Below are 82326 nucleotides of genomic sequence, written 5' to 3' on the forward strand. Positions count from 1 at the left end.
CTGCGGAATCCAGGTCGTGTTGTCCGCCACGTCCGACCATGAGACCAGCATCGGATCGAACGTGCCGTCCTGGTCCGACCCCAGCGCAACCATGATGTTTTCGGCCGTGACCATCACGGCGTTGACCCGGCGCGGGGAGCCGGAAACCACCTGCGCGGTCACGTCCTCGTCGAGCCGCCATTCCCTGATCTGGCCGTATCGCGGATTGGCGATGCCGTACTGTCCCCATTTCGTCAGGGACCATGTGCGGGGATAGATCTCGGTCGCGTCGGCGGGGTCGGACCAGCCCCACCCCCTCGGCGCGCGGATCGGACCACTCGGCACCCCACCCCGGACGCCCTGACGTGTTCGTTGACCTGCCGGCGGCCTCTTCCCGAAGGGCGGGAGTGCGCAGGCCGACCACAGAGGTACCAGCCGTGGCCGTGGAGGGACGAGGGCGCCGTTGTCGCCCCCCGCGACCCATGTCCCGGAGGCGTTGTTGATGACCGCGTAGAGGGCTTGGGAAGCGGTCGTGGAGGCGACCTGCGTCCATGCCGAGGGCGTGGAACCCGAGGCCGTGGCGAGCTTCCCGTTGTCGCCCGCGGCCATCCAGTACGTCGTGCCGCCGGTGTTGTAGGCGGCAACGTCCCAGATCGTTTCGTCGACCGGCCCCCAATCGACCGTTCCACCCGAGGCATCGGCGCCGTTGAGGACCAGGTTTCCCGCGGCCCCCAGGGTCTGCGCCTGAGCAACGGCGTCGCGATCCTCGGTGTAGCCGACTTCGACGTTCGACGGGACGGCGGTGGATGCCGCGACTTGGGTGACTTCCCGCCACCGCTTGATCGAGGTCACGGTGGAGTTGTTCGGCCCGGTCAGGCTTTCCGTCGTCACCTCGTTCCGGGTTGTCGTGCCCGAGATCGTGAACGAGACGGAGGTGAGATTGCCGCCCGAGTAGATCGTGACGTTGCGCCCCGCCAGGAACGAGGACTTCTGCAACGTCATGTTCGTGGGAACCGCGGTCCCCGCCGTCAGCAGCCGTGCCCGCTCGCCCGCGGCAATCCACGTCGTCGTGGAATTGTCGTACTCCAGCGTCCACAGGTCGGTATCGTCGATCCCGGTCGAGACGACGCCCCATGTCGTCGTCGCCAGGACGCCCGCGGAGACGATGCTTCGCCGCATCTTCCCATCGGCGCCACAGGCAACCCAACAGTAGGAGCCGCCGAACGCCTGTTGGGTGTGCTGGACGTCGTAGATATCGGAGACGCCGAAATCCGGGGCGGCGGTGGTGAACGTCTCCAGGTCGGTCGACGTGACCATGACGCCGCCCTGTCCGGCCAGGACCCAGACCGAAGAACCGTCGTACTCTACCGCGTAGATCGTGGCGCGGGATCGGGTCCCGACGAAGGCGTTGATCGTCCCGACTTCCCAGCCGGAAAGGTTCGTCGATTTCGCGATCTGGGCGTGATCGCCGACCAGCACCCAGGTCCCGTTGCCATAGGCACAGTCCCGGATGACCGAGGTTCCCATCCCGATATCGTCGAGGATGGTCCACGTCGTGCCGTCGATCGAATAGGCGGCTTCCCCGCCCTCGCCCACGGCGAGCCAGTTACCATTACCATAGCACAAAGAGCGAACACGGCCCAGCCGGTGATGTTGTGCAGGGTGTCGGTATCGGTGACGTAAAGCCCGGTGTGGGTGCCGGCCATGAGCCAGCGGTTGCCGGTGTTGTCCGACCACGCGAACAGCCCGCGGCATTTCCCGGAGACCCCGGCGGACTGCATCCGCTGCCAGCCGCCGATCTTCTCGGCAAAGCCTCGGTAGAACCGCACCTTGTCGCCGTCGACCCAGGTTCCCTCTGCGGAATACTCGGTGTCGTCCCGCACCATGCCGGGGCGGAACTTCAAGGAGGCGAGTTTGAACGGCATCAGGCACGCCGGCCACGGATGCCGTACCAGCGGACGACGCCGGCATTGAAGTCCCCGGCGCCGCTCAACGAAAACTGGAAGCCCTCGATCTCGCCGGCCTTGTAGACCCAGGACCCGATCCGCGGGGTTGGCGTGTCCGGGGTCGCGGTCTGGAACGATCCGACCGTCCGCCCGTCCGTCGCGCGGGCGTTGGTGAACCGGACGATACCGGAACACGGCGAGCCGTTGTCGTAGTTCGACAGGAGGACTTGCGCAGCCCCGGAGGATTCCGCCCCGGCCGGGGTGCCGTAGGCCGTCATGTAGCCGTAGGCATAGCTGCTAGTGCTGATGGCCGACCCGCCGTCGTAGACCCTGAGATACAGGTCGCGGTTCGACCCGCTGTTGTGGTTCAAGGCATCGATGTGGAACTCGCCGCCGATGATCTCGGGATCGTCGTAGAACACGCTGTCCGTATACATGGCGAGCGTCGTAGCCGAGGTCGTGGCCTGCTCGCCGAAGAACACCAAGCCGTTGGCGCGGCTCGTATGAAACTTCGTCCCGTCGCAATAGACGTCGAATTCCTCGCCCTGATAGGCGATGATCTGCGTCTGATCGTCGATTTCCTCGGTCGAGTTCGGGTTGATGATCACATAGAAAAGGTCGTTGTAGTCGCCCCCGCACTGCACTCGGCAGCGCCATCCGGCCCCGAGCGTGGCCGCGGCCGTCGTGCCCAGCGTGACGCCAGAGGACGTGACGCGGACGATGTTCTTGTTGTCCGAGGCGACGAGAGTGTCGTTTGACGAGACCGTGCGCAGCGTGGCGCCGGCGACGGCCCAGGACAGGTCGCCCCGCAGGAATGTCGTGCTGTCCGCCGTCCCGGTCCCGAGTTCCGAGGTAACGATCTTCGACGGGCTGAGGATCACCCATCCCGTGCCGTTGCAGAACAGGTGGACGCACTGGTACTGCGCCAGCGACTTGTTGGCCGAACCGTTGATCGTCTCCGACCCGTCGCCATCCACGACCACGGTTCCCGAGCCCGAGTTCACCACCCGGACGTTGAACCCGTTTCCAGCGGTCGCCGCGGCCGGGAGCGTGAGAGTGAACGATCCCGACGTGCAGTCGATCAGGCCGCCATTGTCCGTCAGTTCGATCGTGTCGTTGGTCGTGACCGCCCGGCGGACGATGGTCGAGGACGTGATGGACGGGCCGCCCGCAACGGAGATCGACCATGCCGAGAAGGTGCCGGACCCAACCGCGTCGGTGACCGTGACCTGTAGCGTGGTGGACGTGTAGTCGACCACGATCGCGTCCATGTAGTAGTTCGCGGGGTCCGACGTCCGGGCGATCCGCAGCGGCGTGCCGGCCGTGAATGCCTTCCCGCTGTCCGCCGTGGTGAAGGTGAGGTTGGTGCCCGCCACCGAGATCGCGTTCGACGACGACGACGTGGTGTAGAATCCGCCGGCCGAGATCGCGCCAAGCTCAGCCTGCAACAGGGTGTCGTTGACCAATTCCATGTTCTCGACGTTCGTGCCGTCGCAGAACAGGCCGTAGATGCCGCCGGAGGCCGGGAGGGAAATCCCCGTGCCCGCCGACGTCTTGACCGTCATCGCATACCCGCCCGTGGTCAGGTTCTCGAAGAACCACCACCCCTGACGGGTCGGAACGACGATATTACCCGCCGCAGAGCGAGAGCCGGTGAGGCGGATCATGGCGCGGCGGACGTCGTTGGCGACGAACTGCGTGTCGTCCAACGTGATATCGCCCGAGGCCGCGCAGGAGTACGAATAGACCGACTTGATCGCCTGCTCGACCAGTTCGAGGTTGTTGTCGGTCTTGGTGCCCCAGGTCGCAGCGTTCTCGCCGGTCGCCTGGTCTTCCAGCTTGAGAATGGGCGTTGCGGAACTCGGCATCAGCTACCCCCATCCTGCGGCGCGGCGGAACGGGCGCGGACGCCCATCGGCACCGGGAAATCACCCTGGTTGTCGATCGAGAAACCGGAATAGAGCGCGCGGTAGTCGTCGCGCTCGTTCAGGCCATGGCGCTTGCGAATGTCGTTCACCGCCCGGCCGAAATAGCCCAACCACATCCGCACTTCGTCCGGATAGTCCTTCCACCCGAAGGACTCGACCATCAGCGCGTATTGCAGCGCGTTGGGGGCGTAGTCGGTCAGCCAGTTCGACGTGATCGAGCCCGACAGGTACGGCAATTTCCGGGCGTACCAGATCGTGTAGGAATAGGCGCTGTCCGGGGTCGGGGCGACGCGGAGGTTCGATGGTCCGCTCTCCCCGTAATACTTCGGCGCCGCCTGCGCGGTGTTCGTCGGATACATCTCCTTGAGGACGGTCACGTCGCGCCGCTCCAGGAGGCGGATCGAGCCGGAAACCGTAATCTCGACGGAACGGAAGAAGATCGCGTCCGCGGGCCGTGACAGACTGGCCGACCCCGCCGTGAGCGTTCCCGAGACCGAGGTCTTGAACTGCTCCAGTTCGGCGAAGGCGTCGGAACAGCGATCCTGCGCGCGCTCCAGCAGCGTCGGGAGGACGGCGGCGAACTCGTCGCTCTCGTCATTGGCCCAGCCCGGGGCGTCGGCGATTATGGACGCATAGGTCATTGCCATGGGCTAGTCTCGTCTCGGTCGGGCGAGGATGACGGGCCGGGGATCGCCGCCGGTTTCCCGAGGCCAAATCCCCTGCTGTTGCGGCTCGTCGATGCAGGACGAACAGACGTAGAGCCCGGTCCAGACCAGTCGCGGGCCGCGGTATTCCATCTGCTGGAGCAGCTTGTTCGGCCGCACCTTCCGGGCACAGCGCGCGCACTGGTTCCAGTTCGGCTTGTCGCCCCGGGTTGCGGCGAGCAGGGTCGCCACCCACCGGATCGGCCGGGCGATCATGGATTGCGTCGCGACGAGGCGCTTGGAGATCGTCTTCGTCATCGACGCGGTGAGCGTGATCGAGGCCGAGAGCGCCTGCTGGAATACCCGGATCGTCGCCAACGAGGCGGTCAGGGGAACCGAGGCCGACAGGTGAACGATGGCCGTCTTGACCCGCTGCATCGTGGCGGTGAGGCCGAGCGATGCGGCAAGGCTCTTGGCGATCATCTTCGTGATCGAGGCTGTTGCGGACAGAGACGCGACAAGCCGGACCGGGAACGCCTTGGCGATCGTCGCCGTCAGCGTCAGCGTGTCGGACAGGCTCTTGCTGACCGTCTTGCAGATGGTCGTGGCCAAGGAGAGCGTTGCGGACAGGCCCTTGTGGACCTGCCGGCGCATCGTGGCCGAAAGCGTGACCGTGGCGCTCATGGCGCGAGCAAAGATCGTGCTCGCGGTCAGGGTGGCGGCCGACACCAGTTGCGCGGCGAGGCTTTTCAGCATCGTCTTGCGAATGCTCGGCGACTGGGTAACGCTTGCCGAAAGCGCTTGAGAGAATTCCGTGTTGAGTTCGATTACCGCCAGCGCGGCCGTCGTGACCGAGGACGTAATGGCGCTTTCGGACTTCCGCCGGATGTCGAAATCAATATCGGCCGCGTTCTGGGTGATGCGATACGGCATGATGCCGGGAAGACTGCCGCGCGAGCCGCCGCCCTCGACGTGCAACCCTTCCATCAAAGCGGTGCTGTCCTCGCGCAGATCGACATAGCTGCTGCTTGATGTCGAGCCAGCGTCAATATTCCCGAACGCGAGAAGAAATGTCGGCCTGACCGTCGGCTCCAGCCCCGTCGCGGACAGCAATAGCGCCTGAACGTAGGACGTGTCGGTCCCAGAACTTGGCGTCGACGTCTGCGCGGTCTGCGCCCCGACCAACTGATCCAGCCGCAACCCGACGATGGTGCCGTCGTCGAAATTACCATTCCCGGTTCCGACCGATCGCCACCACCGGATTTTGGCCGTCGACGCGGATGCGGGGACCGTTTCACGCCACATCGCAGCCCAGCCGCAGTATGCGGTCGTCAGCCGAAGGTCGTCTGCGAGCTGGTTGATATGCGCGCCGCTGGGTGTTTCGAGGTCGATCGTATATCCAGCGTTACCCAACTCGGCAGAGGCGATGAACAGGTAGTCGCCCTCTGTCGCGGGAGTGAAATTAAGCGTGATCGCGTCGACGGGGGTCGTCGATGACGTCTGCTGGTTGGCGCGATTGAATGCGGAGACATCAGACGATGTCAGCTCCAGGACAAATATCCGCCCACCCTTGGCATAAGCGGTTCCCGCGCCTCCGTCCCGATACATCCCGATCCCGAAAGTAAAGGAACTGGAACTCGGGGCCGGATAAACTGTAACGCCGCCTTGCCAGACGTAGTCGGTTGCATCGGGAAATGTATTGCGGATTCGCGCGAGATTAGAGTTAAAAGTTTCATTGCGACAAGTAAGCCCGGAAACCGTGGAAGTGTCACTCGCCGCGCAAAGAGCGCCCCAGAAAATTGCGTAATCCCGGCCTGACACAAGGTCAAGCGTAACAGACGCCATCGCTGTGTATGTGGCCGACGTCGCGGAGACTTGAGTCAGTCCCTCATCATACGCCCACGCACGAGCCATTCACGATCACCCGTAGATCACGTCCATGGTGAACGCGATGGCGTCGTTCGCGGCGAGGCCGATCCCGGTGAAATCGCCGTACATGAACAGGTTTCCCGCCGTGATCGTCGAGGCATCGAACAGCCCGGCATTGGTCACCGTCCCGGAGTCCGAGGCGGTATAGGTCCCCGTCACCCGATAGGTGTCGCCGGTAACGGTGGTCGAATAGGACGCGCTCGTCCCGGTAATCCGCGACCCGGTGGTGGCCGAAAGATCGGACGCGGTTTCGGTATACAGCGACGTCGCCCCGGTCGTCGCCGTACCCGCACCCGTTCCCCATCCGATGTAGAGCGGTTCTGTGCCCGTGCCGCGGAGCCGGTTGACGGCAACGGCGCGTCCGGCCGTGGTTACGACTGTCGCCATGGCAGAATTCTCCTGATCGCACGGCGGACCCTGTAGGCCCAGCGGTAGAGCGGATTGCGGTGGTAGAAGGCGACGACGCCGTGATCCTCGACCCTGCCATCGGCCCGGATCACCGTGACCCGGATCGAGGCCGATTTCGCGTTCGCAGGAGCGGCCAGTTTCGTCATCGCGCCTTGCCGTAGTTCGGGGGGAAGATCGGATAGGGATCGCCCAAAGGCGGGTTCACGAACTTGATGTCCACCTTGTCCAGGCACTCCCGACAGACGAGAAACCCGGTCCAGGTCAGCGTCCGCTCGGACGCCTGCATCTGCTTTTCCAGTTCGTGGTGATAGAACTCGCCGCCGCAGCGGTCGCATTCCGCCTTGGGGCCGCGGTACTTCATCGGTCACGCCACCCGATCGTTCTGCTGCGCCATGACGGCCTGATAGAGCGCGTCGATCGGGCTTTGCTGGGGCTGGGAACGCCCCACGATCCGGTCCAGTTGCCAGCGGAATTCTTCGGGCGTGATGAGCCCCATCGCCGCCTGCGAGGCGAGCGAGGCCACGAGCGACTTGACGGGCTCGGCGACCGATCCAGTGTCGTAGTATTCGCGTGCCAGGGACGGCGCCTGTTCGGCGGCTTTCAGGCCCAGACCGCTCAGCCCCAACCATCCAAGGCCGCGCTTGTAGGCAAGATCGGCGGCGCGACCGGCCAAGGTCAGCGCGGAAAGACCCGTGCCCCACATATTCAGGTCCGCCAGTACGCCGAGAAATCGCCCGTGATGCGGGTCGGCACCCGCTCCCGGTCCTCGTTCTGCGCCCGGACCAGAAGCCCCTCGTATTCCTGTTTCAGATACGCCAGCTTCCCGCCGTCGACGGTCGGCCGGACCTTCCCTAGCTCATATGCCATCCCCGCCACGAAGGCAGGCAGGAACCGCTCCGGAATACCGATGTTCTCGGCCGCCGACGTCACGTCCTGGTTCTTCTGGATGTACCAGTAATAGAGGCTTTCCGCCGATGCGGTGTCCGGCGTCGGCCAGACGATCAGCCGGGCGTTGTCGAGTTCCCGCAGCACGACATAGGAGGACGGCCGACCCTCCGTCGCCTTGTTCGACAGGGCCGCATATTCCGACCGGGACAGCCGCCCCATGGTGAGGTCGATATCGTCCCCGGAACTGTCATCGCGATACTGCACCTCGGTCACGTCGAGGCAGTCGTCGGGCAGGGAATAGGTCGAGACCCCGGCCGACAGGACCATGGTCGTGGAGACCATCTGCCAGAGGTTGAGCGAGCGATTGGCCCAATCGGCGAGGATGCGGTTCGCCGCTCTCCGGCCGTACCTGTGCAGCCATGCATCCGCCGCCTCGCCCCCGGTCATGGCGATGGCGTCGTCCATGATCTCGGCGAAATCCATCGTGAAGGTGCGGAGGCCGGATGCGCTCATCTCGTCACCTCGTCACGCATTCCAGGGCGGGGCGAGCTTGTAGGGATCGTCGGACGGCAACAGGTCGGTGTGCCCGAAGGCCCACGCCATCCATGCCTGTGTCCGCTGCCGGTCCCCGGCGCCCATGTAATAGCCAAGGCATTTGACCGACATTGCCGGCTGCCGTGCCCCGGTATCCGGTGCGTTCCCGATCGCCAACGCAGCGTGTCCGGTCAGGATGCCGTCCAGGGCCGCGGCGGAACCCGTGGTCTCGCGCTCGACCCCGTTGCGCCAGATCGTGACCGCCTCGTTCGTGGTGTCGATCCGGACATAGACCAACTGCATCGACGTAAGGGTCGCCACGGAGCAGTCGATCTGCACCCGCTCGGTCGTGCCGGCGGCGGTGTTCGCGAAGACCCGAAGCTGGGCGTTGGAGGCCGCAAACAGACCCCACCCCGGCCCACCGATCGGGTCCCCGGCACAGATCACGGAGTCCGTGGTCGTGGTCGAGGCCACGGAGAACAGGCCGAAAATGTCAACCACTCGCGCCGCGCCGGGCTGGATATCGTAGACCAGCACCGCGTTCGCGCCGGATGGCGTGCCGTGAAAATAGCCGTCGTTGAGGGTCGTCAGGGTCCGGCCGTCGAGATGGATGCCTTCCGCGGCGTCAAACCCCGGGAGATCGTATTCGGCGACGATCCTATCCTCGTCGATATCCACGACGACGAGGCCGCCATCAGATCCGTTCGTGCCCCAGGACACATAGACGAGGTCGAGATCGGCGTCGTACCAGAGTTGATCCCAGGTCGATGCCCCGGCGTCATAGGCGGCGTCGACCGCGCCGGCCATGGTGACGCGCGAGACGCCCGAGGTCGTCCCGACGTAGAGCATGTCGCGGGCGGCGTCGTAGGCCAGGCCGTTCGGCGCGGTGAACGCGATATCGTCGCTGTCCAGGACCGTGCCGTCGGTCTGGATGTGGCGGATCAGGTTTCCGGACAGGTCCGAAAACCACAGCGTATCGTCCGACGTGTCGTAGGCGACGCCCTGGACGCTCTCGATGCCCGGATAGAGCGGCGCCAGCAGGATCTCGTCCAGCTTGGTCGACCAGTCCGCCGACATATGGACCAGTGACGGCGCATAAGTCAGATCGCCGTCGAGGTTTCGGCCATCGTTGCCGCACCACCACGTCCCGTCCGGCGCCCGAACCAATCCGGTGCAGGTAAACCCCTCCCCGGGGTCTCCGCCGCTGGCATCAGGCAGGGAATAGGTGGCGATTAGCGTCCGGGGCAGGCGGGCGCGGCTCAGGCTGTCGTTGGACCCGTCGAACGCGACCGTTCCGCTGGACGCCGTGGGGCGGTTGTCGGAGGTCGACTGCGCAACCGTGGTCCCGGGATCGCTGGCGGACGCCCAGGAAGCGACTGCACCGTCCGCCAAGTCGCGGCCGTCCCAGAGATCGACGAGCGCGGCCTCATCCAGAGGGGACCACGCTGCGGTTCCTATGGTCCGGCCGACGTCTCGGGTGACCGAGCGCGTCAGAGCGCGAGCATCAGCCGTTGACCTTGACCGTCGCGGACCCGTTGGTGCCCGTCTTGACGACGCGGATGTACCGCCATGGGCCGGCGACCAGGCCGAGACCGCCGGCGACCCAGTGAACGTCGCGGCCGTGACGAACGTCGTGTCATCCAGGGAGACCTGCACGGCGAGGCTGTCCGAGGCGTTCATCGACGCGACGACGGCACGGGTGCATTCGCCCAGATCGTCCTTGAAATCGAGTTCGGTGGACGCGCCGGTCGTCGCCGCGCTGCTCTCGAAGATCGTCTTGGTGGAGAAAATGCGCGGCATCGCGTGACCTCCGAAGAAGAAGAAAGGGCCGCCCGAGCGGGCAGCCCTTCCCTATCAACCGCTATATTGATCTCCACCGTAGAGCCCGGCCGTGGTGTCCGGATCGGCGGACCAAATCCGCATATCCAGAACCTTGGTCGCGTCTGCGGCGGACTGGACGCCGTAGTAGCCACGAACATCGCCCGACTTGGCCGACCCGGTGGTATCGGCGGCCGAGAACCCGGACGAGGTCGTGATGAGTGCGCCGTCCCAGTAGATATCCACGTCCGACCGTTTGGCGACCTTCAGCGGGAAGCCGAAACGATCGCCCGACCCGACCGCGATCTCGGTCGACACCATGGCGGTGTCGGTCGCGACCTGCGTCACGGTCTTGAACATCTTCGGAGACGTGGTCACCGAGGCGTTCGGGCCGGCCGTGGTCCAGACCATCGACTTGCCGTAGACGTCCGTCCCGGTGATCGTGATGTTGGCGCCGGAATCGTTGCCGGACGTGGTCACCGTGACGGCGCGCGGGACGTCGAAAGTGGCGACACCACCCGATGCCAGCGAACCGTTGATGGTGAGGTTGCCGGCGGCGCCGGCCGACTGCGTGGCGCAGACCGCGCCCGTGGCGATCGCCGCAGGCGTGACCGTGTAGCGCTGCGCGACGACGACATCGAGGCCGCGGACCCCATACCGGGACCCGCGCCCTTCCCCGCGGCCGACGCGCAGATCAGAGAAGTGCGTGATGTTCGGCATTTCAGCCCCCTTTCGTCATCAGGACGAAGTCGGGCGGAGCCGTTGAAAGCCCCGCCCGCGCTTCCGTCAGCCGCCGGACGAGCCGTAGATGCCGAGGGGATCGGAGAAGCCGAAGCTGTATCGCTCGGAGAAGTTCACCTTCAGCGAGAAGGTGTCCTCGTCCTCCGTCATCCGCTTCTTCACGCCCGAGCGCTTGAAATGGATCAACGAGTGCTCGACGTCCGTCTTGACGAACCACGCGTCGGGGTCGGTCAGCCACTGGTTGACCATGTACCCGTCGGGCAGCAGGTTCGACGAGACGATCCAGTTCACGTCGTTGTTCGCGGTGTCGACGCGAAGCTGGGTCTTCAGCAGGCGTTCCGCGGTGCTCGCGAGGGCCGGCGGGACGATCAGCATCTTCGGGCGAGCCGCGAACAGCTTGCCGCCCGAATCGACCCACGACGACATGCCGACATACATCGCGTCCAGGGCGGATTCGGACAGGTCCACTGCCGCCGTGTTGGAGTTGGTGTAGACGCCGACCGGGTGCGAGGCCGAGCAGAGCGCGACGCCGTCACCACCCGCATACGAGCCGGCGGTGAACGCGTTGTTGAGGATCGAGGCGCCCTTGATCTCCTTGGTGATCGCCATGGACCGGCCGATCGCCCGGGCGTGACGCATCGCGCCGCGCTCGTAGAGATTGTCCTCCAGGGCCTCTTCCGTGATGATGAAGCCCTTCGCCACCATGACGTGCTGGTAGCGGACCGTGTATTCCTCGCCCCACTGCTCGTAGGAGACCGAGGAGCCTTCCGCCTTGTCCGAGGCGAGGCCGGGCGCACCCAGCTTGACGTCCTCTTCGTAGGCGCGGTCGGAAGACATGACCTGAAAAATCTTGTCCCAGGTCTTGGGGATCGCGTTGTAGGTGTCGCCGAAAAGCGCGTTGATCCCAGGGACCAGCTGCTTGGCGATGAGGGCACGATTGATTGCCATCTCTCAGCCCTCCCTTAGATGCCGGTCGTGGTCTTGTAGAAATGCTCGTTGATGAGCACTTCGACCTTGGCGTAGTTGCCGACCTCGTTGTCCGCCCGCGGAACGAAGCGGAGGATGCGGAGGTTGGCGGTCGCCGTGGTGCAGGTGGAGGTGTCGATCTCCTCCTTGCTCAGGCCCGTCAGCGTCGACCCGGTATGGGTCGAGATGAAATCGGCGTTGGTGCCGATATCGGCCTGTGCCGGCGTGTTCGTGTCGCTGTCCTGCTGCATCTCGAAGATGACGTCGGGCGCGTCGATGACGCGGGCCTTCGCCCCCTCCGCGTTGAACGTGGACGTCGACGCGGGCCAGTACTTGGAGAAGACCACGTTGCCGTTGGCATCGCGGTAATCGCAGCCCTGGAACACGCCAAGGATGGTGTTGCCGGCGGCGGCCAGTTCGACATAGCCGGTCGCCGTCATCTTCACGAAGTCGCCGAAATAGATCGTGGTGTTGTAGGCGTCGGCGATCAGGTACTCGGTGAACGCGCCGTTGTACGGCGAGCCGTCGAGATGCTTGATCGGGACCGCCCCACGGGGTGCGTCGGTGTTCGCCATTGTGGCGCTCCATCGCTAGGGGTGGAGCGCGTCGCGAAACGGGGCGAGCGGCGTATTACGACCCGAACTGAGCGGGGCGTCGGACGCGCTGGATATCGGTTGAGTGTTCCGAGGCATCCGTGATCGGCACGCCCGGCTGGCGCGGGATGTCGACCGCCTGGTGGGCGCCGACGTTCTGCCGATGCGCGAGTTCCGCGTAGTGCCTGGTCCGCTGCTCCACGAGGCGGGCGGCGGCCTTCATCAGCACGAGGTTGTCCTTGTGCGTCACGACGTCGTCCGCGCCAACGGCGGCGGCGGAAATCAGGTTCTTGTACGGCGGGAAATCGGGATGCTCGGAGTATTTCACCGGCCGGTAGCCTGTCGCCACCCGGCTGCGGTACTTGGCCTGCTCCTGCGCGACCCAGCGCAAATGCTCGCCCTCGCGGGCCGGCGGAGTGAGGGCCAATAGGTCGTTCGGGTCGCGGAACAGAACCTCGTCGAGTTCCGTCGCTTCGCGATCCGACATGCTGCGGTCGGACAGGGACCGCTCGTCGCGCTGTTTCATGGTGTGTTCTCCTTCACCGCCCGTTGCCCTGCATCGCGAGGATTTCGCGCGCGTAGGACTTCGGGTTGATGCCGTGCCGCTCGCAGTAGGCCATCTGCTCGGATGTCAGAGTGACCTGTCTGGTCTGTCGTGGCGGGCTGGTGGAAGGACGGGTGACGCCGGCAACAGCCGAACCGGCGCTCCGCTGCGCCCCTCCCGGACGAACCGGGTTGACGGGGCGGAAATCGTTGTGAATCGCCCTCAGGGCCGAGTTCAGCTTGTCGTAATACTCGGGCTCGTCGGGAGAATACCCTTGCGCTTCGAGGCGCTGGGCGATGCCGCGGGCGTCGGCGACGCGGGCAGGGTCGGCATTGAGCCACGCCGTCTGCTCGTTCGCCCATTTCTCCGCGGCTTCGTGAAGCCGGACCGGCGCGGGCCGCTGCATCTGCTGCGGCGGCATCTGCTGGGGCATCTGAGGCGGCGGCATCTGGGGCCGCTGCTGCATCATCCCGCGGCGCTGCGCGATCTGGTGCAGTTCCGGCGCCAACTGCATCATGGTCGTGTCGATCCGGGCGATATCGTCGGATCGGCCCTCGTCCATGGCCCGCCTCTTCTCGACCGTGAGTTGCTGCTGCACGGCCTGGAGGTACATGAAGCGGTTTTCGACGGCCTGCTGCTCTAGCTGCGCCCGCGCCATGGCGAGCGACTGCCGCTCCTGCGCCAGTTGGACGTTGTGCTGGTGCAGCGCTTGGGCGGCGGCGATGGCCTGGTCGCGCTCCTGGCGCAACCGCTCGCGCACGCGCGCCGATCGGCTCTTCGGACTGCGCTGTTCCTCGGCTGGGGCGTCGTCGGTCTCGCCCTGCTCGGGCGCGTCGTCGCCTCCCGGAACGCCGTCTGCGCCCTCGACGGGCGGTTTGTCGGGCTGGTCCGAAACGACGACCTCGAAGTCGCCGCCGGCATCATCGTTGGAGTCACTGCCGGAAGGGACAGAATCCGCCCCTGCCGGAAGGTCATCCTTCCGTTCAAAGTCGCTCAACGATGTGTCCTTTGGGTTTGGCCGGGCTTATGCGGGCCGGCCGGGCCGCTTAGGTCGCGATGATCTCGAAATCGGACGCCATCGGGCTGATGGCGCGGGGTGCGGGCCCCTTCTGGAACGGTGGCCGGGAGCGCGAGCATTCCCGCCAGTAGACCAGCCTTTGTGGCGTCCCGGCGGCGCCTGCCTGCTCGGCGAACGACGTCTCGCGAGCGGCCGGAAGGCCAGCAAACGCATTCTCCGCGCCAGAGGATGGCTGTCTTGCGGGCATCGAGGAATCGGCAGATCGTCGCGGCATGGCTAAGGTCGGGCGGCCCATCAGAACGACACCGGCTCGGTCTCACCCCAATTGCCGAGGATGCGATCGTCATGGACGAAGGCGTATTCCTCCTTGTCGGGGCCGATATGGATGCGGCGTTCCTGATAGCGGTTCCACTCCACCCCAATCCCCGACCTTGCAATAGGGGCCGTTGGGGAAACGGGGCGAGCCGTCCTGATGGTTGCCGGTGTAGGCGTCCGGTCCCATGGCAACGACCAATCCACGGGCGGATTTCGCTTCGGCCGCGTCCTTGCTGTCGTCGGGGATGATGATCCCGCCCTTGGTGCGCTCGCGGGCCGGCTGCATTCGGACGAGGACCTGATAGCCGCAGGGGCGGATGGGGGGGAGGTCGGGGAGCGAGGGCTTCGTCGCTCGGATCGGAACGGCGGTAAGCGTCGCCGCCATCGGGGCTTTGGCCACCATCGCGGCCTTGCTAGTCGTCATCAGGGCCTTCCGTTACCGCCTTGAGGGCTTCCTTCGCGTCCGACAGGGCGGTGCCGTAGGCGCGAATCTCGGCGACCAGTTCCCGATAGCGGATGTAGTCATCCACGCCTCGGGTCATCTGCTGCATGACGGTTTCAATGCGGGCAGAAGTCTTGTGCTTCAGAAGATCGAACAGGTAGTCGGCTGGCGTCACGGCCGCTGCTCCTGCCGGGTCTGCTGCATCATCCGCGCGGCGTGGTCGGCGCTGATCTTCTGCCCCTGCATCGCGGATTGCTGGTGCCGTTGCGCGACGCCCTCGCGAAGCTGCGCTTCGAGCGCGACCTGATCCTGTTCAACGCCCGTCGTCAGTTTCTCGTATTCCAGCGCCATCTTGTCGTTGTGCTGGGCCTGATCGACCAGCAAGGCCTTGTCCTTCTCGCGTGCCTGAAGCGCGATCTTCTCGCGCTCCCGCTCGTCCCGGAGCTCGACTTCCTTGGCGTTCGTCTCGGCCTGGATCATCGCCGGGTCGGTCATGCCCGGAGGCATCGGGGTCATCGCCTTCAGCTTCGCGACGACGCCCTGCATGGCCTGCGCGGTCTGCTGGGCGTAGACGTTCTCCGTATGCGGATCCATCGGCTGGCCCGGCATCGGCATTTGCCGCGGCGGCTGCGCCATCGAAACCGTGCGCGCTTCCTTCGCCCAAATCCCCCACAGTTCATGCTCGACCGCGTGGCGGAATACGACCTGGCCCGCCGGGGACTGGGCAAACCCGGGGACCTGGAGCATCAGGAGATGCGCGGTGCAGTGCGCCTCGTGATCCTGATCCGGCCTGACTTTCAACTGGCTTCCGGACGCCGCGGCCATGTTCTCGGAGTTCGGGTCGCCCGTGTAGGGCTGCGGAGGATCAGGCATCAGGATCGCGTCCACGTCGTCGATCCCGGCGCGCTTCAGCGACCGCTTGAACACTTCCTTGACGTTGAACAGGCCGGGCGGAGCGGAGCCCGCCAACTGCATCTCGAACTGTGCCTTGGCGATCCGCTGAGTGGCCGTGAACGACTTCGGGTCGGACACCGGGACGACGTCAACCCGCTGGTCGAAGTCCTGCGCCATGACGGCCTGATTTCCGCCCTTGACGGAGAACGGATAGCCCTCGGGCGGCGCGTGCTCGGCGACCTGTTCGGCCAGCAGTCGGAACTCTTTCCGCTGCGCCTGGTGCATCCGCTTGTGGATGCTGGACTGGATCTGCGCGTGGTTCTCGATCAGCGCCAGGACCGTGCCCACCGGCTGCTGAGTGGACCCGTCCCCGATCTCGGCATCCGCGATCGAGGTCAACCGCTGCCCTGCCTCGATGATCCCCGTCATGAGGTTCATCAGAGTGGCGGAGGGCTCCTTGTACGGGAGCGGGGCGAACATGTTCGACACGGGCTTCGTCGGGTCGATGACGTCGATCTCTTTGAACTCGCCCGGCCCGACGACGACGTTGTTCTGCTCTGGTTTGTTGCCCTTGGCCTTGAACCCGCCGGGGAGGTTCGCGAACTGCCCCGCATCCACCAACTGCCGCAGCAGCGACGTGCTCGCCCGCGCCAGGCCGCCCGCGATGTGCAGTAGGCCGAACCCGTAGCAGCCCAGACCCGGCAGATAGCGGTAGTGGACGAAGTACGCCCGACGCTTGAACAGCCCGTCGCCCTCGCGCCAGGACCGGCGGACCGCTGAGGACGACCTGCGATTCCTCGTCGATCGAGACGATGTAGGGCACGGCCAGCCCGTCCGGGTGCCGGGCGGGGTCCTCTTCGATGTCCAGCTCGGTGTGGACTTCGTAGACCTTGCGACGGGCGGAGGGATCGGACTGCGTCGCCTCCGTGCCCTCGACCTCGGAGGCCTTCTCCTGAATGGGGCCGCCTTCGGCCTCCTGCGTGACCGGGATCAGGTCGACGTCGCGATAGAAGCCGGCGAGCTGAAGCCGCTTGATCTCGTTCGGCGTGTAGAGCAGGACGTCGGTGACCCGCGGGGCGGTGTCGATATCCGCGGAGCCGTAGGACACGATGATCTGGTCGGGGTGCTTGTACCGCGACATGACCATCTGCGTGGACGGGTCCCACCAGACCTTGCGAAACACGCTGCCGAGGATGGGCAGCCACAACAGCATCTGGTCGAAGTCGGGGTAATATCCCTCGTCCTGCTCGGTCAGCAGGTAGTTGAGATAGTCCCGGACCCGCTCGGCCTGGTCGCGAACCTGGTCGTTCTCCTGGCCGATGATGACGGTATCGACCGGCCCGCCCTCGGGGAACATCTCCGCGATGGCGCGGGCCTGGAATTTGATCGCGGCCTCGGTGATGAGCGGATAGGTGACGCCGCAGGCGCCTTTGAACACATCGTTGCGCGGGGTGTTGATGAACCCCAGCAAGTCCATCCCGTCCTTGATCGCCTTCTTCCAGTCCTCGCGGCTGTCGTCGTCGGCCTTGACCGCGTCGAGGACTTCGGAGCCAATCTTACGGAGGGTTTCGTCGGGCAGCAGTTCGGCGAGATTGGCGTCCCACTCGGCCGCTTCGATGCCGGGCTCGTCGACGAATTCCTCGCCGTCGAGATTGATGATGGCGCCGCCGTCCTCGGTCGGGATCAGGCTCGGGCTCGGCCCCTCAATCGGCTCGTCCGGCTCTTCGACGAGGTACTGAGTTGCCATCTAGCCTCTACGCGTAGTAGCTGAAATCCCGCTTCCGCGGCTCTTTCGGTGCCGGCTCGTCGAACGGGTCGGTGTCGAGCGACAGGCGCCCGGACTGCCGGAACCGGATCAGGGCCTGAACCGTGCAGTCCACGAGATCGTCATGCGCCCCGGTGGGGAACGCCGCACACTGGTCGATCACCATGTCGGCGAAACTCTTGCCGGCCGGGGCCCAGACACAGTCGCTCTCGAATATCGACTGCACCGAGTAGGCACGGGCGACCTTGTCGCGATCGGGCGTGTAGGCAACGACCGGAATGCCCTGCCGGCGAAGCTCCTGGATCAGCGATTGCCCGGATGCCTTCTTCTCGATCAGCACCGTGTCGGGCTCGTGCTTCTTGATGAGCGCCTTGCACTGGGCGCGGAGATCGGGGAAGTCCACCCGGCCCTGCCATGCGTCCAAGAGGATGATGTTGTCGTAGACCTTCGGGGACTTCGTATCGTCCTCGGTGTCCTTGGAACGGAAGTAGCCCCAGACCGTCGCGGCGGAGAAGTCCGCGCTGTCCTTCTCGCTGAATGCGGTATCGAGCGAGAGAACCACATGCTCGATCGGCGGGGGCTCGGATCGCGACCACCGTTGCCACCAGTGGCGTTTGAGGATGCCGCCCTCTTCGACGGTCGGCCGCTGCATGTAGAGCGCGGACCAGTCCCGCGAGGGCAAGGTGCGCTCGATCCGCTTCAATGCGTCGAGGTCGAACCGCTCGGGCCACAGGGGCGAGCCGTCCGGCAGGATCGCCGGAAAGTCGACCGTCTCCCATTCCTCGTGGGCGTGTTCTTTCAACAGCCACCCGGCGAGGTCGTCTTCCCTCCACCTCGTATTATGGGACACCAGCCCGTCCGCGACGAAGTTGTGGGCGCCGTCGACCGTTAGATCGTAAACCCTTTCGACGGCGCCCAGATCGACGCTGACAACTTCGTCAGTATCGATCCCGGACGTATTCGATGGCTCGTTCCAAAATGCTGGTATCGCGAGTTCGTCCTGCAATTCTGTTGCAGTCGTTGCAGAGCAAGCCTCGCACCCGTCCTGTGTCGTGATTGTGATCCGGGACAAGGTTTGTAACCCAATGCCGGGGTCGGCCGACGCTTCCGTCTGTTCGGCAGATTGCGCACAGCCCGCCCTGCTCGGCGAGCAGTCTCTCAAAGTCGGCTTGACTGATCCCGTATCGCCACTCCCGCCGCTTTGCCAGCCGTCGGTCAGACAAGAGGGATGGCGGCTTTGCTCCGGCGGCCCATTTTGCTTTGTTGTAGTGAGATGCGCACATGCCGCGGCATTTGGCGCGCTTGTCGCACCCGTCAATCGAACACGAGGCGCCTGCGTAAGCGCCCCTCGGAGCGCGACTATACGCATTCCAGCCCGCAAGTCTTTCGTTCTCACCCATTCAAGACCACCTTGACCAAGAACCAAGAAGGGATGCCGCGCGTTTGCACGCACAGCACTTCTCTTTGTCTTAATCAAATAGGTTTGATCGGGACCATTATCAATGATGGCCGCTACGTTCGCCCCAACAAACCTTGTGCCATTCCACGAAAGCACTCGATCGCCGGGCTGAATCCTGTCCAGCCGCTTGTTGCCACCATTCTCCATTGCAATCGCGGTGTCGCCGGCGAGGCACTGGATCAGCACCACCCGCCCGCCCGGCATCAATCGGGTATAGGCGACGGCCGTGTACCAGTCCCGAAGCTGGCGGCGCATCGTCTCGCTGTCCGCGTCCTCGCGGCCCTTGATCGGGTCGTCGATCAGCAGAAGGTCGGCACCACGCCCGGTGATCGGGCCGCCGGCACCGACCGCGAAGTACGACCCGCCGTGATTGGTCGAGAAACGCCGGATGCTGGCATTGTCGTCGGCCAGCTTGCACGACGGGAACGCCTCGGCGAATTCCTCGCCCGCGATGATGTTGCGCACCGCCCGGCCGATATCGTCGGCGAAGTCCTGCGCGTAGGTCGCGGCGATCACGTATCGCTCGGGGTTGCGCCCCAGGAACCACGACGGGAACAGGTGGCTCGTCGTCCAGGTCTTGCCGTGTCTCGGCGGCATCGTGACGATCAGGCGGGTGATGTCGCCCCGCTCCACCGCCTCCAGTTTCTCGGCCAGAATGCGAAGGTGGGCAGCGTCCTCGTAGCGCGGATAGACCAGCCGCGCGAAATCAGTGAACCGACGCGCCGCCCTTACCGCTCGCAGCTCCCTCAGCAGCGCGCTCGCTCGGGACCAGTCCGAGGGCGACAAGCTCTGCCAAGATGTCGGACTCGTTGCGACGCTCATGCTTGATCGTGCTCTCGACCGTCTCTTTCGGCTTCCCGTACACGCGGTTGATAATGGCCTCGGCCGCCGTGACGCGGGCCTTGTCGGATGCCGTCTTGCTGGTCGCGATCTCGTGCAGGGCGCGGATTGCGTCGGGGGCGAACTGCTTCGCCATGGCCAGCGCGTCGGCCTCTTCGGGCGTCAGATTCGGCCGGCCGCCAGGGGTTGGCCGACCGGCCCTTGACCCAGTTCGGATTGCCGCGGCGCTTGGTTTCAGTGTCCATTCACGGAAATTCAGTCGCGATTGCTGAAATCAGCAGCCACGGCCGCCCTTCTTGGTGGGCTTCTTCTTCATGCTGGGTCTCCTTCGGCTAGCGGATGACGAACGACGGCTCCGGCCGCTTGATCCCCAGCCACTGCTCACAGGCATCGCCCATGAATTCCTTCCGGGCTCCCTTGAAGTGCAGCATGTAGGCTTCGGGGATGGCGGGATCGTCGAGCGAGGCCGGGGGGAGGTTGTAGGTATCCATGTCGAGGAAGCGGACCTTGAAGCCGTGCCGATCCACGATGCTGCCCACGGGGGCGAGCGGGTAGACGATGCGGCGAATGCTCTCCTGGTCGCCTGGCCATTCCTCGGGGCAGTTGTGCAGCGCCAGTTCGTAGAAGTTGGCGGCTTGCGCGGATTTGCCCGGAGGCAGGGCGACGAGGCCGTTGTTGATCCCGCCCGGGGAATAGGGACCGATGGTCACCGATACGTCCCAATCCCCGCCATCGAAAATGGGGCTGGGATCTTTCAGGAACAGGCAGTCGACCCCGGTCATGATGACGCCGCCGTCTCCGGTGCCGACGTGGCGGAGATATGCCATCTGGCCGGCGATGATGGCCTGCATCAGTTTGAGGGATTGTGTTCCGTCGAGGGAGAAGATGCGGGTCTTGTCGACATAGGGAATCTTGTCCTCGTTGCCCTTCTCGGTCAGGAGGACGTGACGGAGGCCGAGACGGGAACAGGACGCTTCGAGGCAGGCGATGGCCTCGTCGTAGGAGTGTGCGCGGTCGCCGTACTCGTCGGGGCGGGGGCTGTAGTAGGAGACGATGGTCGGGAGGGTCAAATCGCGCCCCCGGAGTTCCGGTACTTGCGTTGGGTGGGCCACCGGAACGGTACGTCTTCGCGTTTCCGGGCTACGACGTAAAGGCCGAGATTGTCGGGGCACCTGAACCGCTGATGGTGGGGGACGTCATGGAACTCGGGATGGCCGAGGACAGCGCCCGTGGCGGCTTTGAGGACGATGATATCTCCCCCATTGTCCTCGAAGAAGTCTGGGTAGACCGTCGGGTTGAACGACCAGAAGCCGTGGTTGATCTTCGTCATCGGAGCTGCGTGGCAGAACACGCCCCCGACTTTAAGGGCCGCCCATGCGTTTCGGAAGGCGCTCCCGACATTGAAGCAATGTTCGAGGGTGCCGGTGTCGACGACGAGGTCGTATGCCCCGACCATGCCCCCGGGAAGGGGTTCGTTCAGGTCGACCTTGCGCTCGCAATCCCGTGTTGGGTGGGCGTCGATGCAGTCAAGCGTGAAGCCCATCTGCGCGAACCACGCCACGGAATCCCGGACGTGGGGGAGATGGCCTGTCATACCGTGCCAACGCAGGACGGCATCGCTGTCAGGCCGGATCGGGATACCTTCGACGTCGATCTGGTCGTCGGGGATCAGAAGGTCGGGATACCCGAGCCCGAGGGCCTTGCGGTTTCCTCGTGGCGGCAGGACCGCGCGGAACGCGGCGCGGAGGATGCAGAGGTATGTGGGCTCGATTGCCATCCGGTCACACCGTGACGATCATGGCCGCGACCGCCAGACCAACCAGATAGGCGGCGATCGCGGTGCCCACCCATCCCGCCACCGTCCACAGCCGGGTGTACGGCAGGAGGGCAAAGTAGAAACCGACGTCACGCTTGCGCAAGGGGGTTTCCTCCCAGATATGGTCCGGGACGTCGTGGAGTGTCGCCATGGATGCTCCTGTCTTGGGGGCTAGACGGGGCGGGTGGTTGGCTCTTCGCCTTCCACGATCTCGGGAGAGAAGCGGGTGATGGGGGCGAATGGATCGTTGGCGGGACGGGGGAGCTTAGGACGGGCCGGGAGGCCGACGACGATATCGCCAGGCCGCACATCCTTGGTCACGACGGCGCCCGCGCAGATCGTGGCGCCGTCCCCGATGTGGACCCCGGGGAGGATAACCGCGCCGCAGCCGATCACAACACGCTTGCCGATGACGGGAGGCACGAGGCGATCGTTCGGGGTCTTGTAGTTCCGCAGCCCCTCGATATCGGGGTCGTTCGCCATGACGACGCCGGGGCCGATGAACGAACCCTGCCCGATGATCGTGCCGCCGATCACCACCGCCCCGTCCATGACGCTCACGTCGTCCGAGACGACGCAGTCATGGGAGACAGTGGCGTGGTCGCCGATCACGCAGCGGGAGCCGATCACCGATCCCTCGCGGACTGTGGCGTGAGTACCGATGATGCTGTGCGGGCCGACCCGGGCGCCAGCATAGACCACGGCGTGGCAGTCGACCGTGGTGCGCTCGCCGATGACGGTCTCGTCCTCGACGTTCCTGTCCGGAGTGCGGGCGAGGGTTCCGGCCCCTCGGGTCGGTTTCCCAACGACGGCGTGCGGCATCACGGATGCGCCCCGCTCCAGGATGACGGAACCCATGAGCACGGCGAGGGGATGGACCGAACAGTGGGGGCGCAGAAGCTCGGGGTTGTCGATGATGGCGCGATGGTCAATCGGCATCAGTGAGGGCTTCCTTGATGCGGTCGAATGTCTGGGGCTCCCATTCGCCGCGGTAGTTCTGACGATAAGCCGTCATGCCCGGGAACCATGGGCTGCTGTCGCCCCGGACCAGCCAGCGGGCCTCCGGGGGGTGCGTGACGAGGACGTGCATCGCCGGCCTGGAATGCTCGGGGAGCCCGGCGGCGAGGTGGACGTTGGTGTTCGATACCGTCACGTAGGCGTCGAGATTGGGGAGCAGGTCGAGCACCGTTGCCGGCTGCTCTGCCGCCTCGCACAGATCCACCGCCTCGGGACCGAACAACCGCTTCTCGTCGGCCGTGGCGCCGCGCTGGAGCAGGAACGGAATGGCGTTGGCCTTGCGCAGCATGTCCGCGACCAGCTCCGGCCGCGCCTCTTTCCACTGCCCCAGATCGAACCGGGTTCCCGCGCGCCATGTGACCCCGACGTGCTTTCGTTGCCCGGCTGGTCGGATCGTTTTTGCCGGGGGATCGGGGAACATCACCGGGGGGGCGACATCGAACCCTCCCGTGAGCATCGGCAGATCGCCGATGAACAGATCCACCGCGTCCTCGGGACCGAACCCCTCGATCACGTCAGGGAAGGCGCGGCGCATCACCGGGGCGATCTTGGCCGGGTACTTGGAATAAACCTCGGTCACGCCACGGGCGCGGAGCGCGGGAAGCCAGCGGAAGAAGTAGAGGATGTCGCCGAGCCCCTGTTCGCACCGGAGATAGACCGAGCGGTCGAACCACTCGGGAAGCGGCGCCAGTGGGCGCTTGTTGCGCTTCACGACGAGGCGCCAGACGTATTCGGACCAACCCCGTTCGTACCTGCCCACGGACAGGGAGATGACGGCGATGTTGTGCCGGACCTCGGGGTCGGTCGGAGCGGCGAGCAACGCCCGCTCCAGGAACATCAGCGCCTCTTCGGGGCGCCCCATCTTCCAATGAGCGATGCCGAGATTGTACCAGCCATGCCGGGAACTTGGCCCCTGCGGACAGATACGGACCGCCCGCCATAGCCAGTCCACCGCCTCCTCGTGTCGGCCTTCCGCGAGAAGCGCCTCCCCGAGATTGAACACCGGGGGGACTTCGCCGGGGACGGAACGAATGGCCTGCTGAAAGGCCCCGATAGCTTCCGCGTTGTCCTTCCGCTGTCGGGCATCGACCCCGAAGTTGAGCAGCCTTGCGGCTATCGCTGGATGGAGCGCGGCCCCATCAGCGGCGTCTTCCGGTCGCGGGCTTTCGCTCGCTTCGCGCGGCGTCCTGGACGCTTCCGCGGGACTTCGGGCTTCCATTGCTTGGATGCGGTCTTCTCGGCCATGACGGGGACACGAAAAACCCGGCGCGTCGGGATGACGGCCGGGCGGAAACGCGAAAGGCCGCCCGGTTAGGGGCGGCCTCTGCACAGGAACTGGATTAAAGCATTTCGATAGTACGACGCGGGTGTGGCGGCGTCAATAGGGCTCCGGGATCACGCCGCCCTCGGCATCCCATCCGCCGACCGCCGCACCGCCCGCTCATCCCCGATCATGTCGAGAGCGTCGAGCAAATGCTGGCGGAACTGCTCCCGCTTCGATGGACTCCGCGCGAGCTGCTGGAGCGGGACGCAGAACACCGCGACCTGCCGCAGCACCCATTCCCGGATCGTCCCACGCCCGATCAGCGACAGCATGGCATCGAAACGACGACGCACGGCTTCCGCCCGTTCCTCGGGCGTTCGGGTGTCGGTCTGCCGCGCCCGCGTCTCCTTCGCCGCGATATCGTCGGCGTCGTCTGGATTGATCGAGGGCGCCACCATGCGGCGGGATCGAGCGTCGATTGTCGCGAAGGGCTGGCCGAATATGTGGAAGGCGAGGTTCGCGAAGGCGCGGCCCGCATCCCGGCGCCTCTCCGCCTCGCCGGGGTCTTCGTCTCTCCGGGACAGCAACCCCTTCGCGTGCATCACGTCGATCGGGTGATCCTGCGAAACATCCATGCGTCCGACCTCCATCATCCGTTTCAGCACCATTTCCGGGGTCGGCTCGACCCGCTGCTGTTTCAGTTGGCCGCCGGGATAGCGGTCGCCGGGCTTGCGTTTACGTGCCATTGTGACGCCCTTTCGAGATCACAGCCCGCCGTTGACCGCGACGGTGCCGAGCACGGTGCGGTCCATCGAAATCGCCGTCATCGGCGGACCTCAATGCGCTTCGGATGATCCGCCCGGTGCTTCTGGCCCAACAGTCGTCGCACGGTCCGCTCGACGAGGACCTGGGCCGAATGGCGGATGCAATCCCCGCAGATCGCAGCGGCCGGCACCTCCTCACCCGGAGCATCACCCACCACCAGCACGTCGCAGTCGTCCTGCGAGACGCCGCAGAACGAACAGCGCAGTTTCTCGGTCATCGCGTTCCCCTCCTAACTCCATATCGGGCGTTCATCTCGGCCTCGATGCCGCGCCGCATCCACTCGCTACGGATGTCGTCGATGCGGATGCAGACCCAGCCCCGATCACGCCATGCGGCTGCCGCTCGGGCCGCGATCTCGTCGTCGTCGAGCGGCTGAGCCGGGACGTGACGGGCGAGGCTGGTGCGGATCGCGATCATGCCACCCCCAGCCACTTCCGGACATCCGGATCGTCGACATCCGGAAGCCGGCGACCTGCGGTTTCCGCGGCCACGGCGCGGATGGCTGCCGAGATGTCGGGGCCGCCCTGGCGCGGCTCCGGCGGCCCCTTCAGCGGGTTGTCGCGCGCCCTGGCATAGACCGGGGCCGCCATCGCGGAGACCCGTGCCTTCTCGGCCTCGGTGGCGGGGCGGTGCGGGGGCGCCGGCTTGCGTCGGGCCGCCATGTCGGCGGCTACCCGGGCCTTGATCGCCGCGCGCTTCCGCTCGCCGAGCTCCGCCACGACGCGATCGCGGATTTCGGCGGCCTTCGGGAACCACTTGCACTCCATGCGAACCCGCTTCAGCGCGGCCTGGGCGATGTCGACGGGCGCGTCCTCCAGCGCCTCCATCATCGCGTCCGATGCCGCCCCCTCGTCGATGCCCTTGGGCGCCGGGCGCAGTGCATCGACCGTTCGTTTCAGCTCGATCGCCAGCCACCTCGGATCGGCCGGCGCGCAATGCGCCTCGAGGAGCCGTGCATCCGCCTCGGCCGTCACCGGCGGCTCATCCTCGGCTGGGCTCCATTCGGCGTAGCGCTGCCGCAGCGAGGCCAGCGTCGAACGCATTTCGGCTGGCGGCGGCATCGTATTCGTTCGAGCGAGTTGTCCTGCCATGGGTCCGATCTCCGGTCGTCTGGATCGTCACGTCGGGTAGCGGTTGCAGGCGGCGCTCATGGGCCTCGATGATGGCGCGGTCGAAGTAGGCCGGGCCGTTCGGAGGCCCCTGCCCACGCCTCGAAACCATCACGGCTCGGATCGCCGGGATCACGTCGAGGTCGAGATCGAGGCCGCGTTGCAGCCATTTCGCGACGTGGACGCTGGCCGTCATCCAGCCGGCTTGCTTCGACGGGTCGGCGTCAGCGGCCTCGATGACGCGTTCGGTGGCGTCGTCCAACCGAGGTCGCGCCCGCGCCCCATCACCACCATCATCTTCTCCGTCAGGAGAATGTGGTTGTGGTTGTGGTTGCTCATGCCCGGCATGTCCGTGTGCATATGCATGTGCATGTCCGTTTGCATCTGCATCGGCCTGTGCATTACCCTTCCACCCGGCGGTTCGCCGCCTCGACGCGTTTGCGGTAGATCGCCCTCGCCTTCTCCAGCTCGGCGTCGACGCGCTTGTGACGCCACACGCCATCGCCGACCTGGAAGAATGCCCGGATCGTCGCCCGGGACCGCCGCCACTCCGACGCCTCCATCCTGGCGATTCGACGCAGCGCGTGCTCGTCGTCCGGCAACGGCGCGCCCGTCGTCCAGTAGTGGCCGAGCAGCAGCAGATAGGCGCCGTGCTCTGCCGCCGACAGGTGGCCGGTATCCCGGAGGTAGTCGCCCCAGTAGATCGGCATGTGCGCTGATGGGCCGCCGGACATCACTTCCCCCGCTTCACCAGCACGAGGTCGTATCCCAGCGCACCGGCCCAGGCGCGGAGCATGGCGAGGCCCGGTGTACTGGTGCCGGTCTCCCAGCGGCTGAGCGAGTTTTTCGCGACCCCGATCGCATCGGACAGGCTGTCCTGGGACCAGCGGCGCGTCGTCCTGGCGGCAATCAGCTCGGCGACCAGCGGGTCAACGGCCATCACCGCCACCACGACAGCAGCCGGGCCAACCTGGATGGCGGCATCGGTGACGGCTTTGGGAACAGTCGCCCGAGCTCGAACCCGCCTTCGTGCGCGGCGTCCCGCATGACCCCGGCACGGCGCATCGCGGCCATGGCCACCGCTCCGGCGACGGCCCATTTTCGCTGCAACCGCCGTTCGTTGGCGGTGCCTCGCCCGATCCCCAGGAGGCGCATCGCCCCGGTCGCGGTTTCCGCGCGGCCGTCCACGATCTCCCATGCGATGGTGACCAGCATCTCGGTATCGTCGATCGGCTGCGCCATGGTCACGTCCTCCTCGTCTGGTTCGGCCGATAGCCTCTCGGATGACTGGATCGAAGTCCGGCGCGGTAGACCTGCCGATACACGGCCTGCCGGGTGCGGTGCGGGAACAGCGCCGCGGCCTCGCGCAGCGTCATGGCGTGGCGCTCCAGCGCGGCGCGCAGGACATCCATCTCCGTCGTGCTCCATGCCATCCAGGCCATCACAGCGCCGCCCACGCCGTGGCGTTGGAGCAATAGGACATCCGATCGGAACTCGTTCGCACGGGTATCCACCGTGGCTCCGGCCGGCATGCGCGAGGGTCGTCCTCGAAGCGCGCATCCGCCGGCCAATCCTCCTCGCGCATCGTGACCCGCGGCCAGTAGTAACCGGGATCGATCTGGGTCGGATGCGGGCCGCTCTCGTCGTCAATCTCCGGCTCGTCGATCACCACCTCGCCGCGCCACTCCGCGATCCACTCGACGACGACGCCCTTGGGCACCTTCACCGCGTTGGAAATCCGCTCGATCGAATGACCGAGCGCGGCTTTCTCGACGACGCGGAGACGCCACGGCTCGCGTTCGTCCGGCGACAGGTCCATGATGTTCGCGATCCACGCCCGTCCCGGTCGGCCGGGGCGAGGCTTCGGCGGGACCAGCGCGACCTTCCCGACGCGCGGTCGCTCCATGTTGAGCGCGAGTCCCGCCTTCCAGCGCATCACCAGACGACGCGCCATCCGCTCCGAACATCCGATCTGCTCGGCGATGATTGCGGGCGTGCATCCGACCTCGACGAGGGCGAGGAACTGCCGCTCGACCTCGGGCGACCAGCGGTAGGCGGATTCCATGCTATCATGCCTCCTGGATGGGGTGGGGAAGGGTCATGCGGCATCCCCGAGAAGGGATGGCTGGATGGACTTGGGCTCTACGGGCGCGGCGTCCCGGAACAGATCGCGCTGGCGGTAGGCGTCGTCGATCCGGCGGCAGGCGATGTCGAAGTAGCCGGGGTCGATCTCGATGCCGATGAACTTCCGGCCCAACTTCGCGCAGGCGACACCCGTGGTGCCGGAGCCCATGAAGGGGTCGAGGATGGTGCCTTCCGCTCGCTTCACAAGATCAGACATCAACCCGACATGCTTTTCAGTCGGGTGGCCACTTGCCTCAATGCCCGTCAAGCCCGGCGCAATGACGCAATATGGCAACACCCGACTTGCTCGCTTCTGCCCATCCGCTCGAAACTCAAAGATCGGCTCGTAGTTGTCTGGCCGATTCGTATTGGTGCGATACCAAACGTGGACAGCGACCAGCGGCAGCGGAACAGGAGGCGCTTCGACTTCAGTCCAGAATACTTGCCAGTGAGCGCATGGCAGAGAAGCGCAGAATCTCCGTGCCCGCGCGATGCCATCCACAAAATGACCGGCGTTGTTCGGATACGGCGGGTCCGTCACCACCGCATCCACCTTCCCGAGCGTCGGGAGGATTTCGAGGCAGTCGCCCAGATGCAGGGTGGCGTCCCCGATGCGCTCGACCCGCCTGGTCATGCGGCCCCCTTGATGGCATTGAACATCCGCCGCACCGCGTAGCTGCGGACCAGCGAAACGACGGTGAATGCCGCGCCGATCAGCAGGTTGTCGGAGAGCGGCAGGTGAACCCCGAAGGCGGGGAAGATGGCGATCTGGGCGAGGACGGCGATGCCGTAGCCGATGGCGACATTGGCGACCGCCTCGACTGCGGACATGCGGCGGGTCTGGCTCATTCCGCGTCCCCGAGCAGGGTAGTCTGGACGGGCTTTGGAATGGGAGCGGCGTCGCGGAATAGGTCGCGCTGGCGGTAGGCGTCCTCGATCCGCAGGCAGGCTATGTCGAAGTATCCGGGGTCGATCTCGATGCCGATGAACTTCCGGCCCAACTTCGCGCAAGCAACGCCCGTGGTGCCGGAGCCCATGAAGGGGTCGAGGATGGTGTCTTCTGGTAGGCTTGCAATGTTCACAAGCCGTTCCATCCACTCAATTGGCTTAGCGGTAGGGTGCCCGTAGTCGCTTGGCATTGGCTTGGCGTCGCTGAAGGATGTTGGCCACATTCCGGGGCGCTTCGGGCGGTTGCCGTAGTATAAGATCGGATGAGAACAGCAGAATCCCCAGCGACCTAGCCCCACACCACCAGGGACGAAGAAAACTCCCATGTCACGCCACTCAGGATACTTTGAAAGTATGCGAGTGCCCGGCGTTACAACACCTCGCTCCGCTATCGCCAGCGCCGATTCAACACGCTGGATGATGTACGCAGGATCATCGTCCGGGAACGAGGCATAGCCGCCGCGGTTCTTGCGCCCGTCGTTCTCTGTTTTGCCGACGAACCCGACCCCATACGGCGGGTCCGTCACCACCGCATCCACCTTCCCGAGTGTCGGGAGGATTTCCAAGCAGTCGCCCAGATGCAGCGTCGCATCGCCGATGTGCTCGACCCGGTTTGCCATCACACGCCCCCCGCGAGTATCCCGATGATGGCGGCGACGAGCATCCCGGCGCCGAGCACGACGCACCAGGCGCAGCCCTGCGCGTAGCCGTCGGCCGCGCGGGGCGGCGGGTCGAGCATGATGCGGTCGTTCATGTTCACTTCCCTGCCCGGAGTGCGATGTGCTTGGCCTCCCGCAGTGCCGCGAGCCGTTGCAGCCGCTTCCCGTGCGGGGCGCGGATGTAGGCGGCGCGGCGGGTCTCGACCTCGCGCAGCTCGGGCGCGGTCAGGAGGTCTGGGTGGATACGGCGGCGGGGCTTCATGCGGCGCTCGCGATCTGTAGCGCATCGACCTGGCGGATGCGGTCGAGCAGCCAAGACAGCACAGGGACGGCCATGCTGTTTCCGATGGCCTTGTATCGAGGCCCGTCCGCCGCCGGCTTGCCGCGATAGAGGATGTCGGTCCAGCCGTCGGGAAAGCCCTGTAGGCGTTCCGCCTCAACAGGCATCAGCCTCCTGACGGCGGTCGGTGATGCGCTTTGATGTGGCAAGATCGGCAAATTCTCGGCGGTGTCGGCGTCGTTCCGGTATCCGCTGCCGCGCGCAGAGCCCGCAGCAAGGGGGCGGGCAAGGTCTTCCCGCGCCTCTCGGCCCGGCGCAGGATTCCTTGACAGGCTCGCTCGCTCAAAAAGTACCGCTGCGGCACGTCGCCAGTCTCCAAGACATCCGACAACGAAGACGCGACGCCGGCGCTGGGGAACTCCGAAGTGCTGAGCGTCAAGAACTCGGTAGGCGACCCCATACCCGAGTTCGCCCATGAGCCCGAGGACGGTTCCAAATGTCCGCCCTCCGTCGATCGACAGGACGCCGGGGACGTTCTCCCAAACCATCCATCGGGAGCGAACTCGGCCAAGAGCCGCAAGGCCGACGAGGGTGAGGTCGCCACGCGGATCGTCCAATCCCGCTCGGCGTCCGGCGACGCTGAACGCCTGGCAGGGGGAGCCCCAGACAACAACGTCAACTGGCTCGACCGCATCCCACTCCACCTTCGTCACGTCGCCGAGATTGCGAACTCCGGGAAACCGTGTGGCGTGAACGGCGGACGGGAACAGGTCGATCTCCGAACACCAGCGCCAGTCGATCCACGGCGCCGCGCACTCCGGGGCGCCGATGCCGCTGAACATCGTGCCGCCCTTCATGCGGCGGCCCTCGCCTCGCGGGTCGGAATGCCGAACGCCCGCAAGCAGGTCGCGACATCGTCGAGGGAACGTGCCAGCAGAACCGGAGGACACCCGCACTGGGCGAGACGGCCGGCCGCAGCGTTCTGCGCGTCGCTGGGCTTGCCCTTGCCTGCCTTGAGCTCGATCCAATGGGCCCGCCCCTGCCAGACGATGCAGAGATCGGGGATGCCCGGTCGGACTCCCATCGCCTTGAGGATGCCGCCCTCGGCCGTGGTCCTGGCACCGCCATTCGGGACGTGAAACGCCCATGCCTCGGCCGGTAGCACGGCGTCGAGGTACTGGATCGCGGCGCGGTGCAGCGCCTGCTCCGGGCGGCGCACGGCGCTCAGCCCTCGATGTCCGGCGCCATGCCTAGCGCCCGCTTGTAGACCTCCAGAAGCTCTTCCTGCTCGTGCAGATCGGCCTCGTCCATGCCGCGAATGCGGAGGATTTGGCGCATGATCTTGGTGTCGAACCCGGCCGACTTGGCCTCGGCGAACACCTCCTTCATGTCCTCGGACAGGGCCCTCTTCTCCTCGGACAGACGTTCCAGGCGATCGATGAACGAGCGGAGTTGGTCGGCGGTGACGCCGGCTGTGGCGGGGATGTCGGTCATGCCGACGCTTCCGCGGGGACGGCGGCGCCATTGAGACGCTTGGCCTCGCGGGTCGCCCGCATCTTGGCGGCACGCGCGAGATACCGAGACCGATAGTCTGGATCGTTCGCGAACTTCTCCTTCAGAGCTGCGCTAATGCCGGGGCGCACAGCCGGCTTACGCTCGTCTGATGCCTCGTGGACGATGCCGATTGCCTTGAGGCCCGCATGCACCTCCGCCAGCTCTGCCGACAGGCGCCGTTCTTCGGCAAGCAGTTGGTCGCGCAGCTTCGCGATATGCTTGTTCACGTCGCACCCTCCGTCATAAGGGGATGCCGCTGGGCTCGCCGCGACCGGCTCATTCCGGTGCTGACGCGAGGCTGATACGGGGCGCGACCAGCAACTCCGACCTTTCCGCCATGCGATCCCGTGCCGATGTGCTGCGGCACGACAGCCGACGCTCGGAGGACGGTTGGTGTGTGCCCGGCCGGTTCCCGGCGGCCGTGGGAGGTGCGCCGGCTGAAGGGCGCGTGGAAAAGAGCGCCGGCCTTCCACCGGCTCGGCCCACTTGACAGCAGGGCTCGCCCCTCGAAGCGGTTGGGTGCTGTTGGCCAGCCCCGTTCGCGCGGCCCAGTTGGGCCTGCCCCGGAGTGCTGGCGCCGCCGATGCCGGGTCAGATCAGGGTCAGAGAGACGTTCAGGACGTACGAGTTCGGTTTCATGCCGATCTCCATCGTTCGGGTTGCGGGAGGTGCCCGGGAAGCGCGACGGCCTCCGCCCGGGCTCGGAGTGGAAACTCCCGCGATTCGGGGAGTCGTCGCGCATCTCAGTCAAGCCGCGGCGGGAGCGCCCGGCTTGCGTCATCTGAAGATCGTCGCTGCCAGCCATCCGCTCTTCTGCGTGGCTACGATGCACCGGCCGAATGCCGGGGGCGGGTCCACGCACCCCTCTACGGGGAAGAGAGACGGCATGTTTGAACCCATGCCGGCCGGCGGGAGCATGGGCGGAGGTATCCCGCCCGTATGCGAGGGAGGGGGTCACGGCCGGGTTTCCGCCCAGGCCCACATGATGGCGGCGCTGATAGCCAACGCTTCCGAGGACAAGCCCAGAAAGCGATGCATGATGAACAGCCAGCCCACGGCGGCGCCGGCAGCCAGCACAAACCTGAGCAGCCGCCACCCCATCACCGCACCCCCGCCCGTTGCAGGTTGCTGCCGAGGCGCAGAAGGAAGGCGGCGCCGATGACACCCATCAGGGCGAAGGGAGCGGAGAGGATCAGGAGGGCGGGGATCATCCCCACGCTCCCAGCCAGACGCCTACGCCGTGAATGATGCCGATCGGCGGAGCAATCGCGCCCGCGATCAGGAACCCCCAGGCTTGCGTGGTGAAGCAGGTGTAGAGGTGCTGAATCCATGCCGCCAACGCGCCGCCCACGAGGGCCAGCATGCAACACCCGCCCACGATGGCCTGAGCGCGCCTCCTCGCTCGCATCGTCCACCTCGCCATCACTCCCCTCCCCCGATCCCGTCGTCCGCCATGCCGTTCCTGATCCGGGCGAGCTCGTCGCCGAGGCAGGCCGCCGCGGCCAGCGTGTCGATCCGGTGCTCCAGCACCGCGATCCGCTGGGCATCGGCATACCGCTCGTGGCGCAGCGTCTCGATCTCGGCTCGGAGATCGGCGAGCTCCGTGCCGAGCGAGCGGGTCTGCTCCAGGGCGAGCGTCGCGTCGAGGGGGCCGGGGATGGCCATCAGGCGGCTCGCAGCAGAACGCGCACCGCGTCCCACTCCCGGATCAGCGTCGCGGACAACAGCTTGTCGCGGCGCCAGAAATCCTCCGCAGGCTCCACCCCAGTTCCGTCGAGGAAGCGCCACAACTGCGCCTCGTTCCTCTCGACTAGGCGCTGTCCAACCGCCGTCAGTTGTTCGTCCGTCAACCCGTCGGTCGGGTCTTGGAAGTCGAGCGGGCGGTTCAGGATGCGAGGCCGCGCTTCGTTGCAGTTCAGGCAGCGCAGCCAGTTCCTCGGCCATCGCGTCTTGCAACCCGGGCAATCCCAGGTCGTGGCGCGTCCGGGCTTGTGGGGGGTCATTCCGCGGCCACAGCGATCTGGCGGTCGGCCCGCCATGTCAGGAAGCGATCAAGCTCCTGCGCGTGCGCCATGTTGCTCTCAGCCATCGACTGGTAGAGGGCGATCTTCTGGCGCACCTCGTCGTCGCTCATCGCGACGATCGGGACCATCACCTCTTCCGTGTCGCGCTTGACGAGGTAGTAGTCTTGGATGTGCTCGCGCTCGAAGCCGGGGAGCATGATCTGCGCCGGCCGATACTCGCGCTCGGTATCGGAGCCGCGCCGGTTGATCTCCCGCCGGACGAGGTCGCGGACAGCCGTGTAGGCGCACCAATGGAAAAACTCGGCGTCTTCTTCCCGGCCGGGCGCCAGCCCCTCGTTGTGCTCGGCGCAGATGCCGTGGGCCAGCCACGTCGCGGCGATCATCTCCCCGCGCGACTGCAAGTCGTCGATGCGGGTGTTGATCTCGTGCACGAGCGTTTCGCGATAGGACATCGCTCAGGCTCCTTTCAGGTTGACGATGAACCGGTCCATCCACTGGTCGATCACGGCGACCCGGCGTCGGAGGTCGGCGATCTCGGACCGCATGACCCCGTTGGCGACCAGTTCGGGCTTCGTGGTTTCGCAAGCGTCGGAGAACCGCTTGATGGTGCCGATGAAGGCGGTCGCCTCTTTGAACCCGGCCGGCGCAGGCTCGACCGGCGGGGGCGGCTCCGGCTCTCGTGCGGGTGCGCGAGATTGCTTGCCGATCTCGGCGAGCTTGGTGACCGTCAGTGGCGCTTCGGCCTCGACCGCTTCCTCAAACGTGGCGAGGGGGACGTTGGCGACGCGAACGGCGGTCACCTGCTGGTGACGGGACATGCCGGCGTCGCGAGCAATCTGCTGCTGCGTCAACTTCGTATGGGCGCCCGCACTAAGTTGGTCCGTCCGCGCACCCTGGCCGTTGTACAGCTTGAGCAGTTCCCCGCACCGCCGCACCGCCCGAGCCTGAATGCGATCCGCCAGCTTCCGCAGCGTGTCGTCATCGGCTTGCTTGGCATAGCTCGCCAGCGCCTCGGCCTTGTTCGCCCAATCCTGGCACTCGTCGAGCGTGACGCAGTTGGACAAGGCGTTCTTCGCGGCCTCGTAGCTCACCGGCAGGCGAGCAGGAATGCGCCGGACTTCCTCCGGGATGACCATGACGGAGGTCACGCGGCCCTCGTCGTGTCGGCATCGGCGTAGAAATCGTTGGCCGTGACCTGCCCGCCGGTCGCCTCGTTGATGGCGTCCAGCGTTTTCCAGTCCGGGCGATTGAGGCCGCGGCGCAGCCGGCTCACCGTCGGCACCGACAGGCCCGACTTCGCAGCAAACGCCGCGAGCGTCATCCCGTTGGCCGATAGGTAGTCGCAAAGTTTCATGGGATGGAAGTTACACGGGGCGCAATTGTCCGTCAACATCTTCTTGCACCCCATGGCATAGACGGCGACCGTTGGTGGCCGCACGGTGCCAACGCCATGCGAAAGACGATGGTTCGTGAATGGCGCCTCTATCGGGGACTAACTCAGCAGCAGCTCGCCGACCGGATCGACGTATCGACGGCATCCATGAGCCGGATCGAGAACGGCAAGCAGGACTATACGCAAGCGCACCTGGAGGCGATTGCATATGCCCTGAATTGCGAACCGGCCGACCTGATCGGCAGCAGAAAGCCAGGCGCCCCCGAGTTTGAGCTTTGGACCGTCATCCAAGGCATGAAACCCAGCCAGCAGATGCGCGCGATGAAGGTGTTGCGCGCGCTGGCTGAGGAAGACGAGGCGGCCTAGACCTACGCGCGCCGGGTTGCTCGGGGCGGAAAGCCACGCGAGCCGTCTATTACACTGAGTGCAATTTTCCTGTAGACGGCTTCTTACGCCCGGTGTAATCTCCCCTCATCAACACCGAGGGAGAGACCCCGATGCAGATCGCGACCGACCACAACGCCCCGAAGCTTTCGGCCCGCGCCAAGCGCGCGCTCGACATCCTCGCCGACGGCGGATTCATGGTCGAGCGGCTGGAAACCAACTTCCACGGCGGTTCGACCTGGATGACGCGGTTTTGCCGCACGCGATCCGCGGCAAGCGCCGTTCGCGGGCTCGGGATCGCGACCAAGTACGAACTGCGCGATGCCGGGTTCCGGTTCCGCACCGTGTCGGACAAGTCGGCGGTCGCGACCTACTACCAGTTGGCTACGGACTGACCGGAGGACCGCCCGATGATCTCCGACCTGACCACCATCACGATCACGGACGAGGACGGCCACGTCGAGTGGTCGAAGCTCGGCCAGCTCATCGCCGATAACGCCGACGCGATGGACGAGCGCGACGCGGCCGACCTGCGGGCCGAACTGGCCGCCTACCGCACCTATCACATGGGCGGCGGCTCGGGGCCGCTGTTCACCATCCGCAACGTCGAGCCGATCGCCTGACCGGAGGACAGACCGATGCTCTACGAGCACAACGACCCCGGGTTCCTGATCCGCTACGCGCGGACCCTGATCGAGAAGGCGCGGCGGGAAGCGGACGAGCGGACCCGCGACGACTTCCTCAGCGAGGCATCCCACGTCATCACGGCGGCCGAACGGCTGGTCAAGGCCGAGAAGCCGGTCGTCATCCTGGCGGAGGCGGCGTGATGGGCGCGCCTTGGACGCCAGGCCCGTGGCAGATGGTCTGGTCTACCAGCGGCCACTTCATGATTGGGATCGCCGATCGAGACGGTGTCGGCGTCACTGACCCCCGATTCAACCTTTGGCGCGGCGACGACGCGGAGGCCAAGGCGAATGCCCGCCTCATAGCCTCCGCTCCTGATCTGGCGGAGGCGCTGGAGCCGTTCGCGGCGATCGATTTCTTCCCAGACGCGCCAAGCTCGGCCGAAGTGATCAAGGTTCGGGTCGCGATCGAAGGCACCGCCTACGAGGCGTCCGTCACGATCGGGGATTTTCGCCGTGCCCGCGCCGCCCTCTCCAAGGCGAAGGGAGAGACGGCATGACCACCCTCCCCCGCTGGTCCGATCTCGTCACGGCCCGTCCTGACGAGTGCGACCCGATCGACCATCCCCGGATTCGCTACGACCGTTTCGTCGGCCGCGTCCTGATCGTCTGCGCGCTGGCGATGCTCCTGACCGGATACCTGACCGGGGCGGGATGGGTGGACTACGAGCGGGCAACCCACCGGATCGAGCTGGCTCAGGAGGTGATGCGATGAGCTCTCTGAATCTGCGCCCCGTCGATGATCTGCCGCTGGGATCGCGGCGTGGCAGGCGCTTTGTCGCCTACTGCCGCCACGATTCCGATCCGTATGTGGAGCCCGCGCGACCCAATCGCCTGACGATTTACGGCGCGTGGTGTGAAGACAACGGTCACGTCCAGGACGGCTGGTGCGTCGTCGAGTGGGGCGGGGCGTTCACGGACAGCGAAGACGACGGCGGCGCACACATGCCTGACTGGTGGTTCCTCGCCGGCACCGACTTCGAGATCGCGGCGAACCCTACCCACTTCCTCGACATCGAACTTCCGGCGGTCGAGGTGACGCCATGACCACCCGCTCCGTAGACCGGCCCGTGTCGGTGGAGCCGATGACGGACGCCGAACTGACCGCCGAGCGCGAAGCCATGGCGCTCGCCGCCGGGCGCGGAACGTGGCCCGCCGATATCGTTGCCCGACTGTTCGCCACCATCGACGCCCTCAAGGCCCGCGCCCTCCCCCTTCCCCGCCGCTACACCGGCGGACCGCTGGAGGACGGGCTGTATCTGTGGCGGAGGCCGTGGTGGCACGCGACGAGCTGGGCGGCCTTCGCCGTCGAAGGCGGTCGGCGACATGCGTTCATGGGACCGACTCTGTACAGCACCGAGGCGGTCGACGTCTGGATCATCGGCCCCATCCACATCCCAGAAATTCCGAGCGAGGACGCGTCGCCATGACCGCCCGCCTGCGCCCCGGCGATCGCGTCCGGCACATGCTCGACGACCTCGAAGGCATCGTCGAGCAGGTCAGCGCCTGCGGCCGGATGCCGACCGTCGTGGTGCGCCTCGACGCCGGCGGCACTGCCGAACTGCCGCAGGGCGAGTGGGAGCGGCTGCCGACGCACGGGAGCCTGTCCGCATGACCGCCCCCCGCACGCTCCACCTCTCCGCATGGCAGGAGCCCACCGGCCTGTCCTGGTCCGATCACCGTGACTACGACGCAGCGGTGGAGGAGGCCGGGGAGGCGGCGATCGCCGACGATCTCCACCGCTACCGCGGCACCATCGTCGTCGCGGTGACCGGGGACCGCGTCCGCTTCGTCGCCGAGCTCGACCTGGCCGAGGCCGCGCACGAGTACCGGCGCGAGTACGAGGAGGAGCAGGTCGTCAGCGTCAACCACCGGGAGTCCTGGAGGGCATACGGATGACCACCAACATCGGCCGCTGCCAGTGGGAGGCGTGGATGTGCGTCCGCGACCTCCGGGACACGATCCGTCAGGACCCCGACGCCCGGGCGGAACTGGACGACGCGATGCTCGACCAGACCATCGCCGAAATCATCGGCCTGCTCGGCGACCTGTCGGTCGATCGGAAATTGAAGGCGCGGGAGGCGGCATGACCACCGCATTCGATCGGCACGGCATCCGCCACCTGTCGGCCTCGGCGCTGAACCTGTGGAAGTCGGACCCGGCGCTCTACGCGGGCAAGTATCTGCTCCGCTGGTCGGAGGATGCCGGCCCGAACGCATGGCTCGGGAGCGCCGTCGAGGCCGGCCTGACCGCATGGCTCTACAAGCGGGACATCGCGACCGCGAAAGAAGCCGCCGACCGGGAATGGCTCAACCGGAGCCAGGGTGACGTGTCGGATGATGTGGAAGCCGTCAAGGCCCGCATCCTGCCCATGCTCGGGATGGCGATCGACGCCACCCGCGGGGTCAACGACACGCCCACCTCGTCCCAGGCCCGGGTCGAGTGCTGGCTGGACGACATCCCGGTTCCCGTCATCGGGTTCACCGACCTGGAATGGCCGGACAGCATCGTCGACCTGAAAACGACGAAGGCGATGCCCTCGTCGCCGCGACCGGATCACGTCGCCCAGATGGCGGTCTACTGGCTCGCTCGTGGCCGGGAGAAGTCCTGCTCCCTGCTCTACGTCACCGACAAGAAGCACGCCGTCTATCGCCTCGAACCCGAGGACATGGAACGGGCACTCGACGATCTGCGGTCGACCGCGAGGACGCTGGAGCGGTTCCTGTCCCGTGTCCGTGACGGGCACGACGCCATCGCCCTCCTGCCTGCGGATACGACCGGATACCGCTGGTCCGACAATCTGCGCGAACGGCTGAATGCCGAAAGGATGGCGGCATGACCATCGACTGGAAGGCCCTTGCGGCCCCCTTCCCGCCGGACGCCGTGTCTTGGCGTGTGGGGTCCATCTCAAAGCGGGACAAGACCAAGGCGAAAGCGCTCGCCTACCTTGATGCCCGAGACGTGATGAACCGGCTCGACGACGTCGCCGGCCCTGCGAACTGGCAGTGTCGCTACAGCCATGCCGGCGCGAAGACAGTCTGCGACATCGCCATCCGTGTCGATGGCGAGTGGGTTTGGAAGGCGGACGGGGCCGGCGATACGGACATCGAGGCCGAGAAGGGCAGCCTTAGCGACGCCTTCAAGCGATCCGCCGTCCGATGGGGCATCGGCCGCTATCTCTACGACCTGCCGTCGCCGTGGGTGACGATCAACGAGTTCAAGCAGATCGAAGACGGCGAGATGCCGAAGCTGCGGGCGTTGCTGGCAAGAGACGCCAGACAGCCCGCCGTTTCGCCGCCTCCCGCCCGACCGGAGCCCGCGCCCGCCCATGCCACGGCCCCATCGGCGCCGACCGAAACACCCCGCGGCTGGGCGTACATCACCGTCGATGGCGAGATCGTGCGCGAACCCACGGCGAAGGCATGGTTCGATCGCCTCGAGGCGGACGTCCGCCGTCTCCCGCCAGCCAAGAGCAACAAGGTCTGGGCGCTCAATGAGAAGGTCTCTGGCGAAGTGCTGGATTCCCTCAACAGCGCGGTGCGCCCGAAGGCCGAGGCCCACCTAGATCGCATCATGACGCTGGTGTCCGAGAACACCAGCCCGGTCACCGCATAGGAGGCCGGTATGGCTGGATCAGTGAACAAAGCGATCATCATCGGCAACGTCGGGAAAGACCCCGAAGTCCGATCGACGCAGGGCGGCAAGAAGGTCGTCACGCTGTCTGTCGCGACGTCCGAGACCTGGAAGGACCGCAACAGCGGCGAGCGCCAGGAGCGCACCGAGTGGCACCGTGTCGTGATCTTCAACGAGCGTCTGGCCGAGGTCGCCGAGAAGTATGTTCGCAAAGGCGCGAAGGTCCACGTCGAAGGCGCCTTGCAGACTCGGAAGTGGACCGACCAGTCCGGCGCCGAGAAATACACGACCGAGATCGTGCTTCAAGCCTTCCGGGGCGAACTGACGCTGCTCGACGGCAAGGGTGGCGGGGACGCGGCCGACGCCGGAGACGGGTGGGAGTGAGGCGATGACGACGCTCGTCCGCCGCAAGCCCCGCCTCCGCTCTGGTATCGAGCGGGCACCGCAACGGGAGTTCCCGCAGCATCGCCAGTGGGTGCGCCAGACGCGCGCCTGCGTCGTCGAGGGCTGCGAGGACCGAATGATCGAGGCCGCGCACTTCGACGGGCCGGTCCCGGTCGAGGACATGGGCGGCAAGGGGATTAAGCGCCACGACCGATGGTGCCTGCCCTGCTGCCATCTCCATCACCGGGAGATGCACGCCATCGGCTGGCAGGCATTCGAGGCGAAGTACCGCGTCGACCTCAAGGCAGCGGCCGAAGCCCTTGCCAAGACGAGCCCGCATCGCTGGCGGTGGGAGGCGGAACGATGACCACGATGCACTTCGAGGCGAAGAAGCACGCCTATCGCCAGACGCAGGACGGGATCGTGGTGAGCTTCGTGGTCCATCCGAACGACGTCTGCGCCGACCTCGCCATCGCCCCGCTTGGGACGCAATACATCGTCGCCCTCGCGCCGTACACCGAAGAAGAACATCGTCCGCCTAGCTCAACTGGACCAGAGCACGGGGCTTCTATCCCTGCGGTTGGAGGTTCGAATCCTCCGGCGGACACCACCCCTGCCCCGAAGGAGCGTCGCCCCTTCCACACGCTGCCGAGAAGCCAGCAGGCGGCGATCCTGATCCAAGACGAGCGGTTCCGGCGATGGTGGGATGGCGGCAACGATCCGCTCCCCGACGCGGTAGACGCCGCCATCAAGGTCCACTTGGGCATCATCTCAAAGCGCAATTTGGACCAGCCCGGCCCGACTGCATTCGCGTGGGATGAACTGGTCGCCCGGTACAGGTTCGACACCGATCAGCCCACATGGGAGCGCCCCGCATGACCCCACCCGATCGCCACGAACTGCTCGACGACGCCCTGTCCCATGCCCGTCGTCTCGCACGGGGGCTGGGGATGATGGAGCCCGATGCGCTCGGCATCGCCAGCGCGGGCATGACACACCACTACGTCCGAGACCGGCACGCATCGGCTCTGCATGGGCTGATATTCGACCTGGAGGACGCGTTGAAGAAGGAGAAGGCGACATGCGCCTGACGATCCACGCGAGCGTCCCGCCAGAATGGTGGGAGCAGTGCGCGAGGGTGGCGGCTCGTTTCGATCGAGAGCACCCGGCCCCACACCGCGACTGCATCTATGGCATGCGGGACCCCAGCCCCGGCGACCTCAGCTTCTATGTCACGCGCACCAAGGCCGGGGGGATGGCGATCCGCGCATGGCAGGACAAGCCCACGAAGGAGCCCACGCCATGACCGAGCCGATGACGGATGCGGAGCTGGAAGTGTGGCGCGAAGTCCTCGCCGGACGCGAGTACAGCAGTCGCACTCTAGATGTCTACGCCACGGCGATGAGCCATCTCATCGCCCGCCTCGACGCCGAGCGTTCCCGAGCCGACGCCGCCGAGGCCGCCCGAGACGCGGCGCTCGCCAGGGCGATCCCGGAGCCGGTGCTGATGGAGACGATCGAGCAGGTCGAGGCGCTGCCGCCGGGCCTCTACCTCTACGGCAATCCGCGCGCACGAATTCTGGTCAACATCACGGAGCGCCATCCCGGCGGCGTCTGGACATTCCTCAGCACCGACGACGTCCGCAACGATCGCCTGATGGTAAACGTGTGGATCGCCGGCCCCCTCCCCGACCTACCCATCCCCACGAACGGAGATGCGAATGTCTAAGCGATCCGCGCGCGCCTCGGCCATGACCGGGCAGTGGACGGTCGGGATGCTGCGATCCGCGATCGAGCGAGCCCGGGGTGCGCACGTCATGAGCGTCGTGAACCCAACCATCCCGCACGGGAAGGCGCTCGACATCTATATGGCGGCCCTCGCTGATCTCGACGATGCCGAGCGTCCTGTTCCGATGGTGCCTGACGTCTACACCGGGCGGAACAGGCCCAGCGGCATGGCGCTGACCATGATCAACATCCTGCAGGATTGCGACAACCCGCCCATCCCCACGCCGACGCAGGAGGGCTGAAAATGGCCGATATCCCGGCCCTGAAATGGCGCCCGATCGCGGAAGCGCCGATGGATGGCACGCCGATCATCGGCACGCGCTTGCGAGCTCGCTATTCGGACGAGCGGTTCCTGGCCATCGTCTGGTGGCAGGCCGAGTTCGACGCATGGATCGCCGGCGCGCGAGAGATGTGCATGCACAACGGTTACACCTTCGAGGACGGCAGCGCGCGTCGCCTTCACTCGCCGGATATCCGGGAGCCCGATCACTGGGTTCCGTGGCCGCAGGACCCCGCCCACCCCTCCCGCGCCACGCCCGAGGAGCCGACCGATGACCGCTGAGACCATCACCAGAGAAGATATCAAGCGGCTGCGTGACGTCAGCCACCGCCAACGCGATCGTGCCTATCTGGGCGCAGGGTCCATTATCCGTGGCCGCTACGAAGCGCTCCTCGATATGGCCGAGGCCCACCTCGCCGAGCCCGCTCGCCTCGCCGCCGCCCGAGCCGAGGGGGTGCGGGAGGGGATCGAGATCGCGGCGCGCTACCATGAGGGCAAAGCGGACGTCTACCGGGACAACCGCGCTCAGTTCGGGTTTTTGCATACATCCTACGCTGCCGAAATTCGCTCCCTCTCCCCAGCGCCGGCCCCGTGGACCCCGACGCACCGGCACTACAAGGGCGGGCTGTATCGGGAGATAGAGCGGCTCCCTGATCGGTCGGACGATGGCGCCCGGCCAGAGGGCATCGTCGTATACGAGGGCGAGGATGGGGGGCGGCACTCGATCGACGCGCGGCGGTTCGACGGCATGGTAGCGGCCTACGCTCTCGACGGGGCAGTCAGTCCGACCGGCGAATACGCCCGCCGCTTTGAGCCGATCAATCCAGCGCCGGCCGAGGCGCCCAAGGCCCTCACGCGGTGTCAGGCCGCCAGCCTCCGCAACGATGGCGAATGCTCGCATCCGCTGTGCCCGGTGCCGCACGGCTCGAAGGGGGTCGCCCGGCTCGTCTGCACGCTCCCCGGCGTGGGCGACGACTATGTGGACGAGGACGACTTGCCGCCGGCCGAGGCGCCCACCACCCCGGCTTGTACCGTCGTCGTGTGGGATGGGCATGGCGATGTGCCGACGCCCCCGATCCTCGACGAGCAAATGAACCTATCCGCCGAAGACTGGCGGAGGATCGCGGAGGCGCTGCCAGCGCCGACCGTCGAGGCGAGCGCATCCGTGGCGGAGGGCTTGACCGTCAAGACGTATGACCCCGAGACGGGCCGCACGTCGATCCGAGATCGTCAGCCGCCGGGCCTTCCGAGCGGGTGGGTTCGCGGCGTCCAGTACCTCGCCAAGGATGGCCGAGGGCAGTGGTACTACCTCAACCATGATTGGACGTGGCAGACCTGCCCGCCGTCCGATAGCCCGTTCGAACACATCGCCGCCCTGGAGGCGGAGAACAAAGCGCTGCGGGAGCGCGGCGCTCTGGTCGTGCAGGCGCTCGACGGGCCGGGCGCCAACGCGCAATTGCTCGTGTCGGCCGTGGACGGTCTGCGCGCCCTCCTCCAGGGCCAGGGAGGGGCGGATGGCCGGTGAGCGGCTGACGGTGCTCGACGTCCCTCGATTGGCCGCCAAGATCAATGCGCGTGGAGCGTGCTGGCTATGGCTGGGCGCAGCGTCTCAGGACGGCTATGGCACTGTGGCCTGGAACGGGAAGACCCGAAAAGTTCACCGCATCTCATTCGAGATCACCAACGGGCCGATCGAGGCCGGGCTTTTCGTTTGCCATCGGTGCGACAACCCGCCGTGCGTTAACCCAGACCACCTGTTCGTCGGGACTGCGGCGGACAACATGCGGGACGCCCGCGCGAAGGGCCGGCTGCGAGCGACGATCACATCGGATCAAGCCCATTTCAAAGCTGGCCATGCCCCGCGCGGGGAGCGCGCGAGTGGTGCGCTGCTGACACAAGCCCAGGCCGCGGAGTTGCTTGTCCGCGGCGCCGCCGGAGAACGAACTTCTGATCTCGCGCGAGAGTACGGCGTTGGCCGCACCACCGTTCAACAACTCTTTCGCGGCGAAACTTGGCGTGACCTTGAGCGTCCCGCTGGACTGCCGCGGCCGAGCGGGCGCTACCAACGCCAAGCCGGCCGCCGCGCCCTGGAGGAGGCTGACCATGGTTGACGCACGGGTGCTGCGGGAACTGGCGCAGGAGGTCGCGCGGCTAAGCGGCTCGGATGCATCAATCGATGCATCAATTCGGCGGGCTCTTAGGGGCTGGCATCCCCTGTCGGGGGTCTTGATTACCCCTACGCGGACGCTTTCCGAGGCGGCGGAACTGATGCCGGAAGGCTGGTTCGTGAAGGTCGAGAAGAACAGCCACAACTGGTGGGTCTGCGTCGCCCGGAGCCGGGGCTACAGCGAGCAGTGGTCGTGCGACACCATAGCCGCGACTGAGCCGCTTGCTCGCGCCGCCTGCGCCCTCCGCGCCATCGCATCCGATATCGAGGCGAAGGAGGCCGATCGCCATGCCTGACTGGCGACGGATGGAAATGGCGCCCGGCGACGGCACGCCGATCCGCGTCCGCACGGCCGGCGGGCACGTTCTGATCGCCTCGTGGCGGCCAGTCGATGATCCCGATCAGGAGTGCGGCGCATGGCACGCCGAAACCGAAGGCGACCACCCTCCATGCTGGTCGGATGGCGTCTGCTGGGAGATCAACGAGGACATGGAGCCGAGCGATCCGCCCGCCGAGTGGCAACCCCTCCCCTCACCCCCGGAGACCGAGAATGGCTGAGACCCGCGACTTCCACATCAGCGACATCCTGACCATGACGACCGGAATGCTCGTCTCGACGCGTCATATGAGCGGTCTGCACGAGCTGGCCGAATGGATAGCCGGTGGCCCGGTCTGGACGCACCAGCTTCCCCGCGTCATGCGAGAGGCAGCTCCGGTGCTGCTCGCGGCGCACCCGCATCTCGCTGGCGCCGATTGCGAAGGCGTCACGCCTGAGAACATCGCGGCCCGGACTGCCGGGTGGGTGGCACAGTTCGGCGAAACGCTGCCGGTGCCGCGCATGTCCAGCGACCAGCACGAGCGGATCGACCCCATTTCGGAACTCGCCGAGAAGGTCCACCCGTCCCGCATCCTCGTCGTAGAGACCCCCGATGCCGGGTGAGACGATAGAGAGGGCGGCGATCCGGCGGTACACCACGGTCTGGTCCATGCCGCGCCCGATGCGGCACAATGGCGAGAAGGAGCCCCGCGCATGAACCAACCCACGACGCCGGAAGGGCTATCGACCACTCTCGCCCGCATCGAAGCCTTCAACCACGGTCTAGCAACCGACGGCATCAAGGCCGAGCGGTCCGTGATCGACGCCGCCAAGGGCATCGTCATCGACGCGCCCGACGACTGGCGCCTGCCGCAACTGTGCCTATCGGATGATGGCGAGATCGGTCTCGACTGGTACGGGCCGGGTGGCGAGATCCATATGGCTATCGATCTTGAAGTCGTTGCGTGGATCGCCATCGGGCCGGACCGCGGCTTAGCCGATGGTGGGGTTTTCGATCTGGGCGCGCCGATACCAGAGCCGGTCATCCTGCTGATGCATGCGATCTATTCGACGGAGCCCCGCGCATGAACGCCACCCCGATGACGGCGGAGGAATATGCAGGGCCGTGGACGACGGGCCGCGAAACGGTTGCGGCAGTCATGGCGCATCTTGCCGCCGAATACGGTGCCAACGCCTGCTGGGAATGGCCACGATCCCGGAACCGTACCGGATACGGCGTAGTCTGCTGGCAGGTCGGCCGGCGGAAGCGAGACAAGAGATCAACGTCGGCGCACCGTCTGGCTTGGATGGCCCACACCGGGCAATCTCTGGGTCGGCTCCAGTTCGTCTGCCACCGATGTGACAACCCGCCGTGCATTAACCCGGCGCACCTGTTCGTCGGCTCGCCGCAGGACAACACGACGGACATGATCGCGAAAGGCCGGCAATGGGCGGGGCCGCGGCCCGGCCGGCCGCGCCTACTCTCTCCCGACGCCGAACGCGTTGCGGCGCTGGACAGACGATCCTTGCGGGACGTCGCATGGGACTACGGCGTCACGTCTGGCACGGTTGCGCGGTGGCGCAGAGAGCATCGCCCCACCCCCACCGGGAGGGCGGAGGGATGAGCGGAGCGGCAACTCTCAACACGGCGCAGATGGCGCTACTGACCCGGCTCGCCAACAGGCACTACATAGGCCACTCGCGATACGGACGGGGCGCTTGGCTCTACTCCGCGGACCGCCGATGGCCACTCGGCAGAGTGCGGCTCGCAGACCTCCGCAATCTGGTCCGGCTCGGGCTCGTGGCGCGAAACGACCTCTACAATGATGACCCGAAGCAGTTCCCAAGTTGCGCGTTCATCACCCCCGCCGGCCGCGCCTATCTCTCCTCCCTGCCTGAGAGGACGACGAGATGAACAACCTATCGAGAACCTTCGTGGGCCATGCGGCCGACGTTGCTCTGGGAAACGAGATTCTGCGAGGCGTCGTCGGATCAACGGCGCACGGAACGGCCATCGAGGGGCAGGACGATCGCGATGAGATGGGCGTGTTCGTCGAGCCCGCAGAATACGTCTGCGGCCTGACGTCGTGCGACCACTACATCTACCGAGACAAGCCCGAGGGCGTTCGGAGCGGGCCGGGCGACCTCGACCTGACGATGTATAGCCTTCGCAAGTTCTGTCGTCTTGCCGCGGATGGGAATCCGACTGTCATCGTCCTGCTGTGGCTCCCGTCGCATGTCACGACGACGCCGATCGGGCGGGGCTTGGTGGGCATGCGCACGTCATTCATCAGCGCAGAGTCCGGGCGCCGATTTCTGGGTTACCTGACATCGCAAAAGATGCGGCTAACAGGCGAGCGGTCTCGCACGGTCAATCGCCCGGAACTGGTGGAGAAATACGGATACGACACAAAGTTCGCGATGCACGCGTTACGACTTGGCCTACAGGGCATCGAGATGCTGACGCATGGCCACATCAGCCTGCCGGCGCCAGAGCCCGATCTATCCACGCTGCGGGCGGTCCGGTCGGGCGCCGTGTCCTACGACGAGGCGCTGGCACTCATCAGCGACGCAGAGCAGCGGCTGAAATGGCTGGTAGACGACAGCCGGCGAACTGTGGACCGCACCGCCATCAACCGATTCCTCGTCGAGGCGCACAACGACCACTGGTCCCGCCCCACCCCCGGAGACGCCGCATGAGCGACGAGCACCACATGATCGCCTGCGGCCAGCACGCTGAGGCGCGGCGCGTGGCCGAAGCCCGCATCGCCGCCCTCGAAGCCACGGTTGCGAGGCTGACGGCTGTGATTTCCCCAAGCGACCTTCGGGCTTTCGAGACGGCGTGGGCCGCTGACGCCGCAAGCGGCGGAGACGGCACGCTCGCCGCCCTCACCGTCTTCCTGGAACGGAGGATGAAGGGATGATGACGGACTACAGCGCGAAAGCGCCACGCGAAGTCCTGCGCCGCCTGCTGGCGATGGCAACGCCCGGCCCGTGGACCACGGACGGAGAAAACCGCGACGACTTGCAGAAACCGTATCGCTTCGGCCCGCAGGTCGTCTATGCCGATACCGATTGCGATGTGCATCCGATCGCCGATTGCTCGTGCAACCATACATGCCGAGACGAAGACGAAGCGGCGAACAACGGGAAGCTGATCGCGGCGGCGGTCAACGCACTCGGGCCACTGCTCGATTACATCGACGAACTCGAAGCCAAGGCCCGCCCATGACCACCATCCGAGAGACGATCGCGCGGGCGATCTATGCCAGCTTTGCCGGCGGCACGTCCGACGAGACCTTGGACGACATGGCGTCGGCGATCGCCGAGAGCGGCGCCGACGCCGTCCTCCGCGCCCTCGACGAGGCGGGGCTGGTGGTGGTGAGGAAGGATGCGGCTACGGCGCCTGACGAGCGCGGATTGCGCTGATCTTCGCCCGGCAGTCCTCCCCCGCCGCGCGGAGGAGTTGTTGTTCATGTAATGTTCTAGTATGTTAGCGAAGCCGACGCGCGTTGGAGCGCTGCGCCGGCTTCTGACCAACCGTCATGTGGAGCATGACCGCGATGGCTTCCGATTCCATACCAGAAGAATGGCGTCCGGTGGAAGGCTGGCCTTACGAGGTCAGCAGTCTCGGGCGCGTGCGGCGCGCGATTGATAGCCTTGGGGCCTCCGGCACATATCCGGGCCGCATTGTGTCGCCGAAACCGCATCCTACTGGATACTTTTATGTGGTTTTGAGTAAGAACGCCAAAACCCAAACCAAGAAGGTGCACCGGCTGGTCGCCGAAGCGTTTCACGGACCGGCGCCAGACGCGAAGTCGCATGTCGCTCATTGGGACGGGAACCCTACGAACAATGCCGCATCGAACTTGCGGTGGGCGACACCCGCGGAGAACTATAGGGACACTGTTCGCCACGGTCGCGCGTACAGAGGCACTGCCGCTTGGACAAACAAACTCTCCGATGAGGACGTCAAGGCCATACGGCATCTGGCGGCTGAAGGTCGTATGTTGCAACGCGAAATCGCCGCATCATACGGGATCGACCAAGCTCATGTGTCTCAGATACACTTGCGTAAGCGGTGGAAGTGGCTCGTTTAGTTATCGCGCGGGAAAGCCCGCAGCCGCCTCGCCTCTTCCACCCACTTCCCCGTCGCCCTGATCTGCGCCTCTAGGCCGATAGCCCACTCGTAGACCCGGAGCAGGTACTCTGCGGCATCAGCATTGGTCACCGGGGGCGATGGCACCGCAGGCCGCTCAGGGACGCGCAGGAGGGCTTGGGGAGGGGCCAGCGGCTCCACCCGCGTCACCACGATCGGGCCCGGCGTCGAGCTGGCGCACGCGCTCAACAGCAACCCGAATGCTGTCGGGAGCAGGATCATTCGCATCGGGGGCGCTCCGTATCTCTCGGACGATGGTGACGATGCGGGAGCGGATCACGTCCCGGCCAGTCTCGACCGAGACCACGGCCCGGTCTGCGGCGTCGGTGATGGACTGGCGGATCGCCGCCTCTTGCGCCTGGCGCTTCAGATCGTCCCCGAGTTTCGCGATGGCCTTGTCCTTGGCCTCGATCGTGGCGGCGAGCCGCCCCTTGTCCTCGATGGCGTCGTAGGCGAGGTAGCCCACCCCGCCGAGGGCTGCGGTCAGGCCGAGGATGGCCCACCAGGTGACGGGGATCACCGGACCGCCCACTGCCAGAGACGCCGCAGCGGGCCGACCGGATCGGGGACCGGGATGCGGGCCACCAGCTCGCCGTCGAGACGGCCCCATGCCAGCGCACGGAACCGGGCCTCGGCCTCGTCGGCGTCACGCGCTTGGAGGGTGAAGCACCACCGCCCGCCCTGGAAGGGATATGAGAAGGTGAAGGTCTTGTCGTCGGTCATGGCCGCGCTCCGCTCTACTCGCACCACCCCATCCGCCGCCCGTACTCCCTGGCCGCGCTCTCGGACCCGAACCCGGCGAGGTAGCTGGTTCCGGAGCCGTCGAACTCGTCGAACCACGGCTCGCGGGCCTGCCACTGCCACGGCGGCGTGTCCCGGAGGACGTGGGCGAGGGTGACCTTCTCGCGGGTCAGCATCAGGCCAGCACCATCGCCGCGGCCGTGACCGTGTAGAGGATGGCGCCGTGGCCCAGCGCCCCCAGCCACGTCGCGTGCGGCTCGCGATCGGTCAGGCCCCGGGCGATGAACCCGGCCTCGTAAGTCGCCACCTTCGCGACCCCGGCGAGCAGGACGGCAGCAGCCGCGATCCACGCCTCGTGCCACGCCAGGACGCCAGCAGGGGCGAGCGTGACCAGCGCGCCCGTGCCCGCCATGGCGAGGTACGCCATCGGCACCGACAGGCCCTTCCGGCTCTCGTAGAACCGCAGCCCGAGCCCGCCCATGTGTCCAAGCGACCATGCGCCGGACATGCCGGCCCAGATCAGCCCCGCCTCGACCCAGCCGTAGGCGACGAACCCGAACACCGCCGCCGGCAGGCCGAACATGGCGATCCCGACCTCCTTCGCCTTCGTGAACGAGGGCGCGCCGGGAAGCCGGCCCTGATCGCGGACGTGCGCCCAGAACAGGCCCCAGACGAGGCCGAGCACCGCGGCCAGCACGGCGAGGATGATGGTCATGATGGGGGTCTCCGAACGTGTGCAGAAAATGCACGGGTTGCGTCGATTTCGTTTGACCGGCAGCTCGGCGCGTCCTATCATTAGGACATGAGGGAAGGGCAATCGCCCGCCCGCCAGAGGCAAGGAGCCCGGTCATGGCCATCAAAATCCGCACCCCCGAAGAGATCGCCGCCCGCGTCGCGAAGGCAGAGGCGCGGAAGGCCGCCTCTGCCCAGCGGCACATCGACTACATGCGCGAGCACCCATCGGCCCCGATCGAGTTCGCCCCCGCCACCGGCCGGATCGACCTGTCGCCGCTGCCGACGAGCGCGGCTGCGTTCCGCGCCAAGATCAATCGTCGCTGAGGGCCGAGCCATGACGACCTATCCCGACTGTGATCTCGACCGTTCCGCCTACCACGCTGCCGTCCGTTACGTCGGCATCGAGGGATGGCCGACGTTCGTGTTTCCAGGCGCCCATGGGCGCTTCGTGGACGCCGCGGATCGCGCCCGGCGGCTCGTTGATGCCCTCCGGCTGGCCGGGGAGACCGGCGCCCAGGCATGGGTCACGACGACCGGCGAACGGCCGTCGGGCTTCCCGCGCATGGGGCAGCCGCTCGGTCCGACCATGGCGTCCGTCCGCCCCCCGGAATGACGCGCGACGAGTTCCAGCGCACCGCCATCGCCATTCTGCGGTCCGCCGTGGGATGGCAGTCGGCCATCGCCCGCCGGCTCGGGGTCGAGCCTCGAACGGTGCGGCGGTGGTTGGCCGGCGGCGAGTTCCCGCCCGACATCGAGGCCCGTCTCGGCGCCTTGATCGGCGCCAGCGATATCAGCCCGTGGCCTCGAGACGAGTGGATGATCGGGGATGCGCTCGGCGGCGATGGCCGGCGCCGGGAATATATCGCGCATCTCCAGCCGCCGCGCTTCGTAGCACGGGTCGTCGCCCTCGATGAGAACGGAGAACCCGAGGCCGACGAGTTCCCCGCCGACATCCTATCCGGCACGGTCTATCAGGCCGACCCGGAGACGGTGCTGTGCGAAATCGACTGGATCGACGACGTCCCGCCCGGTCAGCGGGCGCAATGGCTCGACGCGGCAGCTGATGCGATCGAGCGGGAATCTTAGCCTACCCCGCGTCTGGATCGTCCACTCGGCCGGTCACCCGGCCGCGTCGTCGAGATCGCTCTTGCGCTGCGCCGTGATCTGCATCCGGGTCGATTCGTAGCTGGCCCAGGTCTGCCGCCGGTTCCGATCGTCGTAGGCCGCGCCGGCGATGTAGGCCATGACGACCGACCCCAGCAGCATCGCCAGCGATGTCGCGATCGTCTCGTGCAATCGGCTGTCGTGCCGGCCAGCCAGCATCAAGTAGGCGAGCCCGACCATGCAGAACGACAGAGTGAGCCAGACCGCGCGCCGGCGCAGCCTCCACGACGTCTCCAGTCCATTGAGGCGAGGATCGCCGTCAGCCGGCACGCCGGATGCCCTCGTCGATCACGCCGTCCGGATACCAGCCGCCATCCGGTTCCGGACCGCGGCCGTTCTCGTGTCGGATGATCGCCTTGACCAGCGACCGCAGGGTATCGAGGTCGTCGATATCGATCACCGCATCCGGCGCGACGCCCAGCTTCCGCGCCACCGTCACGAAGTACGCTTCGGTGTCGTTCTCGTTCGGGGGCGCCCAGCGGTTGATGATCCCCTCGACCGTCCGGAGGTCGTGCTTGTCGTAATAGGTCCGCAGCACGCGGACGATGGCGCGGATGCCCCACTCGGGTTCGTCGAAGACGATGAAGCGGGGATCGCCGGACTGGTCGGCCGACATTCCGGCCCACTTCGTTCCGGTGCGGTCGATGTTCCCCGGGTTATTCCCGCGCACTCCGCGCGGCAGTTGGGCCATAGCGGATTCCCTTGTCTTTGATGGTGTGGTATAGGAGAGGGGCCTTAGCGGGGTCAGAACTGCGAACGAACACGCAGCACCGCGGCGAGGGTGGTGGGCTACTCCCTCACCCTCGCCGCGATCTCCGCGGCTTGGCGGAGGACTTCACCCGCGGTCATTCCTGCCGGGCCCGTGTCGCGACGAGCGCCAGCACCTCGTCGATCCGCCGGTTGATGCCCTGGATGCCCATGTCGAGCCGGCTCAGGTCCTCGCGCCGGGCGCTTTCCGCGCGAACCGTGTCGATCTTCGATTCCATGCGCATGATTTCTTGGTCGTGGTCGCTGCGGACCTCTCGAATTTGCGCCTGCACCCGCTTGATGATGCCGAACGCCAACGACGCGACGCTGACCAGCACGCCCGCCCCGGTCAGGACGTGGCCGATGGTGATCTCCACCGCCATCACGCGCCGCGCTCCACCAGAACGAGCCGCCACTTCTCACCGACGCCGAGCAGGCAGGACACTCCACTCGGCATCTCGCGAACGGCGGTCCACGTCGCGCCATCCTTCGTGGCGTAGATCACGAGGACACCGCCGTTCCGCATCTCGCCGGTGGCGATCTTCCGCTCCTGGAACTGCCGCTCCAGCTCTGCCGCGACCTCGCGAGTGGGGCCGCACGACTGCTGGGCGAGCGCCGGGGACGCCAGCAGCAGAAGTGCTGCGGCGGAAAGCCATTTCAGCATCTCGGGTCTCCGCGAAGAATGTTTCGGGGAATGTCCGCCCTTTCACGAAGAGCCGAGGGGCGGTAGGGTGGCGGCCTCAACCTATGGAGGCGACCAGTGGCGCGGATCGCGTCTATACTCGTCTTGCTGGGAATTCTGGCCGGATGCGGGCCTCGAATGTCGATCGCGGATCAATGCTCGCAGTACGGATATCGACCGGGAAGTTCGGCGCACGCCAACTGCCAGATGCAACTGTCGATCGCCGATCAGAACTTGCAGCAGCAGCGCAGCAACAACCTGACCCGCATGGGGATGCAGATGATGCAACCACCCCCTTCGCCGGGGATGACGACATATCGTTTTCCCTCCGGGAACACGATGACCTGTAGCCAGGTCGGCAGCATGGTGAGTTGCCATTGAGCGTGGCGGACCATGCGTGGTCATGGGCTGCGTTCGGTCTGGGTGCGATCGTCTATGTGGGGCTGGTCGCAGTTCTTCTTATCGTGATCCGGTTTTCCCCGGGGGCGCCGAAATGGGCGCGCTGGCCTATGGCCGCCACTTTGACAGCAACGTTGGTCGCCACTGCTGTATGGTTCGTTTCGTCTAGAAGCCTGCCAGTTGCGGTCGGCGGAGCCGTCGCCGGGGTCGTTTCCGCAATCGCCTATCGGCTACGATACGGCCAGTGGTGGGACGCGGGCTAGAAGCGCCCGGCCTGTTCGTCCAAGGTGACGCCAGTCGCCGTCCCCAGGACACCCGGAGGGGGAAGGAGTCGACTCGGGGTCGCGTCCACCATGCCGGCCGCGCGAACGCCCTGCACAAGCCGTGTGGCCGGTGCGAATATCCCCGCAACAGCCGCCTTAGATTGTGGCGATGCCAAAGGCAGCATGGAAATAAGCTTCTGCACGAAGTTCGCCTGCGCGACGGCGGTGTTCGACGTGTTGTCGCCCCCGGGAACACGGATCGTCGAGCGGGCGCCGACCCGGGCAAGCTGACGGATCAATGACCGCTCTTCCGGCGTGAACAGCATCCGCATGACTTCGGCGTTGTCCCGGAATGCGTCGTTGACGGCGCCGGCGAAGTTCGCCCCGGAAAATACCCGCTGCCCTTCCGACGCCACCCCGCCGTCTGCCGATCGCGCGAGCCGCAGAAACGCCTCCTGCCTGATCTGGTTCCACTGTTCGTCTGGGAGCGCGGCGCGGAGATTGCGGAGGTCGCGCACCATTCCGAACTTGTTGGCGCCGAGTGACGACGAGCCGAAAATGAGATTCGCCGCCTCCAGTGGACTGACCACCGGGTTGCCCGCGGCATCCTTCTGCACCAGTCGGGCGATGATGTTCTTCTGGCCCGTCGCGTCCTTGACGTCCTTGAACAGCGTTGCGTAGCTGGAATGGGCGCGGCGGGCATCGCGCCATGCCTTGATCGCCGCCGGGTCTCCGCTGACGAGATCGGCGTCGAGCAACCGTTGCAGCCCGGAATCCACCTCTTGAATCGCGCGACGCAGCGCCGTGCTGTCGGCGTCCGGCATTCCCTTCGCGAGGTTCGACGCCTGCCTGCGCCACCGCTCCAGGGACGTCAGCAGCACCTCGCGATTGCCGGGCTGTGCGCCGGAGATGGCGTCCAGGCTCTCCAGCATTTTCGCCGTCTTGGGCGTCAGCGCAGGATCGATCATGAAGTCGCCGAGCGCCCCGCGGACTTCATGAGACAGCCGGAGAGCATCCCGCCCCGGGATCGCCGCCGCTGTCCCGCGCGCCGTCGCATACAGATCGTCGACGTTCTTCTTCGCCACGTCGCGCGCATTGGACAAGGCGGACTGCACCGCCGCCGCTCCCTGGCCAGGAGCCGTCACCACCGGACCCACATCACCCGCCATACGCTGCGGAATGGCCTTCAGATTGGCGCGGAGCGCGTCGTCGGCCTGCTCCCTGGCGCCGATCATCGTGGCCGCGGCGCCCTGCCCGTAGGCGCCCTTCCGCATCATGCTCTCGGTCATCTGCTGGCCGGGTTGGCCAGAAACATCACCCCGCGTCAGCGGAACGGGGACCGGGAGCGTCTGCGCGTCGGTGTAGCGCGCGGCGTGGGTCGGGTCGACCGCTGACTTGGCCTCCCTTCCAAAGCGCGCCGCCCACTCTTTCGAGATATCCGCCGGGTCGATGCCCAGCTTCTGCACCTCGCGGATGCCAGCCTCGGTCAACCGGCCGGTCTTGGCATCGAACAGTGCCGGCGACCCGAAGATGGCGCGATACGCCTTGCCAACCAGCGGGACGGCGAGTTCTCCCGCAGCACCGAGCGCGCCGGCCGTGACGGCATCGCCCAGGTCCATGCCCGCGGTTGCCCCGCTTTCCTGAGCCAGCTTGTCGGTCGCGAGCGAACCCGCGGCAACGCCCGCCCCCGTTCCGACCGCGCGGCCCAGCAGCCCCAGCGCGGCCCCACCCGCCTTCCCCGCCAGCCCCGCGAACGGCATCGTAATCATCATCTGAGTGAACGTATCGTCCACATCCTGACCGGAAACTCCGGGGCTGTTGAGGTAGTACCGCTTGCCCTCGTACTCGACCCACGCATTGCCGAACTTGTCGGTGCCAGCGTTTGTGATCTTCTCTTTCAGTCCCTGTCGGAGAATGTCTAGCTTTCGGTCATCGGTGCGACCAAGCGACATTCTCGCCGACGTCTCGCCCCAGCCCGGGACCTGGAGGCGCGGGAACTCTTCGTAGTTGAACTCGCGACGATCGTTGCCCGTGATCGCGTTCGATACCGCATCATAGGCGCCGAGCGCTTGGCGCCCGAGCCATGACGTGGCGGTCGCCGCAGCGTTCGATGGCTCGGGCACGCCTTCCGTGTCCCGGACGCGGGCCACCTTTTCCCATTCGTCGGGTTCGGATTTCGGCACCGCCACCGAGGCCCACGGATCGTCTGCCATCACTTCCGCTCCATCAACCGCGTGCCGCCCTTCCCATCCGGAGCGAAAAGACGCTGCCCTTGGGAAGAGCCAGAAGAGCGGGATCGTTCGGATCGGTGAACGTCGGAATGGAGCCGTCACCACGCCCGACCGGAACCGTTTGCACCCGCGTCCCGGTGCCGTCCGGGGTCGGCGTCTCGACGCGCAACGTTTCCGTGGGAGCGGGGGGCGGCGGCGGTTCGGCGGGAGGTCCAGCCGCCCCCGTCGGATTCGGAGCAGCCCGCGGCGGAACGGCCGCGGGAATCTCTGGCGCCTGCACCCCGGCGAACAGCGGATTCTTCTCCGACCAGTCGGCGAGGTACAGTTCCCATCCGTTGAGACTGTTGTTGTTGGACTTCCGATATTCCTCCATGAGACGCGCCACTTCGACTGCTCGCTTGTTCAGCGACTTGGCCGTCTCGACCATCAGCTTGCGCCCCTCCGGCGTCGTCTCCAGCCCCGGGACCATCGACTGCAAGAACTGGCGGTCGGCATCGGACATCGCGCCCGGCATACCCGCCCCGCCGGCCGGGTTGCGAAGTGTCAAGGCGATCTCGTTTGCGAGCGCAGACGCGGCCTCCGCCTGCGCGACCTCCGCAGGCTTCCCGAAAATGGTCGGAGCGTTCTTCCCGAGGATCGTCGACAGCCCCTTCTGGAGTTCCATCAGGGACGTGCTGTATTTTCCGGTCTGGACGCCTTCGAGAAGCTGAGACATGCGGTCGAGCCGAGCATTGCTCGAAATCGCTTCCGCGGCACCCTTCTGGACGTTTGTGTAAGCCTCTGCCTGCGCCCCGGCGACCTTGCGGGCGAACTCCGTCTCGGCCTTGTTGTCTATGTTGACCGTTGCGCCACCGCCGACCCGAGCTGCGTAGTCTCGGATGAGCTTCTGACCCTCCGGAGAAGATGGATCGATCCCGGCCTCGCGCATCGCCCGCATGACGGGGCTCTCGCCTTCGCCCCTGATCTTCGCCATCGCGGCTTCATACTGCTCGGGCGTGATCCGGCCGGCGCGTAGGTCGGATTGCAGCTTGCCGGCATCCGAAAGCGGCTTGTCGCCTCCGACGTTCTGCATGGCGCCCGTCTTCTTGTTGTAGAGGACGCCATCGGACATGGCGTATTCGCCGCCGTCCTTCTGGTCGAACTGCGCCAACTGCATCCCGAGCTTGAAGCGGTCGAGGGTGTCCTGACGGGCAAGGTTCTGACCCTGGGTGAGAGTGGCGTTGCCAGCCTGTAGGCCCGCTCCCAAGCCCCCGAGGAAGTCCGGTCGGTTGGACTGCATCATCGCGGCCCCGGCGTTGATGAGGGCGTCGGCCCACGGGCGCCCCTGCCGTTCCGGCATGAGCTGGGACGCGATCTGGAGATATGGGCTGAGGGCGGACAGGCCCTGGGGCTGGGGGCGGGCGCCGAGGGCGGAGATGCCCGCGGTCGGCTGCATCCCAGCCACCCGCTCGCCCATGGCCGCGATGTTGGCGAGGCCCTGGTCCTCGTCATAGGGCTGCTGCATCGGTTGCGCTCCCCCGGGCTGGCCGGTGATGACGGACGCGATCTGGTCGCGCGTGTAGTGCTTCTTCCCCGCCTCTACCGTCGCCATGGCTTCCATGAGGGCGGATTTCACGGCGGGGTCGGAGAGATTGAGCGGCTGCGTCGGATCGACGCCCATGGCATCGGCGACGCGCTTCACATATCCGTTGGTGTTGTTCTCCGAAGGCGGAGCCCAGCGGTTGACGATGCCTTCGATCGAGGTCAGGCCGTGCCGCCTGGCATAGCTGTCGAGGTTCTTCGACATTGCCATGATGCCGGCTTCGGGCGTCGCAAACCGGACGAACGGCCCGTCCTGTTCGGGCGCCATCCCGGCCCATTGGACCGAGGATTGGCGAATGGCTCCGGGATTGTTGAGGCGGATCGAAAGCGGATCGGAATACGCCCCGCCCATCAACTCGTCGTCACCGCTCCCCCATGTGAAATCGGGAAGGGCGGATAGGCCGAGCATCAGACGCCATAGCCCCAGTAGTCGTAGTCCATGAAGGACCCGAAATCAGCGCCGAGGTTATCCGCCGACGCCAAGTCACCAACGATGCCGCCAAGGGATTCCGTCCCATCATTGACGAGAAGGCCGGAGCCGACGTCGCTTCCCGTCCCGCTCAGACCGCTTCCACCCGTCAGCCACCCGTTCCTGCCGAACGCCCCGGTATTGCCGAGGGATGCCGGCGCCTGCGGTGAGGCCGCCCAGAATCTGCGTCCACAGGTTCGGGTCCGGGGTCTGCTGGGTCGTTGTCGATGCCCGGCTCAGGCCGTTGCCGTTGACGATCCGGCTCAACTTATCGAGCTGCGTCCACGGGTAGTTCTGCTGTTCCTGCCAGTCGGAATAGGCGATATCCGCGTTCCGTTGGGCGAGGGAGCGATCGAGCGATCCGATCCCGAGCAGGGCTTCGACGTCCCGATAGGCGTTCGTCGAGGCGGAGTTGCCGAGGTTGCCGAGAAGCTGGGCGGCCCCAAGCTGCTGCCCCAGGGCGGACAGGCCCAATCGCTGCGCGTCGAGCCCCGACGACTGGTTGGCGAGTGCTGCGCGGAGCAGCGAGTTCTGGTTCTGCGCCGCAGCCTGCAACCCCATCTGGGCGGTGCCGAGGTCGGCCTGTAGCAGCCGGTTCGCGTCGTTCTGCCAGACGCCCTGCGCGTTGGTGTAGTTCTGCGCCCGGGACTGGTTCGTCAGCTCCCCTGCCTGCCGCGCGACCTGCGTGGACAGGTTGCTGTCGTAGAGGCCCTGTCGCGACCCACCGAATGCCCCGGACTTCGCGAACCGGGCATCGGCATTCGCCTGCTGCCGGGCCGCGGCGTCCTCCAACTGCCGAACCGCGGCCTGCGTGACCAGCGATTCATAGGGGTTCATGTAGCGCGAGATATCCGCCTGTGGGAACATCTGCGCGCCAACCACCTGCGAGCCGATCATGGGCGAGTTGACCCGCTCAAAGGACGGGTTCGTCATCCCGCCCGCAGACCCGAAAATCTGCTGTGCCATGGACTGAGCTTGGGAATTGGCCGGCTGCCAGTTCCCCTGCGCGTCCTGTACCCCCTGGAACGCCTGCTGCTGGTAGGGGGAGAGAGGCGCTACGCGGGCGTAGGGATACGCCTCGTAGGGCGTGTTCTGGTAGACGTTCATTCCCTCCGACAGGAGGTATTGAAGCGCCGCGTTGAGGGTATCCGGGAGGGTGGTGGTCTGCGTGGTCGTCGGCATCGGACGGCCTCCTCAGTTCCCCGCCTGCTGGGCGTACCAGTCGAGGCCGGACATTCCGTCCCCGGCCATCGGCGCGGGCTGCGGATAGACCTTCGGTTGCGAGGGCGCGAACGCGGGCGGCTGTGCCGGCGTGGTCTGGCCGTAGACCTTCGGCCCCGTGGGCGGCATGTATTTCGGCCCGGTCGGCGCCGTGTAGGGCTGCGGCGTCCCCCACTGCTTCGGCCCCGTGGGCGGCGTGTAGGACGGCTGCGTCGGGCCGTACTGCTTCGGGCCGGTGGGCGGATAGAACTTCGGGCCGGACGACATGCTGTAGGTATTGCCTCCGTCGAGCGACGTCGGCATCTGCGCGGACGCGGCCGGCATGGGGGATGCGTTGAACCGCTGCGCGTAAGGCAACGGGTTCGTCGGCCGCTGTCCTGTCTGCCCCCACATGCCGCCCGCCGGCATCGGCCCGCCCTGCGCCGGGGGAAGGCTGCCGATCCCGCCCGTCCCCTGCTGGCGCTGGGACACCATCTGCATGATGGCTTGGAACACCTGCGGGTTGGACTGGGCAATGTGCTGCAACAGCGCCCCGAAGGAAGTGCTCGACGACTGGTTCCACATCTGGCGATCCCCCGAGGGTCAGTAGGTGAACGGCGAGCGGAACTCGACGGTCTGCGAGTTCGGCTGCACGTAGTTGATCCCGCCGTCACCCGGATCGGCGGACTGGTAGGTCGGATATCCGTAGGTCGATGACCCGTAGCCCAGGTTGAGCAGCGACAGCCACGACAGGGGATCAACGGTGGACTGCTGCTGGGTCGCGCCCGTGTCCGTTCCCGTGCCCGAGGTCGGCATCCCGAAGAAGAAGTTGATCGGGAGGGAATAGGGGTTCGTTGTCCCCGGAGTGAGCCCGGTCCCCGTCGTCGTCGTGCCGTTGGTGTTCGTCCCGCCGCCGGTCTGCTGGTTCCCACCCGTGTTCCCGCCCGTGTTGACGGGCGTCGTCGGAACCCCGCCTCCGGTGGGCGTGGTCGGAGCGCGTCCGTAATTCCCCGTGATCGGCGTGTTGTTCCCGTCCCGAAGGGTGGTCAGATCGACCCCGGAGAGGCTTCCCATCCGGGCGTTCGCTCCGGTCGAGCCCCACAGTCGCCATGGGTCCTGCGTCCCGGTCGCGGAGTAGTATTTCTCGCTGTACGGCGTGACGATCGGCGTCCCATCGGCGTTGACGAACTTGCCGTTCTGGTTGCGATACGCGCCATATACGGTGTCCCAGTAGAGCCCGTTGCCGGCGGGCTCCAGCTTGATCTCGCCGTTGGCGTCGGACGTGTAGAGCGACCCGTCCGGGTGCCGCCAGATCGTGAACCCGGTGACGGGCTCCATCGACAGCAGTTCCGACCCCCGATCCCAGCCGGGCGAGTTGTTGGAGTAGTCCAGCGCGCCGCCCATGATCGACCCGCCGGGCGTGCCGGCGGACATCGCGTTCGCGATCCCGGCCGGCGTCCCGCCCGTCGTCGTCCCGATCGGTGCCGTGGACACCCCGGAGAGAACCTGCCCGAGGTCCGTGGGGCCGATCGTGTTTCCCGAGGGGATCGATCGCCCCTGCGAAATCTGCCGGTTGATCCGGTTCTGCACCTGCGCGTTGAATCCGGGAACGGCCTGCTCCAGGGGCTTCCTGATCTGGTTGAACTCGGCCGAGTTGATCGGGATGCGGTTGAGCCCCGGCATCTCCCGATAGATCTGATCCGCGGCCTGAAGGCTGGTCATCGTGCCTTCCAGGCCGTTCGGGTCGTACCCGGCCGACAGGGCCATCTCGACCGCGTTGACGTTCACTTTGCCGGAATAGATATCGTCGAGTGGAACGTTCACGACGTTCGGCCAAGAACCCACGGTGATGTAGCCCCGTTCCAGCGGGCTTTCCCGGACGGTCGGGTTGTTCTGGTTGGCGAGCCCCTGATAGCTGCCGTTCTGGTAAACCGCCGGGCCGTAGTCGAGCGTATCGAGGCCGAAATAGTTGTTGATGGCGAGGTATGCGTCGCGGCTGTTCGGGTCGACACCGATCGACGATGCCAGTGCTGCGAACTGCTCCGGGGTCAGGTCGGCGATCTGGGAGAATGTCGGGTCCCAATCCCCGCCGAAGCCCGGTCGCGGATCGTAGATGCCGAACGACTGGTTGTTCTCGGGCGTGAACCCGGAGGCGACCGGAATCTGTCCGTACCGGTTGAAGTACGCTTCGAGGTTCCGGACCTGGTCCTGCCCGGTGCCGAAATCGAAAGTGTTGAAGCCCGTTCCCAAGGGCTGGGTCGGCCCGCTTTCCGGCGGGGCCGGGGGCGCGACGTAGCCGACCGGGACGGTGCCGTTGACATACGGACTCTCGTTGAGGAATCCGTTGCCGCCCCAATTGCCGATCCGCTCCGGCTGTCCCGCGGCCCCCAGGATGTTCGCGGCCTGCTGCTGGGTCGCATACGGCTGGGTATCGATCCAGTCGTTGAACGCACCGCCGCCGAAGTTCCCGGTGTAGCCGAGCTGCTGGGCGAGCTGCTGGTTGACCTGGTAGTTGTCCGGGTTCGACCCCCAGGACTGGTCGCCAGAGGTTTCCGCCATCGGCGAGCCGTAGTTGTTTGCCGATCCGTCGTCCTGCGGCGCGCCCGCGCCCCAGTCCATGATCCGGTTCGACTGCCCGGCGTCGCGCAGAATCTGCTCGGCCTGCTGGCGCTGCTCGGGCGTCGCGTTCGCCATGTACTGGTTGAACCCGCCCGTCGATCCGCCCGTCCAGCCGCCGAAGTCGCCGCTGAATCCGGTCGCCTGCGCAAGCTGACGATTCACGTCCTGATTGGCGGACGAGCCCAGTTCCGATTGTCCTGCGGAGCGGCGGCGGACATCGCGGATGCCGAATTGTTCTGCGGCGGCGCGCTTTCCTGTGGCGGCGCAGAACTCGCGGTCCCGGTCGACGGGTCCCACCAGTACGTCCCGTTGACCGGGTCGGACACCATCTGAGCGGCGAATTCCCGCGCGCCGGTTTTCGGGTTGCGACTGTTCTTCGGATGCCCGACGACGTACTGAGCGGGGTCGAGGCCCGCCTGCATCATCGCTTGGGAGGCGTGCTGCCGAAGCGCGGGATCGGCCTCCCAGACACCCCGCGGAACCACAACCTCGCCCGGCGTCAGGTGGCCGACGGTGTTGTCCCCGAACCGCCCCTTCTTCGCCATGTCTCGGACGGACTTGCCCATCGCGGGCGCGTTGTGGTCGCGGACCTTGCGACGGGTGGTCATCTTCATGGGCACGCCCCCGAAACGAAAAAGGCCCCGCCGAAGCGAGGCCCGAAAGGCTTGGGAATGGTCGAGATCGTCAGTAGCGGAAGGCCGTGTTGAACGCGCCGTAGGGCGTCCCGTACTGGTTCTGCTGGCCGTTCTGGCCGCCGGTCATCGGGTTCTGCCCCGAGAAGGCAATGCCCGACTGCGGACCCATCAGTCCATTCGCCCCGAAGGCCGCGGAGTAGATCGAGGGCGACAGGCTGAGGTCGTTGTAGCCGGAGCGGAGGATCGAGGGATCGTTCGCGGTGTTCTCGCGGCCGAACCCGAGGGCCGTTCCGGGTGTGCCCCAGGATGCCCCGGCAACCGGCATCTGGCCGGCGAGGACGTTGGGCATTTCCATGCCGCCCGTCGAGAACCCGGCATTGCCGCCGGCCGTCTGGGTCTGTCCGAACAGGGTGTTGGGAACGTTCTTGCCCGAGGGGTTCCGAGTCTGCTGCCACTGGTCGTAGGTCTGGGGGGCGGTGAAGGAGGGGAAGTCGGACTGCGTGACAGGCTGCGGCGTGCCTGGGCCGGAGAGCCCATAGACCGGGTTGACGCCCGAAACCGGATTGATGGCCATGTTCGGGTTCGCCTCAACGCCCTGTTGCCGCGCCTGCCGAAACGGCTCGGCAAGATCGTTGATTGTTGAGCCCGGCGCGCCGATAGAGCCAGTGGGCGCGCTATAGAACCCCTGCTGCTCGGGCGTCATGTCCTCGAACTGAATCACATCACCAATCTGACGCCCGGCACTTGTCGGCAAGCCGCCGAAGCTCGCGACGCGCACGGATCCGGTCACCGGGTCGTAGTTGGCCGATCCGTTGTAGTTCGTCCCCGAGTTGGCAAAGCTATTCCCGCCCCCGAAATCCGCGGCCTGCCCCGTCGAGGCATCAACCCATCCGTTCTCGGTATAGATCAGGTCCGCGAACATCGGCGCCCCGGTGGACGGGTTGCGGAGGTTCCGCTGCCCCACGGTGAACTGTGACGGGTTCCGCCCGCGGGACGCCATCGCCATCATGGCGCGCTGTCGAAGGGAGGGATCGGCGTTCATCGCGGCGTTCGGTATCACCGCTTCACCACGGGCGAGGTGGGAGAGACCCGCGCGACCGGGCGCGGGACCGGCGCGCATCAGGCTACCGATGCCGGCACGGTTCATCATGGGCAGGCACTCCTATGTCGGGTATCCTCCGCCCCATGGACGGAGACGGGACCGGCTGCGACTTCCTTGCCGGGAAGGATGCGAATTACGTCCGGGCTTGGAACGAGGCAGTCGCGACGATCGCGCGGGCGTTCTCAGCCGCTGCGGAGAAGAACCCGGACGCTCCGAAGTTCCCTGTTCGTTCTAAATGAGGTATAAATAGCGAAGCCGGCGAGCGTTGGAGCGCTGCGCCGGCTTCTGACCAACCGTCATGTGGAGCATGACCGAGATGGCTTCCGATTCCATACCCGAAGAGTGGCGCCCCGTGGAAGGCTGGCCTTACGAGGTCAGCAATCTTGGGCGAGTCCGCCAAGCGCTCAATGCCACCCCGAGGCCAGGGAGACGGCCAGGGCGCGTAGTCCAGAACTGCATCGGCCGGAATGGATACCCGGTCGTGTGCCTGCACGACGGGAAGCGCCAGAAGCTGGCTCTAGTTCATCGGCTTGTCGCGCTCGCCTTTCTCCCGCCGCCGCGACCCGACCAGATCGACGTGGCGCACGGAGATGGGGACCCATCGAACCCACGGCTGTCGAATCTCCGCTGGGCCACGCGGAAGGAGAACCACGCGGACATGATCGCGCATGGGCGCAGCACCCGTGGCGAGAAAAATGCTCGCTCGAAACTGTCTGCCGCCGACGTCCGCACCATCCGCGCGCTTGCGCCGGCCGCCCCGCGGTATCGCGTGCTGTCAGAGCGCTTCGGAGTTTCGATCCCGACCATCTGCGCCATCGTGCACCGCAAAAGTTGGCAGTGGTTGACGGACTAACCAGCGCTTCGCATGTTAGTGCGGCTCTCGTTAAATACCCTCCCAGGCCCCATAGCGTATTCGAAGACATTGAAGGGCTTGGCGTCCTCCACCCCGTTCGCCGCCGCCACCCGTGACAGCGTATCGTCCTGCGCCCCCGTCAGGTCGTATTCGTTGAGTTCCCAATCGGGGCTGTTCGGGCCGGTGTAGGCGTAGAGATCGCCCGTCGTCAGGCCGGTGCGGAACCACTCCTGCCCGCGCGGGGTCTGCTGTCCGACGTAGCCTTGGATGATCTCCGGAGCCCATGCCCCGGCCTCGGTGTTCGACTGGCCCGAATAGCTGCTGTTCTGCGCCCGGTCCTGCCAGGTGTCCCAGTCGGTCGGCATGGCCTGCGGCGCGTCCCACACTGGCAGGGACTGGGTGCCCTGGTAGCGCGCCATGAGGCCGGGATCGGTGCCGGGGGTGAAGCTGTTCGGCAGGTCCTCCAGCGTGACCGGGAGGCCCATCTGCCCCCGCGCGATCGAGCGCCCGCTGTTCGCGGCGAGGGTCGGCGTCCGGTACGGTGCGCCGCCGACCGACCATGCCGGGATGTTCTTCTTCCACGACATCGAGCCGTAGGACGTGTCGAGGTCATCGACCATCGAAGGGTCACCCCCGGCGTACCATCCACCATCACCGCGATAGAGGTCGGACAAGCCGCGCGCCTCGCCCACCTTCGGCCCCTGGCCGCCATAGAACCCGTCTTGAAGGGAGGTGTATCCCGAGCCCAGCGTGATCGGATGGTCGGTGTTCTGGTTGATGGCGGCCATGATCTTCGCGAAGGCGAGCATGGGGGCGGCATAGCCCGCGGCGGTCATCGCGCCGCCCAGCGCGCCCATACTTGCTCCCGCTCCTGCCGCCCCGGTCAGGCCAGAACCGGCCGCGACGCCTCCACCCTCCATGACGGGCGCCGCCCCGAAAATGCCTTCAAGGCCCAGACTGGTGCCGATCTCGCCCAGGGTCGGGAGACCGAGGCTTTGCCATGACGGAAGCCACGACGTCAGGCTCGAATACGTCTCTGGCGCCAGGGCCTGAAACCCGAGCCGGCCAAGTTTGAGCGCGTCCAGCACCGGGAAGCCCCCCTCCGGTGCCAGACGCGCCCCAGGCGCCAGGTCTCCGATCCCGTAGGAGCCGGAGTCCGCGCCACTCGATCTCGCCCAATCATCGAAGGACTGCGGTGCGGGGACGTACATCGGCAGCCCTCCTGTGCTATGTTGCGTTGATGAATCCGACGCATTCGGGTTGCTTCGACGACACGATCATCGCCGGGGAACCGGGGCCGCTGCTCACGGCAGCGGAGGCATGGAACGTCGTCGAGGAGCTGGATCAGGAAACGACGGCGCGGTCGGTCACTCTTCGCCAGTCCGTTCCGTCGTTGAACGCCAGCACCGCCCCGCCGGTCTCGTCGATCACGTAGATGATGCGCTTCGTCTCGGTAGGGCTCGGGAGCGTGTCCACGGTATAGGCCCGGACGGGCGAGGCGTTGATATCGGCCACGATCCCAGACAGGGCGGTTTCCACCTGCTGCGATAGCTGTCTCGCCCACTGCTGGATTTCAGCGGGGGACGTGCCTTGAAGGGGTGCAATCCGGATGCGGCTCACATCCCCTCCCCTTCGCCGTCCATGTAGAGAGAACCGACCCCGGCACCCGCCATGGGCGCCATGATCCCGTACTTCCGCAGAATCTCGATCAGCTTGTCATCGAACACGACGTAGTTGCGGGAGCCGTCGCCGGCTGCGCGGGATCCCGCATCGAGGTACTTGATGCCGGGGATGCCCCGCTCTCGCAGCGCAGAGGCCGCGGCTCTCTTGTCCATAAAGTCGCCAGGGACCAGCCTGGAGCTCTCGTAAATCTGCCCTCCGGTCCACTCCGGCTTCATGTCTGCCAGCGCCGCCCGCGCCTTGTCACTCTGAGCACTCAGCGGCGCATCCCAATCCAAGAACTGCTTCGGGTCCGCGTGGATGTTGACTTCGTACATGCGGCCGGGGGTCTCGGGCGGCGCCCGCTTCATCCGGTCGAGCGCGATCTGCATATCGGACACTCGTTCAAACCAGGGGAAATCGCCTGCCTTGAGCGCGTCCACGCGCTGGCGTGCCAGCCTTTCCCCGACCAAGTCAGCCGCGTCTGACGCGGCAACAGGAAGCGTCGATTGCCGCGCAACTTGCTGGTACGATTCGTCAAGCATTCGGTCCAGATCGTCCAGCCCGGTCGAGAATGTCGGCTTAGCCAAAGCGGCCCGATAGCTCCGCGCCACCCCTTCGTTCTCTGCGAAATACAGCCCATGGCCGTATGCCTGCGCCCCCTCCCCCGTTCCGATCTTCGACATATCGAACCTGTCGAAGTCATGCGGGGAGCCGTGGTAGGCGCGGATCGGCTTGATGCTCCCGAGGAACTGGCCGAAGTCCAGCGCCAGCGACTGGTTGAGCGCGTTCGCCGTCGCCATGTCGCCCCGGCGCATCGCCTCCCGTGCGGCAACCGCGCGCTCGTTGATCGTCGGGCCGAAGACCGTGCCCAGCATCTCGGAATAGCGGTCGTAGAGGCCCTTGTCGGGGTCGTAACCGGCCCCTTCGATCTGTTGACGACGACGCGCTTCAAGCAGCGCCGTCGCGTCGCCCATCGGGTCGGGAAGGGCGCCCAGACCAACGGTCGGCACCAGCGCGGAGATACCAGCACCGTCCATCGATCATCTCCGCCCCGCCGTAGAGACGTTCAAACGCAATGCCCCAAGCCGCCAGTGATCGTCCACGCCGTCCGAGCGGATTTCGATCGCCATCTGCCGGCCCTCGAAACGGGTATCCACCCGCCGCGTCGTCGGCGTGACCATCAAGGCGTCCTTGGTCCGCAAGGTATCCTGTGGGTATCGGCGATAGGAGCAGATCAGGTCGCACGATCCGGACAGCACGAAGTCGGTCACCACGCTGTCCACTCTCAGAACCCGGTCGCCGTCGTCGATATCCAGGGGCGCCGATTTCACATAGGCGGTGAGGGGATCGTCCCCCGCGTTGTGGCCGATTTCATGCCACCAGAACACGCCGTCCCAATCGACCCCGATCGGCCTGTCGAAAATCCCTCGATCCAGCATCGCGGTGCGCTGCATCGTGCCCGTGAACCAGATCTTGTCCACGAACTGGAAGGCAACATAATCGGAACAGTCGTCCTGCCCGGTGCGGGGGAAGAACCACCAGATTTCATTCCGCGCGATATTCGGAGCGCAGTAGACCTCTTCCCAGTCCACCCGCTCCAACAGCCCCTGGACGTACTGCTGCACGGGGTTGGGCGCGAGTTGGAGGGGAAGCGCCCCTTCGTAGAGGTAGAACGCTCCGTTGCGCGCCATCCAGAACGTCGACCCATCGACGACGGCAGCCGCATTCGGGCCGATCAGGCCGCAGTTGTTCCCGATCAGGGTGAACTCGAACGGAATGTCGGCGTCGCCCGGCCGGAACACCATCGAATACAAAGCTGTATCCGACCAGATCAGGCTTTCGCCCTTCGCCGGCTTGCCCGTGACGATGAACCCGCCCTCGCTGAGCCGCTGGTTGCCGGCGTAGTTCGCGGACTGCGGAACCCAGGTCGTGTTGTCCGCCACGTCCGACCATGCCACCAGCATCGGGTCGAACGTGCCCTCCTGATCCGACCCCAGGGCAACCATGATGTTCTCGGCCGTCACCATCACCGCGTTGACGCGGCGTGGCGAACCGGACACCACCTGCGCCGTCACGTCCTCGTCGAGGCGCCATTCCCTGATCTGCCCAAATCGGGGATTGGCGATACCGTACTGCCCCCATTTTCCGAGGGACCATGTGCGCGGATAGATTTCCGTCGCATCGGCGGGATCGGACCATCCGCCACCCTCGGCGCGGGGATCGGACCATCCGCCCGCGCCCCATCCGGGACCGCCTGAGCCGTGCTCGTTCTCCGGCGCTTCCTCTTCCCCGAAGGGTGACGTGAGGGCCGCCCATCCCGACGTTCCGGCCGTGCCCGTAGTCGTGACCAGAGCGCCGTTCTCGCCCCCGGCGACCCATCGGCCCGAGGTATTGTTGATGACAGCGTAGAGGGCTTGGGACGCGGTCGTGGTGGCGACCTGCGTCCACGACGACGGCGAGCCTCCTGACGCCGTGGCGAGCTTTCCGTTGTCGCCCGCAGCCATCCAATAGGTCGTGCCCCCGGTGTTGTAGGCGGCCACGTCCCAGATCGTTTCGTCGACCGGCCCCCAATCGACCGCGCCGCCGGATGCGTCGGCCCCGGCAATGACCAAGTTGCCTGCCGCGCCCAGTGTCTGCGCCGCGCAGATCGCATCCCGGTCCTCGGCATATCCGACTTCGACGTTGGTCGGGACTGCGGTCGATGCCGCGACCTGCGTGATCTCCCGCCACCGCTTGATCGAGGTCACGGTGGAGTTGTTCGGCCCGGTGATCGCCTCGGTGGTCACCTCGTTCCGGGTTGTCGTGCCGGAGATCGTGAACGACACCCCTGACAGGTTGCCGGACGAGTAGATCGTGACGTAGCGGCCGGCCAAGAACGAGGACTTCTGCAACGTCATGTTGCTGGGAACCGCGGTCCCCGCCGTCATCAACCGCGCCCGCTCGCCGGCCGCGATCCATGTCGTGGTGTCGTGGTTGTATTCGAGGGTCCAGAACGCGGCGTCCGAAACGCCTGTGGACACCACAGACCACGTCGTCGTCGCGATCACACCAGCCGACGCGACCCCGGACAGCCGGCGGACCTTTCCATCGCCACCGCAGGCCAGCCAGCAATAGGAGGCACCGAACGCCTGTTGGGTATGCTGAACGTCGTAGATGTCGGAGACGCCGAAGTCCGGTGCGGCGGTGGTGAACGTCTCCAGGTCTGTCGACGTGACCATGACGCCGCCCTGACCGGCCAGAACCCAGGTCGAGGAACCGTCATACTTAACGGCGTAGATCGTGGCGCGGGACCGGGTGCCGATGAAGGCATTGATCGTCCCGATTTCCCACGAGGACAGATTTGTCGATTTGCCGATCTGGGCATGGTCGCCGACGATGACCCACGTCCCGTTGCCGTAGGCGCAATCCCGGATGACGGAGGTTCCGAACCCGATATCCGAAAGGATCGTCCAGCTCGTGCCGTCGATCGAGTAGGCCGCTTCCCCGCCCTCGCCTACGGCAAGCCAGCTACCATTACCATAGCACAAAGAGCGAACGCGCCCCAGTCCCGTGATGTTGTAGAGCGTGTCGGTATCGGTGACGTAGAGGTCGGTATGGGTGCCGGCCATGAGCCAGCGATTGCCGGTGTTGTCGGACCACGCAAAGAGGCCCCGGCACTTCCCGGAGACGGCGGCCGACTGCTGGCGCTGCCATCCTCCCAGCTTTTCCGCAAAGCCCCGGTAGAACCGCACCTTGTCGCCGTCGACCCAGGTTCCCTCGGCGGAATATTCGGTATCGTCCCGCACCATGCCGGGGCGGAACTTGAGGGAGGCGAGTTTGAACGGCATCAGGTCGTGCGGGCGCGGATGCCGAAGAACCGGACAACCCCGGCGTCGAAGTTGCCAGAGCCACTTAGCTGGAGAGACACCCCGTCAACAGCACCCCCGACGTATGCGAACGTGCCCATCCGCGGATACGTCCCGCCGGAGGTCGCAACGCCGGTATAGCGCCCGAGCATGTAGCCGGAACTGTTCGGTCGCGCGAAATCAACCCACGCGGTGAAAGAATGGCTCGCGCCAACCGCCGGGCACAATTCGGCATAATGCTGCGTCGCCTCAGTGCCAGCGGGCGTGGCATACGCGGTGAAAGCGGCCGACCGCATCTCGACGGTGCCGCCAGAGTCCACCGACCCGCTCCTATACGGATACAGGTACAGAGACCGATTGGACCCGTTGTCGTGCGAGAGGTCTTGAACGTGAATTTGCCCACCGATGATCTCAGGATCGTCATAGAAAACGCTGTCCTGATACAGGTCGATTGCGGTCGAAGAGGCCGCTTTCTCGCCGAAGAAGACCAGGCCGGTGCGGCGCGTGGTCGTGAATGCCGTTCCCGTGCAGTAGACGTCGAACTCTTCGCCCGCATAGGCGATGACCTGCGCCTGCCCGTCGATCAGTTCCGACGAGTTCGGATTGATGATCAGATAGAACAGATCGTTGTAGTCGCCGACGCACTGGATCGTGCATCGCCACCCCGCCCCGAGAGTTGCGGCAGCGGTCGTGCCCAGCGTGACCCCGGAGGCCGTGACGCGGACGATGTTCCGGTCATCCGAAGCGACCAGCGTGTCGTTGGCCGACACGTTCCGCAGCGTCGAGCCGGCCGACGCCCAGGACAGATCGCCGCGGAGGTAGGTCGAGGAAGAAGCCGACCCCGAACCGAGTTCCGCCGCCACGATCTTCGACGGGCTCAGGATGATCCATCCCGTCCCGTTGCAGATCAGGTGGACGCACTGGTACTGGGCGAGGGACTTGTTCGCCGACCCGTTGATCGTCTCCGAACCGTCGCCGTCGACGACGACGGTTCCCGAGCCCGAATTCAGCACCCGGACGTTGAACCCGTTGCCGGCTGTCGCCGCAGCGGGAAGCGTCAGCGCAAACGTGCCCGAGGTGCAGTCGATCAGCCCGCCATTGTCCGTCAACTCGACCGTGTCGTTGGTTGTCACGGTCCGGCGGACGATCGTTGAGGACGTGATCGAGGGGCCGCCGGCAACGGAGATCGACCATGCCGAAAACGTCCCCGAGCCCACCGCATCCGTCACGGTGATGTTGAGCGCGGTCCCCGAATACGCCGTCGTGATGGCGTCCATGTAGTAGTTCGCGGGGTCCGAAGTCCGGGCGATCCGCAGAGGCGTGCCGGGCGTGAACGCCTTGCCGCTCTCCGCCGTGACATAGCTCTGGTTGGTCCCGGCGACGGCGATGGCGTTGGACGTGCTCGACGAGGTGTAGAACCCGCCGGCCGATACCGCGCCCAGTTCCGCCTGCAACAGGGTATCGTTGACCAGTTCCATGTTCTCGACGTTCGTGCCGTCGCAGAACAGGCCATAGACCCCGCCCGAGGCCGGAAGGGCGATCCCCGTCCCCGCCGAGGTCTTGATCGTCATCGCGTACCCGCCCGTGGTCAGGTTCTCGAAGAACCACCACCCCTGACGGCTCGGGACGATCACGTTTCCGGCAGCGGAGCGCGACCCGGTCAACCGAACCATCGCCCTGCGCGTGTCGTTGGCGACGAACTGGGTATCGTCGAGCGTGATATCGCCCGAGGCCGCGCAGGAATACGGATAGACCGACTTCGTCATCTGCTCGATGAGTTCGAGGTTGTTGTCGGTCTTCGTGCCCCAGGTCGCGGCGTTCTCCCCCGTCGCCTGGTCTTCGAGCTTCGCGATGGGCGTTGCGGTACTCGGCATCAGCTACCCCCATCCTGCGGCGCGGCGCTGCGGGCGCGGACGCCCATCGGCACCGGGAAATCACCCTGGTTGTCGGTCGAGAACCCGGAATAGAGCGCGCGGTAGTCGTCGCGCTCGTTGAGGCCGTGGCGCTTGCGAATGTCGTTGACCGCCCGGCCGAAATAGCCGAGCCACATCCGCACCTCGTCCGGGTAATCCTTCCACCCGAACGCCTCGACCATCAGCGCGTATTGCAGCGCATTCGGCGCGTAGTCGGTGAACCAGTTCGATGTGATCGAGCCGGATAGGTACGGCAGCTTCCGCGCGTACCAGATCGTGTAGCTGTATGCCTGATCCGGGGTCGGGGCGACGCGCATGCTCGACGGCCCGCTCTCGGCGTAGTACCGCGGCGCCGCCTGGGCGGTGTTCGTCGGGTACATCTCTTTGAGGACGGTCACGTCCCGGCGCTCGAGGAGGCGGATCGAACTGGAAACCGTGATCTCAACCGAGCGGAAGAAGATCGCGTCGGCGGGACGGGACAGGCTGGCCGAGCCCGCGGTGAGCGTTCCCGAGACCGAGGTCTTGAACTGCTCCAGTTCCGCGAACGCATCGGAGCAGCGGTCCTGCGCGCGCTCCAGGAGGGTCGGCAGGACGTCCGCGAACTCGTCGGACTCGTCGTTTGCCCACCCTGGCGCCGCGGAAATTATGGACGAATACGTCATTGCCATGGGCTAGTCTCGTCTCGGTCGGGCGAGGATGACGGGCTTGGGATCGCCGCCGGTTTCCCGGGGCCAGATACCCTGCGGCTGCGGCTCGTCGAGGCAGGAGTGGCAGACGTAGAGCCCGGTCCACACCAAGCGGGGGCCGCGGTACTCCATCTGCTGGTGCATCTTGTTCGGCCGCACCTTCCGGGCGCAGCGCGGGCACTGGTTCCAGTTCGGCTTGTCGTTGCGGATCGCGGCAAGCTGGGTCGCCACCCATGCGATCGGCCGGGCGATCATGGATTGCGTCGCGGCGAGGCGCTTGGAAATGGTCCGCCGGATCGAGGCCGTGGCCGTAAGCGAGGCGGACAGCGTGCGATAGAACAGCCGGATCGTGGTCAGCGAGGCGGTCATCGACGCCGTCGCGGTCAAATGCACGATCGCCGTCTTGACCCGCTGCATCGATGCCGTGAGGGACGTGGACGCCGAGAGCGTCTTGGATACCGTCTTGCGGACCGAGGCCGAGGCGGAGAGCGTGGCGACGAGGCGGACGGGGAAGGCGCGCGCCAGAAATGCCGTCGTCCCGAGGGTCGCGGAGAGGGCCTTGCCGATGGTCTTGCGGATTGCCGCGGTACCCGTCAGCGAGGCGGAAAGGCCCTTCGCGACCTCTTTGCAGATCGATGTGGTGAGGGTGGCCGAGGCGGTCAGGACGCGCGAGAAAATGGTGTTGGCTGTCAGGCTCGCGACCGCCGCCACGGTCGCCGCGAGACCCTTTGACACCCTCCTGCGGATGCTGGCCGACCCGGTTATGGACGCGGACAGGGATTGCGACAGCGTCCCGTTGAACTCCAGGACTGCAATCGAGGCAAACGCGACCGTCGTTGTGTTGACGCCCTCCGATTTTCGTCGCAGATCGAATGTGATCGACGACGATGCGGAAGTTGGCTTATAGCCGATCAACCCTGCGGAGGTTGTGAGCGTGCTGAATGCCTCGTGTACGCCCTCGATCACCTGCGTTCCGGCGTCGCGGAACTCGATATACGAACTCTCGGTCGCCGAGCTGTCCGTGACAGTGGACGCCGCGATCACTACGGTATCTCGCTCGTCCGCCTCCAAGCCCGTCGCGGTAAGCGTCTCGGTGGTGGTGTAGCTGGTGTTCGTGCCGCCGTCCGCAGCGTCGTCCTGAGTATTTTGGATGCCGGGTATCGTGTCGACCCGAATAGCGACGATGCATGCCGCCAACAGGTTTTGTGCGGCCCCGCTTGGGGAGCGCCATCGGAGCCGCGCCGTCTGAGAGGACGCGGCAAGTCCGTTCTCGCGCCAGACCGCCGACCACGGCTGATAGACGCCGCCGTATGGAATCGCAGATGTGATCGTGTTGACCGATGTCCCGCCCGGCGTTTGGAGCTCGATTTCCGTGCCGCCATTCGTGATGGCGGCGGACGCAACGAACAGATAGTCCCCGGTCGAGCTTGGGGTGAACGTCGTCGCGACAGCATCGACGAACGACGTGGAACTGGTGACTTGGTTGTTGACGGAAGCGGCGCCCGAATCGTCCGAGGTTAGCCCCAAAATCAGCAACCGGACATTTTTGATCTTTGGCGTGCCTGTCCCGCCGACGCGAACAAACTCGACATAGAACGTTCGCGAGGCGGTGGCAGCCGCGGTATAGAGGCTGACGTTTCCGCCCCACGCGTAGTCCGTCGTATCCCGCGCTTTGAACTGGTTCAGCCCGAGGTTCACGCCGCCGGTGCCGTCGATACACCGCATGCGCCCGGTGCTGGACGTATCGTCACATCCGGCCTGATAGGACCAGATCAGTGCGTAGGTCGTGCCGTTGACGAGGCTCGCGGTAACGGACGCCTTCGTGACCGCCGAGCCGGTCGACGTGCTTTCGCTCAGGTCCTCCGCGTAAGCGACGAGGCGACGCGCCACCCCCGATCACCCATAGACGACGTCGAACGTGAACGCGATGGCGTCATTCGCCGCCAGACCGACCCCGGTGAAATCCCCGTACATGTAGAGGTTCCCCGCCCCGATCGTCGCCGCGTCATGCAGCCCGGCATTCGTGACCGTCCCCGAGCCCGACGCCGTATAAGTCGCCGTCACCCGGTAGGTGTCCCCGGTCACGTTCGTCGAATAGGAGGAACTCGATCCCGTGATCCGCGTCCCGGCGGTAGCCGAAAGATCGGACGCGGTTTCGGTGAACAGTCCGGTTGCCGTTGTCGTTGCGGTGCCGGCCCCCGTTCCCCATCCAACATAGAGGGGTTCGGTTCCCGTGCCCCGGAGGCGGTTGACTGCAACGGCGCGTCCGGCCGTGGTTACGACTGTCGCCATGGCAGGATTCTCCTGATCGCGCGGCGGACCCTGTAGGCCCAGCGGTAGAGCGGATTGCGGTGGTAGAAGGTGACGACGCCGAGGTCCTCGACGCGGCCGTTCGCCCGGATGACCGTGACCCGGATCGAGGCGGACTTCGCACCAACCGGCGCGACCATCTTCGTCATCGCGGCTTTCCGTAGTTCGGAGGGAAGATCGGATAGGGGTCGCCCAGCGGCGGGTTCACGAACTTGATGTCGACCCGATCGAGGCATTCCCGGCAGACCAGCCATCCCGTCCAGGTCAGCGCCCGGTCGGCGGCCTGCATCTGCTTTTCCAGTTCGTCGTGATGGAACTCGCCGCCGCAGCGGTCGCATTCGGCCTTGGGGCCGCGGAACTTCATGGCCGCCAGTACGCGGAGAAGTCGCCGAAAATCCGGGTCGGAACCCGTTCGCGATCCTCGTTCTGCGCCCGGACCAGAAGGCCCTCGTATTCCTGGCGGAGGTATTGGAGTTTCCCGCCGTCGACCGTGGGACGGACCTTCCCGAGCTCGTATGCCATCCCCGCCACGAATGCCGGCAGGAACCGATCCGGGATCGCGATGTTCTCCGCCGCCGAGGTCACGTCCTCGGTGCGCTGGATGTACCAGTAGTACAGGCTTTCCGTCGACGAGGTGTCGGGCGTCGGCCAGACGATGATCCGTGCCCCATCGACCTCGCGGAGCACGACATAGGACGACGGCCTGCCCTCCGTCCCCTTGTTCGACAGCGCCGCATATTCCGAACGGGATAGCCGCCCCATCGTGAGGTCGATATCATCACCCGAGCTGTCGTCCCGGAACGCAACCTCCGTCACGTCGATGCAATCGTCCGGTAGGGAATAGGTCGATACTCCGGACGACAGGACCATCGTCGTCGAGACGCACTGCCAGAGATTGAGGGAGCGGTTGGACCAGTCCATCAGGATACGGTTCGCCGCCCTGCGGCCGTACCTGTGCAGCCATGCGTCCCCGGGCTCGCCCCCGGTCATGGCAATGGCGTCGTCCATGATCTCGGCCAGGTCGAGCGTCCAGGTGCGAAGGCCGGAAGTGGACATTCCTACCTCACCCGTTCCACGGAGGCGCCAGCTTGTACGGATCATTGGACGGCAGCATGTCGGTATGACCGAACGTCCACGCCATCCACGCCTGCGTTCGCTCCCGGTCGCCCTCGCCCATGTAGTAGCCGAGGCACTTGACCACCATCGCCGGCTGTCGGGCTCCGGTATCCGGTGCGTTGCCGATATTGAGGACGGCGTGGCCGCTCAACCGCCCGTCGAGCGCCGCGGCCGATCCCGTGGTCTCGCGCTGGACGCCATTGCGCCAGATCGTGACCGCCTTCGACGCAGTGTCGATCCGGACATAGACCAGTTGCATCGCGGTCAGCGTGGCCACGGAGCAGTCGATCTGCACCCGCTCCGTCGTGCCGGCCGCGGTATTGGCAAACACCCGCAACTGCGCGTTGGACGCCGCGAACAGACCCCATCCGGGCCCGCCGACCGGGTCGCCGGCGCAGAGGATCGCGTCCGTGGTCGTGGTCGAGGAAACCGAGAACAGGCCGAATATATCGACGACGTCAGAAACGCCCGGCTGGATGTCGTAGACCAGCGCCGCGTTTTCGCCGCTCGGCGTGCCGTGGAAATAGCCGTCGTTGAGCGTCGTCAGCGTCCGGCCGGAAAGATGGATGCCCTCCGCGGCATCGAAGCCCGGCAGGCTGTATTCCGCGACGATCCGATCCTCGTCGAGATCGACGACGACGACACCGCCATCCGATCCGTTCGTGCCCCACGACACATAGACGAGATCGTAGGTGGAATCGTAGAAAAGCTGATCCCAGGTCGAGGCCCCGGCGTCGTAGGCCGCATCCTCGGCGCCGGCCATGGTGATCCGGCTCACACCGGAGGTAGTGCCGACGTAGAGCATGTCGCGACCGGCGTCGTAGGCAAGGCCGTTGGGCGCGGTGAACGCGATGTCGTCGTCGTCCAGCAGCGTGCCGTCCGTCTGGATGTGGCGGACCAGGTTGCCGGACAGGTCCGAGAACCAGAGGGTATCGTCGGACGTGTCGTAGGCGACGCCCTGGACGCTCTCGATCCCCGGATAGAGCGGCGCCAGGAGGATTTCTCCCAGCTTGGTCGAGAAGTCCGCCGACATATGAACCAGCGAAGGCGCATAGGTGAGGTCGCCGTCGAGGTTCCGGCCATCATTCCCGCACCACCAAGTCCCGTCCGGCGCCCGGACAAGCCCCGTGCAGGTGAACCCTTCCCCGGTGTCCCCACCACTGGCGTCGGGCAGCGCATAGGTCGCGATCTTGGTGCCGGTGAGGCGCGTCCGGCTCAGGCTGTCGTTGCTGCCATCGAACGAAACCTGACCGCTGGATGCGGTCGGACGGTTGTCGGATGTCGATTGCGCAGGAGACGTCCCCGGGTCGGCCTCGGACGGCCATGATGCGACTGCGCCATCCGCAAGCGATCGGGCGTCCCAGAGATCGACGGCCGCGGCGTCCCGGAGGGGCGACCATGCGTATGTCCCAGCGGTCCTCGCAACATCCCGCGTGACGGCCCGGGACAATGTCCGCAGCATCAGCCGTTGACCTTCACGGTTGCGTTCGCGTTGGTCCCGGTCTTGATGACGCGGATATACCGCCACGGTCCGGCGATCAGCGCAGACGCCGCCGTGGTGCCGGTCAGCGTCGCCGCCGTGACGTAGGTCGTGTCGTCGATGGAAACCTGGATGGCGAGGCTGTCCGAAGCGTTCATCGCGGCGACGACGGCCCGCGTGCATTCGCCGAGATCGTCCCGGTAATCGAGCTCGTATGCCGACCCGGTCGCCGCGGCATCGTCGTCATAGATCGTCTTGGTGGAGAAGATGCGCGGCATCTGTAGACCTCCCAGATCGACGAGAAGGGCCGCCCGAGCGGACAGCCCTCCCCTATCAGCCCGAATACTGGGCGGTTCCGAACAGCCCGTCCGTGGTGTCCGGGTCGGCCGAGAACACGACCATGTCCAGTACCTTCGTCGCGTCCGCAGCGGACTGGACGGAATAGGTGCCCCGGACGTCGCCCGACTTCGCGGACCCCGTGCTGTCGGCGGCGGTGAACCCCGACGATGTCGTCGTCAGCGTGCCGTCCCACCAGATCAGGACGTCCGAGCGCTTCGCCACCTTCAGCGGGAACCCGAAACGGTCCCCGGTGCCGATCGCGATCAGCGTCGAGACGACGGCGGTGTCGACCGAGACCTGCGTAACCGTCTTGAACGCCTTGGGCGAGGTCGTCGCCGCGGCATTCGGGCCGGTCGTGGTCCAGACCAGCGTCTGGCCGTAGGCATCGGTTCCCGTGATCGTGATGTTGACCGGGCTGTCGTCGCCGGTCGAGGTCACGGTGACCGCGCGCGGGACATCGAGCGTTGCCACACCACCTGAGGCGAGCGTGCCATTGATGGTGAGGTTTCCCGCCGCCGCGGCGGACTGGGTCGCACAAACCGCGCCCGTGACGATCGCCGTGGGCGTGATCGTGTATCGCTGCCCAACGACCACGTCGAGGCCGCGGACCCCATAGCGGGACCCTCGACCTTCGGCGCGGCCGACGCGCAGGTCAGAGAAATGCGTGACGTTCGGCATTTGATTCCCCTTTCGTCAAGAACGAGAGGGCGGAGCCGAAGCCCCGCCGCCGTCGTCAGGCGCCGGCAGAGCCGTAGATGCCCAGGGGATCGGAGAAGCCGAAGCTGTACCGCTCCGAGAAGTTCACCTTCATGCTGAAGGTGTCCTCGTCCTCCGTCATCCGCTTCTTCATGCCGGAGCGCTTGAAGTGGATCAGGGAGTGGTCGACGTCGGTGCGGATGAACCACGCGTCCGGGTCCGTCAGGTACTGGTTCACCATGTACCCTTCGGGGATCATGTTCGACGTGACGAGGAAGTTCACGTCGTTGTTCGCCGTGTCGACCCGAAGCTGGGTCTTCAGCAGCCGCTCCGCGGTGCTCATGAGCGCCGGGGGAACGATAAGCTGGCGCGGACGGGCCGCGAACAGCTTGCCGCCCGAATCCTTCCAGGCCGCGAGTGCGACATACATCGCGTCGAGCGCGGATTCCGACAGATCGACGGAGGCCGTGTTCGAGTTGGTGTAGACGCCGACCGGATGGTCCGTCGCGCAGAGCGCCTTGCCGTCGCCGCCGGCATAGGAACCGGCCGTGAAGGCGTTGTTGAGGACCGAGGCGCCCTTGATCTCCTTGGTGATCGCCATGGATCGGCCGATCGCCCGGGCGTAGCGCATCGCGCCGCGCTCGTAGAGATTGTCCTCCATCGCCTCTTCGGTGATGATGAAGCCCTTCGCCACCGTCGTATGCTGATAGCGAACGGTGTACTCTTCACCCCACTGCTCGTAGGTGACGGACGAACCCTCGGCCTTGTCCGAGGCGAGCCCCGGGGCGCCGAGCTTGACGTCCTCTTCCCAGGCCCGGTCCGAAGACATGACCTGGAAAATCTTGTCCCAGGTCTTGGGAACCTGGTTGTAGCTGTCGCCGAACAGCGCGTTGATCCCAGGGACCAACTGCTTGGCGATGAGGGCACGATTGATTGCCATCTCTCAGCCCTCCCTTAGATGCCGGTCGTGGTCTTGTAGAAGTGCTCGTTGATGAGCACCTCGACCTTGGCGTAGGCGCCGACCTCGTTGTCCGCCCGCGGAACGAATCGGAGGACGCGGAGGTTGGCCGTCGCCGTGGTGCAGGTGGAGGTGTCGACCTCCTCCTTGCTGAGACCCGTGATGGTCGATCCGGTGTGGGTCGAGACGAAATCGGCGTTGGTGCCGATGTCCGCCTGAGCCGGCGTGGCGCTGTCGCTGTCCTGCTGCATCTCGAAGATGACATCCGTCGCGTCGATGACGCGGGCTTTTGCCCCTTCCGAGTTGAACGTGGACGTCGAGGCCGGCCAGTACGGCGAAAACGTCGGCTTGCCATTGGCGTCGACGTAGTCGCAGCCCTGGAAGACGCCGAGAATGGTGTTGCCGGCGGCGGCCAGCTCGACATAGCCGGTTGCCGTCATCTTCACGAAGTCGCCGAAGTAGATGGTGGTGTTGTAGGCGTTCGCGATCTTGTATTCGTTGAACGCGCCGTTGTACGGCGAGCCGTCGAGATGCTTGATCGGAACCGCCCCACGGGGTGCGTCGGTGTTCGCCATTTTGGCGCTCCATCGCTAGGGGTGGAGCGCGTCACGAAACGGGGCGAGCGGCGTTGCTACCCGAACTGTGCGGGTCGTCGGACGCGCTGAACGGTGGTGAAGTGTTCCGAGTGATCCGAGAACGGCATGGCCCGCTCTTGCGGGATGTCGACCGCCTGATGGGCGCCGACGTTCTGCCGATGGGCGAGGTCCGCGTAGTGACGATTGCGCTGCTGCACCAGCGTCGCCGAGACACGCATCAGCACGAGGTCGCCCTTGTGCGTCACCACGTCGTCAGGCGCCACCGCAGCGGCGGCGATCATGTTCTTGAACGGCGGAAACTCGGGATACTCGGAGTATCGGGCCGGACGGTATCCTGTGCCGACGCGGGACCGATATTTCGCCTCGTCCTTCGAGACCCAGCGCAAGTGCTCGCCCGCGCTGGCCGGAGGGGTCATGGCGTTGATGTCGTTGGGATCGCGGAACAGAACCTCGTCGAGTTCCATCGCTTCGCGGTCGGACATGGTGCGGTCGGAAAGGGACCGCTCGTCGCGCTGTTTCATCTCGTGTTCTCCTTCACCGCCCGGCGCCCGACGCCTGCTTCTCGCGGGCGTAGGACTTCGGGTTGATGCCGTGCCGTTCGCAGAAGATCATGTCCTCGGCGGTGAGGGTGATCTGTCTGGTCTGTCGTGGCGAGCTGGCGGAAGGACGGGATACGCCGGCAACAGCGAAACCGGCGGCCCGGGGCGCCCCACCCGGTCGGACCGGGTTGACGGGGCGGAAATCTGGGTGAATGGCCCGAAGGCCGGCGTTGATGCGCTCGATATATTCCGGATCGTCCGGGGTGAATCCCTGCGATTCAAGACGCTGAGCGATGGCACGGGCGTCGGCGAGGCGTTCGGGGCGCTCGTCAAGCCAGTCCGAGTGCGCGTCGGCCCACTTCTGCGCGTTGGGATGCAAACGCGGCGGAGGCTGCATCGGTTGCCGCATCTGCGGCGGCGGCATCATGGGCTGCTGCGGCATCTGGGGCCGCTGCTGCTGCATCATCGCCCGGCGCTGCGCGATCTGGTGCAACTCCGGCCCTAGCTGCATCATGGTCGTGTCGATCCGCGAGATGTCGTCGGATCGGCCCTCGTCCATGGCTCGGCGTTTCTCGACGGTAAGCTGCTGCTGCACCGCCTGGAGATACATGAAGCGGTTTTCGACCGCCTGCGCCTCCAACTGCGCCCGCGCCATCGCCAGCGTCTGCCGTTCGTGGGCAAGCTGTTGGTTGTGCTGGTGCAGCGCATGCGCGGCGGCAATGGCCTGGTCGCGTTCCTGCCTCAGCCGCTCGCGGACGCGCGCGGATCGGCTTTTCGGGCCGCGCGGCTCTTCCTGTGCGTCTTCGGCGTCGCTAGGTTCTGCGGCGTCGTCACCCCCCGGCACACCGTCATCGCCCTCCACGGGCGGTTTTTCGGGCTCCGGTGGGGTATCCGAAACGACGATCTCGAAATCGCCGCCGGTATCGTCGGAGTCACTGCCGATGGGGACGGAATCCGACCCCTTCGGAAGGTCATCCTTCCGTTCGAATTCGCTCAACAGACTGTCCTTCGGGTTTGGCCGGAATTATGCGGGCCGGCCGGGCCGCTAGAAGCGCTTGTGGATCAGGTGTATCGCGGCGGCGCCGATCCCGAGTGCAACCAGAACCGCGACGACGGACAGGAACGCCTTGATAGTGACCGGGTCGACGGCCATCAGTACGAAACCGGCTCTTTCGGGCCCCAATTGCCAAGAATGCGATCGTCATGGACGAAGGCAAATTCCTCGCGGTCAGTGCCGATATGGACGCGGCGCTCCTGGTAGCGGTTCCACTCGACCCAGTCGCCGATCTTGCAGTAGGGGCCGGTCGGGAACCGGGGTGACCCGTCTTGATGGTTGCCGGTGAATGCGTCGGGACCGAGGGCGACGACGAGGCCACGGGCGGATTTCGCCTCCGCGGCCTCCTTGCTGTCGTCGGGCAGGAAAATGCCGCCCTTGGTCCGCTCCTTGGCCGGCTGCATCTTGACGAGAATCTGGTAGCCGCAGGGCTTGATGGGGAGGTCAGTCGTCATCGCGACCGTCCTTCCACCCGTCGCGATAGCCGGCCCGATAGCCTTCTCGATAAGCGTCGCTGTCCTCGGGCGATGACAGGCCGTTGCTCACGGCAACAGTCGCGGTAAAGACGCCGCCCGCGCCCTGAAGCGCCTTCGTCCAATCGTCTTTCCAGCCCCACCATCGCGAGGCGCTGGTCCCCGACAAAGCGTCAGTATCAATCACCCACGTCCCCCATGGGGCATGATCGTCAGCCACGGCTCTGATCCTCCTGGCGGATCGTGTGGGCCTGCCCGCGGCCGATAACCGCGCCATACATGCGTGCCGCGTCGGCGTTCTGCTGTGCTCGGATTGCGGCCTCTGCCATCGAGAAGTCATGCTGAGGCACGGGAGGGTCACCGAATGTCCAGACTCCAGTCCCAACGCCCGCACGCAACCCGTGCCGATCGAGCGCCTGCGCCGTGGGTCCGGGTGCCAGCTTCACGTCCGGGACGAACCCGGTCTTGACGTATTTCACCAGCTCCTCAGCGGCGAACGGAACGGCATCCGCATAGATGAGGCGTGTATTCAGCAAGTGCGCCACGATGTGATAGCGCAACTCGGCATCGGGCGACAGCCCGGATGGGACTTCATTCATCAAAGGGGTTTTCCGTCACCGCCCTGAGGGCTTCCTTCGCGGCTTTCAGGGCGGCGGTGTAGGCGCGAAGTTCTCCGACCAGTTCCCGATATCGGGCGTGATCGTCTACGCCGCGGGTAATCAGGAGCGTGGTGCGGTCGATCAGGTTGTGAAGTTCGGCTTTGAAGATGTCGATGACGTGG

Annotated in this window: 127 protein-coding genes and 1 tRNA gene; 38 read left to right on the top strand and 90 right to left on the bottom strand. The window is 66.0% G+C overall.

Annotated features, from left to right (window positions below; translation table 11 throughout):
* The 19 genes from IPK85_01620 to IPK85_01710 all read right to left on the bottom strand — a co-directional run.
* Positions 1-1575, bottom strand: a 1575-nt coding sequence (locus IPK85_01620; protein MBK8246094.1) for a hypothetical protein, incomplete at its 3' end; no start/stop codon positions are given.
* Between the two features lie 328 nt (positions 1576-1903).
* Positions 1904-3793, bottom strand: coding sequence for a hypothetical protein (locus IPK85_01625; GenBank protein ID MBK8246095.1), 1890 nt, complete (start codon positions 3791-3793; stop codon positions 1904-1906).
* Entirely contained in the window at positions 3793-4500 is a 708-nt protein-coding gene (locus IPK85_01630; protein ID MBK8246096.1) for a hypothetical protein, read from the bottom strand. The genes IPK85_01625 and IPK85_01630 overlap by 1 nt, the downstream gene beginning before the upstream one ends.
* Positions 4501-4503: 3 nt before the next feature.
* A complete protein-coding gene (locus IPK85_01635) occupies positions 4504-6105 on the bottom strand; it encodes a hypothetical protein (GenBank protein ID MBK8246097.1) in 1602 nt (533 codons plus the stop codon).
* 312 nt (positions 6106-6417) lie between these two features.
* The gene (locus IPK85_01640) at positions 6418-6813 is read right to left on the bottom strand and encodes a hypothetical protein (GenBank protein ID MBK8246098.1); all 396 of its coding nucleotides are present in this window, start codon (positions 6811-6813) and stop codon (positions 6418-6420) included.
* Positions 6798-6980: a hypothetical protein gene (locus IPK85_01645; GenBank protein ID MBK8246099.1), complete on the bottom strand. Its 183-nt coding sequence runs from the start codon at positions 6978-6980 to the stop codon at positions 6798-6800. Before IPK85_01645 ends, IPK85_01640 begins: the two co-directional genes overlap by 16 nt.
* Positions 6977-7195, bottom strand: coding sequence for a hypothetical protein (locus IPK85_01650; protein ID MBK8246100.1), 219 nt, complete (start codon positions 7193-7195; stop codon positions 6977-6979). Before IPK85_01650 ends, IPK85_01645 begins: the two co-directional genes overlap by 4 nt.
* 3 nt (positions 7196-7198) lie before the next feature.
* The gene (locus tag IPK85_01655; GenBank protein MBK8246101.1) at positions 7199-7507 is read right to left on the bottom strand and encodes a hypothetical protein; all 309 of its coding nucleotides are present in this window, start codon (positions 7505-7507) and stop codon (positions 7199-7201) included.
* Between the two features lie 32 nt (positions 7508-7539).
* The gene (locus tag IPK85_01660) at positions 7540-8235 is read right to left on the bottom strand and encodes a hypothetical protein (protein ID MBK8246102.1); all 696 of its coding nucleotides are present in this window, start codon (positions 8233-8235) and stop codon (positions 7540-7542) included.
* 12 nt (positions 8236-8247) lie between these two features.
* Complete coding sequence (locus tag IPK85_01665; protein MBK8246103.1) at positions 8248-10056, bottom strand: hypothetical protein; 1809 nt, start codon at positions 10054-10056, stop codon at positions 8248-8250.
* Between the two features lie 54 nt (positions 10057-10110).
* A complete protein-coding gene (locus tag IPK85_01670) occupies positions 10111-10794 on the bottom strand; it encodes a hypothetical protein (GenBank protein ID MBK8246104.1) in 684 nt (227 codons plus the stop codon).
* A 66-nt stretch (positions 10795-10860) separates the two neighbouring features.
* Positions 10861-11763, bottom strand: coding sequence for a Mu-like prophage major head subunit gpT family protein (locus IPK85_01675; protein MBK8246105.1), 903 nt, complete (start codon positions 11761-11763; stop codon positions 10861-10863).
* Positions 11764-11777: 14 nt separating this feature from the next.
* The gene (locus IPK85_01680) at positions 11778-12356 is read right to left on the bottom strand and encodes a hypothetical protein (protein MBK8246106.1); all 579 of its coding nucleotides are present in this window, start codon (positions 12354-12356) and stop codon (positions 11778-11780) included.
* Between the two features lie 55 nt (positions 12357-12411).
* Positions 12412-12900, bottom strand: coding sequence for a hypothetical protein (locus IPK85_01685; protein ID MBK8246107.1), 489 nt, complete (start codon positions 12898-12900; stop codon positions 12412-12414).
* A 13-nt stretch (positions 12901-12913) separates the two neighbouring features.
* Positions 12914-13915: a hypothetical protein gene (locus tag IPK85_01690; protein ID MBK8246108.1), complete on the bottom strand. Its 1002-nt coding sequence runs from the start codon at positions 13913-13915 to the stop codon at positions 12914-12916.
* Between the two features lie 49 nt (positions 13916-13964).
* Positions 13965-14210, bottom strand: a complete 246-nt coding sequence (locus IPK85_01695) for a hypothetical protein (protein ID MBK8246109.1) — start codon at positions 14208-14210, stop codon at positions 13965-13967.
* Between the two features lie 69 nt (positions 14211-14279).
* Positions 14280-14675 (bottom strand): hypothetical protein, encoded by a 396-nt coding sequence (locus tag IPK85_01700; protein ID MBK8246110.1) that lies wholly within the window; start codon positions 14673-14675, stop codon positions 14280-14282.
* Positions 14665-14868, bottom strand: coding sequence for a hypothetical protein (locus IPK85_01705; protein MBK8246111.1), 204 nt, complete (start codon positions 14866-14868; stop codon positions 14665-14667). The genes IPK85_01700 and IPK85_01705 overlap by 11 nt, the downstream gene beginning before the upstream one ends.
* A complete protein-coding gene (locus tag IPK85_01710) occupies positions 14865-16205 on the bottom strand; it encodes a hypothetical protein (protein MBK8246112.1) in 1341 nt (446 codons plus the stop codon). Before IPK85_01710 ends, IPK85_01705 begins: the two co-directional genes overlap by 4 nt.
* Before the next feature lie 220 nt (positions 16206-16425).
* Between IPK85_01710 and IPK85_01715 the strand changes: the two genes are divergently transcribed.
* Positions 16426-17358 (top strand): hypothetical protein, encoded by a 933-nt coding sequence (locus tag IPK85_01715; GenBank protein ID MBK8246113.1) that lies wholly within the window; start codon positions 16426-16428, stop codon positions 17356-17358.
* Here IPK85_01715 and terL read toward each other — a convergent pair.
* The 32 genes from terL to IPK85_01875 all read right to left on the bottom strand — a co-directional run bounded on the left by terL (position 17342) and on the right by IPK85_01875 (position 34625).
* Positions 17342-19633 carry a phage terminase large subunit gene (gene terL / locus IPK85_01720; protein MBK8246114.1) on the bottom strand — a complete coding sequence of 764 codons (2292 nt, stop codon included), beginning with the start codon at positions 19631-19633 and terminating at the stop codon, positions 17342-17344. The genes IPK85_01715 and terL overlap by 17 nt on opposite strands.
* A complete protein-coding gene (locus IPK85_01725; protein ID MBK8246115.1) occupies positions 19518-19787 on the bottom strand; it encodes a hypothetical protein in 270 nt (89 codons plus the stop codon). Before IPK85_01725 ends, terL begins: the two co-directional genes overlap by 116 nt.
* A 196-nt stretch (positions 19788-19983) precedes the next feature.
* A complete protein-coding gene (locus IPK85_01730; protein MBK8246116.1) occupies positions 19984-20721 on the bottom strand; it encodes a hypothetical protein in 738 nt (245 codons plus the stop codon).
* Entirely contained in the window at positions 20718-21428 is a 711-nt protein-coding gene (locus IPK85_01735) for a class I SAM-dependent methyltransferase (GenBank protein ID MBK8246117.1), read from the bottom strand. Before IPK85_01735 ends, IPK85_01730 begins: the two co-directional genes overlap by 4 nt.
* Positions 21429-21432: 4 nt before the next feature.
* The gene (locus IPK85_01740) at positions 21433-21618 is read right to left on the bottom strand and encodes a hypothetical protein (protein ID MBK8246118.1); all 186 of its coding nucleotides are present in this window, start codon (positions 21616-21618) and stop codon (positions 21433-21435) included.
* A gap of 20 nt (positions 21619-21638) precedes the next feature.
* Positions 21639-22289 (bottom strand): N-acetyltransferase, encoded by a 651-nt coding sequence (locus IPK85_01745; GenBank protein ID MBK8246119.1) that lies wholly within the window; start codon positions 22287-22289, stop codon positions 21639-21641.
* A gap of 106 nt (positions 22290-22395) precedes the next feature.
* Positions 22396-23703 (bottom strand): tetratricopeptide repeat protein, encoded by a 1308-nt coding sequence (locus IPK85_01750; GenBank protein MBK8246120.1) that lies wholly within the window; start codon positions 23701-23703, stop codon positions 22396-22398.
* Between the two features lie 176 nt (positions 23704-23879).
* Positions 23880-24494 (bottom strand): hypothetical protein, encoded by a 615-nt coding sequence (locus IPK85_01755; GenBank protein MBK8246121.1) that lies wholly within the window; start codon positions 24492-24494, stop codon positions 23880-23882.
* A gap of 77 nt (positions 24495-24571) precedes the next feature.
* Positions 24572-24790: a hypothetical protein gene (locus IPK85_01760; protein ID MBK8246122.1), complete on the bottom strand. Its 219-nt coding sequence runs from the start codon at positions 24788-24790 to the stop codon at positions 24572-24574.
* A complete protein-coding gene (locus tag IPK85_01765; protein ID MBK8246123.1) occupies positions 24787-24990 on the bottom strand; it encodes a hypothetical protein in 204 nt (67 codons plus the stop codon). Before IPK85_01765 ends, IPK85_01760 begins: the two co-directional genes overlap by 4 nt.
* A complete protein-coding gene (locus tag IPK85_01770; GenBank protein ID MBK8246124.1) occupies positions 24987-25616 on the bottom strand; it encodes a hypothetical protein in 630 nt (209 codons plus the stop codon). Before IPK85_01770 ends, IPK85_01765 begins: the two co-directional genes overlap by 4 nt.
* On the bottom strand, positions 25555-25944 hold the full coding sequence (locus tag IPK85_01775) for a hypothetical protein (protein MBK8246125.1): 390 nt from the start codon (positions 25942-25944) through the stop codon (positions 25555-25557). The genes IPK85_01770 and IPK85_01775 overlap by 62 nt, the downstream gene beginning before the upstream one ends.
* A 139-nt stretch (positions 25945-26083) precedes the next feature.
* Entirely contained in the window at positions 26084-26392 is a 309-nt protein-coding gene (locus tag IPK85_01780; GenBank protein MBK8246126.1) for a DUF1376 domain-containing protein, read from the bottom strand.
* Positions 26393-26415: 23 nt separating this feature from the next.
* A complete protein-coding gene (locus tag IPK85_01785) occupies positions 26416-26622 on the bottom strand; it encodes a helix-turn-helix transcriptional regulator (GenBank protein ID MBK8246127.1) in 207 nt (68 codons plus the stop codon).
* Positions 26622-26924 carry a hypothetical protein gene (locus IPK85_01790; GenBank protein MBK8246128.1) on the bottom strand — a complete coding sequence of 101 codons (303 nt, stop codon included), beginning with the start codon at positions 26922-26924 and terminating at the stop codon, positions 26622-26624. The genes IPK85_01785 and IPK85_01790 overlap by 1 nt, the downstream gene beginning before the upstream one ends.
* 2 nt (positions 26925-26926) lie before the next feature.
* Positions 26927-27115: a hypothetical protein gene (locus tag IPK85_01795; protein ID MBK8246129.1), complete on the bottom strand. Its 189-nt coding sequence runs from the start codon at positions 27113-27115 to the stop codon at positions 26927-26929.
* 8 nt (positions 27116-27123) lie between these two features.
* The gene (locus IPK85_01800; GenBank protein MBK8246130.1) at positions 27124-27747 is read right to left on the bottom strand and encodes a hypothetical protein; all 624 of its coding nucleotides are present in this window, start codon (positions 27745-27747) and stop codon (positions 27124-27126) included.
* A 33-nt stretch (positions 27748-27780) separates the two neighbouring features.
* Positions 27781-28440 carry a site-specific DNA-methyltransferase gene (locus IPK85_01805; GenBank protein ID MBK8246131.1) on the bottom strand — a complete coding sequence of 220 codons (660 nt, stop codon included), beginning with the start codon at positions 28438-28440 and terminating at the stop codon, positions 27781-27783.
* Positions 28437-28655, bottom strand: a complete 219-nt coding sequence (locus IPK85_01810; protein ID MBK8246132.1) for a hypothetical protein — start codon at positions 28653-28655, stop codon at positions 28437-28439. The genes IPK85_01805 and IPK85_01810 overlap by 4 nt, the downstream gene beginning before the upstream one ends.
* A complete protein-coding gene (locus tag IPK85_01815) occupies positions 28652-29374 on the bottom strand; it encodes a site-specific DNA-methyltransferase (protein MBK8246133.1) in 723 nt (240 codons plus the stop codon). The genes IPK85_01810 and IPK85_01815 overlap by 4 nt, the downstream gene beginning before the upstream one ends.
* 136 nt (positions 29375-29510) lie before the next feature.
* Complete coding sequence (locus IPK85_01820; GenBank protein ID MBK8246134.1) at positions 29511-29675, bottom strand: hypothetical protein; 165 nt, start codon at positions 29673-29675, stop codon at positions 29511-29513.
* Positions 29672-30550 carry a DNA cytosine methyltransferase gene (locus IPK85_01825; protein ID MBK8246135.1) on the bottom strand — a complete coding sequence of 293 codons (879 nt, stop codon included), beginning with the start codon at positions 30548-30550 and terminating at the stop codon, positions 29672-29674. The genes IPK85_01820 and IPK85_01825 overlap by 4 nt, the downstream gene beginning before the upstream one ends.
* Positions 30547-30912, bottom strand: a complete 366-nt coding sequence (locus tag IPK85_01830; GenBank protein ID MBK8246136.1) for a VRR-NUC domain-containing protein — start codon at positions 30910-30912, stop codon at positions 30547-30549. The genes IPK85_01825 and IPK85_01830 overlap by 4 nt, the downstream gene beginning before the upstream one ends.
* Before the next feature lie 5 nt (positions 30913-30917).
* A complete protein-coding gene (locus tag IPK85_01835; protein MBK8246137.1) occupies positions 30918-31187 on the bottom strand; it encodes a DUF2312 domain-containing protein in 270 nt (89 codons plus the stop codon).
* Complete coding sequence (locus IPK85_01840) at positions 31184-31474, bottom strand: hypothetical protein (protein MBK8246138.1); 291 nt, start codon at positions 31472-31474, stop codon at positions 31184-31186. The genes IPK85_01835 and IPK85_01840 overlap by 4 nt, the downstream gene beginning before the upstream one ends.
* A 727-nt stretch (positions 31475-32201) precedes the next feature.
* Positions 32202-32348 carry a hypothetical protein gene (locus IPK85_01845; GenBank protein MBK8246139.1) on the bottom strand — a complete coding sequence of 49 codons (147 nt, stop codon included), beginning with the start codon at positions 32346-32348 and terminating at the stop codon, positions 32202-32204.
* 106 nt (positions 32349-32454) lie between these two features.
* Positions 32455-32610, bottom strand: a complete 156-nt coding sequence (locus tag IPK85_01850) for a hypothetical protein (protein ID MBK8246140.1) — start codon at positions 32608-32610, stop codon at positions 32455-32457.
* 59 nt (positions 32611-32669) lie between these two features.
* Positions 32670-32912, bottom strand: coding sequence for a hypothetical protein (locus IPK85_01855; GenBank protein ID MBK8246141.1), 243 nt, complete (start codon positions 32910-32912; stop codon positions 32670-32672).
* Positions 32912-33250, bottom strand: a complete 339-nt coding sequence (locus IPK85_01860; GenBank protein MBK8246142.1) for a hypothetical protein — start codon at positions 33248-33250, stop codon at positions 32912-32914. The genes IPK85_01855 and IPK85_01860 overlap by 1 nt, the downstream gene beginning before the upstream one ends.
* Complete coding sequence (locus IPK85_01865) at positions 33247-33702, bottom strand: hypothetical protein (GenBank protein ID MBK8246143.1); 456 nt, start codon at positions 33700-33702, stop codon at positions 33247-33249. Before IPK85_01865 ends, IPK85_01860 begins: the two co-directional genes overlap by 4 nt.
* A 24-nt stretch (positions 33703-33726) precedes the next feature.
* Complete coding sequence (locus tag IPK85_01870; protein ID MBK8246144.1) at positions 33727-34419, bottom strand: hypothetical protein; 693 nt, start codon at positions 34417-34419, stop codon at positions 33727-33729.
* Positions 34416-34625 (bottom strand): helix-turn-helix transcriptional regulator, encoded by a 210-nt coding sequence (locus IPK85_01875; protein ID MBK8246145.1) that lies wholly within the window; start codon positions 34623-34625, stop codon positions 34416-34418. Before IPK85_01875 ends, IPK85_01870 begins: the two co-directional genes overlap by 4 nt.
* A 96-nt stretch (positions 34626-34721) precedes the next feature.
* On the opposite strand from IPK85_01875, the gene IPK85_01880 reads away from it, so the two are divergent.
* The 33 genes from IPK85_01880 (at position 34722) to IPK85_02040 (ending at position 48398) form a co-directional block, all read left to right on the top strand.
* Positions 34722-35030: a helix-turn-helix transcriptional regulator gene (locus tag IPK85_01880; protein MBK8246146.1), complete on the top strand. Its 309-nt coding sequence runs from the start codon at positions 34722-34724 to the stop codon at positions 35028-35030.
* Positions 35031-35161: 131 nt separating this feature from the next.
* Positions 35162-35443 carry a hypothetical protein gene (locus IPK85_01885; protein ID MBK8246147.1) on the top strand — a complete coding sequence of 94 codons (282 nt, stop codon included), beginning with the start codon at positions 35162-35164 and terminating at the stop codon, positions 35441-35443.
* 15 nt (positions 35444-35458) lie between these two features.
* A complete protein-coding gene (locus IPK85_01890) occupies positions 35459-35671 on the top strand; it encodes a hypothetical protein (GenBank protein MBK8246148.1) in 213 nt (70 codons plus the stop codon).
* Positions 35672-35686: 15 nt separating this feature from the next.
* A complete protein-coding gene (locus tag IPK85_01895) occupies positions 35687-35875 on the top strand; it encodes a hypothetical protein (protein MBK8246149.1) in 189 nt (62 codons plus the stop codon).
* Positions 35875-36231, top strand: a complete 357-nt coding sequence (locus tag IPK85_01900; GenBank protein MBK8246150.1) for a hypothetical protein — start codon at positions 35875-35877, stop codon at positions 36229-36231. The genes IPK85_01895 and IPK85_01900 overlap by 1 nt, the downstream gene beginning before the upstream one ends.
* Positions 36228-36446 carry a hypothetical protein gene (locus tag IPK85_01905; protein ID MBK8246151.1) on the top strand — a complete coding sequence of 73 codons (219 nt, stop codon included), beginning with the start codon at positions 36228-36230 and terminating at the stop codon, positions 36444-36446. The genes IPK85_01900 and IPK85_01905 overlap by 4 nt, the downstream gene beginning before the upstream one ends.
* Positions 36443-36778 (top strand): hypothetical protein, encoded by a 336-nt coding sequence (locus tag IPK85_01910; protein ID MBK8246152.1) that lies wholly within the window; start codon positions 36443-36445, stop codon positions 36776-36778. The genes IPK85_01905 and IPK85_01910 overlap by 4 nt, the downstream gene beginning before the upstream one ends.
* Positions 36775-37161, top strand: coding sequence for a hypothetical protein (locus tag IPK85_01915; GenBank protein ID MBK8246153.1), 387 nt, complete (start codon positions 36775-36777; stop codon positions 37159-37161). Before IPK85_01910 ends, IPK85_01915 begins: the two co-directional genes overlap by 4 nt.
* Positions 37158-37346 carry a hypothetical protein gene (locus tag IPK85_01920; protein MBK8246154.1) on the top strand — a complete coding sequence of 63 codons (189 nt, stop codon included), beginning with the start codon at positions 37158-37160 and terminating at the stop codon, positions 37344-37346. The genes IPK85_01915 and IPK85_01920 overlap by 4 nt, the downstream gene beginning before the upstream one ends.
* A complete protein-coding gene (locus IPK85_01925) occupies positions 37343-37630 on the top strand; it encodes a hypothetical protein (GenBank protein ID MBK8246155.1) in 288 nt (95 codons plus the stop codon). Before IPK85_01920 ends, IPK85_01925 begins: the two co-directional genes overlap by 4 nt.
* The gene (locus tag IPK85_01930) at positions 37627-37821 is read left to right on the top strand and encodes a hypothetical protein (GenBank protein MBK8246156.1); all 195 of its coding nucleotides are present in this window, start codon (positions 37627-37629) and stop codon (positions 37819-37821) included. The genes IPK85_01925 and IPK85_01930 overlap by 4 nt, the downstream gene beginning before the upstream one ends.
* Positions 37818-38570 (top strand): PD-(D/E)XK nuclease family protein, encoded by a 753-nt coding sequence (locus IPK85_01935; protein ID MBK8246157.1) that lies wholly within the window; start codon positions 37818-37820, stop codon positions 38568-38570. Before IPK85_01930 ends, IPK85_01935 begins: the two co-directional genes overlap by 4 nt.
* On the top strand, positions 38567-39346 hold the full coding sequence (locus IPK85_01940) for a hypothetical protein (protein MBK8246158.1): 780 nt from the start codon (positions 38567-38569) through the stop codon (positions 39344-39346). The genes IPK85_01935 and IPK85_01940 overlap by 4 nt, the downstream gene beginning before the upstream one ends.
* Positions 39347-39355: 9 nt before the next feature.
* Positions 39356-39748 (top strand): single-stranded DNA-binding protein, encoded by a 393-nt coding sequence (gene ssb / locus IPK85_01945; GenBank protein ID MBK8246159.1) that lies wholly within the window; start codon positions 39356-39358, stop codon positions 39746-39748.
* 4 nt (positions 39749-39752) lie between these two features.
* Positions 39753-40115 (top strand): DUF968 domain-containing protein, encoded by a 363-nt coding sequence (locus tag IPK85_01950; protein MBK8246160.1) that lies wholly within the window; start codon positions 39753-39755, stop codon positions 40113-40115.
* A gap of 165 nt (positions 40116-40280) precedes the next feature.
* Positions 40281-40358: transfer RNA gene (locus tag IPK85_01955), tRNA-Arg, on the top strand.
* Positions 40359-40623: 265 nt separating this feature from the next.
* A complete protein-coding gene (locus tag IPK85_01960; protein MBK8246161.1) occupies positions 40624-40839 on the top strand; it encodes a hypothetical protein in 216 nt (71 codons plus the stop codon).
* Positions 40830-41054 carry a hypothetical protein gene (locus tag IPK85_01965; protein ID MBK8246162.1) on the top strand — a complete coding sequence of 75 codons (225 nt, stop codon included), beginning with the start codon at positions 40830-40832 and terminating at the stop codon, positions 41052-41054. The genes IPK85_01960 and IPK85_01965 overlap by 10 nt, the downstream gene beginning before the upstream one ends.
* Positions 41051-41476, top strand: coding sequence for a hypothetical protein (locus tag IPK85_01970; GenBank protein ID MBK8246163.1), 426 nt, complete (start codon positions 41051-41053; stop codon positions 41474-41476). The genes IPK85_01965 and IPK85_01970 overlap by 4 nt, the downstream gene beginning before the upstream one ends.
* Positions 41469-41777, top strand: a complete 309-nt coding sequence (locus IPK85_01975) for a hypothetical protein (protein MBK8246164.1) — start codon at positions 41469-41471, stop codon at positions 41775-41777. Before IPK85_01970 ends, IPK85_01975 begins: the two co-directional genes overlap by 8 nt.
* Before the next feature lie 2 nt (positions 41778-41779).
* Entirely contained in the window at positions 41780-42097 is a 318-nt protein-coding gene (locus tag IPK85_01980) for a hypothetical protein (protein ID MBK8246165.1), read from the top strand.
* Positions 42087-43340: a hypothetical protein gene (locus IPK85_01985; protein ID MBK8246166.1), complete on the top strand. Its 1254-nt coding sequence runs from the start codon at positions 42087-42089 to the stop codon at positions 43338-43340. Before IPK85_01980 ends, IPK85_01985 begins: the two co-directional genes overlap by 11 nt.
* Positions 43330-43926 (top strand): HNH endonuclease, encoded by a 597-nt coding sequence (locus tag IPK85_01990; GenBank protein ID MBK8246167.1) that lies wholly within the window; start codon positions 43330-43332, stop codon positions 43924-43926. The genes IPK85_01985 and IPK85_01990 overlap by 11 nt, the downstream gene beginning before the upstream one ends.
* On the top strand, positions 43919-44278 hold the full coding sequence (locus IPK85_01995) for a hypothetical protein (GenBank protein ID MBK8246168.1): 360 nt from the start codon (positions 43919-43921) through the stop codon (positions 44276-44278). The genes IPK85_01990 and IPK85_01995 overlap by 8 nt, the downstream gene beginning before the upstream one ends.
* Entirely contained in the window at positions 44271-44540 is a 270-nt protein-coding gene (locus tag IPK85_02000) for a hypothetical protein (protein ID MBK8246169.1), read from the top strand. The genes IPK85_01995 and IPK85_02000 overlap by 8 nt, the downstream gene beginning before the upstream one ends.
* Positions 44533-44922, top strand: coding sequence for a hypothetical protein (locus IPK85_02005; protein ID MBK8246170.1), 390 nt, complete (start codon positions 44533-44535; stop codon positions 44920-44922). Before IPK85_02000 ends, IPK85_02005 begins: the two co-directional genes overlap by 8 nt.
* Before the next feature lie 90 nt (positions 44923-45012).
* Positions 45013-45387, top strand: coding sequence for a hypothetical protein (locus tag IPK85_02010; GenBank protein ID MBK8246171.1), 375 nt, complete (start codon positions 45013-45015; stop codon positions 45385-45387).
* On the top strand, positions 45384-45923 hold the full coding sequence (locus IPK85_02015; GenBank protein MBK8246172.1) for an HNH endonuclease: 540 nt from the start codon (positions 45384-45386) through the stop codon (positions 45921-45923). The genes IPK85_02010 and IPK85_02015 overlap by 4 nt, the downstream gene beginning before the upstream one ends.
* 286 nt (positions 45924-46209) lie before the next feature.
* Complete coding sequence (locus IPK85_02020; GenBank protein MBK8246173.1) at positions 46210-46998, top strand: nucleotidyltransferase domain-containing protein; 789 nt, start codon at positions 46210-46212, stop codon at positions 46996-46998.
* Positions 46995-47222 (top strand): hypothetical protein, encoded by a 228-nt coding sequence (locus tag IPK85_02025; GenBank protein ID MBK8246174.1) that lies wholly within the window; start codon positions 46995-46997, stop codon positions 47220-47222. The genes IPK85_02020 and IPK85_02025 overlap by 4 nt, the downstream gene beginning before the upstream one ends.
* A complete protein-coding gene (locus tag IPK85_02030; GenBank protein MBK8246175.1) occupies positions 47219-47530 on the top strand; it encodes a hypothetical protein in 312 nt (103 codons plus the stop codon). The genes IPK85_02025 and IPK85_02030 overlap by 4 nt, the downstream gene beginning before the upstream one ends.
* Positions 47527-47727 carry a hypothetical protein gene (locus tag IPK85_02035; protein ID MBK8246176.1) on the top strand — a complete coding sequence of 67 codons (201 nt, stop codon included), beginning with the start codon at positions 47527-47529 and terminating at the stop codon, positions 47725-47727. The genes IPK85_02030 and IPK85_02035 overlap by 4 nt, the downstream gene beginning before the upstream one ends.
* Before the next feature lie 134 nt (positions 47728-47861).
* Positions 47862-48398 (top strand): HNH endonuclease, encoded by a 537-nt coding sequence (locus IPK85_02040; protein ID MBK8246177.1) that lies wholly within the window; start codon positions 47862-47864, stop codon positions 48396-48398.
* Here IPK85_02040 and IPK85_02045 read toward each other — a convergent pair.
* From IPK85_02045 to IPK85_02065, 5 genes are read right to left on the bottom strand one after another with little or no spacing between them, the layout of a single operon-like run.
* Positions 48395-48544 carry a hypothetical protein gene (locus IPK85_02045; GenBank protein ID MBK8246178.1) on the bottom strand — a complete coding sequence of 50 codons (150 nt, stop codon included), beginning with the start codon at positions 48542-48544 and terminating at the stop codon, positions 48395-48397. The two genes, IPK85_02040 and IPK85_02045, sit on opposite strands and share 4 nt — an antisense overlap.
* Before the next feature lie 10 nt (positions 48545-48554).
* Complete coding sequence (locus IPK85_02050; GenBank protein ID MBK8246179.1) at positions 48555-48977, bottom strand: hypothetical protein; 423 nt, start codon at positions 48975-48977, stop codon at positions 48555-48557.
* Positions 48974-49180, bottom strand: coding sequence for a hypothetical protein (locus IPK85_02055; protein MBK8246180.1), 207 nt, complete (start codon positions 49178-49180; stop codon positions 48974-48976). The genes IPK85_02050 and IPK85_02055 overlap by 4 nt, the downstream gene beginning before the upstream one ends.
* Before the next feature lie 14 nt (positions 49181-49194).
* Positions 49195-49374, bottom strand: a complete 180-nt coding sequence (locus tag IPK85_02060) for a hypothetical protein (GenBank protein ID MBK8246181.1) — start codon at positions 49372-49374, stop codon at positions 49195-49197.
* Positions 49374-49913 (bottom strand): hypothetical protein, encoded by a 540-nt coding sequence (locus IPK85_02065; GenBank protein ID MBK8246182.1) that lies wholly within the window; start codon positions 49911-49913, stop codon positions 49374-49376. Before IPK85_02065 ends, IPK85_02060 begins: the two co-directional genes overlap by 1 nt.
* Before the next feature lie 134 nt (positions 49914-50047).
* Between IPK85_02065 and IPK85_02070 the strand changes: the two genes are divergently transcribed.
* Genes IPK85_02070 through IPK85_02080 form a run of 3 tightly spaced genes read left to right on the top strand, consistent with a single transcriptional unit; the run spans position 50048 to position 51019 of the window.
* On the top strand, positions 50048-50257 hold the full coding sequence (locus IPK85_02070; protein ID MBK8246183.1) for a hypothetical protein: 210 nt from the start codon (positions 50048-50050) through the stop codon (positions 50255-50257).
* A 10-nt stretch (positions 50258-50267) separates the two neighbouring features.
* The gene (locus tag IPK85_02075; protein MBK8246184.1) at positions 50268-50546 is read left to right on the top strand and encodes a hypothetical protein; all 279 of its coding nucleotides are present in this window, start codon (positions 50268-50270) and stop codon (positions 50544-50546) included.
* A complete protein-coding gene (locus IPK85_02080) occupies positions 50543-51019 on the top strand; it encodes a hypothetical protein (GenBank protein ID MBK8246185.1) in 477 nt (158 codons plus the stop codon). Before IPK85_02075 ends, IPK85_02080 begins: the two co-directional genes overlap by 4 nt.
* Positions 51020-51052: 33 nt before the next feature.
* Here the strand turns inward: IPK85_02080 and IPK85_02085 are convergent, their stop codons facing one another.
* The 12 genes from IPK85_02085 to IPK85_02140 all read right to left on the bottom strand — a co-directional run bounded on the left by IPK85_02085 (position 51053) and on the right by IPK85_02140 (position 63073).
* The gene (locus tag IPK85_02085) at positions 51053-51367 is read right to left on the bottom strand and encodes a hypothetical protein (GenBank protein ID MBK8246186.1); all 315 of its coding nucleotides are present in this window, start codon (positions 51365-51367) and stop codon (positions 51053-51055) included.
* Positions 51357-51788, bottom strand: a complete 432-nt coding sequence (locus IPK85_02090) for a structural protein (protein MBK8246187.1) — start codon at positions 51786-51788, stop codon at positions 51357-51359. The genes IPK85_02085 and IPK85_02090 overlap by 11 nt, the downstream gene beginning before the upstream one ends.
* Before the next feature lie 154 nt (positions 51789-51942).
* On the bottom strand, positions 51943-52227 hold the full coding sequence (locus IPK85_02095) for a hypothetical protein (GenBank protein MBK8246188.1): 285 nt from the start codon (positions 52225-52227) through the stop codon (positions 51943-51945).
* On the bottom strand, positions 52227-52508 hold the full coding sequence (locus IPK85_02100; GenBank protein MBK8246189.1) for a hypothetical protein: 282 nt from the start codon (positions 52506-52508) through the stop codon (positions 52227-52229). The genes IPK85_02095 and IPK85_02100 overlap by 1 nt, the downstream gene beginning before the upstream one ends.
* Before the next feature lie 245 nt (positions 52509-52753).
* Positions 52754-52921 carry a hypothetical protein gene (locus IPK85_02105; GenBank protein ID MBK8246190.1) on the bottom strand — a complete coding sequence of 56 codons (168 nt, stop codon included), beginning with the start codon at positions 52919-52921 and terminating at the stop codon, positions 52754-52756.
* A 263-nt stretch (positions 52922-53184) separates the two neighbouring features.
* A complete protein-coding gene (locus IPK85_02110) occupies positions 53185-55401 on the bottom strand; it encodes a hypothetical protein (protein MBK8246191.1) in 2217 nt (738 codons plus the stop codon).
* Positions 55402-55414: 13 nt separating this feature from the next.
* Complete coding sequence (locus tag IPK85_02115; protein MBK8246192.1) at positions 55415-57409, bottom strand: hypothetical protein; 1995 nt, start codon at positions 57407-57409, stop codon at positions 55415-55417.
* A gap of 108 nt (positions 57410-57517) precedes the next feature.
* Positions 57518-58651, bottom strand: a complete 1134-nt coding sequence (locus tag IPK85_02120) for a hypothetical protein (GenBank protein MBK8246193.1) — start codon at positions 58649-58651, stop codon at positions 57518-57520.
* A 12-nt stretch (positions 58652-58663) separates the two neighbouring features.
* The gene (locus IPK85_02125) at positions 58664-59254 is read right to left on the bottom strand and encodes a hypothetical protein (GenBank protein MBK8246194.1); all 591 of its coding nucleotides are present in this window, start codon (positions 59252-59254) and stop codon (positions 58664-58666) included.
* An 18-nt stretch (positions 59255-59272) separates the two neighbouring features.
* Positions 59273-61450 (bottom strand): hypothetical protein, encoded by a 2178-nt coding sequence (locus tag IPK85_02130; protein MBK8246195.1) that lies wholly within the window; start codon positions 61448-61450, stop codon positions 59273-59275.
* Complete coding sequence (locus tag IPK85_02135; protein MBK8246196.1) at positions 61447-61902, bottom strand: hypothetical protein; 456 nt, start codon at positions 61900-61902, stop codon at positions 61447-61449. Before IPK85_02135 ends, IPK85_02130 begins: the two co-directional genes overlap by 4 nt.
* A gap of 70 nt (positions 61903-61972) precedes the next feature.
* Positions 61973-63073 carry a hypothetical protein gene (locus IPK85_02140; GenBank protein ID MBK8246197.1) on the bottom strand — a complete coding sequence of 367 codons (1101 nt, stop codon included), beginning with the start codon at positions 63071-63073 and terminating at the stop codon, positions 61973-61975.
* A gap of 268 nt (positions 63074-63341) precedes the next feature.
* On the opposite strand from IPK85_02140, the gene IPK85_02145 reads away from it, so the two are divergent.
* Complete coding sequence (locus IPK85_02145; protein ID MBK8246198.1) at positions 63342-63878, top strand: HNH endonuclease; 537 nt, start codon at positions 63342-63344, stop codon at positions 63876-63878.
* Here the strand turns inward: IPK85_02145 and IPK85_02150 are convergent.
* The 22 genes from IPK85_02150 to IPK85_02255 all read right to left on the bottom strand — a co-directional run.
* Positions 63875-65089, bottom strand: coding sequence for a hypothetical protein (locus tag IPK85_02150; GenBank protein ID MBK8246199.1), 1215 nt, complete (start codon positions 65087-65089; stop codon positions 63875-63877). The genes IPK85_02145 and IPK85_02150 overlap by 4 nt on opposite strands.
* 133 nt (positions 65090-65222) lie before the next feature.
* Positions 65223-65498, bottom strand: a complete 276-nt coding sequence (locus IPK85_02155) for a hypothetical protein (protein ID MBK8246200.1) — start codon at positions 65496-65498, stop codon at positions 65223-65225.
* Complete coding sequence (locus tag IPK85_02160) at positions 65495-66577, bottom strand: hypothetical protein (protein MBK8246201.1); 1083 nt, start codon at positions 66575-66577, stop codon at positions 65495-65497. Before IPK85_02160 ends, IPK85_02155 begins: the two co-directional genes overlap by 4 nt.
* 3 nt (positions 66578-66580) lie before the next feature.
* Positions 66581-69367 (bottom strand): hypothetical protein, encoded by a 2787-nt coding sequence (locus IPK85_02165; GenBank protein MBK8246202.1) that lies wholly within the window; start codon positions 69365-69367, stop codon positions 66581-66583.
* Positions 69367-71259 carry a hypothetical protein gene (locus tag IPK85_02170; protein MBK8246203.1) on the bottom strand — a complete coding sequence of 631 codons (1893 nt, stop codon included), beginning with the start codon at positions 71257-71259 and terminating at the stop codon, positions 69367-69369. The genes IPK85_02165 and IPK85_02170 overlap by 1 nt, the downstream gene beginning before the upstream one ends.
* Entirely contained in the window at positions 71259-71966 is a 708-nt protein-coding gene (locus tag IPK85_02175; GenBank protein ID MBK8246204.1) for a hypothetical protein, read from the bottom strand. The genes IPK85_02170 and IPK85_02175 overlap by 1 nt, the downstream gene beginning before the upstream one ends.
* Before the next feature lie 3 nt (positions 71967-71969).
* The gene (locus IPK85_02180; protein MBK8246205.1) at positions 71970-73874 is read right to left on the bottom strand and encodes a hypothetical protein; all 1905 of its coding nucleotides are present in this window, start codon (positions 73872-73874) and stop codon (positions 71970-71972) included.
* Positions 73875-73880: 6 nt separating this feature from the next.
* Entirely contained in the window at positions 73881-74276 is a 396-nt protein-coding gene (locus IPK85_02185) for a hypothetical protein (GenBank protein MBK8246206.1), read from the bottom strand.
* Positions 74261-74443 (bottom strand): hypothetical protein, encoded by a 183-nt coding sequence (locus tag IPK85_02190; protein ID MBK8246207.1) that lies wholly within the window; start codon positions 74441-74443, stop codon positions 74261-74263. The genes IPK85_02185 and IPK85_02190 overlap by 16 nt, the downstream gene beginning before the upstream one ends.
* A complete protein-coding gene (locus IPK85_02195; protein ID MBK8246208.1) occupies positions 74440-74658 on the bottom strand; it encodes a hypothetical protein in 219 nt (72 codons plus the stop codon). Before IPK85_02195 ends, IPK85_02190 begins: the two co-directional genes overlap by 4 nt.
* Positions 74655-75350: a hypothetical protein gene (locus IPK85_02200; GenBank protein MBK8246209.1), complete on the bottom strand. Its 696-nt coding sequence runs from the start codon at positions 75348-75350 to the stop codon at positions 74655-74657. The genes IPK85_02195 and IPK85_02200 overlap by 4 nt, the downstream gene beginning before the upstream one ends.
* A 7-nt stretch (positions 75351-75357) precedes the next feature.
* The gene (locus IPK85_02205; GenBank protein ID MBK8246210.1) at positions 75358-76443 is read right to left on the bottom strand and encodes a hypothetical protein; all 1086 of its coding nucleotides are present in this window, start codon (positions 76441-76443) and stop codon (positions 75358-75360) included.
* A gap of 428 nt (positions 76444-76871) precedes the next feature.
* Positions 76872-77168, bottom strand: a complete 297-nt coding sequence (locus IPK85_02210; GenBank protein MBK8246211.1) for a hypothetical protein — start codon at positions 77166-77168, stop codon at positions 76872-76874.
* A gap of 55 nt (positions 77169-77223) precedes the next feature.
* Positions 77224-77907, bottom strand: a complete 684-nt coding sequence (locus IPK85_02215; protein MBK8246212.1) for a hypothetical protein — start codon at positions 77905-77907, stop codon at positions 77224-77226.
* Positions 77908-77962: 55 nt separating this feature from the next.
* Entirely contained in the window at positions 77963-78865 is a 903-nt protein-coding gene (locus tag IPK85_02220; GenBank protein ID MBK8246213.1) for a Mu-like prophage major head subunit gpT family protein, read from the bottom strand.
* 14 nt (positions 78866-78879) lie between these two features.
* Complete coding sequence (locus IPK85_02225; GenBank protein ID MBK8246214.1) at positions 78880-79458, bottom strand: hypothetical protein; 579 nt, start codon at positions 79456-79458, stop codon at positions 78880-78882.
* A 56-nt stretch (positions 79459-79514) separates the two neighbouring features.
* On the bottom strand, positions 79515-80000 hold the full coding sequence (locus tag IPK85_02230) for a hypothetical protein (protein ID MBK8246215.1): 486 nt from the start codon (positions 79998-80000) through the stop codon (positions 79515-79517).
* 13 nt (positions 80001-80013) lie between these two features.
* The gene (locus IPK85_02235) at positions 80014-81015 is read right to left on the bottom strand and encodes a hypothetical protein (protein ID MBK8246216.1); all 1002 of its coding nucleotides are present in this window, start codon (positions 81013-81015) and stop codon (positions 80014-80016) included.
* Positions 81016-81170: 155 nt separating this feature from the next.
* Positions 81171-81527 carry a co-chaperone GroES gene (locus IPK85_02240; protein MBK8246217.1) on the bottom strand — a complete coding sequence of 119 codons (357 nt, stop codon included), beginning with the start codon at positions 81525-81527 and terminating at the stop codon, positions 81171-81173.
* A complete protein-coding gene (locus tag IPK85_02245; protein MBK8246218.1) occupies positions 81517-81765 on the bottom strand; it encodes a hypothetical protein in 249 nt (82 codons plus the stop codon). The genes IPK85_02240 and IPK85_02245 overlap by 11 nt, the downstream gene beginning before the upstream one ends.
* On the bottom strand, positions 81758-82144 hold the full coding sequence (locus tag IPK85_02250; protein ID MBK8246219.1) for a hypothetical protein: 387 nt from the start codon (positions 82142-82144) through the stop codon (positions 81758-81760). The genes IPK85_02245 and IPK85_02250 overlap by 8 nt, the downstream gene beginning before the upstream one ends.
* Positions 82137-82326 (bottom strand): hypothetical protein (locus tag IPK85_02255; protein ID MBK8246220.1); only part of this gene is annotated, 190 nt, incomplete at its 5' end. The genes IPK85_02250 and IPK85_02255, both read right to left, overlap by 8 nt.

The organism is Gemmatimonadota bacterium (genome assembly GCA_016712265.1).
GTDB lineage: Bacteria > Gemmatimonadota > Gemmatimonadetes > Gemmatimonadales > Gemmatimonadaceae > RBC101.

What these genes read in the sequence shown, in the direction of transcription:
- IPK85_01625 (MBK8246095.1), bottom strand. Translation starts at nt 3,793, where the DNA reads ATGCCGAGTTCCGCAACGCCCATTCTCAAGCTGGAAGACCAGGCGACC.
- IPK85_01630 (MBK8246096.1), bottom strand. Translation starts at nt 4,500, where the DNA reads ATGGCAATGACCTATGCGTCCATAATCGCCGACGCCCCGGGCTGGGCC.
- IPK85_01635 (MBK8246097.1), bottom strand. Translation starts at nt 6,105, where the DNA reads ATGTATCGGGACGGAGGCGCGGGAACCGCTTATGCCAAGGGTGGGCGG.
- IPK85_01640 (MBK8246098.1), bottom strand. Translation starts at nt 6,813, where the DNA reads ATGGCGACAGTCGTAACCACGGCCGGACGCGCCGTTGCCGTCAACCGG.
- IPK85_01645 (MBK8246099.1), bottom strand. Translation starts at nt 6,980, where the DNA reads ATGACGAAACTGGCCGCTCCTGCGAACGCGAAATCGGCCTCGATCCGG.
- IPK85_01650 (MBK8246100.1), bottom strand. Translation starts at nt 7,195, where the DNA reads ATGAAGTACCGCGGCCCCAAGGCGGAATGCGACCGCTGCGGCGGCGAG.
- IPK85_01660 (MBK8246102.1), bottom strand. Translation starts at nt 8,235, where the DNA reads ATGAGCGCATCCGGCCTCCGCACCTTCACGATGGATTTCGCCGAGATC.
- IPK85_01665 (MBK8246103.1), bottom strand. Translation starts at nt 10,056, where the DNA reads ATGCCGCGCATTTTCTCCACCAAGACGATCTTCGAGAGCAGCGCGGCG.
- IPK85_01670 (MBK8246104.1), bottom strand. Translation starts at nt 10,794, where the DNA reads ATGCCGAACATCACGCACTTCTCTGATCTGCGCGTCGGCCGCGGGGAA.
- IPK85_01675 (MBK8246105.1), bottom strand. Translation starts at nt 11,763, where the DNA reads ATGGCAATCAATCGTGCCCTCATCGCCAAGCAGCTGGTCCCTGGGATC.
- IPK85_01680 (MBK8246106.1), bottom strand. Translation starts at nt 12,356, where the DNA reads ATGGCGAACACCGACGCACCCCGTGGGGCGGTCCCGATCAAGCATCTC.
- IPK85_01685 (MBK8246107.1), bottom strand. Translation starts at nt 12,900, where the DNA reads ATGAAACAGCGCGACGAGCGGTCCCTGTCCGACCGCAGCATGTCGGAT.
- IPK85_01695 (MBK8246109.1), bottom strand. Translation starts at nt 14,210, where the DNA reads ATGCCGCGACGATCTGCCGATTCCTCGATGCCCGCAAGACAGCCATCC.
- IPK85_01700 (MBK8246110.1), bottom strand. Translation starts at nt 14,675, where the DNA reads ATGACGACTAGCAAGGCCGCGATGGTGGCCAAAGCCCCGATGGCGGCG.
- terL (MBK8246114.1), bottom strand. Translation starts at nt 19,633, where the DNA reads ATGAGCGTCGCAACGAGTCCGACATCTTGGCAGAGCTTGTCGCCCTCG.
- IPK85_01725 (MBK8246115.1), bottom strand. Translation starts at nt 19,787, where the DNA reads ATGGCGAAGCAGTTCGCCCCCGACGCAATCCGCGCCCTGCACGAGATC.
- IPK85_01735 (MBK8246117.1), bottom strand. Translation starts at nt 21,428, where the DNA reads ATGGCAATCGAGCCCACATACCTCTGCATCCTCCGCGCCGCGTTCCGC.
- IPK85_01740 (MBK8246118.1), bottom strand. Translation starts at nt 21,618, where the DNA reads ATGGCGACACTCCACGACGTCCCGGACCATATCTGGGAGGAAACCCCC.
- IPK85_01745 (MBK8246119.1), bottom strand. Translation starts at nt 22,289, where the DNA reads ATGCCGCACGCCGTCGTTGGGAAACCGACCCGAGGGGCCGGAACCCTC.
- IPK85_01750 (MBK8246120.1), bottom strand. Translation starts at nt 23,703, where the DNA reads ATGGAAGCCCGAAGTCCCGCGGAAGCGTCCAGGACGCCGCGCGAAGCG.
- IPK85_01755 (MBK8246121.1), bottom strand. Translation starts at nt 24,494, where the DNA reads ATGGCACGTAAACGCAAGCCCGGCGACCGCTATCCCGGCGGCCAACTG.
- IPK85_01760 (MBK8246122.1), bottom strand. Translation starts at nt 24,790, where the DNA reads ATGACCGAGAAACTGCGCTGTTCGTTCTGCGGCGTCTCGCAGGACGAC.
- IPK85_01765 (MBK8246123.1), bottom strand. Translation starts at nt 24,990, where the DNA reads ATGATCGCGATCCGCACCAGCCTCGCCCGTCACGTCCCGGCTCAGCCG.
- IPK85_01770 (MBK8246124.1), bottom strand. Translation starts at nt 25,616, where the DNA reads ATGCGTTCGACGCTGGCCTCGCTGCGGCAGCGCTACGCCGAATGGAGC.
- IPK85_01780 (MBK8246126.1), bottom strand. Translation starts at nt 26,392, where the DNA reads ATGCCGATCTACTGGGGCGACTACCTCCGGGATACCGGCCACCTGTCG.
- IPK85_01785 (MBK8246127.1), bottom strand. Translation starts at nt 26,622, where the DNA reads ATGGCCGTTGACCCGCTGGTCGCCGAGCTGATTGCCGCCAGGACGACG.
- IPK85_01790 (MBK8246128.1), bottom strand. Translation starts at nt 26,924, where the DNA reads ATGGCGCAGCCGATCGACGATACCGAGATGCTGGTCACCATCGCATGG.
- IPK85_01795 (MBK8246129.1), bottom strand. Translation starts at nt 27,115, where the DNA reads ATGGCATGGAGCACGACGGAGATGGATGTCCTGCGCGCCGCGCTGGAG.
- IPK85_01800 (MBK8246130.1), bottom strand. Translation starts at nt 27,747, where the DNA reads ATGGAATCCGCCTACCGCTGGTCGCCCGAGGTCGAGCGGCAGTTCCTC.
- IPK85_01805 (MBK8246131.1), bottom strand. Translation starts at nt 28,440, where the DNA reads ATGACCAGGCGGGTCGAGCGCATCGGGGACGCCACCCTGCATCTGGGC.
- IPK85_01810 (MBK8246132.1), bottom strand. Translation starts at nt 28,655, where the DNA reads ATGAGCCAGACCCGCCGCATGTCCGCAGTCGAGGCGGTCGCCAATGTC.
- IPK85_01815 (MBK8246133.1), bottom strand. Translation starts at nt 29,374, where the DNA reads ATGGCAAACCGGGTCGAGCACATCGGCGATGCGACGCTGCATCTGGGC.
- IPK85_01820 (MBK8246134.1), bottom strand. Translation starts at nt 29,675, where the DNA reads ATGAAGCCCCGCCGCCGTATCCACCCAGACCTCCTGACCGCGCCCGAG.
- IPK85_01825 (MBK8246135.1), bottom strand. Translation starts at nt 30,550, where the DNA reads ATGAAGGGCGGCACGATGTTCAGCGGCATCGGCGCCCCGGAGTGCGCG.
- IPK85_01835 (MBK8246137.1), bottom strand. Translation starts at nt 31,187, where the DNA reads ATGACCGACATCCCCGCCACAGCCGGCGTCACCGCCGACCAACTCCGC.
- IPK85_01845 (MBK8246139.1), bottom strand. Translation starts at nt 32,348, where the DNA reads ATGGGGTGGCGGCTGCTCAGGTTTGTGCTGGCTGCCGGCGCCGCCGTG.
- IPK85_01850 (MBK8246140.1), bottom strand. Translation starts at nt 32,610, where the DNA reads ATGCTGGCCCTCGTGGGCGGCGCGTTGGCGGCATGGATTCAGCACCTC.
- IPK85_01855 (MBK8246141.1), bottom strand. Translation starts at nt 32,912, where the DNA reads ATGGCCATCCCCGGCCCCCTCGACGCGACGCTCGCCCTGGAGCAGACC.
- IPK85_01860 (MBK8246142.1), bottom strand. Translation starts at nt 33,250, where the DNA reads ATGACCCCCCACAAGCCCGGACGCGCCACGACCTGGGATTGCCCGGGT.
- IPK85_01875 (MBK8246145.1), bottom strand. Translation starts at nt 34,625, where the DNA reads ATGAAACTTTGCGACTACCTATCGGCCAACGGGATGACGCTCGCGGCG.
- IPK85_01880 (MBK8246146.1), top strand. Translation starts at nt 34,722, where the DNA reads ATGCGAAAGACGATGGTTCGTGAATGGCGCCTCTATCGGGGACTAACT.
- IPK85_01885 (MBK8246147.1), top strand. Translation starts at nt 35,162, where the DNA reads ATGCAGATCGCGACCGACCACAACGCCCCGAAGCTTTCGGCCCGCGCC.
- IPK85_01890 (MBK8246148.1), top strand. Translation starts at nt 35,459, where the DNA reads ATGATCTCCGACCTGACCACCATCACGATCACGGACGAGGACGGCCAC.
- IPK85_01895 (MBK8246149.1), top strand. Translation starts at nt 35,687, where the DNA reads ATGCTCTACGAGCACAACGACCCCGGGTTCCTGATCCGCTACGCGCGG.
- IPK85_01900 (MBK8246150.1), top strand. Translation starts at nt 35,875, where the DNA reads ATGGGCGCGCCTTGGACGCCAGGCCCGTGGCAGATGGTCTGGTCTACC.
- IPK85_01905 (MBK8246151.1), top strand. Translation starts at nt 36,228, where the DNA reads ATGACCACCCTCCCCCGCTGGTCCGATCTCGTCACGGCCCGTCCTGAC.
- IPK85_01910 (MBK8246152.1), top strand. Translation starts at nt 36,443, where the DNA reads ATGAGCTCTCTGAATCTGCGCCCCGTCGATGATCTGCCGCTGGGATCG.
- IPK85_01915 (MBK8246153.1), top strand. Translation starts at nt 36,775, where the DNA reads ATGACCACCCGCTCCGTAGACCGGCCCGTGTCGGTGGAGCCGATGACG.
- IPK85_01920 (MBK8246154.1), top strand. Translation starts at nt 37,158, where the DNA reads ATGACCGCCCGCCTGCGCCCCGGCGATCGCGTCCGGCACATGCTCGAC.
- IPK85_01925 (MBK8246155.1), top strand. Translation starts at nt 37,343, where the DNA reads ATGACCGCCCCCCGCACGCTCCACCTCTCCGCATGGCAGGAGCCCACC.
- IPK85_01930 (MBK8246156.1), top strand. Translation starts at nt 37,627, where the DNA reads ATGACCACCAACATCGGCCGCTGCCAGTGGGAGGCGTGGATGTGCGTC.
- IPK85_01935 (MBK8246157.1), top strand. Translation starts at nt 37,818, where the DNA reads ATGACCACCGCATTCGATCGGCACGGCATCCGCCACCTGTCGGCCTCG.
- IPK85_01940 (MBK8246158.1), top strand. Translation starts at nt 38,567, where the DNA reads ATGACCATCGACTGGAAGGCCCTTGCGGCCCCCTTCCCGCCGGACGCC.
- ssb (MBK8246159.1), top strand. Translation starts at nt 39,356, where the DNA reads ATGGCTGGATCAGTGAACAAAGCGATCATCATCGGCAACGTCGGGAAA.
- IPK85_01950 (MBK8246160.1), top strand. Translation starts at nt 39,753, where the DNA reads ATGACGACGCTCGTCCGCCGCAAGCCCCGCCTCCGCTCTGGTATCGAG.
- IPK85_01960 (MBK8246161.1), top strand. Translation starts at nt 40,624, where the DNA reads ATGACCCCACCCGATCGCCACGAACTGCTCGACGACGCCCTGTCCCAT.
- IPK85_01965 (MBK8246162.1), top strand. Translation starts at nt 40,830, where the DNA reads ATGCGCCTGACGATCCACGCGAGCGTCCCGCCAGAATGGTGGGAGCAG.
- IPK85_01970 (MBK8246163.1), top strand. Translation starts at nt 41,051, where the DNA reads ATGACCGAGCCGATGACGGATGCGGAGCTGGAAGTGTGGCGCGAAGTC.
- IPK85_01975 (MBK8246164.1), top strand. Translation starts at nt 41,469, where the DNA reads ATGTCTAAGCGATCCGCGCGCGCCTCGGCCATGACCGGGCAGTGGACG.
- IPK85_01980 (MBK8246165.1), top strand. Translation starts at nt 41,780, where the DNA reads ATGGCCGATATCCCGGCCCTGAAATGGCGCCCGATCGCGGAAGCGCCG.
- IPK85_01985 (MBK8246166.1), top strand. Translation starts at nt 42,087, where the DNA reads ATGACCGCTGAGACCATCACCAGAGAAGATATCAAGCGGCTGCGTGAC.
- IPK85_01990 (MBK8246167.1), top strand. Translation starts at nt 43,330, where the DNA reads ATGGCCGGTGAGCGGCTGACGGTGCTCGACGTCCCTCGATTGGCCGCC.
- IPK85_01995 (MBK8246168.1), top strand. Translation starts at nt 43,919, where the DNA reads ATGGTTGACGCACGGGTGCTGCGGGAACTGGCGCAGGAGGTCGCGCGG.
- IPK85_02000 (MBK8246169.1), top strand. Translation starts at nt 44,271, where the DNA reads ATGCCTGACTGGCGACGGATGGAAATGGCGCCCGGCGACGGCACGCCG.
- IPK85_02005 (MBK8246170.1), top strand. Translation starts at nt 44,533, where the DNA reads ATGGCTGAGACCCGCGACTTCCACATCAGCGACATCCTGACCATGACG.
- IPK85_02010 (MBK8246171.1), top strand. Translation starts at nt 45,013, where the DNA reads ATGAACCAACCCACGACGCCGGAAGGGCTATCGACCACTCTCGCCCGC.
- IPK85_02015 (MBK8246172.1), top strand. Translation starts at nt 45,384, where the DNA reads ATGAACGCCACCCCGATGACGGCGGAGGAATATGCAGGGCCGTGGACG.
- IPK85_02020 (MBK8246173.1), top strand. Translation starts at nt 46,210, where the DNA reads ATGAACAACCTATCGAGAACCTTCGTGGGCCATGCGGCCGACGTTGCT.
- IPK85_02025 (MBK8246174.1), top strand. Translation starts at nt 46,995, where the DNA reads ATGAGCGACGAGCACCACATGATCGCCTGCGGCCAGCACGCTGAGGCG.
- IPK85_02030 (MBK8246175.1), top strand. Translation starts at nt 47,219, where the DNA reads ATGATGACGGACTACAGCGCGAAAGCGCCACGCGAAGTCCTGCGCCGC.
- IPK85_02035 (MBK8246176.1), top strand. Translation starts at nt 47,527, where the DNA reads ATGACCACCATCCGAGAGACGATCGCGCGGGCGATCTATGCCAGCTTT.
- IPK85_02040 (MBK8246177.1), top strand. Translation starts at nt 47,862, where the DNA reads ATGGCTTCCGATTCCATACCAGAAGAATGGCGTCCGGTGGAAGGCTGG.
- IPK85_02055 (MBK8246180.1), bottom strand. Translation starts at nt 49,180, where the DNA reads ATGACCGACGACAAGACCTTCACCTTCTCATATCCCTTCCAGGGCGGG.
- IPK85_02060 (MBK8246181.1), bottom strand. Translation starts at nt 49,374, where the DNA reads ATGCTGACCCGCGAGAAGGTCACCCTCGCCCACGTCCTCCGGGACACG.
- IPK85_02065 (MBK8246182.1), bottom strand. Translation starts at nt 49,913, where the DNA reads ATGACCATCATCCTCGCCGTGCTGGCCGCGGTGCTCGGCCTCGTCTGG.
- IPK85_02070 (MBK8246183.1), top strand. Translation starts at nt 50,048, where the DNA reads ATGGCCATCAAAATCCGCACCCCCGAAGAGATCGCCGCCCGCGTCGCG.
- IPK85_02075 (MBK8246184.1), top strand. Translation starts at nt 50,268, where the DNA reads ATGACGACCTATCCCGACTGTGATCTCGACCGTTCCGCCTACCACGCT.
- IPK85_02080 (MBK8246185.1), top strand. Translation starts at nt 50,543, where the DNA reads ATGACGCGCGACGAGTTCCAGCGCACCGCCATCGCCATTCTGCGGTCC.
- IPK85_02090 (MBK8246187.1), bottom strand. Translation starts at nt 51,788, where the DNA reads ATGGCCCAACTGCCGCGCGGAGTGCGCGGGAATAACCCGGGGAACATC.
- IPK85_02095 (MBK8246188.1), bottom strand. Translation starts at nt 52,227, where the DNA reads ATGGCGGTGGAGATCACCATCGGCCACGTCCTGACCGGGGCGGGCGTG.
- IPK85_02100 (MBK8246189.1), bottom strand. Translation starts at nt 52,508, where the DNA reads ATGCTGAAATGGCTTTCCGCCGCAGCACTTCTGCTGCTGGCGTCCCCG.
- IPK85_02105 (MBK8246190.1), bottom strand. Translation starts at nt 52,921, where the DNA reads ATGGTCCGCCACGCTCAATGGCAACTCACCATGCTGCCGACCTGGCTA.
- IPK85_02110 (MBK8246191.1), bottom strand. Translation starts at nt 55,401, where the DNA reads ATGGCAGACGATCCGTGGGCCTCGGTGGCGGTGCCGAAATCCGAACCC.
- IPK85_02115 (MBK8246192.1), bottom strand. Translation starts at nt 57,409, where the DNA reads ATGCTCGGCCTATCCGCCCTTCCCGATTTCACATGGGGGAGCGGTGAC.
- IPK85_02120 (MBK8246193.1), bottom strand. Translation starts at nt 58,651, where the DNA reads ATGCCGACGACCACGCAGACCACCACCCTCCCGGATACCCTCAACGCG.
- IPK85_02125 (MBK8246194.1), bottom strand. Translation starts at nt 59,254, where the DNA reads ATGTGGAACCAGTCGTCGAGCACTTCCTTCGGGGCGCTGTTGCAGCAC.
- IPK85_02135 (MBK8246196.1), bottom strand. Translation starts at nt 61,902, where the DNA reads ATGAAGATGACCACCCGTCGCAAGGTCCGCGACCACAACGCGCCCGCG.
- IPK85_02140 (MBK8246197.1), bottom strand. Translation starts at nt 63,073, where the DNA reads ATGATGAACCGTGCCGGCATCGGTAGCCTGATGCGCGCCGGTCCCGCG.
- IPK85_02145 (MBK8246198.1), top strand. Translation starts at nt 63,342, where the DNA reads ATGGCTTCCGATTCCATACCCGAAGAGTGGCGCCCCGTGGAAGGCTGG.
- IPK85_02150 (MBK8246199.1), bottom strand. Translation starts at nt 65,089, where the DNA reads ATGTACGTCCCCGCACCGCAGTCCTTCGATGATTGGGCGAGATCGAGT.
- IPK85_02160 (MBK8246201.1), bottom strand. Translation starts at nt 66,577, where the DNA reads ATGGACGGTGCTGGTATCTCCGCGCTGGTGCCGACCGTTGGTCTGGGC.
- IPK85_02165 (MBK8246202.1), bottom strand. Translation starts at nt 69,367, where the DNA reads ATGCCGTTCAAACTCGCCTCCCTCAAGTTCCGCCCCGGCATGGTGCGG.
- IPK85_02170 (MBK8246203.1), bottom strand. Translation starts at nt 71,259, where the DNA reads ATGCCGAGTACCGCAACGCCCATCGCGAAGCTCGAAGACCAGGCGACG.
- IPK85_02175 (MBK8246204.1), bottom strand. Translation starts at nt 71,966, where the DNA reads ATGGCAATGACGTATTCGTCCATAATTTCCGCGGCGCCAGGGTGGGCA.
- IPK85_02185 (MBK8246206.1), bottom strand. Translation starts at nt 74,276, where the DNA reads ATGGCGACAGTCGTAACCACGGCCGGACGCGCCGTTGCAGTCAACCGC.
- IPK85_02190 (MBK8246207.1), bottom strand. Translation starts at nt 74,443, where the DNA reads ATGACGAAGATGGTCGCGCCGGTTGGTGCGAAGTCCGCCTCGATCCGG.
- IPK85_02195 (MBK8246208.1), bottom strand. Translation starts at nt 74,658, where the DNA reads ATGAAGTTCCGCGGCCCCAAGGCCGAATGCGACCGCTGCGGCGGCGAG.
- IPK85_02200 (MBK8246209.1), bottom strand. Translation starts at nt 75,350, where the DNA reads ATGTCCACTTCCGGCCTTCGCACCTGGACGCTCGACCTGGCCGAGATC.
- IPK85_02205 (MBK8246210.1), bottom strand. Translation starts at nt 76,443, where the DNA reads ATGTCGGCGGACTTCTCGACCAAGCTGGGAGAAATCCTCCTGGCGCCG.
- IPK85_02210 (MBK8246211.1), bottom strand. Translation starts at nt 77,168, where the DNA reads ATGCCGCGCATCTTCTCCACCAAGACGATCTATGACGACGATGCCGCG.
- IPK85_02215 (MBK8246212.1), bottom strand. Translation starts at nt 77,907, where the DNA reads ATGCCGAACGTCACGCATTTCTCTGACCTGCGCGTCGGCCGCGCCGAA.
- IPK85_02220 (MBK8246213.1), bottom strand. Translation starts at nt 78,865, where the DNA reads ATGGCAATCAATCGTGCCCTCATCGCCAAGCAGTTGGTCCCTGGGATC.
- IPK85_02225 (MBK8246214.1), bottom strand. Translation starts at nt 79,458, where the DNA reads ATGGCGAACACCGACGCACCCCGTGGGGCGGTTCCGATCAAGCATCTC.
- IPK85_02230 (MBK8246215.1), bottom strand. Translation starts at nt 80,000, where the DNA reads ATGAAACAGCGCGACGAGCGGTCCCTTTCCGACCGCACCATGTCCGAC.
- IPK85_02240 (MBK8246217.1), bottom strand. Translation starts at nt 81,527, where the DNA reads ATGACGACTGACCTCCCCATCAAGCCCTGCGGCTACCAGATTCTCGTC.
- IPK85_02250 (MBK8246219.1), bottom strand. Translation starts at nt 82,144, where the DNA reads ATGAATGAAGTCCCATCCGGGCTGTCGCCCGATGCCGAGTTGCGCTAT.